Annotated in this window: 88 protein-coding genes and 2 rRNA genes (1 of these 90 running past the window's edge); 14 read left to right on the top strand and 76 right to left on the bottom strand. The window is 50.3% G+C overall.

The window, feature by feature from the left end; all coding sequences use genetic code 11:
• The 4 genes from PUT07_RS08860 to PUT07_RS08845 form a co-directional block, all read right to left on the bottom strand.
• Positions 1–1,169, bottom strand: partial view of a helix-turn-helix domain-containing protein gene (locus PUT07_RS08860; protein WP_274467596.1) — the 5' portion only. The gene continues 1,147 nt to the left of window position 1, outside the view; the window shows 1,169 of its 2,316 coding nt (coding positions 1–1,169); its start codon is at positions 1,167–1,169; its stop codon lies off the left edge, out of view.
• 88 nt (positions 1,170–1,257) lie between these two features.
• Positions 1,258–2,385, bottom strand: a complete 1,128-nt coding sequence (locus PUT07_RS08855) for an alginate lyase family protein (protein WP_274467595.1) — start codon at positions 2,383–2,385, stop codon at positions 1,258–1,260.
• A gap of 100 nt (positions 2,386–2,485) precedes the next feature.
• Positions 2,486–7,417 carry a chondroitinase-B domain-containing protein gene (locus tag PUT07_RS08850; RefSeq protein ID WP_274467594.1) on the bottom strand — a complete coding sequence of 1,644 codons (4,932 nt, stop codon included), beginning with the start codon at positions 7,415–7,417 and terminating at the stop codon, positions 2,486–2,488.
• A gap of 338 nt (positions 7,418–7,755) precedes the next feature.
• Entirely contained in the window at positions 7,756–9,237 is a 1,482-nt protein-coding gene (locus PUT07_RS08845) for an alpha-L-fucosidase (RefSeq protein WP_274467593.1), read from the bottom strand.
• Positions 9,238–9,367: 130 nt separating this feature from the next.
• Here PUT07_RS08845 and PUT07_RS08840 point away from each other — a divergent pair, with 130 nt between their 5' ends.
• Entirely contained in the window at positions 9,368–10,207 is an 840-nt protein-coding gene (locus PUT07_RS08840; protein WP_274467592.1) for an AraC family transcriptional regulator, read from the top strand.
• 77 nt (positions 10,208–10,284) lie between these two features.
• Here PUT07_RS08840 and PUT07_RS08835 read toward each other — a convergent pair whose 3' ends face one another.
• The 12 genes from PUT07_RS08835 to PUT07_RS08780 form a co-directional block, all read right to left on the bottom strand.
• Positions 10,285–12,099: a family 43 glycosylhydrolase gene (locus PUT07_RS08835; protein WP_274467591.1), complete on the bottom strand. Its 1,815-nt coding sequence runs from the start codon at positions 12,097–12,099 to the stop codon at positions 10,285–10,287.
• A 17-nt stretch (positions 12,100–12,116) separates the two neighbouring features.
• Complete coding sequence (locus PUT07_RS08830) at positions 12,117–13,712, bottom strand: xylulokinase (RefSeq protein WP_274467590.1); 1,596 nt, start codon at positions 13,710–13,712, stop codon at positions 12,117–12,119.
• 329 nt (positions 13,713–14,041) lie between these two features.
• Entirely contained in the window at positions 14,042–14,692 is a 651-nt protein-coding gene (locus PUT07_RS08825) for a bifunctional 2-keto-4-hydroxyglutarate aldolase/2-keto-3-deoxy-6-phosphogluconate aldolase (RefSeq protein WP_274467589.1), read from the bottom strand.
• Positions 14,677–15,279, bottom strand: coding sequence for an AAA family ATPase (locus PUT07_RS08820; RefSeq protein WP_274467588.1), 603 nt, complete (start codon positions 15,277–15,279; stop codon positions 14,677–14,679). The genes PUT07_RS08825 and PUT07_RS08820 overlap by 16 nt, the downstream gene beginning before the upstream one ends.
• Positions 15,280–15,306: 27 nt before the next feature.
• Positions 15,307–16,212, bottom strand: coding sequence for a dihydrodipicolinate synthase family protein (locus PUT07_RS08815; RefSeq protein WP_274469258.1), 906 nt, complete (start codon positions 16,210–16,212; stop codon positions 15,307–15,309).
• 31 nt (positions 16,213–16,243) lie between these two features.
• Positions 16,244–17,545 carry a hypothetical protein gene (locus PUT07_RS08810; RefSeq protein ID WP_274467587.1) on the bottom strand — a complete coding sequence of 434 codons (1,302 nt, stop codon included), beginning with the start codon at positions 17,543–17,545 and terminating at the stop codon, positions 16,244–16,246.
• Between the two features lie 14 nt (positions 17,546–17,559).
• Entirely contained in the window at positions 17,560–18,522 is a 963-nt protein-coding gene (locus PUT07_RS08805; RefSeq protein ID WP_274467586.1) for a phosphoglycerate dehydrogenase, read from the bottom strand.
• Positions 18,522–19,352, bottom strand: a complete 831-nt coding sequence (locus PUT07_RS08800; protein WP_274467585.1) for a carbohydrate ABC transporter permease — start codon at positions 19,350–19,352, stop codon at positions 18,522–18,524. Before PUT07_RS08800 ends, PUT07_RS08805 begins: the two co-directional genes overlap by 1 nt.
• A gap of 10 nt (positions 19,353–19,362) precedes the next feature.
• The gene (locus tag PUT07_RS08795; protein ID WP_274467584.1) at positions 19,363–20,235 is read right to left on the bottom strand and encodes a carbohydrate ABC transporter permease; all 873 of its coding nucleotides are present in this window, start codon (positions 20,233–20,235) and stop codon (positions 19,363–19,365) included.
• A gap of 77 nt (positions 20,236–20,312) precedes the next feature.
• Positions 20,313–21,641, bottom strand: coding sequence for an ABC transporter substrate-binding protein (locus tag PUT07_RS08790; RefSeq protein WP_274467583.1), 1,329 nt, complete (start codon positions 21,639–21,641; stop codon positions 20,313–20,315).
• A 214-nt stretch (positions 21,642–21,855) separates the two neighbouring features.
• Positions 21,856–23,514: a response regulator transcription factor gene (locus PUT07_RS08785; RefSeq protein ID WP_274467582.1), complete on the bottom strand. Its 1,659-nt coding sequence runs from the start codon at positions 23,512–23,514 to the stop codon at positions 21,856–21,858.
• 16 nt (positions 23,515–23,530) lie between these two features.
• Positions 23,531–25,240, bottom strand: coding sequence for a sensor histidine kinase (locus tag PUT07_RS08780; protein WP_274467581.1), 1,710 nt, complete (start codon positions 25,238–25,240; stop codon positions 23,531–23,533).
• A gap of 628 nt (positions 25,241–25,868) precedes the next feature.
• On the opposite strand from PUT07_RS08780, the gene mraY reads away from it, so the two are divergent.
• Positions 25,869–26,819: a phospho-N-acetylmuramoyl-pentapeptide-transferase gene (mraY, locus tag PUT07_RS08775; RefSeq protein WP_274467580.1), complete on the top strand. Its 951-nt coding sequence runs from the start codon at positions 25,869–25,871 to the stop codon at positions 26,817–26,819.
• Positions 26,820–26,845: 26 nt separating this feature from the next.
• Here the strand turns inward: mraY and PUT07_RS08770 are convergent, their stop codons facing one another.
• The 4 genes from PUT07_RS08770 to PUT07_RS08755 form a co-directional block, all read right to left on the bottom strand.
• A complete protein-coding gene (locus PUT07_RS08770; RefSeq protein WP_274467579.1) occupies positions 26,846–27,322 on the bottom strand; it encodes a GNAT family N-acetyltransferase in 477 nt (158 codons plus the stop codon).
• A 250-nt stretch (positions 27,323–27,572) separates the two neighbouring features.
• Entirely contained in the window at positions 27,573–33,662 is a 6,090-nt protein-coding gene (locus PUT07_RS08765) for an S-layer homology domain-containing protein (protein ID WP_274467578.1), read from the bottom strand.
• Positions 33,663–33,935: 273 nt separating this feature from the next.
• Complete coding sequence (locus PUT07_RS08760) at positions 33,936–34,877, bottom strand: alpha/beta hydrolase (RefSeq protein ID WP_274467577.1); 942 nt, start codon at positions 34,875–34,877, stop codon at positions 33,936–33,938.
• A gap of 129 nt (positions 34,878–35,006) precedes the next feature.
• The gene (locus PUT07_RS08755) at positions 35,007–35,912 is read right to left on the bottom strand and encodes a DMT family transporter (protein WP_274467576.1); all 906 of its coding nucleotides are present in this window, start codon (positions 35,910–35,912) and stop codon (positions 35,007–35,009) included.
• 147 nt (positions 35,913–36,059) lie between these two features.
• Here PUT07_RS08755 and PUT07_RS08750 point away from each other — a divergent pair, with 147 nt between their 5' ends.
• Positions 36,060–36,953, top strand: coding sequence for an AraC family transcriptional regulator (locus PUT07_RS08750; RefSeq protein ID WP_274467575.1), 894 nt, complete (start codon positions 36,060–36,062; stop codon positions 36,951–36,953).
• 72 nt (positions 36,954–37,025) lie between these two features.
• Here the strand turns inward: PUT07_RS08750 and PUT07_RS08745 are convergent, their stop codons facing one another.
• From PUT07_RS08745 to PUT07_RS08660, 18 genes are all read right to left on the bottom strand, one after another.
• Positions 37,026–39,305, bottom strand: a complete 2,280-nt coding sequence (locus PUT07_RS08745; protein WP_274467574.1) for a glycoside hydrolase family 95 protein — start codon at positions 39,303–39,305, stop codon at positions 37,026–37,028.
• Between the two features lie 27 nt (positions 39,306–39,332).
• Positions 39,333–40,886, bottom strand: a complete 1,554-nt coding sequence (locus tag PUT07_RS08740; RefSeq protein WP_274469257.1) for a glycoside hydrolase family 43 protein — start codon at positions 40,884–40,886, stop codon at positions 39,333–39,335.
• Positions 40,887–40,906: 20 nt separating this feature from the next.
• Positions 40,907–42,505: a response regulator transcription factor gene (locus PUT07_RS08735; RefSeq protein WP_274467573.1), complete on the bottom strand. Its 1,599-nt coding sequence runs from the start codon at positions 42,503–42,505 to the stop codon at positions 40,907–40,909.
• The gene (locus PUT07_RS08730; protein WP_274467572.1) at positions 42,498–44,258 is read right to left on the bottom strand and encodes a sensor histidine kinase; all 1,761 of its coding nucleotides are present in this window, start codon (positions 44,256–44,258) and stop codon (positions 42,498–42,500) included. The genes PUT07_RS08735 and PUT07_RS08730 overlap by 8 nt, the downstream gene beginning before the upstream one ends.
• A 100-nt stretch (positions 44,259–44,358) precedes the next feature.
• A complete protein-coding gene (locus PUT07_RS08725) occupies positions 44,359–45,699 on the bottom strand; it encodes an ABC transporter substrate-binding protein (protein WP_274467571.1) in 1,341 nt (446 codons plus the stop codon).
• Positions 45,700–45,823: 124 nt separating this feature from the next.
• The gene (locus PUT07_RS08720) at positions 45,824–46,660 is read right to left on the bottom strand and encodes a carbohydrate ABC transporter permease (protein WP_379239644.1); all 837 of its coding nucleotides are present in this window, start codon (positions 46,658–46,660) and stop codon (positions 45,824–45,826) included.
• Positions 46,661–46,675: 15 nt separating this feature from the next.
• The gene (locus PUT07_RS08715; RefSeq protein ID WP_274467570.1) at positions 46,676–47,608 is read right to left on the bottom strand and encodes a carbohydrate ABC transporter permease; all 933 of its coding nucleotides are present in this window, start codon (positions 47,606–47,608) and stop codon (positions 46,676–46,678) included.
• Positions 47,609–47,800: 192 nt separating this feature from the next.
• On the bottom strand, positions 47,801–47,959 hold the full coding sequence (locus PUT07_RS08710; protein WP_274467569.1) for a hypothetical protein: 159 nt from the start codon (positions 47,957–47,959) through the stop codon (positions 47,801–47,803).
• Positions 47,960–47,984: 25 nt separating this feature from the next.
• Positions 47,985–48,512, bottom strand: coding sequence for a cyclase family protein (locus tag PUT07_RS08705; RefSeq protein ID WP_274467568.1), 528 nt, complete (start codon positions 48,510–48,512; stop codon positions 47,985–47,987).
• Positions 48,513–48,648: 136 nt separating this feature from the next.
• The gene (locus tag PUT07_RS08700; protein ID WP_274469254.1) at positions 48,649–49,848 is read right to left on the bottom strand and encodes an MFS transporter; all 1,200 of its coding nucleotides are present in this window, start codon (positions 49,846–49,848) and stop codon (positions 48,649–48,651) included.
• Positions 49,849–49,913: 65 nt separating this feature from the next.
• Entirely contained in the window at positions 49,914–50,285 is a 372-nt protein-coding gene (locus tag PUT07_RS08695) for a winged helix-turn-helix transcriptional regulator (protein WP_274467567.1), read from the bottom strand.
• A 70-nt stretch (positions 50,286–50,355) separates the two neighbouring features.
• Entirely contained in the window at positions 50,356–50,916 is a 561-nt protein-coding gene (gene hxlB, locus PUT07_RS08690; RefSeq protein ID WP_274467566.1) for a 6-phospho-3-hexuloisomerase, read from the bottom strand.
• 4 nt (positions 50,917–50,920) lie between these two features.
• Complete coding sequence (gene hxlA, locus PUT07_RS08685) at positions 50,921–51,556, bottom strand: 3-hexulose-6-phosphate synthase (RefSeq protein WP_274467565.1); 636 nt, start codon at positions 51,554–51,556, stop codon at positions 50,921–50,923.
• Between the two features lie 197 nt (positions 51,557–51,753).
• Positions 51,754–52,821, bottom strand: a complete 1,068-nt coding sequence (locus tag PUT07_RS08680; protein WP_274467564.1) for an ABC transporter substrate-binding protein — start codon at positions 52,819–52,821, stop codon at positions 51,754–51,756.
• Positions 52,822–52,982: 161 nt separating this feature from the next.
• The gene (gene yjfF / locus PUT07_RS08675; RefSeq protein WP_274467563.1) at positions 52,983–53,954 is read right to left on the bottom strand and encodes a galactofuranose ABC transporter, permease protein YjfF; all 972 of its coding nucleotides are present in this window, start codon (positions 53,952–53,954) and stop codon (positions 52,983–52,985) included.
• Positions 53,944–54,984, bottom strand: coding sequence for an ABC transporter permease (locus PUT07_RS08670; protein ID WP_274467562.1), 1,041 nt, complete (start codon positions 54,982–54,984; stop codon positions 53,944–53,946). The genes yjfF and PUT07_RS08670 overlap by 11 nt, the downstream gene beginning before the upstream one ends.
• A gap of 5 nt (positions 54,985–54,989) precedes the next feature.
• Positions 54,990–56,495 carry a sugar ABC transporter ATP-binding protein gene (locus PUT07_RS08665; protein WP_274467561.1) on the bottom strand — a complete coding sequence of 502 codons (1,506 nt, stop codon included), beginning with the start codon at positions 56,493–56,495 and terminating at the stop codon, positions 54,990–54,992.
• A 74-nt stretch (positions 56,496–56,569) separates the two neighbouring features.
• A complete protein-coding gene (locus tag PUT07_RS08660; protein ID WP_310188817.1) occupies positions 56,570–57,613 on the bottom strand; it encodes an ABC transporter substrate-binding protein in 1,044 nt (347 codons plus the stop codon).
• A gap of 265 nt (positions 57,614–57,878) precedes the next feature.
• Between PUT07_RS08660 and PUT07_RS08655 the strand changes: the two genes are divergently transcribed.
• From PUT07_RS08655 to PUT07_RS08645, 3 genes are read left to right on the top strand one after another with little or no spacing between them, the layout of a single operon-like run.
• Complete coding sequence (locus PUT07_RS08655; RefSeq protein WP_274467559.1) at positions 57,879–59,687, top strand: sensor histidine kinase; 1,809 nt, start codon at positions 57,879–57,881, stop codon at positions 59,685–59,687.
• Positions 59,687–61,336: a response regulator gene (locus tag PUT07_RS08650; RefSeq protein WP_274467558.1), complete on the top strand. Its 1,650-nt coding sequence runs from the start codon at positions 59,687–59,689 to the stop codon at positions 61,334–61,336. Before PUT07_RS08655 ends, PUT07_RS08650 begins: the two co-directional genes overlap by 1 nt.
• Positions 61,320–62,291 carry a sugar ABC transporter substrate-binding protein gene (locus tag PUT07_RS08645; protein ID WP_274467557.1) on the top strand — a complete coding sequence of 324 codons (972 nt, stop codon included), beginning with the start codon at positions 61,320–61,322 and terminating at the stop codon, positions 62,289–62,291. Before PUT07_RS08650 ends, PUT07_RS08645 begins: the two co-directional genes overlap by 17 nt.
• A gap of 151 nt (positions 62,292–62,442) precedes the next feature.
• Here PUT07_RS08645 and PUT07_RS08640 read toward each other — a convergent pair whose 3' ends face one another.
• Both PUT07_RS08640 and PUT07_RS08635 read right to left on the bottom strand, forming a co-directional pair.
• The gene (locus tag PUT07_RS08640; protein ID WP_274467556.1) at positions 62,443–63,606 is read right to left on the bottom strand and encodes a DUF4317 domain-containing protein; all 1,164 of its coding nucleotides are present in this window, start codon (positions 63,604–63,606) and stop codon (positions 62,443–62,445) included.
• 309 nt (positions 63,607–63,915) lie between these two features.
• The gene (locus PUT07_RS08635) at positions 63,916–70,827 is read right to left on the bottom strand and encodes an Ig-like domain-containing protein (protein WP_274467555.1); all 6,912 of its coding nucleotides are present in this window, start codon (positions 70,825–70,827) and stop codon (positions 63,916–63,918) included.
• A 229-nt stretch (positions 70,828–71,056) separates the two neighbouring features.
• On the opposite strand from PUT07_RS08635, the gene PUT07_RS08630 reads away from it, so the two are divergent.
• From PUT07_RS08630 to PUT07_RS08615, 4 genes are all read left to right on the top strand, one after another.
• On the top strand, positions 71,057–71,581 hold the full coding sequence (locus PUT07_RS08630; protein WP_274467554.1) for a hypothetical protein: 525 nt from the start codon (positions 71,057–71,059) through the stop codon (positions 71,579–71,581).
• Between the two features lie 106 nt (positions 71,582–71,687).
• The gene (locus tag PUT07_RS08625; RefSeq protein WP_274467553.1) at positions 71,688–72,014 is read left to right on the top strand and encodes an ArsR/SmtB family transcription factor; all 327 of its coding nucleotides are present in this window, start codon (positions 71,688–71,690) and stop codon (positions 72,012–72,014) included.
• 148 nt (positions 72,015–72,162) lie between these two features.
• Complete coding sequence (locus tag PUT07_RS08620) at positions 72,163–73,848, top strand: SulP family inorganic anion transporter (RefSeq protein ID WP_274467552.1); 1,686 nt, start codon at positions 72,163–72,165, stop codon at positions 73,846–73,848.
• Positions 73,849–74,005: 157 nt separating this feature from the next.
• Positions 74,006–75,109, top strand: a complete 1,104-nt coding sequence (locus tag PUT07_RS08615; protein WP_274467551.1) for a TIGR04053 family radical SAM/SPASM domain-containing protein — start codon at positions 74,006–74,008, stop codon at positions 75,107–75,109.
• Positions 75,110–75,298: 189 nt separating this feature from the next.
• Here the strand turns inward: PUT07_RS08615 and lpdD are convergent, their stop codons facing one another.
• The 5 genes from lpdD to PUT07_RS08595 form a co-directional block, all read right to left on the bottom strand.
• A complete protein-coding gene (gene lpdD / locus PUT07_RS35590) occupies positions 75,299–75,451 on the bottom strand; it encodes a prenylated flavin chaperone LpdD (RefSeq protein WP_379239642.1) in 153 nt (50 codons plus the stop codon).
• Positions 75,451–76,149: a Crp/Fnr family transcriptional regulator gene (locus PUT07_RS08610; RefSeq protein ID WP_274467550.1), complete on the bottom strand. Its 699-nt coding sequence runs from the start codon at positions 76,147–76,149 to the stop codon at positions 75,451–75,453. Before PUT07_RS08610 ends, lpdD begins: the two co-directional genes overlap by 1 nt.
• Positions 76,150–76,232: 83 nt before the next feature.
• Positions 76,233–76,541 (bottom strand): metal-sulfur cluster assembly factor, encoded by a 309-nt coding sequence (locus PUT07_RS08605; RefSeq protein ID WP_274467549.1) that lies wholly within the window; start codon positions 76,539–76,541, stop codon positions 76,233–76,235.
• A gap of 30 nt (positions 76,542–76,571) precedes the next feature.
• Positions 76,572–76,784: a sulfurtransferase TusA family protein gene (locus tag PUT07_RS08600; protein ID WP_274469252.1), complete on the bottom strand. Its 213-nt coding sequence runs from the start codon at positions 76,782–76,784 to the stop codon at positions 76,572–76,574.
• A gap of 96 nt (positions 76,785–76,880) precedes the next feature.
• Positions 76,881–77,117, bottom strand: a complete 237-nt coding sequence (locus PUT07_RS08595) for a DUF2249 domain-containing protein (protein ID WP_274467548.1) — start codon at positions 77,115–77,117, stop codon at positions 76,881–76,883.
• Between the two features lie 179 nt (positions 77,118–77,296).
• Between PUT07_RS08595 and hemG the strand changes: the two genes are divergently transcribed.
• Complete coding sequence (gene hemG / locus PUT07_RS08590; protein ID WP_274467547.1) at positions 77,297–78,751, top strand: protoporphyrinogen oxidase; 1,455 nt, start codon at positions 77,297–77,299, stop codon at positions 78,749–78,751.
• A 333-nt stretch (positions 78,752–79,084) separates the two neighbouring features.
• Positions 79,085–79,717, top strand: coding sequence for a Crp/Fnr family transcriptional regulator (locus PUT07_RS08585; protein ID WP_274467546.1), 633 nt, complete (start codon positions 79,085–79,087; stop codon positions 79,715–79,717).
• Positions 79,718–79,796: 79 nt separating this feature from the next.
• On the opposite strand, the gene PUT07_RS08580 is transcribed toward PUT07_RS08585, so the two are convergent.
• The 12 genes from PUT07_RS08580 to PUT07_RS08525 all read right to left on the bottom strand — a co-directional run bounded on the left by PUT07_RS08580 (position 79,797) and on the right by PUT07_RS08525 (position 91,405).
• Positions 79,797–80,087, bottom strand: a complete 291-nt coding sequence (locus PUT07_RS08580) for a hypothetical protein (RefSeq protein ID WP_274467545.1) — start codon at positions 80,085–80,087, stop codon at positions 79,797–79,799.
• Complete coding sequence (locus PUT07_RS08575) at positions 80,084–80,425, bottom strand: hypothetical protein (RefSeq protein ID WP_274467544.1); 342 nt, start codon at positions 80,423–80,425, stop codon at positions 80,084–80,086. The genes PUT07_RS08580 and PUT07_RS08575 overlap by 4 nt, the downstream gene beginning before the upstream one ends.
• Before the next feature lie 16 nt (positions 80,426–80,441).
• Positions 80,442–81,947, bottom strand: coding sequence for a nitrate/nitrite transporter (locus PUT07_RS08570; RefSeq protein ID WP_274467543.1), 1,506 nt, complete (start codon positions 81,945–81,947; stop codon positions 80,442–80,444).
• Positions 81,944–82,132, bottom strand: a complete 189-nt coding sequence (locus PUT07_RS08565) for a hypothetical protein (protein WP_274467542.1) — start codon at positions 82,130–82,132, stop codon at positions 81,944–81,946. The genes PUT07_RS08570 and PUT07_RS08565 overlap by 4 nt, the downstream gene beginning before the upstream one ends.
• Positions 82,122–82,664 carry a Rieske 2Fe-2S domain-containing protein gene (locus PUT07_RS08560; protein ID WP_274467541.1) on the bottom strand — a complete coding sequence of 181 codons (543 nt, stop codon included), beginning with the start codon at positions 82,662–82,664 and terminating at the stop codon, positions 82,122–82,124. The genes PUT07_RS08565 and PUT07_RS08560 overlap by 11 nt, the downstream gene beginning before the upstream one ends.
• Positions 82,665–82,689: 25 nt before the next feature.
• Complete coding sequence (locus PUT07_RS08555) at positions 82,690–83,253, bottom strand: 4Fe-4S dicluster domain-containing protein (protein WP_274467540.1); 564 nt, start codon at positions 83,251–83,253, stop codon at positions 82,690–82,692.
• Positions 83,250–85,421, bottom strand: coding sequence for a molybdopterin oxidoreductase family protein (locus tag PUT07_RS08550; RefSeq protein ID WP_274467539.1), 2,172 nt, complete (start codon positions 85,419–85,421; stop codon positions 83,250–83,252). The genes PUT07_RS08555 and PUT07_RS08550 overlap by 4 nt, the downstream gene beginning before the upstream one ends.
• Positions 85,408–86,448 (bottom strand): hypothetical protein, encoded by a 1,041-nt coding sequence (locus PUT07_RS08545; RefSeq protein WP_274467538.1) that lies wholly within the window; start codon positions 86,446–86,448, stop codon positions 85,408–85,410. Before PUT07_RS08545 ends, PUT07_RS08550 begins: the two co-directional genes overlap by 14 nt.
• Positions 86,449–86,628: 180 nt before the next feature.
• On the bottom strand, positions 86,629–87,861 hold the full coding sequence (locus PUT07_RS08540) for a hypothetical protein (RefSeq protein ID WP_274467537.1): 1,233 nt from the start codon (positions 87,859–87,861) through the stop codon (positions 86,629–86,631).
• A gap of 15 nt (positions 87,862–87,876) precedes the next feature.
• Positions 87,877–88,563 (bottom strand): iron-sulfur cluster repair di-iron protein, encoded by a 687-nt coding sequence (ric, locus tag PUT07_RS08535; protein WP_274467536.1) that lies wholly within the window; start codon positions 88,561–88,563, stop codon positions 87,877–87,879.
• A gap of 516 nt (positions 88,564–89,079) precedes the next feature.
• Positions 89,080–90,108, bottom strand: coding sequence for a GTP 3',8-cyclase MoaA (moaA, locus tag PUT07_RS08530; protein WP_274467535.1), 1,029 nt, complete (start codon positions 90,106–90,108; stop codon positions 89,080–89,082).
• Positions 90,101–91,405, bottom strand: coding sequence for a molybdopterin molybdotransferase MoeA (locus PUT07_RS08525; protein WP_274467534.1), 1,305 nt, complete (start codon positions 91,403–91,405; stop codon positions 90,101–90,103). Before PUT07_RS08525 ends, moaA begins: the two co-directional genes overlap by 8 nt.
• Before the next feature lie 253 nt (positions 91,406–91,658).
• On the opposite strand from PUT07_RS08525, the gene PUT07_RS08520 reads away from it, so the two are divergent.
• Positions 91,659–91,865, top strand: a complete 207-nt coding sequence (locus PUT07_RS08520; RefSeq protein WP_274467533.1) for a hypothetical protein — start codon at positions 91,659–91,661, stop codon at positions 91,863–91,865.
• Positions 91,866–92,056: 191 nt separating this feature from the next.
• Positions 92,057–92,779, top strand: a complete 723-nt coding sequence (locus PUT07_RS08515) for a Crp/Fnr family transcriptional regulator (RefSeq protein ID WP_274467532.1) — start codon at positions 92,057–92,059, stop codon at positions 92,777–92,779.
• Positions 92,780–93,032: 253 nt separating this feature from the next.
• Here PUT07_RS08515 and PUT07_RS08510 read toward each other — a convergent pair whose 3' ends face one another.
• The 19 genes from PUT07_RS08510 to PUT07_RS08420 all read right to left on the bottom strand — a co-directional run.
• Positions 93,033–93,407 (bottom strand): ArsR/SmtB family transcription factor, encoded by a 375-nt coding sequence (locus tag PUT07_RS08510; RefSeq protein WP_274467531.1) that lies wholly within the window; start codon positions 93,405–93,407, stop codon positions 93,033–93,035.
• A gap of 109 nt (positions 93,408–93,516) precedes the next feature.
• Positions 93,517–95,709, bottom strand: a complete 2,193-nt coding sequence (locus PUT07_RS08505) for a heavy metal translocating P-type ATPase (protein WP_379239757.1) — start codon at positions 95,707–95,709, stop codon at positions 93,517–93,519.
• 274 nt (positions 95,710–95,983) lie between these two features.
• Complete coding sequence (locus PUT07_RS08500; protein ID WP_274467529.1) at positions 95,984–96,664, bottom strand: ABC transporter ATP-binding protein; 681 nt, start codon at positions 96,662–96,664, stop codon at positions 95,984–95,986.
• A complete protein-coding gene (locus tag PUT07_RS08495; RefSeq protein WP_274467528.1) occupies positions 96,661–97,782 on the bottom strand; it encodes an ABC transporter permease in 1,122 nt (373 codons plus the stop codon). The genes PUT07_RS08500 and PUT07_RS08495 overlap by 4 nt, the downstream gene beginning before the upstream one ends.
• A gap of 66 nt (positions 97,783–97,848) precedes the next feature.
• A complete protein-coding gene (locus PUT07_RS08490) occupies positions 97,849–99,225 on the bottom strand; it encodes a sensor histidine kinase (RefSeq protein WP_274467527.1) in 1,377 nt (458 codons plus the stop codon).
• Positions 99,222–99,899, bottom strand: coding sequence for a response regulator transcription factor (locus tag PUT07_RS08485; protein WP_274467526.1), 678 nt, complete (start codon positions 99,897–99,899; stop codon positions 99,222–99,224). Before PUT07_RS08485 ends, PUT07_RS08490 begins: the two co-directional genes overlap by 4 nt.
• Positions 99,900–99,953: 54 nt before the next feature.
• A complete protein-coding gene (locus PUT07_RS08480) occupies positions 99,954–101,753 on the bottom strand; it encodes a sensor histidine kinase (protein WP_274467525.1) in 1,800 nt (599 codons plus the stop codon).
• Positions 101,754–101,772: 19 nt separating this feature from the next.
• Positions 101,773–103,059, bottom strand: a complete 1,287-nt coding sequence (locus PUT07_RS08475) for an ABC transporter substrate-binding protein (protein WP_274467523.1) — start codon at positions 103,057–103,059, stop codon at positions 101,773–101,775.
• A 138-nt stretch (positions 103,060–103,197) separates the two neighbouring features.
• Positions 103,198–103,950 (bottom strand): response regulator transcription factor, encoded by a 753-nt coding sequence (locus tag PUT07_RS08470; RefSeq protein ID WP_274467522.1) that lies wholly within the window; start codon positions 103,948–103,950, stop codon positions 103,198–103,200.
• Between the two features lie 74 nt (positions 103,951–104,024).
• Complete coding sequence (locus PUT07_RS08465; protein WP_274467520.1) at positions 104,025–104,855, bottom strand: carbohydrate ABC transporter permease; 831 nt, start codon at positions 104,853–104,855, stop codon at positions 104,025–104,027.
• Positions 104,856–104,858: 3 nt separating this feature from the next.
• Positions 104,859–105,746 carry a carbohydrate ABC transporter permease gene (locus PUT07_RS08460; protein WP_274467519.1) on the bottom strand — a complete coding sequence of 296 codons (888 nt, stop codon included), beginning with the start codon at positions 105,744–105,746 and terminating at the stop codon, positions 104,859–104,861.
• Positions 105,747–105,861: 115 nt separating this feature from the next.
• Complete coding sequence (locus PUT07_RS08455; RefSeq protein ID WP_274467518.1) at positions 105,862–107,163, bottom strand: ABC transporter substrate-binding protein; 1,302 nt, start codon at positions 107,161–107,163, stop codon at positions 105,862–105,864.
• A gap of 248 nt (positions 107,164–107,411) precedes the next feature.
• Positions 107,412–108,506, bottom strand: a complete 1,095-nt coding sequence (locus PUT07_RS08450; protein WP_274467517.1) for a GerAB/ArcD/ProY family transporter — start codon at positions 108,504–108,506, stop codon at positions 107,412–107,414.
• Positions 108,507–108,549: 43 nt separating this feature from the next.
• Positions 108,550–109,707 (bottom strand): Ger(x)C family spore germination protein, encoded by a 1,158-nt coding sequence (locus PUT07_RS08445; RefSeq protein WP_274467516.1) that lies wholly within the window; start codon positions 109,705–109,707, stop codon positions 108,550–108,552.
• A complete protein-coding gene (locus PUT07_RS08440; protein ID WP_274467515.1) occupies positions 109,704–111,224 on the bottom strand; it encodes a spore germination protein in 1,521 nt (506 codons plus the stop codon). The genes PUT07_RS08445 and PUT07_RS08440 overlap by 4 nt, the downstream gene beginning before the upstream one ends.
• 177 nt (positions 111,225–111,401) lie before the next feature.
• Positions 111,402–111,626, bottom strand: coding sequence for a hypothetical protein (locus PUT07_RS08435; protein ID WP_274467514.1), 225 nt, complete (start codon positions 111,624–111,626; stop codon positions 111,402–111,404).
• 24 nt (positions 111,627–111,650) lie between these two features.
• Positions 111,651–114,386 (bottom strand): aconitate hydratase AcnA, encoded by a 2,736-nt coding sequence (gene acnA, locus PUT07_RS08430; protein ID WP_274467513.1) that lies wholly within the window; start codon positions 114,384–114,386, stop codon positions 111,651–111,653.
• Between the two features lie 592 nt (positions 114,387–114,978).
• Positions 114,979–115,095, bottom strand: a 5S ribosomal RNA gene (rrf, locus tag PUT07_RS08425).
• A gap of 165 nt (positions 115,096–115,260) precedes the next feature.
• Positions 115,261–115,343: ribosomal RNA gene (locus PUT07_RS08420) — 23S ribosomal RNA — on the bottom strand; the annotation flags it as partial.

Raw genomic sequence — 115,343 nt, 5'->3', positions numbered from 1 at the left:
TCCAGATTCCCCTTCAGAAGACCTTGCAGGAAATGCGCGCGAATGGCGTCGCGGTGCTGGTGCAAGCGGCGGTCGACCTCTTCCTTCTCAGCGAACGTATTGTTGAGCGCTTCTTGCAAAAAGCCGTACTCGTTCGTGCCCTCGGCGAATGAAATGCCCGCCTTCATCGAGAAGCTCCGAATGAGCAGATGAATCGGATTGTAGTTTTTGCGGAGGAACAGGAACGTGACCGCCCCGCCGACCAAGAGGCTTAGCACAATGCTGGCATATACGAGCCGCTTCATATATTTCATCTTGTCGTCGAAGCGCTCGGCGGGAATCATGGACAAGTATTTCCAGCCGGTCCTTGCCGAAGTTGTGTACGATACCGCGACCTGCTCCCCGGACACATCCGCGTAGAAAAGACCGTTGTCACCGGAGAAATTGTCATAGGTGAGGAACGCAGGGCTTTGCTCAAGCCCGCTGGAGGCGACCAGCCGGTTCTCTTTGTCGAGCACCGCAACGGATGTCGCTTCGGACGGCGGGATATTGGCAAGCAGCTTGGAATCTTTCATGACGAACAGGAGCACCGCTCCCGGTTGATCCCGATTCGCCAATGTAACGGATTTCGCAAACAGTACGGCTTTGTACGGATTGTCGTCTTCCGATACCGTAACCGGCATATAGGTTTGGATGTACCTCTGATCCAGGAACGTCTTCCAAGCCTCAGGACCTTTGAGACTCTGTCCGTCCAGTATCTGAAATAAAGTGCGGCTGTCCGTTCGATTGCGCGTCGATATCACCGTGTCGCTATTTTTATAATAAAGATAGATTTGTTCAATGAACTCGTTGGCTGTCTGATAAACCCGCAAATCATTGGATATCGTGACTAAATCGTAATAATCGTTATCCGTAAGCGGCTGCGGCGTATTAATAAAAGCGTTCACTTGTTTATTAAGAGAAATTTCCAGACTCAATCGCTCAATGCCGCCTAGACTGTTATCGATCGCCATTTCCATCTGTTTGAGTGCGTTCGTGTTGGCGCGATTCACTTCCGATTCGACGACATGCCAAGATGCCGCATATAGGATTCCGCTGATAATAATCGGAACGAGCAGCACCGAAATATAGGAGGTGAGCCAAGTGACCATGACGCTGCGTTTATGAAACCGGATCCGATTAAACTTCATTAGCACTAACCCCTTATCACCATGTTGTAACAGCTTTCAATTGTATTATAACGAAAAGTTAAGGAACCGTCTTGTCGATATGACTCCGTTATATCCAGAGCAGGGGCTGCCGGATAGCCATATTCCGCCGGACTTCCGCTTCCTGCGGCTTCTGATCGAGCGTCTGCCAGAGGGCTAACAGCTTATCAGAGCCGTAAGCGAGCCCTGCAAATAATAAGAAAGACATGGCGCAAGGCCAGTGAGCGTCGTATTCTACATCACGCCCATAGGGCCAAGCTTGTTTATTTGCCAAATAGGGCAGGAGAAAGTCGATTCCCCTCCGTACGCCGCGTCCATCCGAAAGCTGGAATTCCCACAAGTTCTCATTCGGCGTAGAGAGAAGATGCGTCAGCGTTACCAGATTGTCCAGAGTGAACAGCGAGTAGGCGTATGGCTTCGTACGGGCCAATTCCCGGGGAAAACTGCCGTTCAAGTCCATCTGTTCCTCCAGAAGCCGGGTCTTGAACTGTTCTCGGCACCAATCCAGCAGGTCACGATGGCCGGTCACCCGCGCGAAAGCGGCAGCCTGCACGAACCAGCAGATCCCGTGATTGTTGGGTTCGTTCCTCTCCTCAACCCCTTGGGGGTGCTCGTTCATCCATTGCAAGTAATCCGCGAACCATGAAGCGACCTGTTGCATGACGTGGGAATCTGTCTCGGAAGCCGGATAGCTCATGAGCACCTGTACGGCTGCCGCCACATCGATCAGGTGCAGGGTGTCGATGACACCGATCCCTCTTCCGTCGCATACGCCGGGGATCGCTTGGGCATAGAGCAGATGCGGATTCATGCGCGTGCGTTCGTCCAGGAAGAAGGCGGATAACAGCCGCGCGGCTTTCGCGCTATACCGCTGATCTCCCGTGATGCGATAGGCCGCTGCCAGAGCGGCGACCCGGGACCGCATCCGTCTAAGGAGGATCCGGTGTTCATGGAAATTGCCCGGATTGCTCTCGCCATCGCGGCGAATGTAAGGCAGTCCGTCCGGCGTACCGGGATTCGGCCACCAATAATCTCCATTGGAATAATAATCGTGTGCGCTTCCGGGACTTTGGGCGGCTCTTGCCTCTGTGATATGTACGCTAGGAGCTGTCAGATAAGCATCGGCCTGCCGGACGATCGCGTCCAGATCGAGATAGTTCCCCCAGTTTTCCCTGTTTACTGTGCGGATACCCTGCATGTTATTCGAACTCCTTTCATGCGTAAGATTTAAGCGGCAAATGCAGCAGGCCGGCCCCCGTCTTCCGGGAAGCCAAACCTGCTGCATGCTAGGAGATAGGCTAACGTTCCAACATTCGCATCAAGATCGTTACGGCTTCCGCCCTCGTCGCCGCAGCGAACGGCTCGAAAGCATCGTTCGCCCGGCCGCTTACAAGCCCCAGAGCGGCCGCTTGCGATACGGCTGGAAGCGCCCAGTCCGGAATCCGGGAATTGTCGCTGAACGTGGTCGCAGCGGATCTTCCCTCTGCTCGGGAATAAGCCCTGATCAGCATCGTTACCATTTCAGCCCGGTTGATGAGTTCATTGGGCCGTAATGAGCGGTCCTCGTAGCCCTGGAGAATGCCCGCTTCCAGCGCTGCGCCCAGCTCGCCTTCGGCCCATGCGGGAATATCCGCCCTATCGGCGAAATCCAGCTCCGCCGGTTCGGCCTTCAAGCCCAGGGCGCGGACCAGCATGGCCGCGAATTGCAATCTGCTCATCGGCTCGTCAGGCCTGAAGCTGCCGTCCGAATAGCCGTTGACAATGCCTTTGGCAGCAGCGCGGGAGATAGCCTCCGCTGCCCAATGGTTCGGCACATCTGCGAACGAATTGTGCGATGGCACCGGTGCTGCAGACTCCAGCGGTTTCGAAGGCTGCTTCACGTCCGGTTCAGGTATCGGGTTCGGCATAGGTGCTGGTGCTGGTGTAGGTGCCGGATAATAGCCGGATGCTGAATCCGATGAAGACGAGCCGCTTGCCGGAGGACGCTGAACCATAATCGTATACGTTTGATGCACGCCGGAAGCCAGCGACACGTCGATCAGAATCACACTGCCGCTAGCGGCGATGGCCAGCGGTCCGCTCTCGCTGCCGCTGCGAACCGATTGCAGCGCGCCGCCGTCTACGCTCACCTGAATGGCAGACCCCGCACGATCGGAAGACGGCGTCACACTCAAGCTGCCGACTCCGGCAGGAACCGTCACCGTATAATAGGTGGTCTCGGAACGGAAGGCCGGCGAGACGGTCAGATTCGCACTAAGCTGAAGGCTGCTCAAACTCGGCTTCACCGTCTCCGGGATGCTCCGGCCGGCCGCAGGTCCGACATCGGCTGCCGTAAGCGGCCGTTGTCCCGGTTCGGCTGCCGGCTCGTACTCGTCGCTGCCTGCGTCGGCGGTATGCGTCCGCCTTTGACCGTCCATATCGTCCGCAGCGATATAGGGACCTTGAGCGGCATCGACCGCAGGGCTTAGCGGCGATAGCCGGATCAGTCCGTCGCTGCCGCGAACCAGCTTCAAATCGCCTTTGTACGTCGCGCTTACGACCGTCGCATTCGCAGCCACGGCCGCGATGCCGTCGGCCATGTTGCCTACATAAGCCGGCCTGCCGGCGGATGTAATATCTTTCGTTTCATTAAATATTGTCCCGGCGTTGCTGTAAATCACATTATTATAAATCTGCGTTCCCGTCGGCTCGAACGTGCGTTTGTCAATTAATACCGCCGATGCCTTATTTCCTAAATCTACGATGGAATTATTAAAGATCTGTACATTGTACTGTCTCCAATGTCCGCGCAGCAGCTCCTGCTGTCTCGCCGGCGTTAGGCTTCTCAGCTCCGCGAAATCGTTCGCTCCGGTGCCCCAGCGGATGACCGGATTCGTTCCCCCGTCGGGCCCGGCGTCTTCCGTTCCGCCATCCAGCTGGATGGCATCGTCGGTAAGCCCTTCCATGTAATTATTATAAATTTTGTGATCATTCCCATAGATGCGGAAGCCGCTCGTACCTGGCTTCTTGCCATCGGCCATAATGAAATTGCCGTAAAAGCTGTTGCGATGACCGTGTCTGGCAACTATCCCTCCATAAGAATTGAGAACGGTGTTGTACCGGATTGTATTATCACTGCTCTTCACCGAAACGATCTCGTCCTCGCCGTTCAATCCGTCGAACAAATTATATTGAACCGTGACATGGCCGGGGGCTAGCGATAATCCGGATAGTCCCAGACGGATCGCCTCCAATCCGTTGCTCACCCGCGGTCCGATATCATGAAAATGATTATATTCAATGACATCGTACTGTGAAACCGCATCCTTGCCGTCGTACGTCATCACGGCGCCGAAACCGGTCTTCGGTCCGATATCGTTGTACGCGATCCGGTTATGGCTGCTGGTTCCTTCTACCTGAATATAATGCCGGTCGGTCCCGCCGTCCGTAAGCAGCGTGGAGTTCGGCGTATGTGGGGTTTCTCCGGTATACACAGCTCCATGAGGGTCATACTCGCTGCCATAGCGGCAGCTGTTCTCTACGCCAATCACGCACCAGACGGGCTTGTTAACACCGTTCTCATTCTTCGTAAAGCGGTATCTCTGACCTGTTTCATCCAAGGCGAACACATTGCGCAGAATGGAGACATTGCTGGAATCGTACAGCTCCACACCCGGATGCAAGCCCTTCAAGGCGGTCAGTCTTTCATCCGGAACCGCTCTGCTGCGCAGCGTATCCTCGCCATACTCCGACCCGCCGCCCGAGCGGAACGTAAGCCCCTCCACTTCCACATAATCGGAGTTCTCGATATGCATGTAGCTGTCCCCGGCGATCACCGCCTTCCCCTGCTCCGCAGCGACAATCCGAATCGGAAGCGCTGCCGTACCCATTTTATTCTTCATCACGAACGGACCGTTTTGTTGGTACGTGCCATTCTGCAGTTCGATTGTTGTGCCTTGCACGGCTTGATCCAGCGCGGCCTGCAAGTCATTGGCGGAGCTGACCTTCACGATCCGAACGGGAGGCAGCGGCTCCACCGGTTTATCGCCGGCTTGCGGCGGTCCCTCAGGCTCCGCCGGCTCCTCCACTGCGGGGGCTGTGCCTGTGTACAGCTCAACCTCCGTTATACTGTTCCAGTTGCCTGAGCTGCCTGTTGCCGTATTGCCATATCCGACGAGACGCAAATATCGTACGGCTGCGGGACTGCTCAACACATAGGGCTGCATGATGTCATCGCCGGCTTGCAGAACTCGGCTTTTCCGTTTGGGCAACAGCACCGCGGAATTCTGGAAATCCGCTTGATTCGAACCGACAATCTCAAAATGGGTTTGACGATCGATCGCGTTAAGGAAAGCAATATTCAAATAGGTGACCTGCTCAGGCTGTCCCAGATCGAACTGCAGCCATTGGCCTTGTCCCGAAGCCGACCAACGTACATCGTTATCCCAGACCCCATCCACCACATTGGCGGGAATATTCGTCGTGTTCGGCTGATAGGAGCTGGCGGTAACGGTGCTTCCGTTCAACCGGATTTGGCCGTTCGTTCCCTTAGCCGATAGTTGGTAGGCTTGCAGCGTATAGGTATTCGTTGAATCACCGCTCGTCAACCGGATCATGAGCTTGTTCATACCCGGCGCTAGAGATACCCGGGTGACGTCGCTCACAGGTTGATTCGAACCTTCCTGATTCGTCAGGGTCACGGACGTTGAAATACCGGCGTCCGCTTGCAGCTCTAACCGGATCGGCTTGGCATCCGCCGGGACTATCACCTCATACCCGTCCATCTTCACAGGCGTGAATGGGGTATTCATCCCCAGCTTTTGGCTGTCCGCCCATACTTCGAGGGAGGATAACTGGATGGACGGCATTTTCTCCGCATAGGTGAAATAAGTTCCGTCCGCCAGCTCCGCGTCCGCTGCATAATAAGCGGCTCCGTGCAGCTCCACCGGGCTCAAAGGATGCGGAACCGCATGGCTGAAGTCTTCGCTGGTGCTCGTTAACAGCAATCCGCCTAACGGGAGCATCTCTTGCGGGAAAGCGACCTGCACAGTCCCGACATCGCCGGTATTCCGGACCTTCCACGTCCGCGCCGACTGCTTGAAGTCCGTCCCGTAAGGCAGCGAAGCAGCGGTGCTTCCGTTATCTCCCCAGAGCAGGTATTGCTTATCCGCCAAAGCTTGTTTGGCGCTAATGACGACCTGCGACGACGTCCCGCCCTCACTGCTTCGGCCGGTGCTCTGAGCCAAGGCACCTTGCTGGTCCCGTACGATTCCCGCTACGTTATGGCCATAAGCCGCGTTGGCCGCTGACGGCCACACAACCTGAGGCGACGTGCCGGCCGATACGTAATCCTTCCCTTTCAGCGGCGTGCCGAACTTGAGGGCCAAATACGTCTGCACTTGATTATGCTGCATGCCGGTAAGGGCATCGCCGAATACGATCATCTCCCCGATTTGTCCGTTGTACCCGGATCCCCCGCCAACAGCCGAACCGAGGGACATCGGACTGCTTCCATCCCCGGCCATGGCAAGTCGCGGCTGCGTTGATTGGGCGATCGTTTGTCCATCTAACGTAATGGCTTGATAGACGGCACCGGTGACAGCTGGCTGCGATTCAAATTGAAAGCCCCAGCTGTTGTATTGAAGCGGAGGCACGGAATACCCTGTCGACATCCGCGGATTGCCGGATGAAACAGCCCCCGAATCCCAGAAAATTTGCGAAGCATTGGAAGAGTAGATAGGGATATACGCTCCGAACCTCCCTGTTCCTTGTAAATTTTCATAAAAAATTTGCGACGTCTGGTTCGATACCGATAACCCGCCGGTGACCGCGTAGGCGCTCGCATGTTGAACCGGCTCATCCTGGCCGAACAAACCGTCCTTATCCAATAAGAGACTTCCGCTGCCTGAGCGGATAAATTGCACCGTAGGCTGGAAGTTCAGCAGCGGATTGGAGGCAACATATTTCGGCTTCGTCCGCGGACTATTGACTCCGACCGTCCCGTCATTGATGAAATGATTCCCTTGCGGACTACTGTCCTTCCACTCTGTAACTTCGCCGTTCCCGTTGACGGTCATGCTGGCTGAATCCGCTTTCAACCATAATTTCAACAAGTTAGCCTCCACACCGCCGGGCGTTCCTGCCGGCTCGGCAATCGCTTGCGCTGTGGAGAAATTCGCAGGCAGTTCTGCGAGAATCAATGCGGCGGCGAGCAGCATGCTGAACGTGCGCTTCGAACCTATTCTAGACATCTTCTTCAAACATCCATCACCTCTTCATCATCATGACGCTCTCCGGCAACAAGGCAGGCAAGCGAAAACAATACACTCATCATATGTAAACCCTTACACACAATAAATCATCAAAAACCAAACTTATCATCAAAATCTGAAATCGCACTGCTCAATATCTAAAGCGAACATGTAATTTAGAAGATGAATACGTCCTAATCGAATAAAACAAAAAAATGGCTGCCTAAGCAGCCATTTATCTTTCACAGTTCCTCTATTTACTTTGTTTGTTTACGTGGCATGCGTGGCCCATTCGAGGCCCTATTCGGAGCTGACAAGCTTCGCCGCTCAACATCCCATCAGGGCTCAAGCTCAATGGCCAAACAGTTGACGAACTTGGACGGCCTGCATGCCGGAAGCGAAACGATCAGAGCTCCATAGGGCTGCTCGAACGGGACCTCACCCATACCCAGCAGCCGGACTGACTTGACTTTGTCAGCGGCTGTCAAGGTGCGAATAACGGCGATATGATCCTCAGGCCACCGCATTTGGAAGGCATACAGGATGTTCCCTTTCTGTGTGAACCGATAATCGTCCCGCGACCAGTTCACTGCGTTCTCGGTGAAGTGATCGATAACGACCTGGGATAAGCCTTCGCCCGACACACGGAACGGCCGCGTACCATATATCCCTTCTCCGCAAATTCGAATCCAGTCGGCCATCTCCCGGAGAATATGCTTACACTCATCGTCGATGGTGCCGTCCGGCCGCTGCGGAATGTTCAAGAGAAGATTGCCGTTCTTCGAAACGATATCGACCAAAATTTCGATGACGTGCTCCGGCTTCTTATACACCGTCTTCACATTGTAGAACCACTCGCCGACACAGGTATCGGTCTGCCAAGCCTCAGGCTTGATCTCAGGCTCCTGACTTCTCTCGATATCCAAAACGCCAATGGTGTATACGTCCTTACGCCGGTCCTTCTGGTTATAGACTGCCCGGTTCGCGCCGCCATGGATGGCCGCGCTGGTATTATACAGGTGGGCAACAGCAAGAAGTCCCGCCTTGTAGTCAGGGGCATCTACGAAAGTTTTCTGCGTCCCCAACCAAGTGTCTGCGAACGGTAACCCGCCGTCTGAATACAGCAAATCCGGTTGATACTTGTCGATGATTTCCTTCATGACGGACAGCCAATGACGATGCCACCATGGATTGGAAGTATACCATGGCTCCGTAAGGTCGGTCTTTTCGCTATTAGGCAAATACAAATCTTCGAATGCCGGATCGCTGCCGTCATAAGGAATGCCGGCATAGGGGCCCTCCTTATCCCGTCCTTTGTTCCAGTGGAACCAACTGAATGTCGCGCCGAGATGCTCGGTCAGACCGAAAGGCAATCCGCGCCGTACAGCCGCCTCCTTCCACATAGCAACAATATCTTTGCGGGGACCCATATTGACCGAGTTCCATTGATGAATGTCAGAATCATAATTAAAGAAGTTATCATGATGCATCGCTTGTGCCACGAAATATTTAGCTCCAGCTGCCGTATACAAGTCCATTAATGCATCCGGATCGAACGCTTCCGCTTTCCACAGCTGTACCAGATCTTTGTAGCCAAACTTCGAGGGATGTCCATATTGGCGAACATGATAGCGATATTGCTCGGAGCCTTCGATGTACATGTTTCGTGCATACCAGTCTCCATACATCGGTACCGACTGAGCGCCCCAGTGCGACCAGATCCCAAGCTTGGCGTCACGGAACCACTCCGGGCATTCGAATTGGCGGAGCGATTCGAAGGTAGGCTCAAACGGACCGCTGGCGATTGTGTTCCCGTTCATGTCATACTGCCTCCTATTCTCATATTGGATTCGCTTCTATCCTAGCAACTTCATGCAGCCATATGAATATCTAATCTTAACTTCCTGTTGTATAATACTATCTACCGCAGATGGAATGGAGAGTGAGGATGTGAGCAACCGGCAATTAACCCGACTGTACATGGAGAATTTGGATGTCCGCGTAACAGCGATTGGATACAATCGTGTATGGAGCGATTGGCGGGAGATCGATTACACACCGGACTTCAACAAATTTTATTTGATTTGTGACGGGGAAGGTTGGATCAAGATTGGAGACTCGGAATTTCATCCGAAGCCTGGACAATTGTTCCTGATGCCGCATGGCGTCAAGCAATCTTATTCTTACACAAGCGGCCCCAGATACACGAAGTATTGGTGCCATTTCACGGCCCGGGTCGGAGAACGCAACCTCTTTGATTTGCTTCAAGCTCCACTTTTCATTGATACGACGAATGACAGCGAAGCGGTACAGCTGTTCGGCGAATTGCTCAATGGCGATTCAGCCGCCTCCATCAGCGGCCCGCTTCTTATTAAATCCGCCATGTTGAGATTAATTTCCTATTACTTGGAACATGCTGTTACATCCATGGAGGGGCTCAGGCCTTCTCTTGTATCTGAACCGCTCCAGCAAGTGATTTCGTATATTCAAGGCAACTACCACCGAAACCTTACGATTGAAGAATTGGCCGAACAAGCGCACTTACATCCCAACTATTTCATCCGCGTATTTAAACGGCAGTTCGGTACGTCGCCGATCCAATACATCAATAAGAAAAGACTGGAAGAAGCCAAGTTGCTGCTTGTGACGACGAACCTCTTGTTATCCGAAATCGGTGAAACAGTCGGAATACCCGACATCTCCTATTTATCGAGATTATTTAAGGTGTCGACCGGTTTCTCGCCGACCGCCTACCGGATGACATTTCGCTCGCATCAAACGTTACGGTGAACGATTCCAAGCTAAAAAGAAAGCGCGAGTTCAACAACACTCGCGCTTTCTTTTCTTTATTACGTTAGCTGCCTGCTTTATAACTGTACAGGCTGCATCCATCCGTCTTCACCGAAGGTGAGCCGGTCGATGCAGACTTCCCGATGGAATCCTTTGCCTTCCTGAAACCGGGTAAGCGGCGTGACGAACCGGTGATAAGCAATCCAAAACTGATCCGTACCGGGCTCCTGAAGAATGGCATGATGACCGGTGCCGAGCATATCCTTTTCCTTATTTTTGGTAAGAATCGGATACCGATAGGTTACCGAACCATACAGCTGCTCCGCCGTGCCGTAGTTCACATGGTAATCTTCGCTTCCGGTGTCGTCGCAAGACCACGTGAAGTGGTACAAGCCGCCGCGCTTGAGCACAGTGACCGCCTCCCGGAAGTCGTACAGGCCGGCGATATTGTTCATTGTGTCTTCCACGACGTTCACCATATCTTCGCTGAGCTGTACGATCGCACCGTGTGAGTTGCCGAACAGCAAGTAGGCCTTGCCGTCCTCCTCCATATACACGGAGGGGTCAATGGTTTGTACCATGGATATGCCCAGACGCTTCATTTGTTCCAATGTAATCAGCGGCTTCGGCTGTGCGCGGAACGGACCTGCCGGCGATTCGGCAACCGCAACGCCTATGGCGCTTTCGCCGCTGGCCATCTTGCCGCAGAAATAAAAGTAGTATTTCCCGGCTTTGCTGGCAATGGCCGGAGCCCATGCGCTGCCGGTTGCCCAAGGCACGTCTTCCGTCGCTAGGTCCAATATCACGCCTTCGTCTTTCCAGATCCGCATATCCGCCGAAGAAAACACGTGAAATTGCGTGCCCGACCAGTTCTTGAAGCCATCCGTTGTGGGATATAGATAATAGCGGTCCCCGAACTTCGCAATATCGGGATCGGCATATTGCCCGGGCAATACTTGATGGCCGTCGCCAAACGCCGCCAGCAGGCGGCTGCATTCATCAGCGGTAATCGGGAGAACCCCGCCGTGGCGTTTCTTGGTTCGACCCAGGTCAAACTCGCCCTCCTGCAGAACGCGGAATTCACCGCTTGCCAGGTCGGAGGTCACCAGCGGCAGGTAGCCCTTCCCTTCGGCGAAGCGATCTACGATCAGGCACCACTCCTCGCGGTCGTTGAACTTGAACATTTGCGGTCCTTCCACACCGAACAATGCTTCCAAAGCCGGAGCGCTCACATGGCTAAAGGCATCTTTGGCAAGCGACGCGCCTTGCTCGACCCGGATATTCTTCGTCGTTTCATCCTTCGAATACCGGAAGTAAGTACCGTTATGGGCAATCATCGTCGTGTCGATGATGTGGTTCTCCCGCTCAATGTACGTCGCAGCGGCTGTGAAGCTGCGGAAATCCCGGGTACGGGCGCTATAGATCCTTTGTTTCCGTTCTTGATCCTGCGGCTCCTGCGTTGCGGAGGCCCAGAACACCAGGAAATCGTCGGAGTCCTCGTCATAGATCGCTTCCGGCGCCCAGACGCAGCCGGCCCCCGGAACGCCGATCGTGACCGCCCATGGCGCAGACCAACGGACCAGGTCGGCCGATTCCCATACGATGATGTCTCGGCTGCCGGCAGCCGACGCGGCCTGCCAGCCCTTCCCGTTGGCAATTCGAAGATCCGTAGCGATCAGATAAAACTTATCCTCCTTGGGCGAGCGTACCAGAAAAGGATCCCTCACGCCCTTCTCCCCTAGTTCGGAGCGCAGCACAGGTAAACCTGCGTTCAGATCTTTCCAATGCAGACCGTCTTCACTGTAGGAGAAATAGATCTGCTCACCGTCCGGATGTTCCCCGATGAAATGCGTCAAAAGATAACCTGCATATGTGCAATTACGTGCTGTCAATGAAAATCCTCCTAGCCTTACAAATTGTCGACGGCAGCCTTCTCGATGACCAGCCCTTTTTTGTACCTTTCCATGAAGACTTCGAAACCTGCAACATCCGTTTGCTCCGGCAATACGGTCCTGCCTGTTTTCTCTGCGAATATTTTGGTACTCAAGAAGTCATCTAACGACTCGCCATCCTCTTTGGAACTCATGTAAGAAGCGAGCAGCGCGATGCCCCATGCTCCCCCTTCACCCGCCGATTCCATGACCGAGACAGGAACATTCAGAGCAGCCGCCATGATCTTCTGGCCGACGCCTTCCGTCTTGAAGAAACCGCCATGACCCAGAATTTTCTCCAGCTTGGCATGCTCTTGCTGTAACAGGATGTCCATGCCAATTTTCAGTGCTCCCAACGAGGTGAACAAGTGGGTTCGAATGAAATTCGCCAAGTTAAATTTGCTATCTGATGAACGCACGAATAACGGACGTCCCTCTTCGAAATGGGTGATGTGCTCGCCTGAAAGATAACCGTAAGCCAACAAGCCGCCGCCGTCCGGGTCTCCTTGCAGGGCTAAGTTATACAGGGTGCCGTATAATTGATTTTTGTCTACACGTTGTCCCAAGGCCACGGCGAATTCTTCGAATAAACCGACCCAAGCATTGAGATCGGACGTGCAATTATTGGAATGAGCCATAGCGACCAAGCTACCCGTCGGTGTCGTCACAAGGTCAATCTCCGAGTACACTTGAGAGAGTTCCTTCTCGAGTACGACCATAGCAAAAACGGAAGTACCGGCCGAAACATTCCCCGTACGTTCAGCGATACTATTCGTTGCAACCATACCGGTCCCTGCATCTCCCTCAGGCGGACAGATCGGAATACCGGCCTTTAATTCCCCGCTGACATCTAAGAGCCGTGCTCCTTCTTCCGTTAATACACCGCCATGTTCGCCCGCGACTAAGACTTCAGGCAAAATGTTCTCCAGTTTCCACGGCAGCTTATGTGCCGCAGTCGATTCGTTAAATTTGGCAATCATGCCGGCATTGTAAGTCTTGGATGCTAAGTCAATCGGAAATACGCCCGAAGCTTCGCCTATGCCCAATACTTTCCGGCCGGTTAGTTTCCAATGAATGTAGCCGGCTAATGTAGTCTGGAAATCGATATCGTGAATATGCGCTTCCTGATTCAGAATAGCTTGGTATAGATGCGCAATGCTCCAGCGCTGGGGAATGTGGTATTGAAACAATTCGGTCAGAACGTGCGACGCTTGCTCCGTTATATTGTTTCTCCACGTACGGAAAGGTACCAGCAGCTCGCCCTTTTCGTCAAATACCATATACCCGTGCATCATACCGCTGAATCCTATGGCACCGATGGTCTGCAAAGGAACTCCGTACTTGCCCTTTACTTCATCCGCCATGGACCGGTAACAATGCTGCAAGCCCTTCCAAACATCTTCCAGCCCGTATGTCCAAATCTGGTTGACATAGCTGTTCTCCCAATCGTAACTGCCTGAGGCAATTGGCGTGTAGTCTTCCCCGGTCAGCACGGCCTTGATTCGCGTAGACCCAAACTCGATACCTAACGAAGTTCGTCCATTCTGAATTGCATTCCTAATCTCAACACTCATCATATACTCCTCCGTATCTTTTCACATAAATAACGGCCCTCCCCCCATTTGGACGAGAGAAAGGCCATTGTGTCCATGTAACCGTGCTCAATTCAATTACCTACAAAAGTATTATAACTTGTACGTACATGTTTGACTATACTTGAACCCAGGATTTTTTGAAAATTATTTAGATACATTTTCTTGGAGTTGGACTTCTTGGCGTTAGTCTGAAACCTTATCAGCAAAAAGGTACGTACAAGCAATTCAGCACCGAAATGTGCTGCATAACAAAAGGGTTCTCCCGCCGTCACGATGCACGACTTGCAGGACAACCCTTTATAACAATCTCATGCCTGTTTGGCGAGTGAAACGGCTTGAAGGAACTCTTTTGCCGCAGCGGTGACTTTCCCGTAATCGCCGTCTTTCTGTGCCGCCTTCGTAATGTAGCTTCCCACACCGACGGCCACACAGCCTGCCTGCAGCCATTCATGCACGTTCTGCGGCGTCACGCCGCCGGTCGGCGCGATCGGCGCCTGCGATAATGGCGCTTTAATCGCTTTAACATACTGCGGTCCCACTGCTTCAGCCGGGAACAGCTTCACAATGTCTGCACCCGCTTCCAGACTTTCCACAACCTCTTTGGGCGTAAAAGCACCGCTGATCGTAATCGCCTGATAACGGTTCGCCATTGTAATCATATCCGGATGAAGCTGCGGACTTACCAGAAGTTCGGCACCGGCCAGAATCGCATTCCTGGCGGTTTCACCATCCAGAATCGTACCTGCGCCGATCACAATATCGCCATGGTTATATTTCTTGGCCAATGTGCGAATCACTTCCAGAGCGTTCGGCACGCTCATCGTAATTTCCAGCACCTTGATGCCGCCCTCGATCGCTGCTTCCGCGACAGCAAGCGCTTCCTGCTCACTATCCGATCGGATAATAAGCACGATGCCGGTTTCCGCAATCTTGTTCAAATTTCCTAATTTCCTCCACATACCGATTCCTCCTGTTCGTGACATCCTAATACGCGCATAAGTCCTGCTCTGTCTATCGGAATCGAACTGTTGTCCACCCGTTTCATTTCAATATCTTCCCAAAGACATTCTTTCTCCTGAATGCTTTGAACGAAGGCTTCCCAATTGGCCAGCTTCCACTGATCCCTTTCCAGCCCGCGGGCCTGCAGCCTTTCTTTTAACACCGGTATATCTATACGGACTTGCAGAGCCAATCGTTTGATATGGTGCCAATCATATTGCCGGCTTAGCTCCTTCACATAATCTTTGTTCGAAAAGTAGCCCAAGAACGGCGCATCCAGGACGACCGATCTGCCGAGCTTGAGGTTATCGTCGGCAATGTCAAGCAAAGCTTGGTATTCAATATCCATCACCACTTCACGGTAAAAGGCGCAGTTATCACGCTCATAGGGTGAATAGCCCTGCGTTTCCAGCAATAGCCCGGTAAATTTATTACAAACGGTATCTTTATCCAGGTAGCAGCATTGAAGCTCGGATGCAATCCGTTTACCGATCGTAGATTTCCCGGTTCCGGCGGCTCCAATCAAGAAGATGACGGTAGGGTCCAATTCGCATCCCTCCTTTTTCCAATTGGATTAATCCCGGTACCGCTTGGACATGCGGTGCAATTGTGCCACCTCAAGCCGGTTCGTCGGCGTAAACTCGGCATGATTTTTAGATCGGCAGTACTCGTTACGGAGTACGCCTTCGAGCATCAGATAGTACTTGGCATTCACCGGGTACAGCTGCTTCTCGATCAAGGATGACAGACTGAGGAAGTCAGCAAGCTCGGCAGCCTGTTCGCCCGCAGCGAAAGCCTTGTTCATAAGCCGCACATACAGGTCCGGATGGAAATTGGCCATCACCCCGCTGTATCCGGAGACCCCCAGTTTCAGCGTTTCATATAACGTTGCTGAATTTGCATTGTAGATTTTCAACCCTGTGCCCTGAATGGCTGCCAGCTTGGCTTGGATCTGGCTGACATCGCAGCTGGTATCTTTAAGAAACAGGAATCGTTCCGTTGCCGAGCATCTCCGCAGGATCTCCGGAGAGATCAGACGCTTGTACGGGTAGGGGCATTCGTAGAAACCGAGCGGTACATCCGTTGGAATGGCTGCCATCAGCCTCTCCAAATTGCTCCATAACACTTCATCGGACTCATGCTCGCCTGCCAAACGGTTCGTAATTAACACCATGGCATCAATTCCTGTATAAACCATACGATTAATTTCGTTCACCTGGTCTTCGAAGGTATCGGAAATATGCCCTGAGGCAATGACCGGAACGCGGCCTGCCGCTTTCGCTTTGACGAATGCCGCCAGTTCAACCCGTTCCTCCAAGGTTAAGAGAAACATTTCACTGGACTGGCAAACTGCAAAAAGTCCATGAACCCCTTGTTCGATATACCACTCTATCAACCGTTCCAAGGCTTCATAATCGATTTCGTTCTTTTCCGTAAAGGGCGTAATCATTGTCGGCCAAATGCCGTCCGCAATATTCATTCTCACCTTGTTTCTCCTCCTATTGCCTGTCTCATTCCGTTACGACATCTCCCGCCCCATTGAAAGGCCAGTCCTGGAGCGAGCCGGTCGGCTGCATCAGCGGATGGGCCTCCACCTCTGGGCAGAAGCCTTCCGATATGTATATTTCATGCAGGGAAAGCGTATCCCGGATTCTCACGATCTTGACCTGCGCATGATCCCTTGCTCCTGAACTGAAGACGGCGGCGGCAATTGCCGCTTCATCGCTCTCCATGATGATCGGCAGCCGCCCTCCCTCCGTTCCAAGGGACGTAATCACGTTCGTATACATAGCCGCAAAATCGATCTGTTCAACCGTCCGTCTGGTCGTAAAATCGGCGAGGCCGATCCCGACCGCGTTCCCCTTCGTTTCAAGCGTTAGTCCGAGCACAGCGATTTTATGAATACGGGGGCCGACACCGAATATTCCCCCGGCCCCGGAGCGCCCGGTGATATTCGGATCCATCCCGCTCCCGCTGATGTTTTTGCCGATTTGGTCCACGACCAGCACATCGATATCCGTCATCCATAACCGGGGCATCAGCCGTTTCGCTTCGATCAACAGTTCCTGCTCGCGATGCGGGAGCTCAGCCTTCGCCACGCACTCCACCAGCGCCGTATCATGATAGGCGTCTTCGACAATGCCGACGCCGAACAGAAACGGCGTACGTTCAAGAAGGAGCGACGCTGCCGCCGGCAGCAGCGTTCCGAAGCGCTGAAAGCCGAACTGATGCAAGTAGGCTGCACCTTTGTGCTTCCCAAGGCCGATGGTCAGCATCTTAGTGATGCCGCTTTCGATCGGCGCCTTGAAGTCCGTATGCGGCTTGATTCGAGCCACAACCACGATACCGTCCGCCTGCTCATAAGCGGTCTTGTCGAAATGAACCTCGACCTCGTCCTGCACAGTTCCCACATGGACAGTATCCATAGAAGCTACGATCCGCGCCCCGACATGATCTTCTGTGATTCCGTAGCCCGCCAGCACATCGCGCTGTCCTTCCGCCGTGCCGCCGCCATGGCTCCCCATGGCCGGCACGATGAAGGGATCGGCTCCGCGACTGCGCAGCTCGGATACAACGGCACGGACAATCGCTGCCAGATTGCCGATGCCCCTGCTGCCGACGCCGATGGCAATTCGCATCCCCGGCTTAATCGTATCGCCGATGCCCTCTCTGCGGAATTGCTCGGCTATCGTCTTCGGCAGGTCGGCCGGGTCGATCCTCTTGGATGTGAACGCCTGCCTGACCGGCAGCATGCGTGGCAGCCGCTTCGGTGCCCATCCGGCCAGGTTAATACGGCCAAGGTTGAGCTGCATGAACGCCATCCCCTTTACGTAAGCCCGTTATCCGGCTCCCGGCCTGCGAAGATATCGATCAGCGCCTTGGCCGTCACCAGACTGACTCTGCGATACGTCTCTACGGTCTCGGCAGCGGTATGCGGCGTAGCAATCAGGTTATCCAGCTCGAAGAGCGGATTATCCGCCGAAACGGGCTCTTGCTCGTAGACATCGATGGCTGCGCCCGCGATCTTGTTTTCTTTCAGCGCACGATACAGCGCCTTTTCGTCCACCAGAGCTCCTCTCGCCGTATTGACGAAGATCGCACCAGGCTTCATCTTGGCGAATGCCTCGTCGTTCATCATATGGTACGTTTCCTTCAAGCTCGGGAGATGCATGCTGACCACATCGCTCCGGCTGAGCACGTCATCCGAGCTGACCATCTCAACCTGCAGCTCCGCCGCTTTCGGAGCATTCGGGAACTTGTCGAAGGCGATCAGCTTCACGTCGAAGCCTTGCAACTTCTTGGCCACCATCTGGGCGATGTTGCCGAAGCCGAGCAGACCGATGGTTTTCCCCGCCATCTCCTCTCCGACTCTGCGGTCCCAATAACCGCGCCGTGCGGATTGCTGCAGTGCGGAGATATTCCGCATCGCGGACAGAATGAATCCGACCGCCAGCTCGGCCACGGCGTTCGCATTGCCGGCCGGCACGTTGGTTACCTTGACGCCGTATGCCTTGGCTTGGGCCAAATCGATATTGTCTACCCCTACGCCGAATCGTGCGATCCCTTTCAACTTGGGGGCCAGCTTGAATACGGCTTCGTCCCACGTATCGACTCCTGCGACCACGCCGTCGATATCGCCTACGAGAGGCACAAGCTCCTCGAACGTATGCGGACGGCCGACCTGGTTTTCAATAATTTCGCAGCCGGCTTCCTCCAGCATCTGTTTCGCTTCCGCACACAAGACGGAATAATTCGTTGCCGTAACTAGCACTTTTCGCATTGCTGCCATTACTTAACTCCTCCTACTGTCATACCGCTGACCATATATTTTGATGTAAAGAGATACATAATGATGACCGGGATGGACGCGATAATGGAGCCCCCCATCAGCGGTCCCCAGGCGAAGACGTCGCCGACGATCATATCGGAGAGGCCGAGCGTAATCGTTTTGTCCGTTCCTTTGGTCACCACAACCAAGGCGTATAAATATTCGCTCCAGCACAGGGTGAAGGCGAAAATGAACGTGGCCGCAATCCCCGGCGCCGCCAGCGGGAAGATGATGTTCAGCATCGTACGCGCCCTGGAGCAGCCGTCGATCATGGCCGCCTCTTCGATTTCAACTGGAATGGACTTGAAATAGGATATCAGCATCCAGGTCGCATACGGAATCGTAATCGTCGGATAGATGAGCATCAGACCATAGATCGAATTGTTTAATCCGATGGAAGATACCAGCATATACAGCGGAATGAACAAGACCGCACGCGGCATCAAATACGCATACAGAATGCCTCGGGAAATCAGACTGCGGCCGATAAAGCGCAGCTTCGAGATCGCATAAGCGGCAAGCATGCTGACGATAATCGAGACGAACGCGACGGCTACGGACACGATCAAGCTGTTTTTTATGTTAACGAGGAAGTTTTTTTCCGTAATAAGCTTGACGTAAGCTGTCACCGAGAATTGCTTCGGCCAAAAGGTAGGCGTCATATTATAAATCTCGCCGTTGGATTTGAAGGATGTATTCAACATCCAGTACAGCGGGAAAAGCGCAAATACGAGTAACACGGCCAGAGCGACGTATACGGTGATCTGTTTGCCTAATGAATTTTTTTCCATACCGCACCGCCTATTCATTGGACGAAAGCGAACGCTTCGTGACGAAGTTGATCAGCAGGATCAACGGAGGCATCGTCAGGACTGCGATGGCAATCGCTTTACCCAAACTCAAATTTAAGAAACCGGTCGTATAACTGAGTGTCGAGAGCACCTGAGTCCCGTTGGACGGACCGCCACGGGTAAGCAGCCAAATAATCTCGAAATCGTTCAGCGTCCAGATCGTGGTCATCACAGCCGCCAACACGGTTACTTCCTTCACCGACGGAAGTGTCATGTAGATGAAGCGCTTAACCGCACCTGCACCATCCAACATTGCAGCCTCATACATCTCTTTGGGCAGCGTCTGCAGACCGGCCAGAATGGCAACCCCCATGAACGGAATTCCGCGCCATACATTCACCAGAATCACGGAAAACATGGCCAAGTTCGGAGTCGCCAACCAACCGATAGGCTGACTCGCCAGATGCGTCTTGAGCAGCAGGAAGTTCAGCACGCCGCCGACATCGGAGTAAATCCATTGCCAAGTAAAGACAGAGACGATCGTCGGAATCGTCCAAGGCAGGAAGAGAAGCACCCGGAACACGTTGCGAAACATAATTTTCTCATTCAGAACAAGCGCCATCACCATACCGAAAACCGTCTTGCCAATGACGGCCACTGCCGTGAACAGCAGCGTATTCCAAACCGTTTTCCAGAATAAGGAGTCCTGCACCAGCTCGATGTAGTTCTTTAAACCGGAAAATACAGCCGGCGCACCGACCACTTTATTCGTAAAGCTTAGGTACAAGGCCCATCCGAAAGGAAGCACCATAATGGCAAGCAGGTAAATCAGCACGGGACTCATGAGGACATAAGCAAGTCTGTTATTCATATTCGTTTTCAAAGTCATCCCGCCTTAATGAGTTTGGTGGGGCTATGGCGTGCGTTTGTACAGCAGCACGCCCATAGCTTTTATTCCAACTACTTTTTGTACACCTCATCGATTTTCCCGCTCAAGTCTTTCACAGCGGATTCAGGCGTGTAATTCGGCTCGAGCAGCAGCTTCTGGAAGGTGTCGTTGACGATGCGAAGGTTGAACACCTCGCCGGCCTTCGGATTATATTCACCCGGGAAGCCCAGGAAGTTGAAGCCTTTGACGGACTCCGTAAACGCTTGGAACTTCTCATCCTGCCATACTTTCTCGCTTGCCAGCTTGCCGTAGATCGGTCCCGTCAGCGGGGCGCCCTTCTCGACCCAGGTCTTATACCAGTCTGTCGCTACCATATACTCGATGAATTTCTTCGCCAGATCTTTGTTCTTGGAATCTTTGAAAATCCCCAGGTTGTTGCTGATGCCTGGAATATACGTGCCCTTCGGCCCCGCCGGGAAAGGCGCGATACCGGTTTTCTCATAGAGCTCCGGGTTGTCCTTCTTGATCGTTGCAAGTACGCTGCCCGTGTTGAAAATCATGGCTGCCTGACCGCTCAGGTACGCCTTGTTATTCCCGCTGTCATCCCAGCCCAGCGCGCTCGGAGGCGTACTTTTGTCGGTCAAGAAGATATCGCGAATGTATTTCGCTGCCGTAACCGTCTCCGGCGAGTTCGCAATGACCGTTTTACCGTCCTGCGTATCGAGCGATCCCCCGTAGGACCAGATAATGCCGCGTGTCAGGAATTCCGCATCGGAGTTGCCTTTGCCGTAGCCGATGCCCGCACCGTATACCCCTTTGCCGGGATCCGTCAATTTCTTGGCCATCGTGCGGAACTCTTCCCACGTTTTCGGCGGTGCATCAAAGCCGGCGTTCTTCAGCATGTCCTTGCGGTAGTAAAGCACTTGTGACTCTGTCCAGAACGGAATCGCGTACTGCTTGCCCTGGAAGGTGATGGCTTTCTTCAAGCTCGGCTGAATTTCACCGTTCGCGCTTTCCACTTTCTTCACCAGGTCGCTCAGGTCTTCCAGCACGTTCTTGCCGTAGAACTGTCCGACCTCCTGATAACCGAAGAACGACACGTCCGGTACCGTCTTCGATTCAATCGCAGCGCTCCACTTCGGATAGAAATCCTCGTAGGCGATGACTTCGATGTTCACATTCACATTGTTCTCCGCACCGAACTGCTTGGCGCGTTCCGTAACCAAATTGTTCTGATCTTCGAAGAGCTGCTTCTTCATCCAAACCGTCAGCGTGGGCTTCGATGTGCTGCCCGCAGTCCCGCCGGCCGCCCCGCTCGCGCCTTGATCCGCATGGCTGCAGCCTGCAGCCAATGTTACTAGCAAAGCTCCCGATAACGTCCGGCTCATCCATTTGTTCATATTGTTTGACCTCCTGTATGTATATGCATCCTAGAGCGACCATCCGCGATGGATGATTTCTCTCTTAACTCCATATTAAAGCTTGAACCTTTACGTTCATATGGCAACAATTTAATCCGATGAAACTAAATTAACAAGATGCAATTTATTACAAAAAAACAGTCTGCCGCTTCAGGCAGACTGTTTCCATACGCCTCCCGCCTTCTTCAAAGCATCAAGCCTGCTCGTTCGGCTGCAGTCCCTGCCTGTATTCCTGAGGGGTGAGGGCGTAATATTTCTTAAACACCTTATTGAAATAATTCGGGTTTTGGTAACCAAGACGCAGTGAAACTTCATAGATCTTCAACGTTTGGTCGGCCAGCATCGCAGCCGCCGATTCCATTTTGAGGCGCAGGATATAATCGCTCATGTTCTCACCGGTTTCCAGCTTATAGAGACGCGACACATGAACCGGGTGCATGTACATATAATCGGCGATCGTCTGCAGGGACACATCTTCCGCCAGATGCCTCTGCACATAAGCCTGAATGCGGGATATAGCTTCCTCACGGTCGTTCCTCGTTTCATTCTCCATGGATTGCCGCAGCTCCCCGAACGAGCGCAGGATCCAACTCTGCAGCGATTCCGCAGACCGGCAAGGCGCAAGTCCCGCAGCGTCCGACAGAGCGGAGCCGATCATATTGGCAAGCTCCCTGCCGTTCTTATGCGCGAATGAGCTGAAAGAAGCATAGACGAAGAAATAGACTTCCAGCAGATGCTCGTGAGAATCCGCCCATTTGCGGCAGGGCTCCTCCCAGATGGCCTTTAGTTTCTCTTCGGCCGCCTCCCAATTGCCGGATTCCAGCAAATGAACGAGCATCGGCGGCTCATACAGCCTCTGCACAGCATGTACCTGCATCGGCTCGATCCCTTGCGTATTGGAGATAAATAAACCGCTGCTGCTGCCGACTCTCCTTCGCAGCGTCAGCAAGCTTTCCTCATATAGCGGTTTCACATCCTGAGGGAACTGCCCCCAACGGCTAATCAGCACCGATACGGTGCCCTTCAAGTAATGACTTACACTGATCTGCAGCTGTGCAGCAGCAGCTTGCAGCCTGTCCGCCGCATCGTCCGCAGGAGTGTCGTCGGGTCTCTGCGCGTCCCCGGTTACCGGCGCTGCCGTAACGATGAACGCCAAATACCCGTAGAGGTCCTTACAAGACCAGAGCCGGAATCCATCCTCAAGCAGCTCTTCGGCAATGTTGCAGATCGCATATTCGATCAGCGACAAGTTGTAGAAATCCAGCTGCAGCCACTCGCCTTCCAACCGGACCAGCATCAAAGCGCACGGCTCGCCGTCATCGGCCGTTATTTTGAGCGAGTCCATCTTCTCCCTGAGCCGGCCCGGCGCGAATTTATAGCCCTGCAGCAAGTCGCTTAACAGCTCGCTTCGCAGCTTCGGGAGGCTCTCCTGAAAGGCTTGGACGACTCGTTGGTAGGATAAATTCTCGTCACGTTCCTTCCGCAGGGCCTCCACGGCGCTTCCCACCTTGGCCAGGACGTCTTCATCGCTGACCGGCTTGAGCAGGTAACCGAACAGCCCATGCCCGATCGCTTCTTGCGCATAGGTAAATTCCGCATGACCGGATAGGAGGATGAATTTGACCTTCTTCCACTTCCTGCGGACTTGCGCCAGCAGCTCCAATCCGTTCATGCCCGGCATGCGGATGTCCGACATCAAGATATCGATTGTATTGGTCCCCAGAATCTCCAAGGCTTCGCTGCCGGAGTACGCTTTGAACACCTTGCTAATCCCAATGCTTCCCCAGGGAAGCGTCTCAGCCAAGCTATCGACCACATTCGCTTCATCGTCCACAAGCAAGAGTTGAAACATCCGCTATCCCCTTCTTTCATTCCGAAGTCTTGTCCTGCCAAACCAATTCCGCGCGAAATCCGCCCAGTGGCGACTTCGATACGTTCAGTCCCGAGCTGCCCCCGTACAAATGGATCAGCCTTTGATTGATATTCCACAGCCCGAAGCCGCCATCGCCCCTATCTTCATTGGCGGCTGCGGCGACCTTGCCCTGCAGCTCGGCCAGACGTTCTTCTGGCATCCCCGGGCCGTTATCATCGACGACGATGCGGTTGATGCCGGACGCAGACGCTCCGCGAATCCGGATTTGCCCGAACTCGGCGTTGTTTTCGACGCCATGGAGCACGGCGTTCTCAACGAGCGGTTGGATCAGCAGGCGCGGGATGACCAAATCCAGCATGGTGTCCGGGATGTCGATTTCATAATAAAACCGCTGGCTCCGCAGCAATTGAATGTTCAAATAATTCTCGAGCAGCTTCACTTCTTCTCTCATCGTGGACATCGTGTTATCCAACCGGGTCGAATAGCGGTAGTATTCTCCCAAATTGAGCGCCATAGCCACCACCGATTCCTTGTCGCCCAGGTTAGCCATATTTTTCATATAAAATAAGCAATTGTATAGAAAATGCGGGTTAATCTGCGACTGCAGCTGCTTCAGCCTCGCCTCTTTCGAACGAAGGGTTTCTTTATAGACTTTATCGATCAACTCCTGGATCTGTGCAGCCATCTCGTTGAAGCTTCCGAATAAATAATCGAATTCGTTGTTCGGTTGTTTTTTGAGCCGCACCCAGAATTCGCCTTCTTTGATTCTTCGTACGCCCATGATTAATTGCTGGATAGGCCGCTGAACGTTCCGGTACAGAAGCAAGGTCGCGAGGATACTAAGCACAAGCAGCAGCGCGATCGACACGTAAAACAAATTCCGGCTCTTATTGATCGGAGCAAACGTGCTCTGCAGAGGCACCAAATCAACCAAATACCAGCCCAAGCTCTCCGAGCGGATATAATTGACCACATACTTCTGGTTGCGGAGCGAGACGTTGAGCCTTCCGCTGTAGCCGAGATCCTTGCCGGCCAATTGTTCCGTCATGGCGCCAATGAGCGTACGGTCCGCCGTGTAACTGACAATCGGCTCCTCCCCTTCGTGATAGAGAAAAGGTTCCCGGTCCGCCCCTTGCTTTAATTGGCTCAGCATATTCCTTAAATTAGCTTCCGTGAAGCGAACTTCAATGAATAAATTGGGAATATAAGATTCCTCGATGCGCGAAAACATCATTTGCTTGAGTCCGAACGTCATCGAGTTATGGTAGGACCATTTGCGGAGCTCCGGATTCTGCAAATCCTTCTCGTCGAACCGGGCGGAGTAATCCGTGGAGATAATTTCCTTGGAATCGGTCAAATAGAAAATGATTTGGTTGCTCCACGGGCTTGTCGACGTCTGCATGTTCAGCATATCGACGATCCGCGATTGGCGCTGGAGCTGCACGTTCGGGTCACTGGTCGAACGGCCGTCGATATATTCACGAATGCTGTAATCTCTGCCGGCAGCCAAAGAGTGCTTCATCAACTGATCGACCATCACATCCAGCTGGCTCGTGAAGAAGGCAAGCCGGTTGCGGTTGCCGTCCTCCATCGTTTGGCGCACAACGCCCACACTGACCTGGTAGGAATATCCATATAAAAGAATAATGGGAACAAGCAAGAAAATGACTAGCAGAATCACTTTTCCGAAAGTATTGAGTTTCATGCAGGTGTGCTCCTATGTCAGCTTTTCTAGTATTATACTAGACTCTTCTCGGATAAACGACCTTCATATCAGAAGTTATTTTAATGTCCAGATCCCCTTGTTCATATGGCAATCTTTTAACTTTCTGATAATAATTTAACATCAATCACACTACGATCTAAATGTAAAAAAATAAGACCGTTTATCATAAACGGCCTTACCTCTTCTGTCACTTATCCTCGTTAATTCCACCCTTTGGCTATAATAACCGGCTTTTTCCTTTTAAAAATCAACTTATGCAGGAAACTGGCATTCCTTCTACGCTTGAGAGTGAGCCTAAGACCTTCCAACAATAGCATGGATCTCAATTCGTCGCGACGATTTAGTGTGTGCAATCGGTTAATGAACTTCGGGTCCATCTCGGTTCCTCCCAAGGTCTGATTCGAATATGCCTAAATTATAACCAAACCGAGGGAAAATGATTGTCACATTGTAGATTTGTAAAACACTTTTTTTGTCGGAAACTGAAAATATGAAAAAACGCCAGACAAACCTTCTCTTTAATGGCCGTTAAACTTTAGGTAAAGTGATTTTAGAGGCATAACATGAAGGGATACTTCATTTCGGACAAGGGAGAGGGGCTTTCAGCATGCTTGGGATATTCGGAATATCTGGTCTTTCCTTTATACTGGTGGCGTTATTAACGCCACTGCTCATTTGGGGGCTGCGCAGCCTGAAACTTACGCAACCCATTCGCTCCCAATTACCCCCTGACCATCAAGCGAAACAGGGAACACCGCTGATGGCCGGCCTTATTTTGCTTATCGGCGTGGCAGCATCCTTGCAATTTCACCCTGCACCATGGATGATTTTTTTGTGCGTAACCTTTCTCTTATTCAGCTCCGTTGGGTTTATGGATGATTTCAAAAAAGCAGCGCAGCAAGATCCCTCAGGCATTTCGGGACGGACTAAATTAGTGTTTCAATTCGCATTCACCGGCATGCTGTTGGTCACTTTGTTTCATTCGTTTGCACTGGCGAGCGATATCTCCTTATTCAATGGCTTTCAGCTGCATCTGCCTGTTTACGCATACATAATTATTATGTCATTGTTTGTAGTTGGATCAGCTAATGCTATTAATTTCACAGATGGTCTGGACGGGCTATTGATCAATGTGGCAATTCCGACTTACTTCTTCTTCTTTCTCATCTCAGATAAACAGGAAGTACAAATATTTTCCCTCGTCATGATTAGCTGTCTGCTTGGATTATTGCTCTACAATATTTACCCTGCCAGAGCCTTTATGGGTGATACCGGATCGCTTGCCATTGGAGGCTCACTCTCCATTCTAGCGGTAATCGAGAAAGTTGAGATCTTCATCCCCCTCCTGTTCTCCGTCTATCTGGCTGAGCAATTCTCGGTCATTCTGCAAGTCTGGTATTATAAGCGCACGAAATTACGACTATTTCGAATGGCTCCGATTCATTATCATTTCAGTTTAAAGTATGGCTGGAGCGAAAATACCATCGTCATGATATTCGGTTTCATTTCTTGGGCGTCTGCTCTTATTTGTTGGTTGATTTGGAAATACGCCTTCTAGGCTTCAGACCTCTGTCATCAAACAAATCAGATTGCCAACACGGTTATGGACTCGCCGTTGAAAATCTCTCCGTTATCACGGAAGCCGAAGCTTTCATATAGCTTCCTGGCAGCGGTGTTATCCGGTTTATAGGGGATCCAGCAGAACTGTGCCGGCCCCGCCGGAAAGGTACGGATTAATGCCAAGATTCTGGCCATGGCTTCCCGACCATAGCCTCGATGCTGGAATTGCTTGTCGATCATCAGCCGCAGGATACAATAGTTGCCTTCTGCGAGTGCCGGTTCTTCGTATCCGGTGATTCCATAAGTCAACATCACAAAACCCACCGGCTGCTCATCCGCATATATGGCAAATGGAAACGGATGCCCCCCGTTGGTCACAAGGACATAACACGAAGCTGCGCTTGACAGATTGGAGGCAACGAAGCGACGCTGATCTTCTGAAACTTCCAGGTTAAATATGGCACGCCGGTTTTCCAACGTGATCTTTCTGAGCGTTATCATAGGTCGTCTCCCATCAACACGTATCATTTAGCGCCGCGCGGTCGCATCATTAACATACAACTTCCCCCAGAAAAGGTATAGACTGATAATCATTTTTTTTATATACTATGATGTATCCATGTCTTTTTTAGGGTTCTCATTTACGATTAGCTAACCGGCACTCATTGTGCCGGTTTTTTTATTTTTAACGAACGCAAGGTGAGTGGAACCAAAAAAGACAAGAGCACGCGTCTCTTGTCTTTTTTGTCATCTATTTCGGCACATTCACCATTAGCTGCAGCAAGTTGTAAACGACTTGCGCACTTTCGGCGCGGTTCATCGCCGCTTGCGGTTCAAAACGTTCATTCGTACGGCCTTGGATGAGACCCAGCGCGTAAGCTGCTTGCACCGCCTCCTGCGCCCAGGCTGGCTCATTCACCATATCGACGAATACTGGCTTCTCTGCAGTGACGGCTTCACCAGCAGCTGCGTTGGCTGCTGCTATACGCTGAGCCCTTACGATCATAGCCGCCATCTCTTGGCGAGTAATGTTTGCTTCCGGTGCGAAGCTATCGGCACTGACACCGTTCACGATGCCTGCTTTTACAGCTCTGGCCACGTCGTGAGCATACCAATCCTGCGCTTTCACATCCGCAAACGTATTGCCTGCTTCTTCCGTCATCCCGAGCAGGCGAATCAGCAACGCAGTGAATTCTGCGCGAGTGACGTCCCTCTCCGGTGCGTAATTATGCTCGTTCACACCTTGTACCAGATGTCTGGCCGCCAATACCTGAATTTCATCCGCCGCCCAGTGGCTTGGTGCTACGTCAGCAAAGGACTTCCTAAATTCAAGTACGGCATATTTGCTGAAATGGTTCACCGAAGCGGTAAGCCGTCCGTTCTCCCATTTCCCGCCGATATACGTAAGCTCACCAGAATCGCTGATGTAGTAGATGCCGACTAGCCTGTGATCTGCCGAGTCCGCAACATCCAACGTCAGCGTAACAGGCTCGCTAAAGCTTGGCAGTTTGCTGGACTTACCATCCTTAGTCTTCACTTCCAAGGTAAACTCCAGCACGTCGCCGGCTGTCTCGATGGATGCACTGTTCTGCCGACCCGCTTGATTCAACGTTAACTGCATCCCACTACCTGACACGGATGCTACACCAATCATAATGGTGCTATCCGCTCGCTGGTCCTCAGGTATGAGCCCGAGCAGCTTGCTCAATACAACCTTAGGAATTTCAACTGAAGCTTGTTCAGTCTTCACCGTGACCGACGGCTTCAATTGCAGCAGCTCTAACACGGAACTCGGCAGCTCCAACTTCGTCTTGTCGCCCTTTAGCTCAACTGCTTCACCGGCCTTCAGCTGTTCCTCAAGCTTCTTCAACTCGTCGGATTTCACCGGCGGATTAACCGAGTCCGGCTGTGACTGTGGTTCCGAGCTTGAACCCGGTTGAGGATCTGGGTCAGGGTCAGGATTGCTCGGCGTATATGTAACCCTCAAGGCATACGTCGCTTTTAATTCGCCGTAAGTGGCCGTGATGACGGTACTGCCAACTGCACGAGCTGTGACGATACCGAGATGATTGTCAACGGAAGCGACTTCCGGTTGACTGCTCTCATACGTTACCCCTTCCGTCAATATTTCGATACTGCCGCTGGCATAAACTGCTTCCGTTACAGAACCCCCGCTTCTGCCAACTTCCAGCACTGAAGGTCCGCGTACCTGAATCGCCTTCGCCGTATCCAGCACCGCTACCACGCTGTCTGCGTACACATCTGCGTTCACACTTGTAGCACGCACAACCGCGGTGCCTAATCCAATCGCATGGACGATCCCATCATTTGTCACCTCAACGACATTGGGAGCCGTCGAGTTGTACACCGACCACGTCACCGAACGATCCTGTGCCGTCTCCGGCAGTACTGTTGCTTCCAGCTTGACGGATCCGCCCAACGGTAACTGAACCTCCGGCTTATTGATCATGACGGACTGAGCGGTGTCAGCTGCTTTCCGAGGCAGGGTAAACCGATCCACTAGACGGCCGCCAACCGTTTTCGTTACAACTGACATTTCATCACCGGCTGTCTCCACCGTTACGTACATTTGCGTTTGCTCACCGTCGGTGAATTGCGTCCATGGCTTCGGCACTAAATCGTAAAACTTTGGCCCCGTCGACCCTGCCGTCACATAAGCCGTACCTTCCCCGGCAGCAACCGGCTGATTGTTCTTCATGTAACTGCGCAAATAAATGTGATCGTGTCCGTTCAGTACCAGGTCCACCTTAAACTCATCGAACACCGGCGTCCACTGCTCGCGTGTTTCCACCGTATCATAAATGCTGCCGTAGGGGCCACGGTGGAACATGACGATTTTCCACTTCTTGTTCGTCGCCGCCAGATCTTGGCGGAGCCATGTTCTTTGCTCGTCATATTGGTATTCGCTATTCAGAACAACAAAGTGTGCATCCTTATAATCAAAGGAAAAATGAGTACCCTTGAGCGTATCCAATCCGTTCCCCGGCTGATTGAAATGTTGCATAAAGTCGCTGATGCCCTTCGTTCCCGTAACCTCATGGTTACCGAGCACGGACACCAAAGTCGTCTTCATCAGCGAGTCCTTTACCTTGTCAAAGAACATGTTCCATTGCGCTTCCAAGTGACCGGAGTCGACCATGTCGCCGGCATGAGCTATGAAATCGGCTTCCGGATGCTCCGCCACCGCTTTATTCAAAGTAGCCGCCCACTTGTCGTAGCCAGCGCTGTCCGCCGCCTGTGAGTCGCCAAAGAACACAAACTTCAGATGATCATCGCTTTCCGGCGCAGTCGTGAACGAACCTTGGCCGCTTACAAAGCCGTTGCTACCGTTACCAACCCGGTACACATACGTCGTTCCCGGCTCCAGACCGTTAAACGCCGCTTTGTGCACACGAACAGTACCGATATCATACGTGACGAACAATGAGCTGTCGCCCTCCACCTTCGTCACCCCTGCCTGATCGAAGCCGGTGAACCCGTCCTTCTTCGCCAGCTCCACTACCGTGTCCTTAACGCTCGGATGCGTATGCCATGTAAAGCCGCGCTCGCGCTTTGGATCGGCGCCCATACTCACGTTCACGTTGTACGGCGTCGTCGTACCGAACAGCCTCGAAACCGTCAACGTCATCACGGGGCTGTAGACGGAATCCTTCACCGCTTGGATGTTATACGTCTTCAGTGCCCCAGTCAAGTCGGTCAGTGTCAGCTTGCCGGCACCGTTCGCGGTACCTCGCTCCACCCCGTCAACCAGCAGCTTAGCCCCGGAGGCTGCCGCCCCGGTCACATCCGTTACTGTAAAGTTAGTCGGGCTCCCTTGCACGACGCCAAGTTCATCCCACCCGACCTGCAGGCCGTATTTAATAACCACCTCGAGCGGTAGTCCGAAGAATGGCCAAGCGCGGCTTGGATCCGACGCCAGCTTGATGGTGCCCGATTGGAATTGAATTATGTGCTTACCGACGGCATCCGACTTCACACGGAATTGCAAGCTGCCAAGCACATCGGAATCCGTCAGCGTAACGCTATTCAACCCTGCAAATGTAATTTTGGCTGTACCGGCAGCAGAGTCCATCGACGCTTGCGCCTGGCTTCCGTTCAGCTTGCTGCCGGGAATGAACTGCAGCGCCTCCACCTTAGCCGGATCGAGCTTGAATTGCAATTCGCCGCCTCCGATGAGTCTGACATTGCTGCCTTTGATATCCACCGAATACGTGCCTCCGGCATTCGTTACCGCGGGGGCGCTGTATTGGAATTTGGCTGAGCCGGTATCCACGTTGAAGGTCCATTCCTTCTCCGTACGATTGCCGGACAAGTCGCGGACTTGGATCTTGGCCTTATGTAGGCCGTCCACCAGTGGTACGTCAACCTTGTGCGCTATCCGTCCTTCGGGAGGGTACAGCGTATGCGCCACCGGACTGTTATCAATGAAAAATGCAATCTTCTCCGGATCAATCAACGTGGTACCTGGATGCTGCGTACGATCGTACCCGGCATCCTCAGCAATTGCTCGAATGTTAGGAAGGTTCGTGGTGATCGTACTGCCCTCTGCTGGCTCTAGATTTTTGATAATAGGAGGTTCTATGTCGTCAGTTGCAGGCCCGTAAAGAGCTCGAATGTTATCAACATAGATAGCGCCAGCACCCTTTACCTTGGCGGCCGTAGCCATGAGCCGAACCGGCATGTCCAGCTTCAGCCCCGGAGTTAAGCCGGCAGGCACGTCCGCCTCGACATATTTCCAGCCTTTCCAGTTAACGCCTGTCACTTCGTCCGTGAAGTTGATCGGCGTTCCGCTCGCTGTGCCATCCTTCGCACGTAATTGCGATCGCAGCCAGTAGCCGCTGCCGTCACCGTACACCCACATGCTAATTTTCTTCGGATAACCAGGGATCACAATATAGTTCGATGCATTCGTCGACTGCAAGTACACACCTGAAGTGCTCGGTTTCCCTGTAAAATCATATTCCAGCTTCAACGCCTTCGTCCCGAATCGCACAAATTCATCTTCGGTCGTCATGCTGACTACTGCTTTATTGTAGCTGGCTCCCGCCGTCGTCAGATATTTGCTGAGATCCCCTTCGAAATCCTCCAAAATAACCGGTGGCGTTCCGACATTAACATTCATAGAGGTTTCTACGGATCCGTATTTAACGAAAATTTTGCCGCTCTTGCCGCTCTCACTTGTCGCCTCCAGCACACCGTTCGCATCGATCGTCCCGATGTCGCCCTCCACTCTCCATTCAAACAGGCGATTCTCCGACACGATCTGCTGTCCATTGCGAAGTGCCTGTACCTTCAATGGCACGGAGGCAGCGGTATCTATTGCCTTTTCCACATCCGGAAACTTCAGTTCCGTCAGCTCCGTGACAACCTCCACCGTGCCTGAACCGATTAGACCACCTGCTGTTACCTGGATCGGTGCCATACCGGCCTTCGTGCCAGCGGTAAACACGCCTGCCTCATCAATGCTTCCGTATTCCGGATCGGCGGACCAGCCGGGCGGACCAGCTGGCATGTCGGCAGGATGACCTGCCGCATCCACCGCTGCCGTCTTGAGCGGCAGATTCGTGCCTGCCAGAATGCGCTCCAACTGCGGCTGCACGACCAGCTTGGCCGCCGCACCCTCTGAGGCTTTGTTCACAAGTAACAGTGAATTGCCGGTTAACCGCTCGCCGCCGTCAGATGGAGTATTGAGAAGCTTAAATTTCGATTCGCCGGGCAGTCTAGCGATGAAGGTCGAGGAGCCGCCGCCGTCGAGGTTAATTGCATTCACGACCCCCATGTTCTTCAAGATACCGCCGAGCTCGGACGTTTCTACCCCTTCACTGAAGCCCGGCTGACGCCCGTCGATCTCGATCATCACAACGGTCCCGTCCGCTTTCGAGCCGATTGCCGTACGAGGGTGAATACCTGCGGGCGGTACATTGCTCAATACGTTGCCGTTCTGCATCAGTAGGTACCCGCTCATAGCGGTTTTAACGTTCTCGAACCCTGCCGGGAAGTTAAAATTTGCCGTAATCTCATCGCCGGCTTGAAGCCCGGCAAGAACTGGTCTTGCCGTTCCGCTTGCCGATAACACGACTTTTCCCGCTGTGAGTGGAGCGTTCCCCGCATCTTTCCGCACTTCCGTTACCTTCAACTTCATCGTTTGACCGCTCTTCACTTCTCCTTCGAGCACGTCGAGCACCACTTCGTCTCCGAACTCGTTCGTCTTCGTTGTGTCGGCATAGTCGTACGTGTATAAAACCAGTTCATCATTCCCGCGATAGCGGTTAATATGCGTGATATTGCTTGTCGCTCCATGAATGGTTAGCGTGCGAGTTAACTGTGGATTAGACACATAACGCGTCGTACCATCGTAATCCATAAGGAAGACTGCGTAATTCGAGTCCGGTGTATTGAGGATCTTACCGTCTCCCATGAACAAACCGCCAGGCACTCCGGAGCCGTAACCACTCAAATCATAGAAATCACCATTAACGCCAGCAATTACCCGTTGTCCCGGTTTATCGTAATATTTGGCCATCTCAGTGACCCCTTGCATCCCATATACTTTGCCGCCTTTGGTGCCTGCTATCAGTTCCAAGTTCGGATCAGTCGGATTGAACTCCACACTATGGACCTTTTCCAAACCTCTGGCCATCTTCAAGCTATACCAGTTGTAAGTCACATTTGGCGCAATATCCATGCTTCTTGTGTCCAGTACTTGTGCGGTCGACGGTTCGTTGTCGACAGCTTGTACTATCTGCAGCGGAACTAGCATGGCAAAGACCATACTTAAGCTGAGCAGGACATGGAGAATTCTTCGGCTCGTCTTTCTCATTTTCTAGCTTTCCTCCTGTTTCATTGGGATCCTGTCGGGGCGCTTCTATGTTGATTGTCTGAAACTTTGTTTCACACTCCGAGTATATTTCCAAATTATAATTTCAGTTTGTAAGAACCATTCGAGTTTTGTATTAACATTTTGAAAATTTCTCCATGCTTGCGGCACAAATAGAAAAAAGCCACATCGATCGCAACCTGTCTAGTCACGAGTCTTGTGGCTTACTGTGATATTATTCTTTCAATTTCACCAGCTGCTCTGGTTGGTGTATGCTCACTCTTTCAACCACGCGTTAGCCAGCGCGATCGCACCTCTCGCCGCAGCGGTGTCCGCCAAAGCATTAAGCATAACGAAATCGTGAATGATGCCTTGAAAGCGGACCGCCGTAACGCGAACGCCTGCTTCCCGCAGCTTATTGGCATAAGCTTCGCCTTCGTCGCGCAGGACATCGGCTTCGGCCGTAATAATCAAGGCTTCCGGGAGTCCCGCCAACTGCGCTGCGGTTGCTCGCAGCGGTGCGGCATAGACGTCTTCTTTGTCGCTCGGCTTCGCCGTGTATTGCTCCCAGAACCAAGCCATACCGTCTTGCCGCAGGAAATAACCGGTTGCGAATTCCTTATAGGATTCCGTATCCAGGCTCGAATCCGTCACGGGATAGAAGAGCAGCTGTTTGTGAATCCTTGGGCCTCTGCGCTCTTTGGCCATCAGTGTTATGGCCGCCGTCATATTTCCGCCAACGCTGTCCCCGGCAACATAAAGGCGGCCCGTATCGAAGCCGTTTTCTTCGCCGTGATCGGCAATCCATTGCAGGACGGCATAAATTTCTTCGATAGCCGTCGGATATTTCGCCTCCGGCGAAAGGCTGTAGTTCGGGAAGACGACGCACGCTTCCGTTCCGACCGCCAGCTCGCGGATGAGCCGGTCATGCGTATGCGCATTGCCGAATACCCAGCCGGCGCCGTGAATGTAGAGTATGACCGGGAGCTTGGCCGTTACGTTTTCCGGGCGCAGCAGCCTGATCGATACATGACCGCTTGGACCGCCTTCGATCACTTTGTCCTGAATCTCGACCGGCAGCTTCTTGATGTCTCCGGACTGGACAGCATCGACGGTTTCGCGCCCTTTGTCCGGACCTAGATCAAATAAATAAGGCGGATTCTCCGTATCTTTTGCAAATTTCAGTGCGGCTTCTTCCAGTACAATTTTCTGCGTCATCAATAACAACTCCTTATGAGAGGATTCATCTGGATTCATGCCTACAGGTATATATAACCAGTAAATCAGATCGCAAAACCGAGAGGCGTTATAGGTAGGGGTATGTCCAAACGTTAAAAAGCGCTCGCTTCAACAGAGCGAGCGCTTAACCTTTAAAGATTTTGACCAAAAATACATGCCCATTCCAATTAAAGTCATCAGACCGCCTAAGAACTGATAGATAGTAATGGTTTCACCTAACAATAGATACGCAAGAATTATGGCTAGAACAGGTTCTCCAATAATCCCCACCGAAACGGTCGTTGCCCCAATGGACTTTAACAATAAGTTGAACAGATACTGTCCGAAAATCGTTGGAATGATGGCAAGCAGCAAGAAATAAGTCCATTCCGAGGAGTCGTACTTCGTTAACGAGTAATGATTAAGCAAGTTGTAGACGAACATGACGATGCCGCCAATTAAAAAAACGAGCACGCTGTACACATTTGCATCCATCTTATGGCTTGCCTTCTGCCCCGCCAGCAGATAGGCGGAAACGAAAAGGGTGCCTATTAACGATAAACCGTCCCCCATTAGCGCTTCTCTCGAAACTCCTATGTCTCCCCAAGCTATAAGGATTGAACCCAAGAGCGCAACGATCAAGCAGCTGATGGTCAGCAGATTGGCTTGTTCCTTGAACCAAAAGTATGAACCCACCAACACAAATAATGGCTGCAACGACAAGATGACCATGGAGCTTGCAACGGAGGTATAGACCAAAGATTCCATCCAGAATAAGAAGTGTAACCCTAGGAATAGACCGGCAAGAAGTACAAGAATCCAATCTTTCTTATTCATGTTTAAGGAGCGAAGCTTATCCCGGCGCACAAAAAAGAGCATGATGAGGACGGAAATAAACAATCTGTACATCCCCGCTACTGAAGTAGGTGTATCTGAAAATTTGATCATGATGGACGAGACGGAAACGGACAATATACTGATTAGTAACAGAATAAACGGATGAGAAGGTAACGAAGATTTGTTGAATTGAACCATTGATCCTCCAAGCGACGATACAATACTTGTGCACAGCATTGTAAGAGTAAACCTAGGCTGGATATAATAATATCATCGATAACGACAATTTAGTGTAATAATATCTCTACTTTATATCGAAATATCGTCTAACGGAGGAGCCCACCCTTGAAAAAGCAATTACACGAGGATATCCGGTATCCTGACGAAGCATTTCCGTACATCATGTACACACATACGAATCATGGATCTGTTCCTGAAGGCCGGGGAGTGAACGATCTGCATTGGCACGAAGAATTACAGATTACTTTGGTGACCAAAGGGAGATTGACGATACGAATCAACGGCATTGATTATCGATTAGACAGGGGCGAGGCCATTTTCATAAACAAAAGTGTCCTTCACATTGTTACACATCTGATGCCTGACGGCGAATATGTCAGTTTCAATTTTCCGGAGAAGCTGCTCGCCTTTTATTCCGATAGTGCGATGGAACATAAGTATGTTCGCCCTTTTACCAATTCTTATATATTGTCCTGCGAAATTAAAGGCGTATCGGAGTGGCAAAAGCAAATCCTGCAAATCCTGTGGTCTATGAAGGAAGCCTTCGAAACGAAAGCAAACTGGGGATGGCAGTACGAGGTTTCCATCAAAACGGTTCAGTTATGGTTGATTCTTATATCTCATCTTTCTTTATCTTCCGAAGAGCCCTCTAAGCAAAGCAGACTACAGCAAGAAAGATTGCAATTAATGCTTAGCTTTATTCACCAAAACTATACAGACCCTCTAACCTTGAAGGAAATTGCAGACGCAGCCCATTTGAGTGTTTCCGAATGCACTCGCAGCTTTAAGAAAAGCATTCAAATGACGCCTTACTTCTATCTAGTTCAGTACCGTATTAAACGGAGCTGCGAGCTGTTGGCGTCTGCGGAGTATACGATATCCGAAATTGCCCGGAGAGTCGGGTTCAATCACGTGAACCATTTTATCCAATCTTTTAAGAAACATCGTAACATGACGCCGAAGGAATTCCGCAACATCCGAATTGATCGGACTACCTAATAAAAAGACGGCAGCTGAGACGTGAAACAAAGTTCTCGCTGCCGCTCTTCTTATGATCTTCGCCTAACTAACCTAGCCTCTTACTTCCACGAATGAAGGCTCCCCTTGAGCTTCGTACAGGTATACGCCCCCCGCGGTGACCGGGAACTCGATGAACGCCGAGCCGCTAATTCGCACCTGGCAGCTGCCATCGCGCTGCGCCTCGATGCGTGCAGTCTGTAATTGACCGTTCGTCCAACTCAGCTCAACGGTATAGCCACCCCGAGCCCGAAGACCGCTAATTTGGCCATCCTGCCAATCGGGAGGCAAGGCAGGCAAGAGATGGAGCTCGCCTTCGTGACTTTGGAGGAGCAATTCCGCGATCCCCGCTGTACCGCCGAAGTTACCGTCAATCTGAAAGGGCGGATGATTATCCAGCAAGTTCGGCAAGGTAGATTTCCTAAGAAGCTGCTGCAGATGTTCACCGGCTTGTTCCCCGTCCTGCAGCCGGGCCCAAAAGTTGATTATCCATGCACGGCTCCAGCCCGTATGACCGCCGCCGCTGGCCAGCCTTCTCTCAAGCGTTACTCTGGCTGCATGGGCCAGCTCCGGCGTTCCGTTTAGGCGGATTTCATTCCCGGGATGCAGTCCGAACAAGTGAGAGATATGACGATGGCCAGGCTCCGCTTCGTCGTAGTCGTGAATCCATTCCTGGATTTGCCCATGCTTGCCGATTGTCGTCTGAGGCAAACGGCTGGATGCCCCCTCCAACTCCAGACGGAAATCTTCGTCGGTCGCGAGAACCTCCGCCGCTTCCTTACAGACTCCGAATAACGCGCGCAGCAGTTGATTATCCATCGTTGCGCCATACGTGAAGATCCCAGGCTCACCATTTGGCAATACATACGTATTCTCCGGAGATATGGTAGGACATGTGACGAGATCGCCTTCAGGGCTTTCCACCAGAAAGTCCAGCGCGAATCTGGATGCCTCTTGCAAGATGTGATACCGCTTCGCAAGAAATTCCTTATCACCCGAGAACTGATAATGCTCCCAAACATGAAGCGCTAACCAAGCCAGCCCCAGCGGCCAATATGTTGCAGGGATCCATGTGTCTTGCGGCGCGCTGTCCGCCCATAAATCTGTGTTATGATGCGCAGCAGCGCCCCTGCAACCGTACATGACATTGGCCGTTCGCCGGCCGGATTGAACCAGCCTCTCGATCAGGTCAAAGAGCGGTTCATGCAGATCAGCCAAGTTACAAGGCTCCGCCAGCCAATAATTCATCTGCAGGTTAATATTGATCGTGAATTTGCTGTCCCAGCTTGGAAGAAATTCACGATTCCAGATTCCCTGCAAATTCGCCGGCAATGAACCCGGTCGGCTGGAAGCGATGAGCAGATACCGTCCATAGTTAAAATATAACGCGAGGAGTCCGTTATCTCGCTTCCCTGTTTTTATGCGTTCCAGTCGTTCGGCGGTGTCCAGCTCTCTGAGCTCTTCGTCACCCGTCAAGGTAAAGCGCATCCGTTCGAACAACCGGGCGTAGTCCTTACGGTGGTCCTCTTCAACGCTTTGGAACCCTTTTGTCACCGCCGCTTCCACACGCTCCAAGCAATACGCTTCCGGATCGCTGTGGCGATAAGTTGTTGCCCCTGCCAGATAGAAGATGACTTCATCCGCATCTTGGACAACCAGATGCTCGCCTATGGCTTGCAGGCTGCCCCCCGAAGTTGTGCAGCGAAGTACGGCACGATAATCCACCCCGCCCTCACCTCCGCTGTTTCCGCGCATCGCGAGCGTGTCGTTCCCGATCTTCTCGATTCGTTCGACATATCTCCATTTCGCCCGGGAAAGTCGTGCATGTACTGTAAGCGCACCTGGCCGGTCCGCAGTCAGGCGAACGGCAAGCACCTGGTCCGGGCAGCTGATGAACAGCTCACGATAATAGGTCGTATCATTCATCTTGAAAGATACCCTGGCCTTCGCTTCCGACAAGTCCAATTCGCGTACATATGGCCCAGCGTCCCCACGCTGCAAATCGGGAAACGTCAGCAGCAGATCACCCAGAGGCACATAATGCCTTTGGGTCTCCGGAAGCCCTGTCAATGCCAGCGCCGCCAAGCGCTCCGCTTCCTTCGGACGACCGGCAAAGACGAGTTCGCGAATCCGCGGCAAATACGCTGCGGCGTCGGGGTTGTGTCTATCGCGCGGACCTCCATACCAAAGCGAATCCTCATTGAGCTGAATCCTTTCGTTATGCACGCTGCCGAACACCATTGCGCCTAACCTTCCATTGCCAAGCGGCAGTGCCTCGTCCCATTCCGCTGCAGGCTTGCGAAACCATATCCTTCTTTCGACATCTAAGCTCACGATGATTCCTCCCCCACCGATCCTGATTTATTCGGAAACACTTGTCATAGAGAATTGATCAAAATCCGCGAAGCCCCCAGGAGTACTCCCTGTTTGGGCGAACAGCCCTACCTTCGCGCCTACCCACTTGCTTACGGTCGCTTGAAATGCAGGCAGATCGATAAGCTCGTAGCTGTGACCGTCCAGGCTGTATTGGAATGTGCACGCCGCTCCCGGTTGGACGTTGACACGCAGCGATATCTCCTGACCGGCAATTGTGCGCCGCCATTTGACCGTATGCCCGTCTTGATTCCCTTCGAGCAGCTGAAGCTCCGGTCCTCCCTCCGCACTCTTCGTATAGATCAAAGCCGCATAGCTGTATCCGAATACGATAAGTCCCGCCTGATCGCCATAGTTCAAGCCGGTTCCATCCACACGGACCGTTGTCTCGAACGTTAGCGCAGGGAACTTCTGCAAGAGCAGGGAAGGCGCCTGATACATGGAAGAGGTCCCCTCGGGCAGGGGTTGCGCGAATAACCTCAGCCAGCCCGGCCGTTCCGCCAGGGAGTGCCAGCCTTCTTCAGGGTTAGCCTGCCACTGCCACTGCAAACCCAGCTGTTCCTCATCGAACCCGTCTGAACCTGCCGGCACACAGATCGGGTATTCGCCGCCGACATTCGGCTTTCGGAAGTTGAGAACGGGCTCGCCTATGCCATCCCCGTCGAGGTCAACCCCCATTGTTGGCCAATCATTCGCCGACCAGTTCATTGGCTGCAGGTGAACGATTCTGCCATAAGCGTCTTTGTGCTGAAAATGGATAAACCAGGATTCGCCGGATTCGAGCTCCACCCAGGCGCCCTGATGCGGACCGTTGATCACGGTATCCCCCTGGTGCAGCACAATCCGATCCTCATACGGACCGAATGGATGGGATGCGCGCAGCACGGTTTGCCAGCCTTCTTCAACGCCTCCGGCAGGTGCGAACACGTAATAATAGCCATTCCTTTTGTACATCTTCGGTCCTTCAATGGTCGGATGACGGTTGGGGTCATCGATGATGACAACGCCTTCATCTAGAAGCTGCTTGCCGTCCGGAGACATGCGCCGTACGCGAAGCCGATGCTTGATGCCGCTCCGGCTCTGCGCATAGGCATGCACCAAGTAAGCATCCCCGTTGTCGTCCCAGAAAGGGCAAGCGTCGATGAGCCCTTTGCCTTCATGAACAAGGTGAATCTCCGACCAGTTTCCGGCAGGATCATCGGCGGTCGTCATGAAAATCCCGACATCGGGGTCACCGTAAAATATCCAAAATTTATCGGCGTGAAACCGGATGCTCGGCGCCCATACGCCATTCCCGTGCTGCGGGCGATCGTATCCGCTCAGCGGCATACGCGGTATGGCGTGATTGATTAAACGCCAATTGACAAGATCTTTGGAATGAAGGATCGGCAGTCCCGGCAGATGACCGAAGCTGGATGCCGTCATATAGAAATCGCTTCCGACTCGAACGACGTCGGGATCGGAATAGTCCGCATGGAGAATCGGATTGGTGAACGTACCGTCGCCCTGGTCCGAAACCCATGGCAACCGTTCCTTCGGCATGTTGAAAGTAGTCAATGCTCTCACTCCTTCATGATTAAGGGGTGCTGCTTGTATTCGCTCGGGCTCACCCCTGTATACTTCTTGAATACTTTGGAGAAATAAGCGCGGTCGGAATAACCGAGCATATACGCCGTATGTTCCGCCGTTTCACCTTTGGCGAGCAGCCGCTTCGCTTCCTCCATTTTGATTAAATGCACATAATCGGTAAAGTTCTGACCCGTAAGCTTCTTGAAATAACGCGAGAAATAGCTGGGATTCAAGTGCAAATGCCTCGCGATATCAATGGACGTAATGTTTCTGTAGATGTGCTCGCGGATGAAAGCATGAATCGCTTTGATATCAGGGTTTGTCTCATAGGTCTCCGCTGAGGTCGCCGATACGTCCTGTAGAAGACGCTCCGAATACCAACGCACGATCCGAGCAGCCTCTTCCAGGCGGACCGTATGCGCGATATCTTCCTGAATGCCCGCAGGCACGGAACGGCCGAACCGAATACTTACCTCTTGTACGAGCCGGATCAGCCACTCCTTCGTCTTCGCTGCGTCCTTAGAAGCTATGCGCATGGCCCTCTTCATGTTCCCCAGATAAATGTGCGCTAAGGACTGATTCCCATCGAGGAGTGATTCGATCCATTTCGCCGAAAGCGCCTCAAGTCCGAGGCTTGCATCCGCTTCCGGTGAATGCCCGCTATTCATCAAGGGCCATGGAGTGTCCTCATTCCGGCTGTCCATGTCATACAGCCGATCATGGAGCTCCTTCACTTTCCCTAGTAAGCCGCCCAAACCGGCAAGCGAGCTCGTATCCTCTCCAATCGACGCATAGCCGTCCACTCTTAAGAACTCCCCCAGCTTCTCCCGGAGCTGCGGGATGAATCGCTCCAGCGAGGCTTTGGCGGCAGCCGGATCCCCTTCGCAGGAAATCGTCCACAATCGCTGATCCTTAGCCATAAATATCGTAATGCCCGTTCCGGCCGCCAACTCCAAAGCAATGTTATAGGCGGCATAATGGACCAATTCGAGGTTCTTCCGATCATATGTTTCCAAGAGATCTCCTTGGTCCACATGAAACGATGCTGCGCCGAAGCACGAGCCGGTCCAATCGATGCCCAAGCGCCTACCTTGTTCAAGCAGCCCTGAGGGATCCGAGGTATGGGACAATTCATGGAAAAATTGCTGAAGTAAAATGTCTTTATTGCGCGCCAAGTCGCTCTTGTACGCCATTTGCTCCAGCTGTTCCTGCTCGTTCGAGAGCTTGGATATCGCCTTCTCCAAGCTTTCCGTTATTTTCTCCGGGCTAAGCTCATCCTTCACGACATAATCGTCCGCATCGATCCGCAGAGCTTCCTTGACGAATTGGAAATCTTCGTGGCAAGTCAGGAAGATGACGCGAAGCTGGGCGTGCATGCCGCGAAACTGGCGCGCCAGCTCCATGCCGTTGCCGTCCGGTAAGCCGATATCCGTAATTAAAATATCCGGCAGCGCCGCTTCATAGCGTTCCTTCGCATCGGCTGCCGAGTAAGCTTCGGCGCATATGCGAAGCCCTAACGCTTCCCAGTTAACCAGCTTGCGTATATATTCTACGACGGGTACGTCGTCGTCAATCAGCATCACCTTAAACATCGGCGTAATCCTTTCCTTCGAATTCGTTCCATGGAATATACAAGACGGCGGCGAAGCCTCCATGTGTTCGCTGTCTGACAAGCAATCTGGCGTTATCGCCAAACGTCAGCTTTAAACGGCGCATGGCGTTATACATCCCGACTCCCCGCTCGCCGACCTGCTCCACCTCATTCTCCAGCTTCCGATTCAATGCCTCTGCCGTTTCGGGAGCCATCCCCTTCCCGTTGTCCGCCACCTGAATGGAGAAGCCGCCCTCCGCTTCCTGGACCGTCACTTCAATTCTCGGGTTGGGGGTCGAATGGCTGAACCCGTGAATGATGCTGTTCTCGACCAAGGGCTGAAGCAGCAGCCGTGGAACGACAACCTTGCGGCTCCAATCGGGGATATCGATGATGAGTTCGATCGGCAAGCGGTTCCGCATACGCATGATGGATACATATTGACCAAGCAGCTTGCACTCATCGGCCAAGGTTAGCGGCTCATGCACGCGCAAATGGGCACGAAGCAAGGCCATTAAAGAGTCGATCGTCTCACTATGCACCTTATCTCCCTCAATGGCCAAATTGCATTTGATAGAGTTGAGCGTATTCAGCAAAAAGTGCGGTTGAATTTGCGAGAACAAGGCATAGAGCTCGATGGTTCGCTTCTCTTCCTGCTCCGCTTCAACCTTGCGGATCAGCGCATTGATATTATCCAGCATGCTGTTGATCGATTGGCCCAAATTCGAAATTTCGTCCTGCCCTTCGGCATGATACCGGATCGAGCTGTTGCCTTCTCCGTATTGGGAAGCGATTCGCATCAGCTTCTGGATCGGCTTGTTCAGCCCTTTCGCGATGACGCCGGACATGAACAGGAATACGAACATGACGATACACACGGCCATAATCAAATACCAGAATCGCTGCGTGACATCCCCGGTTGCTAAGCCGGCATTGATATCATAGGTTAGAGTCCAGGACGTACCCGGCACCGCTGTTGTCTCTCTCATCCAGCCGTCCGCAGGACCGTCGGATAACGATAGCGGGCTGCTGTCCATGCCTGCGATCATCGACCCGTCCGCCTCGTACAAGGTAAACACGCCATCCCCCGCGTTGCTGAACAGCCCTTGGAAGTAAACGTCCGGAATACCGACGAAGAGCGTACCCAAGACAAGGCCGCGGAATGGATCATAGACCGTTTTCTTCACAAACAGATAATAAGACGCGCTGAAAACATCCCCGTAACTGCTGCCCCGCTCAGCCCGGAACCAGCGGACAATGCCTGTGGAGGCTTCTTCTTCCGTCAGATGTTCGAAGCGGCTGTCTTTCCGAAGCATAGCGGCATCGCGACCATTCAAGGTGCCGATGATGGGATAATGCGCGCGATTAATGAAAAATACACTAACGTGTGCCAGTGATAATTTGCCGGCTTGAAGAGCAGCGCTTTCATTCAGGCGGGTATACGTACGGTAACTCTCAAAACTATCGAAACCCTTCAAATTACTTAACTCTCTCAAACTGTCTAATAAACCGTTCGATTGCGAGGCCGAGTACTGGTTGACCGTATACGTAACGTCGTTAGCCGTTTTGGACAAGTCGCCGGCGAGAATCCCGATAATTCCTTTCATATTCATTCGAACGTTGTCCTCGTTCGCCTGCTTATTCGCGACGTAGGACAGCCCGGTTATGAACAGCAGGGGAATAATAAGGAACAGCAGCAGCGAAATTTGGATTCTGCGGTAAAACGATACGCGATACAGCCAGCTCAAAGCCAATCTCCATACCTCCAATAAAGCACTTTTCAATTATCATACATCATTCGGTGGGAAATAAAACAAGGAAAACGGCGAAATCGCCGATTCCCTGCACTGCTGATTACTTTTTATTCTGATTGATTATTTTCTGGCCTTCCTCCAGCATGAATTTGCGTGCTTCCTCATAAGAGGTGTTGTCCAGCATATATTTGTTCAGTCCGGCTTCAGCCACCTTCTTCAACTGCTGCTGATAGGGAACGCTGATGACGGAAGTGCCGACCGTCCGCACCCGATCGTTGAAGATCGCTGCATTCAATGCTTCGCTATTTACGAGATCCGTCTTGCCCTGCAGCGTTTTATCAAGCACCGCTTTGCCGTCCGCTTTCGTCCAGCCCGGAATCCATCCGCCCAAAGAAGCGCCTTCTGTTGTCGCGAATTTAATAAAATCAAATGCCGCTTCTTTGTTCTTCGAATTTTTGTGAATCGTAAAGAAGGATCCTGCAATGTTCGTTAAGCCCGGCTCGACATTCTTGGAAGAGCGCGGAAGCGGAGCGAACGTAATTTTGAAATCACGCGGATAGCTTTCCTTATTCAAGAAGGCTTCATCGAGCGAATACATCGGTATGGGCATCATGCTCGTCGTGCCGTTCATGAAATCCGTAGCCCAATGCTGCTTGGCGGAAAGGACATCGGCGTGCGGCCGAACCGACTTGTCTTCCACTTCCATCGCCCTCCGAAGTTTAAACCAATACTCGAAGCTCGGATCATCGAATTGCAGCGTACCGTCTTCTTTGAGCTGCGGATTTTTGAAATCCGTGTAAGCGATGATATTCGCGTATTCGCCGAAGGTGTGGAAATAGGCGCCGTACCGCCCCTCTTTGCTCATCTTCAGCTTCTTGGCATATTCCCTGAAGTCATCCCAGGTCCAGTCGGAAGGCGGCAAGGAGAGACCGGCTTCCTTCAAGTGGGTTTCATTCATAGCGACATACCAAAAGCTTGCGTTGGCCATCATGCCGTAGTGCTTCCCGTTATAGACCGGATCCCGGTAAAAATCCTTCTCCGGATTGATTTGATTGGCCTGATAGAATTCATCCAGCGGATACAGGACCCCGTTGCCGGCGCGTTCCGTCACGAACCCTTCGTTATTCAGGAAAAGAACATCCACCTGCTCGCCTGAAGCGGCAAGCACGTCGAACTTTTGCAGCATTTCGCGGCTATCGTTATTCTGGACAAGCGCCACATGCTCCACCTTCACATTTTTCCCCTGCGCATTATAGGCGTCGATGATCTTCATCAGCGGTTCGCCAGGCTCGCCTTTGTAAGCCGTGTACACCTTAATCGTCGTCGTTGCGCCTTTGGGCGCTGCGCTATTCTCCCCAGCTGCCGGAGATTGCGTGCCCCCGCTGCAGGCTGCCAGGAATAGACTCAAACTCAACATCATCGTCGTTGCGATTTTCTTCATTTCGGATCCCCTCTTCTCAACTGTCGTTAGCATCCTAAGCATAACTAATTTGTAAGCGATTGACCGTGTACTTTGTGTTACTGTTCTACGTGCATTTTTTTGACATGCCGGACGATGAGGATAATTACCCTTTGACCCCGCCAACCGTAATCCCGTTAATCACTTGCTTCTGCAGAATGACGAAGACGATAATGAGCGGTACAATTGCAGACACGGCGGCCATCATCATCAAAGAAACGTTATTGGAATACTCCTGGCGGAAAAATTGAATACCGAGCGGCAGCGGGAAAAGCTCCTTCGTAAACAAGAAAATCAACGGGTTCTGATAGTCGTTCCAAGTCCAAATAAACTTGATGATGCCTGCCGTTGCCAGAATCGGTTTGCACAGCGGCAGCATGATTTGGGCATACACCCGGAAATAACCCGCTCCGTCGATTTTCGCGGCCTCGATAAAATCGTTATGAACCCCCATCATAAACTGCCGCATGAGAAACGTGAAGTACATGGAGAAAGCTAGCATTAGAATCAAGCCCTCATGCGAATTGTACAACCCGAGCCATTTGATCATGATGAATCGCGGGACGAGCGTCGCTTGCTCCGGAATGATCATGAACGACATCATCAGGCCGAACATGACACCTTTCCCGGGAGTATGCAGCTTAGAGAAGGCAAAGGCCGCCATCGAGGAGAAGAGCAGCGTCGCAAGCGTCGCTATGATTGCAAGCTTCAGCGAATTCCAATAGAACAGGGAGAAGGGCACTTTCTCCAGCCATACTTTCTGGAAGTTGGAAATCCAATTCCAATTCGTTGGAATCCACTGGATCGGGTACGTCATCACGTCCCGTTCAATTTTGGCCGACGCCGAAAGCATCCAGATAAGCGGAACAATGAACATGACGGAGCATGCTCCGAAAATAACGGTTAATATCATTCTGTCGAGCTGTAATTTGTTGGCTTTCACTGTGGATTCCCCCTATTATGAACGTTTCTCTCGGGCTTGTACGACCCATGTCACAGATGTGACGGCGATGACCAGCAGAAACAACACCCAAGAGAGCGCGGAAGCATATCCCATATTAAAGTTAATGAAGCCTTCCTCATAGATCCGGTAAACGAGTACCGTCGAAGCGTCGTTCGGTCCTCCGTCCGTCAGAAACTTGATAAGGTCGAACACTTTGAATGAACCGATAATTGTCGTGATCGTAAGGAACAACGTGGTCGGTGCCAATAAAGGAACCGTGATGTACCAGAATTGCTGCGAGCCTGATGCCCCGTCGATCCGGGCGGATTCGTAGATGTCTTCCGAAATTTGCGTCAAGCCCGCAAGGAAGATAATCATCTGATAACCGAGCGCCTGCCAAATTGCGATAACCATGATGGCAATGAGCGCATACTGGGAATCGACGAGCCACTTGGGCGGATGCTCCATGCCGATTGCCATCAGAAATTGATTAATCGGGCCGCTTGACGGATGGTATAGAGCTGCCCAGACAGCGGCAATCGCGACTGTGGAACAAATATAAGGAATAAAGAATAATATTTTGAACAGATCTTTGGCATAAACCTTCGTGTGTATGAGAACTGCCATGATCATGGCGATCAAGAGCCCCATGGGCACAGTTACGGCCGTAAAGAACAGATTATGCTCCAACGCCTTCCAGAACTTGGTGTCGTCTACCATCTTCTCGAAGTTGGCAAAACCTACCCAATCCATCTCCTCAAAGCCGCCTGCAAGATTCCAGTTCGTGAAACTCAGAAATAACGAGAATAACAATGGGAATATGGCAAGCGTAACGATACCAACCGCCTCAGGTGCTAGGAATATCCACCCGATAACCGCCTCCTTCCTTTGTTGATTCCACCCTCTTCTCTTCTCTTTCCGCCTTACGGTTTCCATCCCCAATTCCATATGTTCTACCTCCTGATGGTCATCCTATTCGTTATCCTCATTATAGGGCTAATCAACAGGATTCGCGGTTCAGGATTTAGACTCGTTTTCGTGTATTATTTTTACCTAACCCTATTCATATGTGAAATCGGATGCGCCAAACCTCACAAAAAAACGACTGACAACGTCAGTCGTTTCCATGTGGGGATGTAATCAATCCGCTTTATTTACCTTAATTTCCGTCGTATGATTCTGGACATCCGATTGCAGCTTCACGACATAGGTACCTGTCTTGGCGGCTTTGAAGGGAATAGCTCCCGTCAGCTTCTCGTCCACTAGCACTTCTGTGCCGTCTGGCCCGAACAGCGTCAATTTCCTTTGGTGAAGATCGTTTCCGCTAACGCTGCGCCACCACCGCAACGGCCCGAACCGGGGATCCGTCGCCGCTGACGATGCGCAGAGGAAAACCGTAGAACATAAAATCCGTTGCGACGGGAAGTCGTTCCAAACTCTGCAGCCCCGTGTACGTCACAACACCGATTCCCAACAAAGCCCGCTCCAGTTCTTCAGACAGCTCACCGCCGACGAAAGGCGGCCGCAGCGCAGCAAGCCGGTCATAACATTCGATCCCAACGGATTCGCAGAAAAACAGCCCCCGATTTTCCGGCCAAACAGCGTCTTTGATCCGTACGACCTGCGAGGCTCCGAAAAAACGCTCCAACGGCAGCTCGTCCAATGTCGCGCCCCCGGGGTGCATATGGGAAGGAGCATCCACGTGGGTGCCGGTGTGGCTCCCCATCGATAGCTGCCGCAGTTCCCACGTGTGCTGCTCATATGTATGTACGACTTTGACTTTCACCTCCGGATCGCCGGGATAAACGGGCATGCCATCGGCAATCGGCAGCGTTAAATCGATTACTTGCATTAATGCGCCTCCTTTTCATGCTTATATGCAAATTCTATACGTTCAGCGGCCTGTCGTAAACGAAACCGTGAAAGATGCGCGTAAACGAATGACGCCACGATCCGACCTGAGGGCTGGATCGTGGCGTCATGATGTTTTAAATAAGCGCTTTTCTTTTATTCAAATAAACATATAAAATCAGTCCGGTTATTGCGCATAAGGCCGCACATAGTCCAATGAAGCCGTATCCGGCTTGAAGTCCGCGAAGCAGACTTATGGCCGAGTCTTCACCAACCATGCGCTTGACGAGCTCTATGACGCCCCCGATAAGATAATTGCCGATCACACTGCCGACTCCCATCAGCGTGACAGTGAAGGTGATCGCCGTATCGCTGCCCTTCGGATATCTCTTCGCGATAAAAGCCATCACGGTCGGATAAATCATCGCAATGCCTATACCGGAGACGGCAAACAGGAACGCGGCACGTTCACCGCCAAGTATGGCAGCGAATGTACATAATGCCGAAAACCCTGAGAAGATAATGAGGGATAATACGAAGCCTATCCGGTCTGTCAGCGGGCCCAGCAACAGCCTAGCCAGCGCGAAACATAAGAAGAAGATGGATAGCATGCCCGAAGCGTTCACAGCATCCCAACGATAAGCTTTCTCCAAGAAATTAACGAGCCAGCCGCCAACGGCTAATTCCGATACAACACCGAACGTAAGCACCAGCACCATTAACCATAACACGCGGTCTTTCAGCAAGGCTTTGAATGGTATGCGATCTTCGTGTGAGATGTCATCTCCGGGGAACGTACTTAACAAGGTAATCACAATCGGGATGACGGACAATAACAGCATCACCAGATACATCCCGCGCCAGTCCAGCATATGGCCAGCAATCGTCACCTTCATCAGGCCTGTTGCAATCAGCGGAGCGACCGTCGAGCTTAGGCCATAGAAGCCATGCGTCATATTCATCATCATTCCCGTGTTCCTCACGAAAATCCGGGCGCTTAGAATGGCCAGGCCAATTTCCAGCATTCCATTCCCGATATACATCAGGAAATACGAAATGGAGAACATCGGATAATAGTGGGAGAAGTAAATGAGGATGCCGGACAAAGCCATAGCGGCGAACGCGGCAACGGTCACCCATTTGATCCCCCATATTTTGGTCAAATAAGCGGTGAAGGAACAGGCTATCAAATAACCCAGAGCGTTCAAGGATAATAAAGTGCCAAGTTGGGACTCACTCAACATAAAATCGAATTGAATTCGCGGTATCGCCGGGCCTTTCATATTTTCCGAGAACCCGAAGATGACGAATCCGATAAATATCGTTGCCAGCTGCATGGCATATATGGGGTTGAGCTTGCTCTTCCTTTTTTCTACGGCCGAGTAACCTGCTGCGGGTCTCTTCACATTTTTACCGCGTCATCCAACTGGATGACGTTTTCCTTATAGCATTTACCCCAATCATACATCATCTGCAGCAGCGGCATCAGACTTTGTCCGTAACGGCTAAGCGAATATTCGACTTTGGGCGGCGTCTGATCGAATACTTCCCGGGAAATTAGCAGATCCTCCTCCAGCTCACGAAGCTGGTTGGTTAACATTTTTTGAGTAATACCAGGAATCAGCCGCTTCAGCTCTCCGAATCGCTTGGTTCCATCCAAGCCTAGATGCCACAAGATGATCAGCTTCCATTTGCCTCCGATAACAGCCAGTGTGAGTTCCTTCTCACAATTTATATCTTGCAAAGATATACGATCTTTAACTTCCAATGCCACAATGATTCAGCCTCCTCTATCCACTTCATACTTCTACAGAGGGTAGGAAGAAGCCTTCAATTTTATGCCATTATTCTAAATTTGCATGATTTTCGTACATATTGGAGGTATTGATATCCAGCTTTTGCATGAGACACAGAAGTACAGCGTCATAAAATAAGAGCAGCGTTTGTTCAAATAATGTCCCCATAGGCTGTAAGGAAATGTCTGCCTCGAACCGGTCTTTCCGAACCCCAGGCACCTGTATCGTATGATTGGACCTTCTTCCTATCGTCGATTGAGAGGAGAGCGTAATCAAGACGACCTCCGCTTCAAGCGCAGAAGCTTTGTCCGCATAGGCAGCCAGATGTCGGGTCTCCCCTGAGCCAGAGCCGATTAGAAGGAGATCGCCACGCTTAATCGCAGGCGTCACGGTTTCTCCAACGACATAGACTGGAATGCCCGCCTGCATGAGCCGCATAGCAAAAGCACGTCCCATAAGCCCCGATCTTCCGGCGCCGGCGACGAATACCCTGTTAGCCTCTAGAATGCGCTCGGCAACCCGAGCTACATCGCTCTCGCTGATTTGCTTAACGGCTTGGTAGATTTCATCGGCAACCAGTAACGGCCATGCGCCTTTTAAAACATTCATCTCTTCACCCAGCCGACTGTACAAGACGTTTCATCTCTGCAGCTGCCGCCTTTCTGTTCGCTTGGCCTGTGATCCCTCCTCCGACGATGACCAAATCAGGCTTGGCTTGCAGGACTTCAGGCAGCGTCACAAGCTTAATTCCGCCGGCGATAGCGGTCTTAGCTTTTTTCACAACCCGTTTGATGGTCGCCAGATCCTCGAGTGAATTTTTGCCCGCAGCCTGGTGGTCGTAACCGGAATGAACGCAAATGTAGTCAACGCCAAGCTCATCAATTTCGCGAGCCCGTTTCTCCATATCCGGAACGTTGATCATATCCACCATGATTTTGGTGCCCTGCTTACGTGCTTCCGTGACGGCGCCGCTAATTGTCGTATCATCGGAAACGCCTAATACCGTAATAATACTTGCTCCGGCCTCAGATGCTTTCATGACCTCATAGCCGCCCGCATCCATGATTTTCAAATCAGCCAGCACACGCAAATGAGGAAAAGCGGTTTTGAGTTCTTTCACGGCCCGCAAGCCCTCGTTAATAATGACAGGGGTCCCAATTTCCACAACATCGACGTATTCCGCCACTTCACTTACGATTTCTTTTGCTCCTGGAATATCGACCAGATCCAACGCGAGTTGGAGTTCCATATCACATCTCTCCTTTAAAATAGTTCATGTTAAAAAGCATAGGATCATTGTAGTTCTTCACTGTTCGTTCGAAAAGTAGGCACTTCTGCGTGCGTAGTTACTTGGAGGTGCCTACTTGGGATTGGCTCCGATAATAAAAGGCCTTGAGGAAGTGTCCTCAAGGCTTGTTGTTACGACGATTTATTCGGCTTCTCCGATCAATATTTCCTTTTCCCCACTTCCGCCTCCGCCATCGTTTCCGTAAAGACGCTCTCCGGCGTAACGATTCTCTTGGGTAAGCTGCGTCCTTGAATCAGCTCGTTGACAGCTTGCATCAAGTTGGGGCCAAGCAGCGGGTTGCACTCCACGACGCTGTTGATTTTGCCCTCCGCCATTTTCTCAAACGCTTTATTCGTTCCGTCCACCGAAACGATGATAATGTCCTTGCCCGGCCGCAAGCCGTATTCCTCGATCGCTTCGATCGCCCCGAGCGCCATATCGTCATTATGCGAATATAAGACACGAATATCCCGGCCCATCTCGGACAAGTACGATTGCATGACTTGCTTGCCCTGTGCGAATGTGAAATCGGCGGACTCGGTTTTTAATATGCGTAAATTCGGGTGGTCCTTGATCACGTCGCGGAACCCTTTCCCTCTCGCGATGGAAGGCGTCGATCCCTCGGTGCCGGCAAGCTCCGCGATACCAATCGTGTCTTTGTGCCCGCTCATTTTATCGACGATATATTTGCCGGCTTTCCTGCCCTCTTCATAGAAATCGGAGCCTATGTAGGTCACGTACAAAGAAGGATCGCTCACATTCGCCAACCGGTCCAGGATGATCAGCGGGATGCCGGCTTGCTTCACTTCGCTTAGAATCGGCTCCCAGCCCGACTCAATAACGGGGGCGATGGCAATGACGTCCACCTTCTGCTTCATAAAGGAACGAATCGCCTCGAACTGCTTGGATTGCGATTGATCGGCATTGGCAAAACGCAGTTCAATGCCCGCCTCTTCCGCCGCTTCGCGAATCGACGTCGTGTTGGCATTGCGCCAGGCGCTTTCTGCCCCCAGCTGGGAAAAGCCCAGCACGATCGGACGTGAGGGCGTCTGCATCGGTTCCGTTTGGATCACGTTCTTGATAACCGTCTTCTCGTCACCGGGACTATAGGAATCGGAAGACGATTTGTAGACGGAATCAAACGTAGACAGGATTAAAATCATGCCCAACAAGAGCAGGATCAGCAGCTTGCTTTTGAATAATGACATCAACGATCTACTGAGCATCGGAGTCTCCCTCTCAGGCCAAAGTAGGCAGCATATGCCATTGCTAGTATTATAAACCGCTTCCAACCATGTGACAACATGCCGGTGGCTATTAGCGCCCGTTCAAAGCAAAAAGGGTGATGCATGACAGTTGCAATGCCTTGCATAACCCACTTATGCCGTTACTCGGCCTTCCGTATCGACCACTTCCGCTCGCTCAACGCTTTCTGAAGCAAAATGAACAAGCACAGCAGCAAGCCGATGACGATTTTCGTCCACCATGAGCTTAGCGTTCCCTCGAAGCTGACGATCGTTTGAATCACCCCTTGGATGAGTACGCCAAAGAAGGTGCCGGCCACATAACCTACGCCGCCGGTTAACAGCGTACCGCCAATGACCACGGCCGCAATCGTATCGAGTTCCATCCCCATCGCGTGCAAACCGTACCCCGAGAGCATATAGAACGTAAAGACGACACCTGCGAGCGCGGAGCAGAAGCCGCTGAAGGCATAGACCCCCATTTTGGTTCTGGCGACCGGCAACCCCATCAGAACCGTCGACTGCTCGCTGCCTCCGATGGCATACGTATTGCGCCCGAAGCGCGTATAATGGGCCATATACATGCCTGCAGCAACTACAAGCAGTGCTATAACGACGCTGATCGAGATGAAACTGCCGCCCGGCAGCGGGATTTTGGTTTGGGCGATGCTCGTGTACAGCGGATTATCGATTGTAATCGTGTCGATGCTGATCACATAGCACAGCCCCCGTGCCAGGAACATGCCCGCCAGCGTGACGATGAACGGTTGAATGTGGAAGTAATGGATGATCGCGCCCATGCCCCACCCGAACAGCGTGCCCAGGATAAGCACAAGGGGGATCACCAGCACCGGCGACCATCCCGCTTGTACCAGCGATGCGGAGATCATCGTCGTTAATGCGATGACGGAGCCGACCGACAGATCGATTCCGCCGGAGACGATCACGAAGGTCATGCCCACGGCCGTAATGAGCAGGAAGGCGTTATCGATGAGCAGATTCAGCACAACCTGCAGGGAGAAGAAGCCGGTATACCGGAAGGAACCTGCGATATACATTAGGACGAATAAGCAGACGGTGACATAGATCGGTACGTACTTGCGATTAAGCAGCATGGCGTTTGACCTCCCGTTCGGCCGGATAGTGGCGTGTTCTCCAGCGGTGCACAATCGCCCCGCGGAACGTTTCGGATTGAATCAAGCAGACGGCCAGCACGACGAAGGCCTTGACTACCAGTGTAATCTCGGGCGGCACTCCGATCATATAAATCGTAGTCGTCAGCGTCTGAATAATGAGCGCGCCGATCAGCGTCCCGCTAAGATAAAACCGCCCGCCGTTCAACGAGGTGCCCCCGATCACGACGGCTAGAATCGCATCGAGCTCGTACCATAAGCCGGCGTTGTTGCCGTCCGCGCTAGACACGTTCGAGCTCAAGATCAGGCCCGCCACCCCGGCACAGAACCCGCAGAAAATGTACACGGTCAGCATGACGGTGCGCGAGCGGATGCCGGCCAAGTGGCTCGCCGTCGGCTTGCAGCCCACCGACTCGATGAACAGGCCGAGCGCCGTTTTGCGGGTCAGCAGCGCAGCCACCGCAAACACCAGCGCGACAAGGAAGATGGAGAACGGCAGCGTCGCCAAGGAGCCTGCGCCAATGTATTTATAAGAGGAGCTGGTGACCGTAATGATCTGCCCTCCCGTAATGAGCTGCGCGATCCCGCGACCGGCGACCATAAGGATCAGCGTGGCGATAATCGGCTGAATGCCGGCCTTCGCGACGAGAAAGCCGTTCCACAGCCCGAGTACCACGGACAGCAGAAGCGATACCGACACCGCGAGCACGAGCACGCCCAGGGTGTTCTGATCGCTGCTCTTGCTGATCGTTAAACAGGCCAGCGCTCCGGAAATGGCGACGACAGAGCCGACCGACAAATCGATGCCTTTGGTTGCAATCACCAGCGTCATCCCGATGGATACCAGGATCAGCGGAGATCCGAAATTCAAAATATCGATCAAGCTTCCGTATAGATGCCCCTCCTTCATTTGAATGGAGAAAAAGGCCGGAGAATAAATAAGATTAAATACGAGCAGCAAAGTTAACATGCACAACGGCCAAAATAAATGATGCTTCAGCATTCCCTTCATGCCTCTCAACCTCCTGCTATCGCTTTCATGACATTGCGCTGACTGATTTCTTCGCCGGACATTTCCTTGACTTTCTTGCGGTCTCTGAGTACGACGATGCGTTCGCTGACCCGGAGCACCTCTTCGAGTTCGGAGGAAATGAAGAGCACGGACATCCCCTTCTGGGCAAGCGAGAGCACCAGCTTCTGAATTTCCGCTTTCGCCCCGATGTCGATTCCCCTTGTCGGCTCATCCAAAATAAGCAGCTTCGGGTTCATCAGCAGCCATCTGGCCAGCAGCACCTTCTGCTGGTTGCCTCCGCTTAAGTTTTTGATGAGATGCTCCGGATTCGGCGGATTAATATTCAGCGTACGGATGTACTCATCGGCAATCTCGTCCTGGCGCTTACGCGGAATGGCCTTAAACCAACCGCGCGTCGCCTGCAGCGCGAGAATGATATTCTCACGAATCGTCAAATCGTCAATGATGCCCTCGGTTTTGCGGTTCTCGGAGCAGAAGGCGATGCCGTGGTCGATCGCCTGCCTCGGGGTGTGAATCGCAGCCGGTGAATCGGACAATTGCAGCTTGCCCGAATCCGCGCGATCGGCGGCAAACATCAGTCTCGCAAGCTCCGTTCGCCCCGAGCCGAGCAGACCGGCCAATCCAACGATTTCTCCTTTGCGTATCGTCAAATCGGTCGGCTCGATGGAGCCTTTGCGGCCGATGGAATACGCTTCTAACAAATTCTCGGCGGTATTGCTGCTTGCAGCCGTTCTCGGGAGATCTTCCAGCACGTGCAGATCTTTCCCGATCATCTTCGAAACCAAATCTATACGGGAGAGTTCTTCCGCCATATACTCTCCGACAAATTCTCCATTACGAAGAATGGTTATTCGATCCGAAATTTCATACACCTGGTCGAGGAAATGCGTCACGAACAGGATCGCCAGCCCCTCGTTCTTCAGCCTTGTCATGACTGTGAAAAGCTGCATCACTTCGCCCCGGTCCAAGCTGGACGTCGGTTCATCCAGAATAAGCACCTTGGCCGAGATACTGACCGCCCGGGCAATGGCGATTAATTGCTGCACAGCCACCGAATAATGGTGCAAAGGCTGCGTCACGTCGATCTCCAAATTCATTCGCTTCCGCAGCAGCTCCGCCGCTTCTTGGTTCATTTTCTTCCATAAAATCCGTCCGAACCTCCGCGGTTCGCGGCCGATGTAAATATTTTCCGCTACGGACAGGTTGGGACAAAGATTGACTTCCTGATACACCGTGCTTATACCCTCGCGCTGCGCCTCTTGCGGAGAGCCGATCTGGATCGGCTTCCGATCCAAGGTCACATGACCCTCGTCAATCGAATAGACACCGGTGAGAACTTTGATCAGCGTAGATTTTCCGGCTCCATTCTCGCCCATCAACGCGTGAACTTCCCCCGGGAACAACCGGAAATTGACGCCAGAGAGCGCTTTGACGCCGGGAAATTGTTTATGAATATCCGTCATTTGCATAATCGGTTCGTTTTCTCTCATATGACAACTCCTCTCCTATATAGAGAAAGCCACTCCACCTGCTTCTTGAATGGAGTGGCTTTCCCCTTTTCTTATTAGTATTGACGGGTTGCTAGAACCTTCTTCGCATCTTCGGAAGTAAACACGCCTTCTTTGGTTACAATGCGCTTCTCGATCTGCTTCCCGGCGATAACATCATTGACAGCCTGCATCAATTGCGGTCCAAGCAGCGGATTGCACTCGACGATGAAGTTGATTTTACCTTCGGATGCCGCTGTCATACCGTCCTTCACCGCATCGACGGAAATAATCGTAATATCTTGACCCGGTTTGAGACCGGCCGCTTCAATCGCTTGAATCGCGCCAAGCGCCATATCGTCATTGTGCGCATACAGCACATCGATATCTTTGTGAGCTTTCAGGAACGCCTGCATCACTTCTTTCCCCTTGGCGCGCGTGAAGTCGCCTGTTTGGGAGGCAATGACTTTGAGGTGAGCGTTGCCCTTGATCTCCTCGGCGAATCCGGCCTTCCGGTCGTTCGCCGGTGCGGAGCCCGTTGTGCCTTGAAGCTCAACGATGTTCACATCTTCTTTCGCGTCTTTGTATTTATCGGCCAGCCATTTGCCTGCCTTCTTGCCTTCTTCGACGAAATCGGAGCCGATAAAGGTCACATAGAGCGAAGTATCTTTGGAATCTACGGCACGGTCCGTTAAAATAACCGGGATTTTGGCGTCTTTCGCTTCTTTCAGTACCGTATCCCAACCGGATTCAACGACCGGCGAGAAGGCGATGACATCCACCTTTTGCTGAATATACGTACGAATCGCTTTAATCTGGTTCTCTTGCTTTTGCTGGGCATCGGAGAATTTCAAATCAAAGCCGGCATCCTTCGCCGAATCCTGAATCGATTTGGTATTCGCTGTGCGCCAGCCGCTTTCTGCACCTACTTGCGCGAAGCCTAGTGTAATCTTTTTGGCCGCCGGCGTCGCCGGAGCCGCCGAAGCTGTAGCTGCAGCCGTACTGCTAGCCGGGGCCGCCGATGTGCTTGCCCCTGTGCTGGCGCTATTGCCGCAAGCCGCCGTGAGTAACATCATGCAGGAAGCCGCAACGAGAGCTCCCATTTTTTTCGTCATCTTCATCATCCGTTTCCTCCCCTTGGTTCACCTCTTATGTGGTGTGACCTCATTATAAAACGCTTTCAAAATGCTTTTATACGGAGTTTCAAGCTTATTTTTTGTAATTTTTTATGTATTTCCCCTTACCCGCTGCGGCAAAAGTTTGTTTTTTTAAGATAAAATTGTTATTTCCGGTGAAATGTATCCGGTACCATATCCGCTTAAGCGACAATTTGTTATAGTGAAATGAAGACAACGACCTACACAGTAGAAAGGTTACCTACCTGCTATGAGATTGATCCGATGGATTTCAACCAGCTTGCAGATTAAGCTGCTCACGATGTTTATCATTCTAACGTGTATTCCTCTTATTGCGGTTGGCCTCATCTCTTACCAGAAATCGTTCAAAACGGTATTCGACAACAGCAAAGCAGCCGCCATGCTATCCGCGGACCAGCTGGCCAGAGATCTCGATACGCAATTCATCGATACGAGGAAGCTGCTTGAAATCAGCCAAAACGCGCAGGTGCTTCACTTCTTATTTTCCCAGGAAGACACCTATGAGGATACGAAACAAATCTTAAGAACCATGGATTCGTACCGGCAGACGTACAAATATGACAGCGTTCTCAATATTACAATGGTCAATCTCTACGGCAGAGGCATCAGTGAAAGAAAAGGCCTGTTTCAGCTAGAGAAAAACCCGCTGCGTAATTCTCATTTCACGTATCTAACGAATCATCCGGATGAAGTGCTGATGATCCCGCCCTCCGAGGCTTCCTTGCTTGATCGCATTGACGGATTTCAATATAACAGAACGAAGGTCATCTCCATAATGGCTGCCGTCAAACAGCAGATTACCCATGAAGTAATCGGCTTTATCGCCATTGATTTGGATGATAAGGTTGTCAAACAATTTTGTGATAACGTTACGATCGGTGAAACGGGGTTTTACTTCGTGGTCGACGCTGCAGGGCAGCCGATTTTCACGCCTTCTACGCTCAAAGAGCATGCTAAGCTTCCGTCGCCTGCGGATCTATCGCATATGCTGAACGGCGCCGATACGAATTATATTGATTCTTCGGAAGGTAAACCGAAATTCGTCTACATGTCTCCTTCCCGCATGACCGGCTGGAGTATCGTCGGCTATGTCCCGCTTCAAGAAATCGTCGAAGAAGCGAACTCGATTCGCCAACTGATCATCATCACGGTCGTGCTGAGTTTTATTTTTGCCGTCTCGCTTCATTTCTTTATTTCGTACCGATTGACACACCCGCTTCATCTCTTAAAAAGCAAAATGCAGCTTGCCGCCTCGGGCTATTTGGAAGCTAAGGTCACGCCCAAGGGCAACGATGAAATTGCGCTTCTTGGCAACAGCTTCAACACCATGCTTAGCAAAATTCGGGAACTGCTCGATCAAAGCATTAAGGAACAGGAAGAAATTAAAAAAGCGGAATTACGGGCCTTACAGGCGCAAATTAATCCCCACTTTTTGTACAATACATTGGATTCTATCGTATGGATGGCTGAGGCCGGCAAAAATCACCAGGTGATTCAGCTCGTACAATCGCTTTCCAAGCTTTTCCGCATATCGCTCAGCAAGGGGCGCGACTGGATTATGATCCATAAAGAAGTGGAACACGTCCATAGCTATCTCGTCATTCAACAGATGCGCTACCGCGATATTTTGGAGTATGAGATTGATGTAGACGACCGTTTGAAGCCTTATCCGATCCTCAAAATGACGCTGCAGCCGATTGTGGAAAACGCTTTATACCACGGTTTAAAGAACAAGCGCCGCAAAGGTCTGATCCGGATCGCGGGCCGCATCGCCGACAATGGGGAAATGATGATCGTCGTCGAAGATGACGGCATCGGGATGTCGCCGGAGAAGCTCGAACAGACGCGCCATTATTTATCGAATAAGCAGCTGCCGGAGCAAACCGGGAACGAGGTGTCGGGCGGCTTCGGGCTGCATAATGTGCAGCAGCGGATTCAGCTGTATTACGGAAGCAACTACGGTGTAAGCATCGACAGCGTCCAGAACGAAGGAACGAAGGTTTCCATTCGAATCCCCCTGACAGGAGGCTATGGCTAATGAAAAAAGTACTGCTGGTTGACGACGAAATTTTAATCCGCGAGACGATTCGTGATACGATCCATTGGGAAAAGGAGGGCTTCGTATACTGCGGCGATGCTTCCGACGGGGAGGTCGCGCTGCCGATGATCGAGCAGTATCAGCCTGATATTTTAATTACCGATATTAAAATGCCGTTCATGGACGGATTGGAATTGAGCTCCTTTGTCAGAAAACACATGCCGGATATTAAAATTATTATTTTAAGCGGACATGGCGAGTTCGAGTATGCCCGAACCGCACTGCGGCTGGGCGTGGAGGAATACTGCACGAAGCCGTTCAGCTCGGCGGATCTGCTGCAAATTCTTCGCCAAGTCAGCGACAAGATTGACAGCGAGCGCCGCGAGAAGGAGCAAATCGAGCTGCTGAGGCAAGGAGAAAGCCAGCAAGCAAGCATGACGCAGGTCAAGCTGCTGAATGATCTATGCAGCGGCTTTATTACAACATCCGAAGCTGTACATGCGAGCTCCAAGCTGAACTTGAACCTGTTCGCCCGCTATTACGCAGTAGCGACAGCGGATATCCGGAAGCTGCAAGAAGCGGATACACTGCCGGAAGATATCACCGAGTTCATGAAGCAGCTGGACATCACGGCGCAGCTCAAGCTCGAAGGCGACCATATACGGGTGTTCAAGCGAAGCAAGACCGAATGGGTGTGGATTCTGAAAAGCGAGTCTCAAGATAAGCTAAAGCAAATCTTACTGGCGTTCCAGCACATGCATAATCAAGCCGCTGAAGAGCTGCCCTACTCGATTTCCGTTGGGGTCGGGAGTATTCAAGACCGGATGCAGGGCATCCATGTTTCCTTCCTGGAAGCCATGGAGGACAACTACTTGCGCCGGTTATCCCGCCAAAACCGCCAAGCCATGCTGGACTCCAAGAGCAGCTCGTTGGAACAGTCTATGTTCCTCGACAGGGCGCAGTTTGTCGATTATCTGAAAATCGGCTCGCCGGCCAACGTGCAAACCTTCGTTCAATCGTTCGCCTCCGTCCTTCAGCCAACCGACTGGCACGCTTCGCTGATCGGATATTATATGTTAAACGACCTGACGTTGGAGGTCTTTCGCTCCGCCAAGGATACTTACCCCAGCATCGCAAACTTCGATATAACGCTGCAAACGATGCAAAAATCCATCGAAGCGATTCGCTCTTGGGACGAAGCTTGCGCATACTTAATCCGGTTATCCGAGCAATACTGGCAATGGCGTTCAGGTGCGGCCGACAAGTACGGCGACTTGCTGATGAAAGTGAAAACGTATATCCATGAGCATTACGATAAAGACTATTTCTCCCTCCAAGATGCCGCCAATCATGTGAATTTAAGTCCGGGGCATCTAAGCAAAGTGTTCAGCCAGGAGATCGGGCAGACGTTTATTGAATATTTGACGCAGACGAGAATCCGCAAAGCCATGGAGCTGCTGCAAACGACGCAGGCCAAATCGTATGAAATCGCCTTTCTGGTAGGCTATAACGATGCCCATTACTTCTCGAGCCTGTTCAAGCGGGTTACCGGCATGACAACCAAGCAGTTTCGCAAAAGCGGTTTTCTAAACAAAGACCTGCCTGCGACAGGGAGAGGGGAGCACAAGGACTTTGTCAGTTACTCTTAGAACCTGGCTGCTGCTTGTGGTCATCTTGTGCTTATTCATCGCAATCGCGGTCTACAAGGATACCGCGCCTGCCGCTCCCGCGCCTCCTTCCGCGCCCCCCTCTTCCGGGCAAAAGAACGTGCAGGATCCGGCCTATACGTTCGGGATTATTTATCCGATGGCGCATTCTTTCTATGAGGTCATTACGCAATACGCGGAAAAGACGGCCGCCGCCAACTCGGTGCAGCTGCTCGTCAAAGCGCCGGAAGAGATTAACATCGAACAGCAAATTCAAATGATGGAAACCATGATTAAGATGCGGGTAGACGGTATCGCGATCGATCCGATCGACCCGGACGCCCTCATCCCTGCGATCAACAAGGCGGCCGATGCCGGTATTCCGGTCGTTTGCTTCGAAACCGACGCCCCCGCAAGCCGGCGCTCCGCCTACATCGGTCCCGATCATTACAAGAGCGGGGCTTACATGGGCGAAATCGTGAATAAGCTGATGAAGGGTAAGGGCATGGTGCTGGTCGAATCCGGGATGGCGGATGTGTCCAGTCAGAAGAACCGGCTTACCGGCATGCTTGACTATTTGTCCCGGCATACGGAAATCCAGGTGCTGGAGGTAGGCTACAACGAGGGTTCCTCCGATAAAGCATTAAAGGATATGGAGCGGATGATCGATGACCACCCTCACTTCGATACGCTCATTACCCTCGATATTTTATCCAGCACAGCCTCGATCCTTCTGTGGAAGGCTAAAGGCTTGAAGCGGAACGTCGTCTCCATCGGCATGATGCCGAACGTGAAGGAGGCGCTGATCAACGGGCAGATGACCTCCGTTATCTCGCAAGATGAGCAGGTATGGGGTGATGACATCATCGGGCAATTGCTCCATACGGTACGCGGGGAAAGTGCTCCCTCGCACATCAACACCGGCGTCCGGGAAGTGACGAAGGATTCGTTGGAGTGAGCGTACTCTTTTCCCACCTGCGTCCCCCTATTCCACCGGCTCCAACGAAGAAAACTTCCCTCCGGGCAATAGGAGGGAAGTTTTTTAATGGTTTATTAAATCGAAGCAGGCCGACTGGGTTCCTATGCATAAGCTTGGGCTTACAACGTCTCTACAACGTCTCCGTACTAAGCGTAAATCCTTCGATCACGGCGTCTTCGTCAACCTCGATCAGGATACAGCGTTTTCCTTGATAATTCACCTGTCTCACGTACTTTAAATCTTGCGGACTGACCGTAATCGTGGCTACCTTCGTATCTATCTTAATCGATTTCGAAGTGAACTTCGGAATGACGCTGCTCGCTTTGATTTCATAGTTTTTGTCGTCGACGACCGCCTGGAACGCTCGTTCCACCCTTTCCATCGTCACGTTCTCCACGCCGCTCGCGGACAGCATGCGCCCCACATCTTTATAATCCAGCTTAGGAGGCTCTTCTTCCTCGTTGGACTCGATGACCCGGTGAATTTCCTCGTACACATGAGCGATCGTAGCGGCATCCAGCTGTTCGCCCGCCACTTCCTTCACGATGTCCTCGAAAATGGCTCTCTCTTCTAACGCCGTCACGGTCTTCTCGGCATTTAGGACTTGCTCGATGAATCGCGGATTCGGTTCATTCGCTTTCCCTGCGCAATACAGAATGCGATTCATGTCCGAATAGTTGTCCGTCACGCTAGGATAGAAAAAGCCTTGCTCCGGCGTGTTCAATTTGATGATCGGGTCTACGAAGACGTTGTACTTGAATTCCCTCTCCACATAATCAAACATGAGCGTTTTCCGCTGTTGTTCCGTGGAATTCACGCTGCACAGAATGAACAGATTCGCGAACATCTCGTCCTTTTCGCTCACCTCGGCTTCTTCGTTCCTGGCCTTGGTCGGACGGGAGTATTGTCCACGGACGAAGGTTACCACCGTATCTTGTTCGTATTGGGTATCCACCAGCATTTTCTCCACCAACAAGAGCATGAGATCTTGCCATTCTTCCGGATTCCCGGTTACCAGACCTTGATGAAGAAGCACCTGCGTAGGCTGCTCCGCTTCCTCCTGAAACTTTAACTCGAACATCTTCTGATCTAATTCGCCGGTCAGCAGTTTTTTGAAATTGATCATATAGAGTTCCTGCTTCTCCCTGTCCAATAGGGCGAACGGCTGGCGCTCATAATGGTAAATCTCATTGCTTTCCTTCATGATATACACGTTGAAAATATCGAAAATTTTAAGCATCTCGTGATCCAATTTAAATTGCTTGCGAATATGTGCGATTTCTTTCTTCATCATGATTCGTTAGTCAACTCCTATGAAGTGTAATAGCCTTACTGAGCATTCACATCAAAACAAAAACCCTTCATGAAAAGGGCTTCCACCGTTACAATAGAAAATATAGCGTTAATTGACGCTTCTAATGAAGCGCACATCTGCATTCCTATCACTGGGATGAACTACTCCTGTATGTTAATTCATTATGCTAGATTTCTCAACCGTTTTGAGAATCTATCTTGTCCTTCTACAGTAAAAAAATGTGATGCTTCAGAATAACGCATAAAACGGAGCCCGCAAACCCGCGGCGCTCCGTTTTATTTCAATAAGCTATATGCCCAATGCGGCCAGCAATTTATAAATCATCGCGGCTGCTTCGCCCCTTGTCGTTGTACGGCCAGCGCGGAAAGCGCCATCTTCGTAACCATTCAAGATGCCCGCAGATAGAGCGTGGTCGATCGATGGTTTCGCCCAGGACGGAATGTCCGAGGCGTCTGTCATACTCGGTGCAGATCTCGTCAAACCGGCCGTACTTCTTCCGTATTGCTGCAAAGCTCTCGCTGTCATCACGGCGGCTTCCCCGCGCGTCACGGCGAGCTGCCCTTGGAAGCTAGTCGTGCCGGCTTCCACGTAGCCTTGAATCAGGCCCGCTTGTACGGCGGCCGCGATGTGCGGCTTCGCCCAAGACGGGATATCCGCTTCATCCGAGAAGTTCGTGTCGCGGGAGGCTGCTTCAAGACCTAAGGCCGTAGCCAGCATCTTAGCGAATTCGGACCTCGTAACGGTTGCTTCCGGCCGGAAGCTTCCGTCCGGGTATCCGGCTGTGACATTCATCCCTGCGAGGCGGTGCACGTAGCTTGCCGCCCAATGGCTCGCCATGTCCTTCATCTCTGCCGGTTCATAGGAGAAGACGGCGAACTTCGTGAAGTGGTCGACATTCACCCGAATCGTTCCGCCTTCATTAACGGTACCGCCGAGGAACATCCAACGCTTCTGGCCTGCGTGATAATAGTACACGGCCGGTTGGCTTCCCGGCTTCAATTGCTTGGCCTCGTAGACGAATGAAAGCTCAAGCGGCTTCGAGAACCGATCGCCCGTCGTACTGGACAGTTCGAAAATCCGGCTGACCGGTTGAAGAGCGCCATTCGCGGGAATCTGGTCCGGTTCGACAACCGTGATCCGAATCGTCCCCTTCGAAGACACGGCGCCCGCAGGAACTTGAATCTTTACTCCGCCTTCCAGCTCCAACTGCTTGCTTGCTTCCGGGCTCACATCCGTTTGCCGTTCCTTGCTCCCGGAGGTCGGCGCTGTGCTTCCTCCGGCAGGGGTTCCCTCCGTCTGGCTGCCTTCGCCGGCAGGCTCGCCAGTTTCGGATGCATCCTCTGCCTCCTCGACCGTTACCTTCCGTACCGCTTCCGCGGCAGCGTTCCCCGCTTGGTCGGAAACCCGGTATCGCAGTGTGTAGGTGCCTACCGTGTTGGTATGAACTTCACCTATAACCGTAATCTCGCCCACAGGACCGATATTATCGGTTGCCGTTGCGCCTTGCTCGTTATAAGTCCCGCCGGCTGGCACGGTGACAGGGGACAGTCCATTTAACGCGATGACAGGCGCGGTCTTATCGATGTTGATGGTGAGCGTTGCGATCTTCGTTGTATGCCCGGCCCCATCTTCGGCGCGATAGAGGAGCTCACTCACGCCTTCGGCGGAAATCGCGATCGGGTGGCTGTACGCGTGCCAGGTGCCTCCCGCATCCAGACTGTAGAACAGGTTGACGTGATCCAAGGCTTCTCCTTGCGGACGCAGTGTGACATTGACATCCGAAACGTACCATCCGTTGCTGCCGGCTTGGCCGGCCACCTCCGCTTTCACGGTCAGAGAAGCGCCGCCGTCATCGCTCGCAGGAAGCTGTCCCGATACGTCGAAGCCGGTTAGGGCGTTGTAGGCGGCCTGGATGCCATCGGTATAAAGGCCTGCCTGAGCGGGTCTGTTGAAGAATGGATCCTCTGCGTCGAAGATCAGATTGTTGTTCACCCATACATAGATTTTCCCCTTCGACCTAACTACTTTGTAGAAGTTTTGCGCGCTGATCTCTTCCCGAAGGGCGAAAGAGAACGGACGATTCGATTCCGAGGGGACGCTCAATCGAAGCTGACTGGTTTTCACATTTTCCTCAAAGCCGGCAATATGATAATCGCCTTTTCCCTTATCTTGATACGTAAAGGGTACCGGGTTCCAACCATTCGTCCAGCTGTCGAACTTGAAATCTGCCGAGTTCGATGGAGGCAGCTCAAAGTTCTTGTTCATGTACGAGAACGGACCATGGAACCACAGGATCTTCGCCGATGAAATCTCCGCTTCTGCGCGCAGATCGTATACATACTCGCGCTGACCGTTCTCTGCGTAGTTGCTGTGCCCATAGATCGTGTCTCTCGCTGTGGGAGCGACGGCCATCATCTCCTCCTGGCCATCGACAACCTTGCGCAGCTCGAATTCGTTCGTGGCGTAATTCGTACTTGCCGTCACGTAGTTCCGGTCGTCGACATACGCGAGAATGACGCCCGCCTTACCCTTGTCTGGCAGGGAGCCCGTATTCACATTCACCGAAAATTCATGCCCGAGCATCCGATCGCCCTTCACCGTGAGCGCTTCACCGGCTTCAGGAGACTGCAAGCCCTTCTCGGTAACCGACCACGCTTGATCCCAACCGTTCATATACGTTCCGTATTCGCTCCAACCGGTCGTCACGGTTACGTTATCCATCCGAACCTTGGCCTTGCTGCTGATCAAGCCAATTCGCCCTGGAGCAGCCATCGACTCATGCTCGAACACCGGCCGGTCGTCGTTAAGCGTGTAGTGATCCAATTCCGCAAACAATTTGGCCCCGTTCTTATAGACCCTGAGCGTATGATATTGCTCCGCGAAGTCTTTGGCACGCGGGTCATCGTCCAGGAAGGCGAACGTCGAAGGCAGGTCTATGACCGAGCTCTCCGAAACGCCGTCTATGCGGGACTGGACGACAAGCTTCCGGTCATCGCGGTCGACCAACACATTCACATAATGATGCTCATCCTGATGCCATACCACAATGCCGGCCTGCCCCTCGTCTCCGAAATCCTTGTCATCGAATCGGAGATTGGCCTCTACGAAGACATTTTCCGCTTCGTAACCGTTCAGCAGCACCTGTTTCGAGTCGCCAGGGTTGTTAAAGTACAACGCCTCGTTGTCGATCCGTACGCCTGCCCCCGGGATGTCGTAATGCTGCAAGCTGGCTTCCGAATCGAACCGGTCCTGGAACGTCGGTGTCCAGGCATCCGGATGAATCCCTTCCGAATCATAAGACGTCGGTCCGTCGACGACCATCTCCTGATCCCAGAAGTAGACGCGATCCTTTCCTTGCCCGTTATCGCTGTTCCAGAAAGCCTTATAGGTGGCCCAAGTCTCGAAGCCGTTCGGCCCCTTTATGATATTCGGTTGCGACGGTCCGATAATATCGGGCTCAACCGGATGACCGTTCGTATCGTACAGACCGAAATCCAGATGGTAGAAATTCAATGGGTCCCCGCCGTCTTTACTAATTTCTACGGCAATCACGTTCTCCCCGGCCTGCAGAAGTTCGGCGGGAACCTCGACCATCTTGTAAGCTCGCTGCTGACCATTGAACGCGAAGAACTCCTTGCCGTTCACATACAGCTTTCCATATCCCTCCAGACGATAGCGCAGCGCCGTGGTCTCCGGCACAGCATCCAGATGGAAGGAGCGTTTCGCCCACATGGAGGGCTGACCGTTCGGATGCGCCCATATCTCGGACGTCGCCGTTTTCCCGTTGTTGTAAATGGTCGGGATTTTCCCCGTTCTCGTATCCGGCCAGCCGAAGCCGCCCTCCCCGGATACCCAACCCTTCGTATCGGAGCCGATATGGTTCCAGCCCGCTTGGGGCGCATTGAAGGTATACTGATAAGGCTGACCGCCATGCTCGGCCGTCGGCAGGATGACCTTATATTTCAGGAGCAACCCCTCCATATTGCGCGCCAGCAGCTTGCCCGGGTATTTGGTTTCATTAGTAATTTTATCGTAGCTGTCCGCTTGCGCCACCCCGGTCTCATAAAGTCCTGTTTCCGGGAACATCTGATTTCCGACATACAACATGTAATACTGGCCGTTATGGTAGAATAGCTCCGGTCCTTCGAAATTGACGAAGTTCACATTGGCCCATTGGCCCTTCTGTGTATGAACCGTCTCGATCGCCTTGCTCCGGCCCGGATGGCCCTTCTCGTTGAAGAACGATTGTACGTTCCATACCCACGCTCCGGCATTCCCCGGCTTAGCCTTCCCGGTATTCGGATCCACCTCGTCCGGATTTACCTTGCGCAAGAAGATCAAATCCCCGTTGTGCGCAACGAACAGCTGCGGGTCAATACCATCGTCAAACTTCTTATCCCAGAGGGCGTTACGAAAATCCGGTACCGTATTCATCGTACTCGGGTCTCCGTAGATCAACGAGGTGCCATTGTAGGTATAGAACATCACCCCGTTGTGAAAGAACAGGTCAGATGCCCCTAATTCGTTGTAATCAGCCGGATTCACTGTCGGAGGCATCGTACTCGGGTCATTTGAAATTAACCTATAAGGACTTTCCCAATGAATCATATCCTTCGACCGATACACATGTCCGAGTGTACCGGTTCCCATCGCATAATAGTAGCCGTTATACTTCTCGATCGTTCCGTCATAGAGAGTAGCCTTCTTGCCTAGATCGGGCCCTGTATCGACACGAAACAGGTTATCTATTTTCTCTAGAGCGGATGGGTACACCGTGACTTCACTGCTCGCCGTCAAGCCTCCATCTTCGGTTGTTACCGTTATGAATGCGTTGCCCGGTCCCACGGCCGTCACTCTGCCGCTCGTATCAACGGCTGCCACGGAAGGATCCGAAGTCGACCAGGTTACATGAAGATTCGATGCGTTCTTAGGCACGATCGCGGCTGACAGCAGATGCGTCCGATCTACCGCTAACGCAACTTTCGGGTGATTCAGAGAGATCCCCGCGACCGGTATGCCCTTGACTGTAATAACCACAGAAGCCGTATGCCCCCCTTCCGCTGTCGCCACGGTAATCGTTGCTGTACCTGGCTGAAGCGCTGTCACGACACCCGATTCGTCAACCGATGCTATAGACGAATTGTCGGAAGACCAGCTTACCTTCTGATTCGACGCATTGGCAGGCAGGAACTTCGGCGTTAAGGCTTGCGTCGTTCCCACCGTAATTTCTGCGTCCTCAGGCGTAAGACTTACCCCAACAACCGGAATATTCTCGACAGTTACGATGCTCATCGCCTTGTATTCCCCATCGACCGTTGTCACGGTAATGGTCGTCGTTCCTTCCGATATCCCTTGCACGGCAGCCTTCAGACCGCCGGTCGATGTAACTTTCGCGACGGATTCGTCGCTGGAGGACCAGATCACATCCTGATTCGTCGCATGCTTCGGGATAACCGTTGCAGCGAGCTCCTGCGAAAGCCCCGTCCCCAGCGTAACCGCCGTCCGATTCAGGCTGACGCTTTGCGGATGGACCGTACCTACGACAGGCTCGACGGCAGCATGGTACAAGCGAACGTCATCGATAACCCCGTTGAAGTTGGCTCCTGTCGCCGATCCGTCGAAAGCATCGACGGCGAATCTCGCACCAAGCGCCCCCTCGTTAGCTGCTGCGGCAACTTTGTCGAAAGACGTAACCGTTTCTTTGACCAATTGTCCGTCAAGGAACAGCTTGAAGGATTGATTACCGAAAGAAACGGATACGTGATGCCATTCGTCTGCACCGGTCAGCTCTGTGGAAAGAAGGACTCGATCAATTTTGGGTTTGTTATTCACAACGGCAGCCTCAAGCTTCCCTCCATGAATTTGAATGGCCAGACCTGCCCCATTGCCTCCGCGCTCGAACAATACCTGTCTGGTGTTCAGATCCGCCGGCTTGAACCACATCGCAGCGGTGAATGCGGAGAACTCATCCCTTAAGAACGGCATTGTATTCGTATTGAGTTGTAGGATGCTTGACGATCCATTGAAGGAGAAGGCCCCGCCGTCAACACCGCCATCCGGCAGCCAGGCTCCGACAGCGCTTACAGAATGATGCCCGTTGCCAGAGGAATCCTCTGCAACTTGCCTGCCGTTGTAAGCGAATGGCGCATCCAGCTTGTACCAGGCCTCCAGTCCCTCGAAGGGCATGGAGATCCGCGACGGAAGGACGGTAACAACGCTCTCAGCTGTATAATGGCCATCCGCGGTTGTCGCGGTTACGGTTGCACTGCCCGCTTTTTTGCCTACGACGGCTGCTTGTCCTGAACCGTAAACGGCGACCGTCACGACGGATTCATCGCTGGAAGTCCAGGTGACATTGCGATTCGTCGCGACCGACGGCTGGGGAGAAGCGGTAAGATACACCGATTCGCCGACCGTCGCGGTCAACCGCGCCTTATCCAGGGTGACCCCGGTCACTTCGATCGAAGGCATAACCGCTCTGTCGTACAAACGCACATTATCGATCATCCCGTTGAACCAAGCCCCGGTCTTGTTGTCTCCTCCGAATGCATATACGGCGTATTTTGCGCCGATGGCAGCTTCGTTAAGTGCGCTATTCACTTTTGTAAACGACGTTGCAGCCGTTGCGGCGACCTTCCCATCCAAGTACAGCGTGAACGTTCCTTCGTCGAAAGTAACCATCGTATGGTGCCAAGATGTAGTATCTGTAAAATCGACGGACAAGGTTGTCCGCTCACCGCTCACTACAGCGGCCTCCAGCTTGTTCGCGTTCAATTGAATCGCCATACCGGACGCATTGCCTCCGCGTTCGTACAGCACCTGGAGCTTTTGCGTATCGTTCGCTTTAAACCATAACGAAGCGGAATGCTCCGTGAAGGCCTCTTTCAGGTACGATCCTGCCGGAGCTGACCCCAAGTTCAGCTGAATCAGATCACTGACGCCGTTAAATGATAAGGCCCCGCCGTATACGCCGCCATCCTCGACCCAAGTGCCGATTGCACTGATGGAATGATGACCATTGCCGGAGGAATCCTCCGCCATGTTCTTACCGTTAAGTTCATAAGGCGCATCCAGCTTGTACCAAGCCAACAATCCTGGCTCCCCGCTTTTCTCCAAAGCATAAGCTTGGCCACCCGGCATCGCGCTGCATACGAGCGCCATGATGAGGATGAATGCGATTAACTGCCGTAAGTTGCTCAATTTGCCCCTCCCCCATAATCTTGGTATGGCTTCAAGGAAGAAAGCGCTTTCCAAGAAGCTTTTTCATTATAGTCTCTGATTTCCCCCGGTGGATTCCAATAATATGACATTCCACTCCAAATTTTTGACTTTCTCACCCCTTTTACGGGAACCCGCCGTGAGATACATCACAGTCAAGCATGCGTGGAACGTTTAAAATTCAGATATAGGCTAAAAAGGAGGCACCTCCATGAATACTGTACAAAATATTTATTCGATAACCAGTCAGGTTGAGATGAATAGCTACCTGCATTGGCGTTGGATGCTCGAGAAACAATTTCGTTCACTCCATGTCGTATATGAAGATATAACGAAAGGTTTACATTTGATATTAGAACTCTCCGTTCGCATTGAAGCAGAGAATAACAGGCCTCAACGGATGATATTCATTCAGGATTTGGTGAAGGAGATCCGGAGCTTATTAGATGTCCTTTATCCTTTTCAGAAGATGGAGAAAGACCTGCTTTTCCTAGCATCCACTTCCTACGCGGCTTTCCAAATCTCACTCTGTGAGCTTCTTGAACAAGAGCTTCATCACATTGTGGAAATACTCAAATTATTTTATACGAGAACTCAGCGGATGACGGGAAGGATAACGAAAAAAGAAGCAAAAGAACTAACGCGATGTCTCACAATAACGATTCACCCCCTACAAAAACATCTTGACCAAATCGAACGCGAATTGTTCCCTTCCGTGTTGGAATGGCTTCAGTAAGGATTAACCGGTCTTTTTTAGATTGCGAAAGTCCATGCTTTCCTGCTTATGATATGATATTCTATATATTCAAATGTTCGAATATTAATAAGTAGGGGAGACTGCTATGTATCAAGAAATACAGCATTTTAAAGCCGATTTTTTCAAGGCGCTAGCACACCCATTGCGTATAAGAATCCTTGAAGTTTTGGTCGAGGGTGATAAAACCGTTAATGAGATACAAGCTATCTTAGGCAGCGAGGGTTCTGCCGTTTCGCAGCAGTTAGCCGTATTAAGGAATAAAAACGTAGTCCGCGGGATTAAAGACGGAACTTCAGTCATCTACTCTCTAACGGACCCCTTAATTAAGGATCTGCTTATTGTTGCCAAGCAAATTTTTGACAATCATCTTGTGAATGCTATTTCAATGTTAGAAAATATAAAAAATCAGTAATTCACACAAAGGGAGTAAATCGGGTCCTAATTCTCGATGACTTCCTTTTTGTTTATTTAGAAAATAACAAATTGACATCCATTTGTTTTGGATATATGATTTTTTATATATTCAAATAATCAGATATTTATAACGGGTGGGAATGAATATGAAATTCTCTTTTAGTGGCAGATTCCAGGGCTACAATCGAAAAAAATTTCAAAATGACTTGATTTCAGGTTTCATTGTAGGTATTGTCGCCATTCCATTAGGAATGGCGTTTGCAATTGCTTCAGGCGTAAAGCCTGAGTACGGGCTATATACCACGTTCGTAGCTGGAATATTAATCTCCTTACTCGGGGGGTCCAAATTTCAAATCGGCGGTCCGACTGGCGCATTTATACCCATTCTATTTGCGATCGTCATGCAGTATGGGTACGAAAACTTGCTTATCGCAGGTTTTATGGCTGGCGTCATTTTATTATTCATGGGAATCTTCAAATTAGGCAGTATTATTCAATTTATTCCACGCCCTGTAACAATAGGTTTTACGACAGGAATTGCTGTTACCATATTCAGCGGACAAATTGCCAATTTCCTCGGATTGCGCGACCTTCATAAGCATCAGGATTTCCTCTCTAATATCAAGGAATTAGGCATTCATATTTCAACAATTAATAAGTATAGCGTCATAACTGCTGTGATCTGTCTGATTCTTATCCTTGTGACGCCAAAACGGTTACCCAAAATTCCTGGTTCATTAGTAGGATTATTGATTTCTACGATTGTTGCATCCCTATTCTATCCTGACCAAGTTGCAACCATTGGTTCTACCTACGGTGCAATTCCATCCAGCTTGCCTGGCATACATGTGCCGGCACTCTCCATTGAACACATGCAAACTTTAATAAAGCCCGCTTTTGTCATAGCTATGTTAGGTGGCATTGAATCCTTACTTTCAGCCGTCGTCGCTGATGGCATGGCGGGAACCAGACATAACAGCAACCGCGAATTGATTGGTCAAGGTATTGCTAATATGGTAACTCCGCTGTTCGGGGGTATTCCTGCAACAGGAGCTATTGCACGGACGGCAACAAATATTAAGAACGGTGCGGAGTCTCCCCTCTCCGGGGTCATTCACGGTGTAGTCGTTCTGTTGGTTTTGTTCTTATTTGCTCCCTATGCTTCGAACATCCCGCTTGCGAGTATGGCCCCCATTCTAATGGTCGTTGCTTGGAATATGAGTGAGCGTAAGGAGTTTGCTCGCGTTCTAAAAACCAAAACAGCGGAGTCCTTGGTTTTGCTTACTACCTTTTTTCTAACGGTTTTGGCAGATTTGACAATCGCTGTTGAAGTTGGATTAGCCTTGTCAGGTATTATTTTTGTCAAACATATGAGCAGCCTTCTCACTACGGCCAAGGTGTTGCCCGTTCCTTCCGAGAAAAATGAACAAGCAGCCGCACACGTGTTGGTTGAGCAGCATCATTGCCCTCAAATCAATGTCTACGCCGTCGAAGGCGTTATGTTCTTTGGGGCTGCCACGCTGTTTGAGAAAGCCATAATGGACGAAACCCATGACAAACCCAAAGTGTTCATATTGAAAATGGCCGCTGTTCCCTATTTAGACTCTACAGGGGAATCCATTTTATCCGGTATTATCAAACATTTTCACAAGCACGGCGGCCGCGTACTCATTGCCGAACTGCAAAACCAACCGCGCCAAATGCTTAAAAGAACAAGATTAGACGACTTTATCGGGCAGGAACACTTTTTCGAAAAGACAGGCGACGCAATTAGCTTTGCATTAACGAAGCTTGACCATTCTCAATGTCATACGGGCAAGCACTTCGCATAACGTTATCAACGATCGAACCCGCTTGGATGAAATGCCGGTATGATTTGACGCATTCATTTTTATTTACATTTGTGATCTCCCTCACAACAGTAGACGCTCAATTTCATTATCATGATAGGGACTGAACTACTCATGAATTTGGAAAGGGGGCGTACACATGGAAACTGCTTTACTCCAAACCCGCGACTACCAAGAATACCCGTTTATCGTGATTTGGGAAGTGACCCGTGCTTGCGCTTTGAAATGCTTACACTGTCGGGCAGAGGCACAGTACAAATCGGATCCCAGGCAGCTTACTTTCGAGGAAGGCAAGAGACTGATTGATCAAATCGCCGATATGCAGCATCCCTTATTCGTTTTCACAGGCGGCGACCCGTTAATGCGAACTGATTTATTTGAGCTTGCGGATTATGCCATACGGGAGAAACATCTGCCTGTCTCAATGACGCCAAGTGCGACTCCAAAGGTAACAAGAGAAGCTATTATAAAGGCTAAAGAGGTCGGTCTTTCCCGTTGGGCTTTCAGCTTGGATGGCTCGACCGCCGAAATTCATGATCATTTCCGGGGAACCAAGGGGTCCTTCGATATGACCATGCGGGGAATCTCTTACCTGCAAGAGCATCAGATTCCGATCCAGATCAACACTACGGTCTCCACTTACAATTTGCATGATTTAGCAGCTGCTGCTCAAAAGGTGAAGGAGATGGGAGCCGTCCTCTGGAGTTTGTTCTTTCTTGTACCCACAGGCCGGGGCATGCGGAAAGATATGATCACTCCCGAACAACACGAGGATGTCATGAAATGGCTGTACCACCTGGGACCCCAGATGCCGTTTGGCATCAAGACCACAGAGGCACCTCATTATCGCAGGGTCATCGCACAAGAAAGGAGTCTGGAGAAATTCCAGGCCAACCAATCAGGGGAGCCCGCTTCCCTTAAGCATTTCGATCGTTTGGGACGGGCTCCTAAAGGCGTCAACGACGGTGATGGCTTTGTATTCATCAGTCATACCGGGGACGTATACCCTAGCGGATTTCTGCCTGTCCCCTGCGGCAACGTTAGACAGACACCTCTGCTCGATATTTACCGCAATTCGCCAATTATGCGCCAATTGCGGGATAAATCCCTGCTGAAGGGCAAGTGCGGCTGCTGTGAATTCAAAGAAATCTGCGGTGGATCCAGGGCCAGAGCTTATGCGGTAACAGGCGATTATTTGGAAAGCGATCCGGCCTGCTCGTACATCCCAAGAGCTTATCAATAATTGCTAAGGGAGGGCGCTTCGCTATGCTGCAAACAATGTTTCGTTTCCCTATTCTTTACATCTTGATAACAGCCGCGTCGGGAGTGGTATTGCGGGGGATGGCCCTCTTGCCTGCATGACCAAACAGATATGAGCCGCTTCTGCATGCTCATTCCCACATCGCTTTGCTTGGTTGGGGATATTCAGCGCTTATGCTGTTCCAACGCCTAAGGATTCCCAGCGAGGCTGTTCTCCATCGGAATAAGCCAGGGCTACGGCTCCAATATGTGCGCGCCCGCCATGAATATGAAACACATAATCATTCCCCATGAAGGCCGTTTCAATATGAATTGGCAGGGGCATTACTGCTCTCTCCAATGCCGGAGCGCCTCGATATCATGAATCACAAAGCCTGAACGATCCGTTTCTACGATGCCGTCCCTGCGCAAATGGTTCAGCAGACGATTCACCGTTTCCCTTGTGGTTCCTATCGCATTAGCGATATCTTGATGGGTCATCGGGATTTCGATAAACAGCCTTCCATTGCTCATCCGTCCGTTCGTCTCTGCCAGTTTAAGCAAGAATAGCTGCCCTCTATTCTGCACATCCTGTCCGGTCAGTTCTTGCAGCTTTCCCTGCAGCTCAAGGATTTTCTCGCTCATTACCCGCAAGAGCTTCACCGCAATCCCGGGGGTATGGCTAAGGAATATTTCGAATGGCTTGATGGGCATCGCAAGCAGCGTCGTAGGTACGATGGTCTCAGCGGTGGCCGGATAATGATTCGCATGGAACAAGCCGGTATGTGGAAACATGTCCCCGGTTTTCAGGAACGATACGATTTGCTGATGACCGTTTTCATCTGTCTTATATGTCTTAATTAAGCCACTCTGAATGAAGTATACGGCTTCTTTATCACTTCCTTCCGTAAATACGACCGATTTCTTGCGATAGGAACGCTGAATCATGATCCTGCGAACCCCCTCCAATTCTCCCTCCGTCAAATCCCGAAACAAGGGAACTTGGCGCAGGATCTCCCCGGCATCATTGTTTTTTACGTTCATTGCCAGACTCACTCCTGTAACAAGTATTCTGTGCCAAACATGCCTCAGAGAGCCAGACAATCTCCGGCTCACCTGCGAATAGGCTACAAATAATCCAGCTGCTCTCTGGCCGCTTCCGACATATGCTCAGGCGTCCAGTGCGGCTCCCAAACGACCTCTACATGAACATTCGCGATGCCCGCCTGCCCCTCCAAAGCACGGCGAACCCCGCCTACGATGGTGTCATGCAACGGACAGCCCGGCGTTGTCAACGTCATTCGAATTGCAACACCTCCTCCCGTAAGTTCGATCGCATAGACGAGGCCTAAGTCCACAATATTAACACCTAGCTCCGGATCAAACACTTGTTTCAGGTACTCTCTAATTTCCCCAATGGTTCGTACTTGCTCCATACTCCAATCACTCTCCATTTTCATTGCACATCAATGGGTCTTCTCGATGGTCACTCTCGCTGATCCGTCCGCTTGGTGTTCCACTTGATACGGATATCCCAATCGCTGCAATTCTTCAATAAGAAACATCGGCAGCCGGTCATTATGAATTCTCACTTGGCTGCCGACTTTACTATCCTCCAGAGCCTGGAGGGTACGCATAATCGGCTGAGGAGGCTCTAATCCGCGATTATCAAGTTCAATGATATTGCTGCTTTTGCCTTCTTATCCATTCCATTCACCCCATTCCAACTAGCCGAGCGCTTCCTTCTGTTGCAGATGCCATTCGACGAATCCTCTTTAACCAAGCTTTCCAATTTTCACTTGAAATGTCTCAGGACCTTGCTCCAGGTATTCCCAAGAGAACTGACCTGGCCGTGTGGCCTCAAATTGGTAACGCAGCGGACGCGGATCGTGGTCGTTGATCAGCAGCATCGCTTCCCCGGCGGCAAGCTGATCGAAGGATTCAAAGATTACTTTATGTTTGAGCTGCGGGGGATACTCGGGAGCTTTAATTACGGTTGCGAATGGACCCATGGTTTAACAGCCTCCTATATACTCGTTATCGATCACAATTTCAGTATAAGGGTGTATGAGGTTCCGGAATGTGACGGTCATCACGTTTACGAAAAAAATGACAAAAGTGATCTACGTCATATCTCAGGTTCCTCTCACATGGTACATTGAACCCAAGTATCCGGAAGGAGTGAACTTGCATGGCAACGAAACAGATAGCCATTATTGGCGGCGGCATCACGGGGTTGACTGCAGCTTACAAATTACACAAGCGATTCGCATCGGTTGGACAATCCGTTCAGATGATGATCATTGAAAAAAGTGCCAAACTCGGAGGCGCTATCCAAACGTTCAAGCAGGACGGATTTATTATAGAAAAAGGCCCCGATTCTTTTTTGGCTCGTAAGCCTGCCGTACTCAGCCTAACAAGAGAATTGGGCTTGCTTGATGAACTAACCGCCCAGTCCCCTACGGCTTCGAAGAGCTGCATCTACCTCAAAGGGAAGCTTCATCCTGTGCCTGCCGGGCTGGCTATGGGGATTCCCACACAACTGAAACCTTTCCTGGTCACCCGGCTGCTGTCGCTCTCGGGAAAAGCCCGCGCCGCGCTGGATCTTGTCTTACCCGCAAGCACAGAGCCTCGTGATGAATCGCTCGGAAGCTTAATCGAGCGAAGATTAGGTTCGGAAGTTACCGAACGTTTGGTCAGTCCAATACTCGCCGGCATCTATGCGGGAGATCTCCATAGGCTAAGCACCGCAGCGACCTTCCCTCAGCTGCTCGAAATGGAAAGTAAGCATCGCAGCCTTATTCTTGGGATGCTAACGTCACGTAAAAAGCAACCTGCGGCCCAGCCGTTATCTGCCGGAAGCGAGCTTCCTTCGCATCTTCGCGGCAGTATGTTCCTCACGTACAGAGGAGGACTCTGCACATTAGTTGATCGCTTAACGGAGGTTCTGCAAAGCTTGGGCACCCAAATACAGCTTAATGATCCTGTGAAGAGCCTCTCTCGGAACCAGCATAAGTATGAAATCCGCCTTGCCAGCGGCAAAGTGGTACAAGCAGACGGCATCGTTATGGCAGCGCCGGCTGAACAGGCTATACATATGCTTCAAGGCACCACATCCGTACAGCTATCTGAAAAACTGGGGCAAATCCCTAGCGTTTCCGTCGCTAATGTGGTCATGGCATTCGATCAAACGCACTTCAAGAAGCCTCTGCAAGGCTCAGGCTTCGTCGTCCCTAGACAAGAAGGTCTTCACATCACCGCTTGCACTTGGACTTCTTCCAAATGGACGCACACCGCGCCACAAGGGAAAGTACTGATAAGGGCATATATCGGCCATTTCAAGGATCAAACACACCTGCAGTTAGATGATCAGGAGCTGGTCTATCGCGTGATGAAAGATTTAATAAGGGTCCTCGGTGAACGAATCACCCCGATATTTTCAGCAATTACAAGACACCCTCAGGCCATGTCTCAGTACTTAGTAGGTCATGTGGAGCGAATACGGGAGATCGAGGAAGAGCTGCACACCCACTTCCCGAAGCTGGTTGTCGCCGGCCGATCATTCCGCGGCGTCGGAATTCCGGATTGTATCGCCCAGGGCAGCGATGCGGCTCAACGGTTATTTCAACAAATCCATACGATTTAAGTCAGGGAAAACCCTGATTTCCTTATCAGGAAATTCCGCCGTATTTCGGTTATTTGCCTGAGTCTGCTGCTAGGGGAATCAGGGTTTTAACTGTGATTTTTCTCACACCGGAATAGGGATTATTCGCTCCAAAGATCAGCAGAACTCCCGATAACCAAAACCAACAATAACCGTTATCATAAAGATAACAAAGAAACGTTGAGGAGTTGGTCTAGGGTGGCCATGACATATACACGAGAAAATCATACAACTTGCAATCGGACGGAAACGAAAGCCCATAAAGGAATTATGCATTTCTTCTCTGCAGAAAATTTCGAAAGATTACAAAACATCATGTACGTGAAGCATTCTGCAAAAGGTGATTTCTTATTTTGGGAAGGCGACACGGCAGATAAATTATATTACGTCATCCAAGGCGGTGTGCGCATCACGAAGCTGTCCGAATCGGGCAAAAGCTTCATTCTATATTTACATCAATCCGGTGATTTGTTCGGTCAGTTGGATCCCTTTCAGAACTCTGTGCAGAGCTTTAGCGCCGAAGTGACGGAAGATTGTAAAATGGGTGTTATTCAGCGCAAGGACCTCGAAGTTCTGTTATGGCAGCACGGAGATCTTGCCATTGAATTTATGAAATGGATGGGGCTCATGCACCGCATGACAGAAACGAAATTTCGCGATTTAATGATGTACGGGAAGCCTGGTGCGCTCTGCTCCCTATTAATTCGTTTAAGCAATTCCTATGGGATTCCCCATGGCGAGCATGTCCAAATTAACTACAAAATCAGCCATACCGAAATGGCGGATATGATTGGATCTACACGAGAAAGCGTCAATCGTATGCTGAGCGACATGAAGAAGGAAGAGGCTGTCGAGTTTCATAACGGGCGGATTATCATTAAGAACGCCGCGTATCTCCGTGATATTTGCCACTGTGAAAACTGTCCCTTGGAAATATGCCGTATGTAGCTTATTCCGTAATATACACATGAAAAGAACCGTTTTAAGTCCTTCGTACAAGGACTCAAAACGGTTTTTATTTCCTTTTCTACAAACCAAAACGGACTTTATACACTAACTGCGCCGTCATATCGGAAGATCTGAGAATCGTCCCCTCTTCCGTGCTAGTTAAGCTTGTATGCCCTTTCCCCCTGAGGGGAATGGATAGAAATTGATGATCATTCATATACATTTGCACATAATCCTCATTTTCGGACATCCGGATCTTCGTAAGTGTCATTTTATGTGAAGGCGCTACGGGATCAAGCCCTGCCTGATCCTCAATATGCACCTCGATCTGACTGCCAAGCCATCTGGACAATCTTTCTTCCCACTTCATACCCTAACCTCCTTCTTCAAGCGGCAGCAGCCCGCATCCACTTTTGGCGATACCTTGACCTGATACCCATGAAGATGATTCCAGCAAGAAATGTCAGATGATGAATCATAGGGGACACGGTCATCTATATAGGAGAGGAGCTCATTCTCGTTGTCCCATGCCCCCATGCCTTTCAATTCCACAACGGCAATATCCAGACCCTCGTCTTCTCTCAAATCTATATACCAATTGCCTTTGCCCGTGAAGAGGGCACTTATTTGATTGTCAATGACGGTATAGAACGGAGTGTCCGTATGTTCACGAATAAAGACTAGGTCCAAAGCAAATTCACTCGGCATGGTTCATCTCCCTCTCTTACTTAATGCCTCTTTGTTTGGTAATATCGCTGAACATCCCCGCATAATAGATGATATCTCCGGCATCATTCTTGACTGCGCTGATCGTTAGCCATTCCAGATATATATCCCCATTCTTCTTACGGTTCCAAATTTCGCCTTGCCAGAAGCTCTTGCTGCGAATTTGATCCCACATGGCATCGTAGAACCCGCGGTCCTGTTTCCCGGACTTCAGCAAGCTAGGCGTCAACCCAATGACGTCTTTGGCCTCATACCCGGTCAACTCTGTGAAGGCCGCATTAACGGTTTGAATTTTCCCCGTCGGATCCGTCACCATGATGCCTTCCACCGTGTTCTCAATGATCTTGGCGGATAGTCCCAGCTTCTCTTGATAAAACATCCACATAATGAGAATCAAGCTCGCCAAAGCTACTTGGGATAATGCCATGAATCCGATCGCGTAATGACCGGTTAGCTTGAATAAGAAGGTCAGCAGCAGCGGAGGGAAGAATCCGCCTAAGCCGCCCATTGCGGAAATGATACCGTTGGCGATACCCGCTTGTTTGGTGAAATACATCGGAACTAATTTGAAAATCGTACCGTTACCGGTACCGGCGCAGAAGGCTATCGTTAAGCAGCCTAACGTGTACCAAGTCATCGATGGCGCAAAGGATAGCAGGATACCGGCCACGGTCAAGCCTGCGAACACAAACATGAGTATTTTGAATGGGTTAAATTTATCTCCCAAATAGCCCCCGACAGGTCTCATCGCTGTAGCCAGCGCAATGAATCCGGCAGTCCGCATGCCCGCATCTACTTTACTTAAATGGAAGTTGGTAACTAGGAAATTAGGTAGATAGACCGTAAAAGCAACGAAAGAGCCGAAAGTAAGGAAGTAGAATAAACATAATAACCAGAGTTTGGAGTTTCTTGATACTCCTTTAATCTGTTCAATAAGAGCGGTTTGCACGCGCGGCTCGTTGCGGTCCCCGGCGAAAAAGTTGAATACCGCCATAATAATCAACAAAATACTATAGGCCATCACCGTTTTGGACCAGCCGATTTGATTCGCCAGGACCGGCGCGCCAAAGGTGGATAGTGCGGTTCCAAGATTACCAATCCCGTAAATACCGTTAACGAAACCGTGTCTTTCTTTCGGATAATATTTGGGCAAAGAGGTTACGCCAACTGAGAATACAGCTCCGCCAATCCCTAGGAACAGACCGCCGATGATCAGATCTTGGAAGGAATCCGCTTGGCTGACCCAGTAAACAGGTGCCAGCAATAGAATAAAACTGATAACGAATAGTTTCCTTGCTCCATATCGATTCGTCCAATATCCGACAGGCACGCGCATCATAGAACCGAACAAGACCGGAATTGCGGTGACCCAAGTAAGCTGGGAAGGCGTTAGTTTGATCGTTTCCTTAATGAACGGCATTAAGGAAGACAGAATCACCCATACCATGAAGCCTAGAACAAGACTGATTGTTTGCAGGGGTAATTGTAATTTTTTCACATTCATTTGACGTCACGCTCCCGGTTATAGATCCATAATGCAGCAGGGAATAGCAGAATGTTCAGCACGGCATAAACAATAACGGTGCGGAACTGATCGAAATAGTACGCATTTACAGCTTTTTGTGTACAAACAATGTTAAGAAACAATACGATGCACAGAAGCAGGACGCCGACATAGCTACGTTTCATATCGCTTCACTCCCGTCGCGTAGATCGCTCCTTGCTCCTTCTTCAGGAGCACCTCCGGCAATGGTCTCTTCGGCGGTCCCGCCGTCGGCGCTCCGGTTCTGACATCGAAGATGCCATGATGGCAAGGACACACCATCTCATCCTTCTCTTTGCTCCAGAACACGGGGCACTTCAGATGCGTACAGGCATTCTGGTAGGCTTTGTACTCGTTCTCGCCAAGACGGATCAGCAGCGCCGAATCATGCTCCCCCGGATAGGCGAATTCAACCGCATCGCCGACTTTCAGCGAACTGATATCGGTAATTTTGAGCTGAGGGTAGGACTTCTTCGCGAGTCCCTTGAGTTCTTTGGCCGCTAGCGTGCCCCACGGCAGCGTGGATACGGCGAACACGCCCGCCGCGCCAACCAGCGTCTTCATAAAGCCGCGGCGATCCAATTTCCGTTCATCATTTTTTTTTATGTTATGCGTATAATTATCCTCTTGAAAGGGACTATGGTTATTGTCGCGCTTCTTGTTTTGGTCCTGTTCCATGCAGGCTCACCCCAATCCTAAATAATTAGAACAATTTCTGCTTCCCTTGCAGAATACCCGGAAGACTGATCTTCACATTCGTTTCTCCCTCTAACGGATCAAAAGGTTGATGACTAGCCGTCCATTTCCCCAGCTTATGTTGAGCTTTCTTGGCGGCCAGCTCTTCCTCTGTCACCCATTGCAGGGTATTCGTCGGGCAGACCGATGCGCACATCGGAGGGATGCCTTCTTTGGTACGGTCATAGCAAAGATCGCATTTGTACATCAGATTCTGCTCTACATCGAATTTAGGTATCCCATAAGGGCAGGCAATGGTGCAGTTCTGACAGCCGATACATTTCTCAACTAACGCGGAAAGCACGGCGCCCTCTTCGGTAATCTGGATCGCTTGAGCCGGGCAGCTTCTGGCGCACGCAGGATTCACGCAGTGCAGACACATCAAGGGGATCGTTTGGCGGTCTACGAGAGGGTTCACCTCATAGACATAGTTGCGATTTCTCTCATCGTGACCTCCGCATTGCGTGCAGGCAGCCAAGCAGCTTCGACAGCCGATGCAGTTATCCATTTCGATGTATAAATGTTGTTTCATCGGATGTTCATCCTCTCTGGTTGCTTCTCGATCTGGGCCGCGCAAGCCTTAAACTCAGGCATTCTTGACATCGGATCAAGCGCTGCGATCGTAAGTAGATTAATGGACTGCTCGTGACCGAAGTGATAAGGAACGAACACCGTATCTTTGCGAATCGCTTCAATGATTTTCACTTTATATAGGGCTTCGCCGCGGCGCGTATACAGCCGTACGACTTCGTCGTGCGCGATGTTGTAGCGCTCCGCCGTTTCCGGATGAACTTCAACGTAAGGCTCGGGACACATGTCCCGCAGGAAAGGAATTCTTCTGGTTTGATTCCCAGACAAGTAGTGATAGACGACCCGGCCGGTCGTAAGCCGCAGCGGATACTGCTCGCAAGGTTCTTCCGCAGGCGGTCTGTAAGGAAGCGCGCATAGCTGGGCTCTGCCATCTGCGTGATAAAATTGATGATCCAGGAACATATGCGGGGTGCCCGGATCTTCTTCGCTTTTACAAGGCCAGAAGACGCCGTCCTGCTTGTCGATCTTCTCCCAAGTGGCGCCATAATAGTCGGCATAACCGCCTTTGGAAGCTAAGCGGAATTCGTCCGCAACATCCCTGGCTGTCTTGAGATGGCCGAAGTAGGCTCCTCTGCCTAATTTTTCGGCAAGCTCTACTTCAATTAACCAATCCGGTTTGGATTCGCCAATCGGCTCTTGGGCTTTATTAATTTTGATAATACGGCCTTCCAGATTCGTTACGGTTCCTTCGTCCTCGGACCAGGTTACCGATGGCAGGACAACATCTGCGAACTCAGCGGACTCCGATAAATAAATATCCGCACAGACCATGAAGTCCAGATTCTTCAGAGCTTCACGGACAAAGTTCTGATTCGGTGCGGAGACAGCCGGATTGGAGCAGAGCAGATACAAGCCGCGAATCGTCTTCTCCTGCATAAGCTCAAACATTTCATAAGCCGATACTCCGGGCAGCGGCATCTCTTCCGGCTTAATTCCCCATACCTTGCATACTTCTTCCACATGCTTCGGATTCGTTATTTTGCGATAGCCCGGCAGGGCATCCGCTTTCTGACCGTGTTCTCTCCCGCCTTGGCCATTCCCTTGCCCGGTGAAAGTGGCGACACCCGCTTTGGGCCGTCCAATCTTTCCCGTAACCAAGCACATATTCGTATAGGCGGATACGTTATCTGCACCTTTGATTTGTTGTTCGATACCGCGGGCGAACATCACGACGGCATTCGGTGCTTTGCCGTAGATCTCAGCAGCGCGGATTAATTTCTCAGGAGCAATTCCCGTGATCTCACTTGTATATTCAGGTGTGAAATCTTTCACAACCTCTCTCATTTCCTCGAAGCCGTTGGTGTGCTTAGCGACAAATTCCACATCCGCATGGCCATTTTGAATCAACAGATGAACCATACAATTGGCAAGCGCCAGGTCCGTACCCGGTCGTAAATCGAGATGAATATCGGCGCGGCGGGCAATTGGCGTTTCACGCGGATCCGCTACAATGAGATAACCGCCGCGGTTCTGCACTTCCCATATACGGAACATGGAAGTTGGATGGCACTCCGCTGTGTTGCTGCCGGCTATGAACAAGCAATCCGTCTCATGCAAGTCCGTCCATGGCAGTGTAGACCCTCTGTCAACGCCGAAGCTTCGAAGAAAACCTGCGGCTGCGCTTGACATACAGAACCGGCCATTATAATCGATGTAACGCGTCTGCAGCGCGACACGGGCGAACTTCCCGGTCAAGTAGCATTTCTCATTGGTCATTGATACGCCGCTGAATACGGAGAGCGAGTCTTTGCCGTACTGGCCTTGCAATTCCTTAAACCGTTTCACGATCAACGCATAGGCTTCATCCCAACTCGCTTCGCGGAAGCCTTCTTTCGTTCCTTTGAGCGATGCATCGTCGCGGATTAACGGGCGCAGCAGACGATCATTGTGATTGGTTTGCTGATAAGCCGTCACGCCTTTCGGACACATTTTGCCCAGTGTGACAGGCCAGTCATAGCGCGGCTCGACGCCGATAATTCGATTGGAAGAAGTATCAACCCGGAGGTTCATCCCGCATTGCATGCCGCAGTAAGAGCAATGGGTTTTAACCAATTTTTCGTTGGGATGGGTCTTATTCTCGATGACTTTAAAGAATTTATCCTTTTGCATGCTGGTTGCTCTCCTTTACACGAATCTGATGAGTTGGAATTCCGGTAAACCGGGACATTCTGTATTTCCGGCGGCAGGGCAGGCACAGTTCAGCCAAGTGGAAGCCCTCCTCTGTCTTGAATTCAATGTCGTTCACTTTGAGCACTTCAATGACATCATTGGATTGTTCCACCGACACGAAGCCTGTTCCGCAAACCTTGCAGCTCTTCGTCGCCTGCTCCGCATAATGTTCTCTGTAATTTCGGGCAAATACGCTCATGGGTCTGAATGGAATATGAGCTAATTTACCGAAAGGAATATAGATCAGCGTTACGATAACGGACCATTGGTGCACTAATGTGACAATCGGGTGCCCATATCCGTGAAGGACGATGTTGCAGAAAGTGAGCAGCAGTCCTGTTAAGCTTACGAAAAGGAGCAAATATAAGGGAAGGAAATCATAGATAAGGGTTTGTTCCGCGCGAGCTTGCATGGACTTCAGCCGGCGATATAAAGCCATGCAGACGCCGCCAATCACCATGAAGGCCGTAATATTCAGCGCATTGTAGAACAGAAACCCAAGGACGCCATCCGCTTTGATCTGCATAAGGTCGATTCCGAAACCAACAACCGTGTATTTGCCGTTCTCTGCCATCGTGAAGTACATCCAACCGAATACGAGCGGGAAGGTAACGAATGCGGATAGAATGCAGCCCCAGCCCAGCAGAACGTGCTGCGTCCAGCGATACCATCCACGGTTCCAGATGAATTTGTACGTAAGTAAATGCTCGGTTGTTGTCTGCGGCGTGCTTTTTCTGAATAACAGCTTGATGCCCTTTTTCAAAATAATTTTCGTCGGCGGCCGTTCCCCCCAAGCAATAAAGCGATAAAAGAACCCGCCAACGAAAACCACCGTGCCTACCATATACCCGTATAAAGCCAAGTCAATATGTGTAAAAAGCCTTGAACCGATTCCCATAAGAATGACTAATCCGACTACGACTAGAAATACGCATTTAGCGAATTTTGATGCGAACGCTCGATCCATGTAGCATTGCCCCTTCACTTGTGATCTTTATAGTTGTATTAAACCATGAGTCGTCTGTTCGGCACTGTGAGATAAATCACTGTGGCCCCGTTTAATATCGAACTTCACGTGACATAAAAAAAACAGCCTTCCATCCGATCTGATCCGAAGGAAAGCCGTTGTCTACGAAGAGAAGCCGCCTTAACGTGCAAAAACACGGGCGATCAAGCTCATATAGAGCAGCGAGCTTACGGAAAGCAGGCATCCGCCGATCCCTATGAGAAGTAAGCCTTGCCAACCGATGCCGATAAGGAGAAGAAGCAGTCCTCCACACATGCCTGTCATGCCGACCTTCACGTAGCGGTCCTTGATCAGATCGTTCATGACCGGCACCTTCATTTTCCCTGCCAGCGGGCCATACTTATGTGTCCACCACAGAAATGGAACGATTTTGGACAAATACCCCAAGATGGTCATCCCGACCCAGCCGTATAGATACATCCAGCCTGATAGGATCACCCATCTTTCATCGCCGAAGAGTCCCGGCTTCACGAACCAAACACCCAGAAGCATAACAGCGTATACGAGAAGCGCTCTCGTGCAATAGATGGACCACCGAATCCCGGAACCCGGAGATCCTTTATGGCGATGCTTACGGATGTCCCTCATATGAGCCTCGTACATGATTAGCGCGGCTATGATCAGTGCGAGCACGAGGCCATTCAGACGAGCTCCTCCTCCTAACAGGAAGTGACCCGCTCCAAGGAGGGTTGCCGTATTCCATAGAATCATTACGACATAGGGACGTTTGGCGGATTCCCCGTGAGACAAGTAGAACATGGGCAGCATTTTGTAGCTGAACCCTGTAATTAAGAGGCCGAACCAGCCGAGTGTTCCCATCCAAATATGGGCGGAAAGCAAGCGATCGTGGATGCCTCCCCAAATCGGGTAAACAAAATCAATCCCCATCATCATGCCTAGAAGCCCAGTCAGCACCAGGTAACCCACCGCGCATGCTGTACTCACCGTGATGGGATTCCATTTGGCGGCAAGACGCATCGTTTGCCCTATATTCCAAGCGAACAAGCAGATGCCAATCCAAGTCAGTACAGCACCCGCAGCGATCCAGCTAACCTCCAAACGAAGGAATCCGATCAATAAGAGGAAGGAACCGATAAGGAAAATCACATAATGAACGTAGCCAAGCTTCCGGCTGTACAGCTTCCGCTGCAGAACCACATCCATCAGTTGGTAAACAGCCCCCATCGCGATCATCGTTCCCCAATCCAGCACAATCAAATGAATGCGAAACCAGCCTTCCGGATTCCGGGGAGGATCTCCTATCCATGTTCCCAGGGCAAACAGGGAAAGCAGATGAAAAGCGATAAAACTGACCATTCCGGTTGCGATAAACAGCAGTGGAAGCCTGAACATGATGGATCGTCCCCTTTACACGCAATTAAACAAAATGTTATTCTCCAAATGAATGTGCTGGAACATGTCCGCTTCCAATTCCTCCAGCTTCGAGAAAGTGAGCTGATAGGTCGTGCAGGCGTCCTCCGGCAGCTTGTAATCTAGCGTTAATTCCCTGATTTCTTTGAGCAGATCACCCGATCCTTCGTGTTCATGCTCGAGCTCTTCCAGTATGTCCAACAGCCTCCTTCTCTTTTCTTCTGTCGGATCGTTCGCCAAAGCGATAACGGCCGGGAAAGCTTCCTGTTCTTCTTTATCCATATGCTGCTTCATCTCACTTTTCAATGTTTCAAAACATTCATACACCTTAAAGAGTTCAGGATGATAGGGTCCATGCACACGCGCTACTTTCTTGACATAGCCGCTTAAGTGCGGCAATGCCGTTCTTAAATACCCATGATGGATGCGAACGATATGCTCGATTAATTCGCTCGAGCTTAATTCGCTCCAATTGACATTATCGGATTCAGGGGCTTTGATCGCTTCCTGAAGACTTAGCAAGAGCGCCTGCTCCTCAATCTGTTGATCTTGAATCACTTGAAGCAGTGTTTGATTTCCTCCGCAGCAGAAGTCGATCCGGTATCCTTTAAACACCTCAGCTGATCTCGGGTAGCTGGTGACGATATCTCCAACGCGGTCTGTTAATTGAATGGTCACTTCCATCTCAAATCCTCCTTGTTCGGTTTGCTACATCCACTATATCCAAAAGACAGACCGCCACATGTGATCGGCATCACAATATTTGAAAAACATTCCCATTCAATCAGCTGCTGCAAAAACAACTCACAAAAAAGCTCGGCTCCTCCAAGAGAGCCAAGCCTCTACCGAGAGTCCCGCCCATAGCGGGAATTTCTCCTGTTAAATGCAGCCTGGCGGACCCTCGAATGCTGAATAACAGGAATTCCTCCCGTTATTCAGCGCGTACTCGCAGCCTTTACGCGAAATAGGGATGAATTAACGGGAGGAATTCCTTTTATTCGTACAACTGGGCTAATTTTCTCGCGAATAACGGGAGAAGTTCCAGTTACGCCCTGCGGCTGACCAAGAAAAGCTCGGCTCCCTCAACGAGAGAGCCCCGCCCCGCCGCAGCAAAAAAAGAGGTACGGGATAATCCCCGTACCTCCTTCTGTCATGCGTCTTTGATCGATGCGTACATATCTCACTATGCGCTTCATCACACTAGCCACCAATGTGAGACATTTCTACTTTAGGCTTCGGAAACGTCTGCTCAAGTCTCGTTTCGGAATACCGATCCTGGCGTGTTCTCCATACTTGAGCAATTAAAGATCTTACAGCATCATCACTAGCGCCTTCCCTGATCACACTTAGCAGGTCTGTCTTGTCTGAAGCAAACAAACAAGTGTATAAATGCCCTTCGGCTGAAAGCCGCGCTCGTGTACAAGTACTACAGAACGCCTGGGTTACAGAGGATATGAAACCGATCTCATCCTGAGAACCCTGATAACGGTATCGCGTCGCAACCTCGCCCACATAATTCGATTCTATAGGTTCCAGCGGCATCACTTTATGAATGATTTCGATAATTTGTTGGCTAGGAACGACCCGTTGTAAATTCCAACCATTGGTGTTGCCCACATCCATAAACTCAATAAATCTCAAAATGTGCCCGTGCTCCCGGAAGTACTTCGCCATTGGGACAATATCCTGGTCATTGACACCCTTTTGCACGACCATATTCACCTTCACGGATAATCCTGCCGAAGCCGCCGCATCGATGCCTTCGAGCACGCTTTTGGCCGAATACCCTCTTCCGTTCATGACACCGAACCGCTCATCATCCAAACTATCCAAGCTCACTGTAATCCGCTCTAATCCAGCCTCCCTTAGCTCCTTTGCCTTATGCTTCAATAAGGAACCATTGGTAGTTACGGCAATATCTTTGACGCCTTCTATATGACGGACACGTGATATAATGTCAGCAATATTTTTATTTAATAGCGGCTCCCCGCCGGTAATCCGAATTTTTTCAACGCCAAGAGATACGAAAATCCGCGTTAAACGCTCTAATTCTTGAAGGCTTAACAGCTTTTCTTGCGGAAGGAACTGGAAGTTAGGACCAAACACCTCTTCAGGCATACAATATCGGCATCGGAAATTGCAGCGGTCCGTCACAGATATGCGTAAATCACGAAGCGGCCTATGAAGGGTATCTGTCATTTGGGGCGCTTGCTTATCGGAATTATTCATCCTTGACCTCCTCTCCGTACACGGTAATTTCATAAGGCAGCGGTATAACTTCCACCTGCTGGCCGGCGGTGACTCCTCGTGAACCAGCGGGTATGACGATGATGCAATTGGCATCTTGAATAGATACAAGCATACTCGAGCTATTCTTATCCAACACACTTACCATGACTTGTTGATTAGTTAATGTCATTCGTCCTCTTATATATCGGTCATGCGGGCATCCTTTATCATAATCGTTCCCCATGACAGCATGTATGCAAGGTTGAAACGGGCGCTCTACTCCTTGCATCGCAAGCAGTGCAGGTCGTACCAGCAGTTCAAAACCGGCGAAGCAGGCGCCGGGATTACCAGAGAGACCGAAAATGAGCTTATTGTTAATGACAGCTGCTGAAGTCGGACTGCCGGGCCTCATTGCGATTTTATTGAAGAGAAGTGCCGTATCATCATTCCCCTTCATGTCAGAGAAGAAGTCCGCCATAACGTCATAATCTCCAACGGAAACTCCGCCGCTTACGATAAGCATATCACATTTCTCTATTGCCTTGTAAATCGTCCGAGTAACCTCACCTCTATCATCCGGAACCGTTCCATACTGAATAACCAGTCCGCCGTATTGCTCGACTTGTGCCGCGAGCATGTAGGCATTGCTATTCCGAATTCTCCCGGGCTGAAGGGGCTCGCCGACAGCGAGTAATTCACTTCCCGTCATTAAGACGCCCACGACGGGTCGACGAACAACCGGAACCTCTTCATACCCTATTGAGGCAAGCAGTGCAATCTGACCAGGACCGATTGGGGTGCCTGCACGTATTAGCAGCTGCCCTGTCGTTATTTCATCGCCTACCTTGGCCATATTTTGTCCGGAGACTACCTTGTGCTTAATACGGATGTAAACTTGCCCTTCCTCTTGAAACTCCTCTGTTTGTTCAAACATGACGACTGCATCCGCACCGTCCGGGACGGCCGATCCCGTCATGACACGAATCGCTGTTCCCGGGACCACTTGTTGATGCGAGATGGACCCGGCAGGCACTTCATCAATTACTCTTAGACATGCAGGGTTGTGTGGAGCAGCCGATACTGCTTCTTCGCTCAGAACGGCATACCCGTCTAATCCGGAACGGCGGAAATGAGGCATACACTCCTTCGAGAACAGCGGTTCCGAAATTCTTCTATGTAAGCAAGAGTCAATCGATGTGTACTCGCTTTCCAGCGGCAGCACATGCTGCATAACCATGTTCCGGGCATGCTCCACTTTGACGGCCCTGCGGGCAAACCTCTGGCTTCGATTTATCATCACGAATAATCCTTTCATCTACAACGCTTATTAAGTTGAATCATAAATCTTTAATGTCAATGTAGATGTGATATTGATCACAGCCCCAATTTCGTTTCATTGTGACCCCTATCACATTCATCCAAGGAGCTGCTCTTTGAGATGGGGACAAGAAATATACACATGGAACATCCAGGGGTTGTGAAAATAATCACATACATAAGAAAAGGTAAGATCTATAATGGAATCATCCAAGAGAGAAGGAGTGATTGCTATGACGACCCTGCATAACGAGCATTTAGAGGCCTTGCGAGATGATTTCTGCTGCGAGTATGGTAAATTTTTTGCCGAAAGAACCGGTGGGCTGCAAAATGAGGAGAAAGAACTCATCACCCAACCGCCATTCGAACCACAGACTGGCCCTGAGCATACGATGAAGTATCTGCATCAAGTTGGCCTTCAAGAGGAGTACCTGCTATGACTCACTCTGCAAAACCAAACCAGTAGTGCTGGAATCACTTCGGCACTGCTGGTTTTTATTTATTATAAGATCGTTGGCCCGTGTGAAAAATGTCACAGTTCAGCGGTGCCGGTTGTGACATAAATCACATCGAACGTTTTGTCATATGGATATACTGAATGAACGGCTTGGGGATAGGAGTGATGGTTCGAATGAACGGAAATGGTTCTTTGCGCGAAGAAGTTGGCGTCCGGAATACGGAATGCTTCTCCGCCGATAATTTAGTTAAACTACAGCAAGTCATGTACGAGTCTAAGGTCACATCAGGATCGCATCTCTTCTGGGAGGGAGATCCCGCTGACAAGCTGATCTTTATCAAGAGCGGAAGAGTGAAACTGACGAAGACTTCAGATGAAGGCCGGCATTTTATTTTGTACATGTACCAAGATGGCGATATGTTCGGTCAAGTAGACCCTTTTCACCAATCGGTTCATGCTTTTAATGCAGAAGTTATCGAGGATAGTGTCATTGGGGCTATCTTGCAGAAGGATTTGGAAGTTTTGCTTTGGCAGAATGGCGATTTGGCCATTGAATTCATGAAGTGGATGGGACTTGTTCACCGCATGACGCAGACCAAATTCCGTGATCTCATGATGTTCGGTAAACACGGTGCATTATGTTCACTGCTCATCAGATTGGCTAACTCCTATGGTCTTGAACAAGATCATCGAATCTTGATCACCAAGACCCATACCCATACAGAGTTTGCCGATATGATCGGCGCTACAAGAGAGAGTGTAAATCGAATGCTAAGCGAACTCCGCAAAGCAAATGCCATCCACATCGAGAACGGTCATATCATCGTGAACGATCTTCCCTACCTTCGTGACATTTGTCATTGTGAGAATTGTCCCAAAGACATCTGCAGAATGTAGAAACGACACCTGGATGGGTATCTATTTTTTATTCTTTTAGCGGAATTGTAACGAAGAAAGCTACCCTGTTCTCTTGCGTTGAAAAATGAATGGTACCTCGATAACTTTCTAACGATCGTTGAATGGTGATTGTTGCAGACCTCAGATTTTGCGCAATCATTACTTCATACGAAGCCTCGCCTTCACTTTGTTTATCTAATTGTGAACAAACGCTAAACATAAAAAAGACACCCGATTTGGGTGCCATATCCCTTTAATTGTGTTTCACGTGTTGAAGCATTTGGACAAAAATTTGCTCGATATGTTCATCATCCAGGGAGTAATAGACGGTTTTTCCAACTTTACGCCGTTTGACAATTCGCAAATTCCGTAAATATCTTAATTGATGAGAAATAGCGGATTGGCCCATTCCTAACACTTGTACAATATCATGCACACACAGCTCATTATTCAACAAAGTGTGAATAATTTTAAGTCTTGTCGGGTCGCCAAGTGCTTTGAACACCTCTGCCAGCCCACCGACGATCTGGTCCGTTATTAATTGTTCTTTCAGTACGTCAATATTAGAAGTTCCATGACAGGTGTCATCACATTGATCTTGTACGGTTTTCGATAAGATCTCTTCCATATACCTTCTCACTTTCTGAGGATAAAACTTACGATTTACTTTACATTATAACAGAAAAGCATTCAAATACCCGAACAATCTTTATTTCCTCATGTCTGCGTATTCACGTTCACGACAATGGTTTGTTCTTCTGTAGTAATCTCATCCCGTTAGCAATAACGAGAAGTGAGCTCCCTGTATCCGCCAATACGGCCATCCATAGCGTTGAGGTTCCCAGAAAGATCATAACCAGGAAAACAACTTTGATGAGCAGGGAGAAAGCAATATTCTGTTTAATAATTCTCAATGCTCGCCGGCTTAACCTTATCGCATAGGGCAATTTGGATAGGTTATCCGCCATTAAAGCCACATCTGCTGTCTCTAAAGCCGTATCCGTTCCCGCGGCACCCATGGCGATACCGACAGTCGCTGTCGCTAAAGCAGGTGCGTCATTTACTCCATCTCCAAGCATGGCTACATGACCATAATTCGTCATTAATTGTTTGACCGAAGAAACCTTGTCTTGCGGGAGCAGCTCGGCATCATATTCGATTCCTCCGAGCTTTGCAGCGACGGCCTGAGCGGTTCCGCGATTGTCCCCGGTTAACATGATCGTTTTCTTAATTCCAATATTCCCTAATTGCTCAAGTGTGGACTTGCTATTAGGACGAACCTCGTCCGCTACAGCAATCATAGCGATTAGCCGCTCCCTTGTCCCCAGCATCATAACCGTTTGTCCTTGTTGCTCTAGGTGATTTATTTGTGTATGGACCCCATCCATTGAAACATTCAAATCGTCAGCGAACCATTTTGGACTGCCAATGAAATACCCCTCGCCCTGAACGGTGGCCTTAACCCCCCGGCCGGTTACTGAAGTAAAAGACGAAATTTCTTTACTCTGTATGCCCTTCTGCTCTGCGAACCGAACAATGGCCTCAGCCACAGGGTGTTCAGATGAAGACTCCATACCTGCTGCTATAGATAAAGCTTCTTCCTCTGTCTGCCCATCCAGGGCAATAATGGCTGTTACTTGCGGCATTCCCGCGGTCAAAGTACCTGTTTTATCAAAAGCTACAACGGAAACGGCCCCTAATCTTTCTAAATGGGCTCCGCCTTTAATGAGGATACCGTTTCTCGCCGCGTTTCCAATTGCAGACACGATTGAAACGGGGGTGGAGATGACCAAGGCACAAGGGCAAGATACAACCAACATCATAAGTGAGCGATAAATCCATGTATGAAAGGGCTGTGCCAAAAATACGGGAGGTATGACGGCAATTCCGACTGCAAGAATCAAAACTGCCGGGGTGTAATATTTAGAAAAAGTATCGACAAACCGTTGAGAAGGAGCTTTCTGCGCCTGCGCATCTTCAACCATTGTAATAATACGGGACAATGTATTATCTTTGGACAGCTTCGTTACCTCAACTTCAATTGCTCCTTGTTGGTTCATAGTCCCGGCATAGACCTCATCCCCGCCAGCTTTGTCCACAGGGATCGATTCCCCGGTAATTGGGGCCTGATTTATCGATGAAGCGCCTTTGATAATGACTCCGTCCACCGCTATTTTCTCACCCGGCTTGATAATCACCGTATCACCGATTCGGATATCCTCAATCCCCATCATAGACTCATGACCCTCTCTGCGAACTAAAGCTTCTTTCGGAGATAAATCCATCAGCCCGCGGATTGACTTTCTGGTCCGATCCATTGTGTATGCTTCTAAGGTTTCACCCAAGGAGAACAGAAAGACAACGGCTGCCCCTTCCTCCCACTGTCCGATAAGCGCAGCTCCCGCTGCTGCAACTGTCATGAGCAGATCCATTCCGATTGTACGTGACTTTAAGCCATAAAATCCTGTTCTAGCCATGCGGAATCCGCCAATACCGATAGCTGCAGCATATAATATCGTAGAGTAGATTTCATCTACGAAGGCTCCCCATGATAACCCCCAAGCGATGGCAAACAATAGCCCTGATGCACATGTAGGAAGAACCTTCTTATTCCGCCTCCAGAAGCTTACTTCATCCGTTGGCCGCGCGTCTCCAGCATCTAGCATGGCCGTATATCCTGCCTGTTGTACCGTCTGCATAATGCTCTGTGACGCTGTTCCGTCATGTTCAACGGTCATCTTAGCCGCCCCATAGTTCACCGTTACCTGATGAACAGCCGGAAGCGATCCAACCCGCTTCTCTAATTTAAGCGCACAATCCGCACAATCCATCCCGTCAATCCGATAGACAGAAGTTTGATTCGTTTGCGATTGTGTCTGGATCCGGGATACAGATCTCTCCAGCTTCACTGCGCAATCCGCACCATGCATCCCCTCAAGCGTTACGGTTCGATTAACTATATCACCCGATGTATTTCCACAACACGAGTCGCCATGATGTTGATTGTTATGTTGGCCTTCATTACTACAACAAGAGGTTTTTGAAGACATCCGAGATCATACTCCTCATTATTAATATATGATTATGTGTTCATGTATTAATTTTATAATATGTCGATCTCTTTATGATGTCAATCGTTACCAACCTAACGATAATAATAAAAAAGAGAGGTCCAAAGTTGGAACTCCCTAAATCATTACTACCTTAGTATTTTTTGATGAATTTCCCATCCTCTAGATAAAGCACTCGATCACACAGCGGCAGTACCCGGTCATCATGTGTAACCATTACCGCACTTTTCCGCCGGGACTTTACCTGCTTCGCGATCATACGGACGACATCAAGCCCCCTTGCTGCATCCAAGCTTGCTGTAGGCTCATCTGCGAACAGGACAGCGGGGTCATTCATTAAGGCTCTTGTGATCGCTACCCGCTGTCGTTCACCCCCGGATAGCTTCTCCGAATACGCCGTTCGCCGGTGGGATAATCCAACCTCATCCAGCAGCTCTTTTGCCCGTTTGGCGGCCTTTGCCTTGTCCATGCCGGCAAGCTTGGCGACTAGAATGAGCTGCTCTTCGACTTTTAAATAGGGAATCAAATTGGCGCTTTGAAAGATGAATCCGATCTTCCGAAGCCGAAGCTCCGAAAGTTCTTGCTTGTCTTTACCGCCGATCGATTCCCCATCGAGCAGAACACGCCCGCCGGTAGGTTCAAGCAGTGCTCCGGCTATGGATAGGAATGTACTTTTGCCCGACCCCGAAGGACCCATGACTGCGACCAACTCACCCTCTGCAACCTCCAGGTTAAGCTGATTCAAAATCATTCTTTCATTACCGCCATCTTTAAATGTTCGAGTGACTTCTTGTAAGATAAGTCTGTTTCTCATGCCGCTGTCCTCCCAATCGCATCCAAGGCGTCAATGCTGGCGACCTTCCATACGGAGAATAGAGACCCGGCCAGAGACATCGTTACAAAGGATAGACAGGTAAGCGCTAAGGTTGTGATTCCTAATTGAAATGGCATCGAGCTCGGCAGCACGGCTTCAAACAATTGGACCAACAGCACGCTGATCACCAAACTTCCAACCGATAGGATGAACACCTGGAGAGTCACACTTCCGGCTAAGTAAGCCGTTCGTGTACCAATCGCTTTCAAAATACCAAATTGACTTGTTTTCTGGATGGTGACGACATAGAAAAATACAGCCAGTACGAACGCAGAAATCACAAACAAGAAAAAAAGCATCATCATAAGCGAACCTTGCTCTTCTTTGTAACCGGGAATCGCCGATATGGCCTCAGACTTCATGATCACTTCCGAATCGGGCAGCGCGGCCTGAAGCTCCTTCACTTGGTCCTTTGAGGCTTTCATGGCAATCGCATTATAAACCTGACTGTCTGCCGCTTCCGTTCCTGGCCGACTTGTCAGCGCCTGATAACGACTCCAATCCTGTTTATTTAGAAAAATAGCCGGTGTATGGCTGAATGATTCGTTTTTCACAAATCCGCTTACGACCCAGCTTACTCCCGATGCTTGATCGATTAAGGTTGTACCGATTTGCACGCCGGCATCCTTCAATTTATGATCAACAAGAACATATCCATCCGTCTGGTTCGAGATGGAGGAACCTTCGGTTACGGCCGGCGCCAGCCAACCACCGAGATTAACGGCGAATAGGGTAGCATCGACTTTTTCCGTTTTACCGGATGGAGTGACCGTCGTCATTTTCAAACTAAGCGGCTCTGCATTCTCTCCCCCTACGATTGAGCTAGTCTTATCAAGCACCTGCTGATCGACTTGCGATCGGGTGAAGCGGTGATTGGAATCCTGCTCCACAAGAAAATGGGTTGCATCCATATTCTTCACAGAAGCAGCGTTGTCGTACGCAAGTCCCTGTGCAAGACCGGTGACAAACAGAACAAGAAATGCAATAAGCACCATAATGGTTGCGATTAACAGATAGCGAGCTTTAGCAAATCTCATTTCTCGAATAGCAAGATACATGAAACTTCCCTCCTTTGTTATGACCAAAGTATAGGAAGCGAAAATGAACGGAGAATGAACAACAGGTTACAGTTGAGGCAGTGTCACGGTAAATAGGGTTCCTTCTGTCGAACTAGTCGCCTCGATGTTACCGCCGTGCAGCTGGACTACTTTCTTTACAATGGCCAGCCCGAGCCCTGTTCGCCCGGAAGAACGTTCCCGCGCACGATCCACCCGATAAAACCGGTCAAATAAGAAAGGTATGTGCTCTGCAGCAATGCCATTGCCTGTATCCTGAAAATAAATCTTACAGTGTGAATGGGATTGCTCGGCAAAGATATCGATATTTCTTCCTTTAGGAATATAATTCACTGCATTGCTAAGCAAGTTCATCCAAACTTGCATAAGCAAGACCTCGTCTCCGTCCAGCTGGATGGTATCGGGTACGGATATTTTCAGCAGCAGCTCCTTCTCCTCAAGCTGCCATTGCAGAACTTGAACCGCTTGGCGAATTTGACCTCGCAGTGAGAACTTCTTCATCTGCAGTACCTCTTGCCCTTGTTCTAAGGATGATAGCAGAAGCAATTGTTTACTGAGCAAAGAGAGATGGCGGCTTTCGTTTTCAATAATCGACGCATAGTGCTCACGCTCTTCCTTCGGGAGCTCCCTCTCAGCTAACACTTTAGCAAACCCTTGAATCGAGGTGAGCGGAGATTGAATTTCATGCGATACATTCGATACGAATTGTTGGCGTGCTTGATCCACACGCTCCAACTCACGGCTCATAGTCCGGAAATGTTCGGACAATTGCCCGATTTCATCACGTCTTTGGGTCGATAAGGGAAGGTTGTAGTTTCCTTTGGCAATTAGCTTCGTTGCCTCGGATAAGCGAGTAATCGGCCTTACCAGATATCTTGTGCTGAATAAGAAGAAGATGATGCTAATGGCAACTGACAGCAAGCCGATTAATGCGAAGAAAATGCGCAATTCGCCGAATTGCAGGATCACATCCGGCCTCATGAATAAGGCATAATCCCGATTATGGGCATGAACGAGAAACCCGACCGTATTGCTTGACCGGTTATCGAAGAAACCGGTGACAAACGGCTTGACCGGGAAGTTGGCAACACCGTGGTACAGAGTGCCGTGAAGCACCAAATTGGGGGCCTGCCCGTCCAAATCATGTTCACGGAAAGCGCGTCCATAGAAGCGCTCGTCCCCTTGACCGTCCGTCAAATAGATTTGATATCCAAGAGCCCCGACATTCTGAAGGTATAACTCCATGTCCACAGATGCCGTCTCCAAATATTGCTTCATCTGCTCCGCAATTCCGGTCAATTTGCCGTCATTATAGGGTTTAAGCTTCTCATGATAGTAGATATTCGATGCGAGAAAACCAAGCAGACCGCTTAAGATCATGACGGCTATCGTCAGCAGGAAGACACGGATATACAGCGATCTCATGGTTTTACCGCCTCCATTTTGTAACCTATCCCGCGTACGGTCTGAATGGAGAATTCGTCTGTATAATCCGCGAAACGTTGGCGAAGCCTTTTGATATGGACATCAACGGTCCTGTCATCCCCTTCGTAATCCGCTCCCCAAACGAGGCGAATCAATTCATCTCGTGAGAACAGCCGCCCGGGATACTGGGCCAACTGCGAGAGCAATTCGAATTCTTTCATCGGCAGGAGGAAGACGGATTGCCCGTCGGTAACCTCAAAGTTTTTCCGATCGATGACGATTTTATTCAAACGGATCCTGTCACTTGAAGCGCGATTGTAGCGTCGGAATAAGGCCTTGACTCTGAAGACTAGTTCCTCCGGCTCGAACGGCTTGGTCAAATAATCGTCCGTACCTCGAAGATACCCCTGCTCCTTATCGGGGAGCTGATCCCTTGCAGTAAGCATAATAATGGGCACATCGTAATTTTGTCTTATATAATCACACAGCTCGTATCCGTCCATTCTAGGCATCATCACATCGATGATCGCCAAATCAATTGAGGCTTCCTCCATCAACCGGACGGCTTCCACGCCATCCTGCGCCTCGTGTACTTGATAACCTTCTCTTGTCATGACATATCGCAGCAGCGCCCTAATATTCGCATCATCGTCTGCAACTAGTACATTTCTCAATACTTATTTCCCTCTTTTCAATACTAAAATGATATAGCAAGCGCTTTGATCCTTTTACGCTGATCCTTTATCATTTCGGATCTTCATCATCACCTTGGTGCCTTGCCCCAACTTGCTCTCCACTTGAAGACCGCAATCGGAACCGTAATGGAGCTTGATGCGCTCATTGACATTTTGCAGTCCGATGCCGCCTTTAGCATCCTTATCGTAAGTAAGCTTATCGAAGCGGTCGTTCATCTTATAGACGGTCTCCTTGCTCATGCCGACACCGTCGTCACTAAGAATAAAGTACGTGTCCTCCCCTAGATGATAAGCGGAAATGCCGATTTCCCCGGGACCTTCACGCTTCTCAAGACCATGGTAAATGGCATTTTCCACGACCGGCTGCAGCACAAGCTTCAGCATGGGGAGCTGTTTAATAGATTCAGGCACATCCAGTTTTAAAGTGAATTTATCGTTGAACCGCATGTTTTGAAGAAACAGATAGTGCTCCAAATGCTCCAGCTCGGATGCAACCGTACCGACTTCGACACCTTTGGTCAGGCTGTAGCGCAGCATTTGACCCAGATTATACGTCATCGCCGCTACCCGGTCGTCATCGTTCAGCTCCGCCATCATGCGGATCGTCTCAAGCGTATTATATATAAAATGCGGATTAATTTGGCTCTGAAGTGCGCGCATTTCCGCTTCCTTCTTCCGCAGCCGTCCGTCGGCAACTTCTCCGATGAGCTCGTCGATCCTCTCCAGCATTTGATTAACATGTTTCCCCAGAAGCCCCACTTCATCCGCATATCGGACATGGACCCTCACTTTCATATTGCCGCTTTGCACCTGCTTCATAATTCTCGATATTTTACTAAGCGGGTTCGTCAGGAAATAAGTGATGACAATAGAAACGATAAGCGCGAAGCCGGTAATGCCGATCGTGACGAGTATGGTCACATTCCGGGTTACGGTAGCCTTGGCCGTAACTTCCTTGACCGGAATGAAGGCCAGCATTTTCCAGTCCGATTTCGAAGAAGTCGTATATGTGCAAATATACTCGATACCGTTCATCGTAACGGCAAAGCTTCCGTGTTCACCCACCACCTTGGAGAAGAAATTCCAACCTTCGGCACTCTGCGTAATGAACGCCCGGTCGCTGTCATATACGACGTGGTTCTGCTGATCCAGAATCATCGATTTTCCCTTTGTAATGCTGTCCAACTCTTGGATCGTTTTGGCCACGACACTGACCGAGGTGTCGAACACAATCATGCCGATGGGGACAATGGAGGCAGCATCCCGAATTTCTCTGACAACGGAAAACACATAATCTTTATTGCCGGATGAATAGGCAACCTCTTGCGTAGACAGCAAGACAGGGAGCCCGTCGGCTTCCTTCGCCAATTGTCTCCAATATGGAATTTTATCCCGGATATCTTGGCGCACCCCGTCCGTCTTGAGGTTATAGTACAGCTCATCGTAATTATCGATTATATATACGGAGGTCGTATCCTGCTTAATATTGTTAATGCTAAGGACGTTATGCTCCACACTGCGCATCTTGTCAATGCTTTGTCCCGGTTGCGTCAGCTTCACCTGCATGTCCGTCATAAACAAGGGGAGCGCGGATATGCGTTTGATGTCCAAAATATAATCATCCAGCTTATCGAGCAGCTCGGACGTCGTCCCCAGCACGTAAGTCTGCGTATTCTCTTGCATGGACTTCGAGTAATACTGGAATGAAATGTAGCTGGTTAGCATGAGCGGCAATGTAATCAGGAAAACGAAAATAATAATCAATTTTTTCTTCATGCTGCTGTTGGCAAAGGAGTGCCAGACCTTCAAGCTGCTAGATTTCAAGTAAGCCAAAACAGGTTCCCCCCACCGCCTACGGGCTTATGTTCAACGATTGCCGGGCCCCAGCCCATTGCTGATTGTATTTCTCGAGCACCTCTGCAGGGGTGCCGAGCATATATTCCTGCACAAGCGCGGGCATTTCCAACTGCGCCTTATTCAGGATTTGACTGAGTCGGTCCGTATCCTTAATAACTTCCACATATTCCGGCTGATAGGCGTCCATCTCCAACAATTGCGGCAATTCCGGCTTTCTATTCTTTAACACGGGAATGAATCCGGAATAATTCTCATAACCGGACTCTTCCACCATCCATTTCATAAATGCTTTAGCCGCAGCTTGGTGCTTGCTGTTCTTGCCTACCGCATAATAACGGTCCGGATACCGCGTCGCTTTGAGCTTGCCCGAATTATCCGCAGGGAAAGGGAAGAAGCCGATATCCTCCGGCTTCGCGCCGTTTTCAATCATTTGCTTGATGGCCCAGTTACCCGTCAGCATCATGCCGATTTTCCCTGCAGCCAATTCCCTTTTGGACCCTTCCCAGTTCGTATCGTTCAAATTCGGCTCCAGGAACCCTTGCTCATACAAGGTTTTAATAATGGACATGGAGGTATCGTAGGGATTGCCCGGTTGGAAGGGTGCCGCTGTATCGGCCAATTCATTCTTCGTCCCGGCCTTCCCTGTCAGCAGCATAGGAACATCGGTCGACCAGAACTGCAGCGGCCAGCGGTCTTTAAAGTTGGATGCGAACGGCACGATTCCGCTTTGCTTTAACTTGGCACATACGGCGTAAAAGGCATCCAGCGTTCTGGGCACCTCGCCGATACCCGCTTGTTCGAATGCTTTTTTATTGTAGATAACGCCGCTTACCGCTACACCGGACGGGATGCCGTAAGTGACACCTTGATAGTCTTTAAAATCTTGAAAATAAATGTCTCCCTGCAGCTCCACATCCGATAACGGAGCGAAAAATTTGCCCAAATCCGAATTCGGGATGGAAGGGATCAGCAGAACATCCGGGGTTTCTCCAGAAGCGAGCCGAATTTTAATGTTCTTATCATAGTCGCGCAAGGCTTCGAATTGAATATGAATGGCCGGATATTTCTCTTGGAACCGCCGCGCGTATTCCTTATATGTCCGATCGATCATATCCGTACGATTCGTAACGACGGTTAGGGTACCGCTCATTTCTGTGTTTGAGGCGTTCGTTCTGCTTCCACCCGGCATCTGTTGGGACGAAGTATCCGTACCCGTACAACCGGATAATAGCAATGCCGCAGCCGTTAGCGGAGTGATTGCACGCAGCCATTTCCGTTTCATTATTGATCCCCTTTCCGTTTCCTATTGAACCGATTATAGGCGATATGATAAACGCTTACAATGCGCAACAATTGTTAGTGGCGGAAACAAAAAATCCGGGCACAGGACGCCCGGGTTCATCTTGTAACTTATCCTCGCTTACGTGTGCTTTTCCTTATATTCCTTCGGAGTCAAGCCGACCATTTTCTTAAAAAGTTTATTGAAGTAAACCGGATCGGAATATCCGAGCATCGATGAGATTTCGTAATTTTTCAATTGGGGGTAATCGATCAAAAACTGCTTCGCCTTGTTCAAGCGTACCGAAATCAAATAATCCGTGATGGTCAAGCCCGTTTCCTGACGGAATAATTTGCTTACATAGCTTGGACTTAATTCTACCCGCTCTGCGATCTTGTCCAAATCAAACGTTTTATCGAATTCCTTATCCAGCATCTGTTTGATTCTCTCGATGACATAATGCTCCGGCTCTCCTTCTTTCTTGGGGATGCCCTCCCCCTCAGCAATTCCGTCGTTGTCCAACTTACGGCTTATTTGGGTCAATACCTGGAACAGATCATATTTATCGAGCGGCTTCAGGAAATAATCCGTAACTCCGAACCGCATAGCTTGACGGGCATATTCAAACTCATTGAACCCGCTGATGACGATAACGGACAATTCGGGCAAGCGCTCTTTGGCTTTCTCGATCAGCCGTAAACCGTCCATGATCGGCATTTTGATATCCGTGATCAGGACGTCCAGGTCGCCGGGCTGAAGCCGGCTGATCTCCATGTAGGCTTCATAGCCGTTCGCGAATAACCCCGCAATTTGAACGGATAATTCGGATTTATTTAAAATCTTGGCGATCCCCAAGCGAATTAATTCTTCGTCATCAACGATCATGATTTTCATAGGCTCACTCTCCGTTCATCGCCGTTTCACCCCATTTTATCATAATGCCGGCTTACAAGTTAATGGAGAAGCTATTAGGACTTGACGGCTCCGCTCGTAACCCCGGAGAAAATATACTTTTGCAGCAACAAATACATAAGAACAGTCGGAATCATAATGATTAGAATGGCCGCGCAAATATAATTCCACTCCGCTTGGTTGATACCGGCAAAACGCATGATGGAGGTCGATACGACTCCTAATTTGGCTTTCGGCATGTATAAATATGGAATATACAAATCATTATAAATGTTGATCGTCTTCAAAATAATGAGCGTCGCCGTAGCCGGAGTGAGCAGCGGGAACATGATGTTCCAGTAGATTCGGAACAACGAAGCACCGTCCATCATGGCGCTTTCGTCCAACTCATAGGGGATGTTTTTGATAAATTGCAAGTAAATGTAGATTTGCACGACATCCGCTCCAATGTACAGGATGATCGGCGCCGATAACGTGTTAAACAAATGGAGACTTTGGATAATAGAAAACACGGCCACCTGAGTCGTAATGGTAGGAATGATGGTGGCGACGAGAAAGGAACCAAGGATCATCTTCTTGCCTCTAAAATGAAAGCGCCCAATCACATAGGCTACCATCGTTCCGAGAACGACATTGCCGATCAGGGATGCTGCGATAATGATGAATGTATTAAGCAATGCCTCGTCCATATGCGCCCGTTCAAATACAACCTTGAAATTATCAAGGTTCGTAAAACTTTTGGGCAAGGCAAAGGGACTGCCGGTGCCGAATTCCGATTTATCTTTAAACGCGTTTACCAGCACCACATAGGGCGGGAACACAACGACGAAGGTCGCCAGTACTAGGACGAGATATTGAATTCCGCTTTGCCAAGGCTGTTTTTTCAAGCCCTATTCCCCCTTTCGATTGATAACTTTGCTTTGGATCCCCAGCACCACGACGGTAATCAGCAGCAGGATGACACTCATCGCAGAAGCCAAACCGTAGTTGTTAAACTGGAACGCCGTCTCCACCGTTTTGAAGACAAAGGTCGTGGATGCTCCGGCCGGCCCGCCTCCGGTCAACACGAATGGCAGATCGAATACGGACAAAGCCCCGCTGATCGTTAAAAACATATTGAGCTCAATGATTTTCGTCAGATTAGGCAGCGTCAGATGCCAGAATTGCCGGTATCCGTTGGCGCCGTCTATCGTGGCGGCTTCGTAAATATCTCCCGGAATCGCCTGCAGCGCACCGATATATATAACCATGTTATATCCCATAAATCTCCAGAATCCCACGGACGCCAGAGAATAGTTGACGATGTCCTTGTTGCCGAGCCAACTCGTCTGCAGCATGTCGAGACCCAACACATCCAGCAGCGCATTCAGAGACCCATTGGTCGTGTCAAAAACAAATTGAAACATAAAGGCGACGGCAACGCCGTTCATGATGAACGGCAGAAACATCATCACCCTGAAAAAGTTGCGCCCTTTCAATTTGCCGTTTAGGATCACGGCAAAAATAAGCGCGGCGATGTTCTGAATGACGCCCACCAAAAAGTAAGGAATTTGATTCAGAAAAACGCCGAAAATCTTGGGATTGTTGAATACTTCCACATAGTTATCCCAACCGATCAGGCTTTTATCCGGACTGATCCCATCCCAGTTGGTAAAGCTCAAGTAGAACAGTTTGACAGCCGGATAAAACGTAAACGTGCACAGCAGAGTCATCGGGACGAGCAAAAAACCGATAATGAGGATCCACTTCTGGGTTTTGTACGACAACGTACTGAACATTGAGAGCTCACTTCCTTCTCCGAGCGGCTGGTTGGAAGCAAAATGGATGACCCATGCGGTAATCCATTTTGCTCCTTATCAGCCTCTTCTTTTTCTATATTTGATGGATTCGGTATTAATATCCAAGCGCTTTTTTGGCGTCTGCCCACTGCTTGTTATATTTATCGAATATGGCTTTGCTGTCACCCAGAACGAAATCCTGAACGATGGCTTGCGGCTCGATTTGCGCTTTATTTTGAGTCGCTACCGCTTGATCGCTGTCCGCTACACCTTCGAGGAATGTTGGGTTGTAGCTCTTGAATTCAACCAATTGTTTCAACTCCGGCTGTTTATCCTTAAGTACGGGAATGAAGCCTGCGAAATTGTCATATCCGGAATCAACAATAAGCCACTTCAAGAATGCTTTTGCGGTTTCAAGGTTTTTGCTGTTCTTATTGACGCCGTAGAACCAGTCTGGCGAAAGCGGTGCCATCATTTTGCCGGAATTATCGAAAGGCATGGGGAAGAAGCCGATATCTTCCGATTTAGCGCCATTTTCAATGACTTGGTTAATAACCCAGTTCCCGAGGTAGTACATCGCGAATTTGCCGGATGCGACGTCTTTCTTGGATTGTTCCCAATTGGTGGAGTTAATGTCCGGCTCCAAATAGCCCTTCTGCTGCATCGTTTTTAAGATGCCCATCGACTTGCCGTACGGGCCGTCCAACGTATATGGCGTGTCGCTTTTCACACGATCGTTGCCAAGGGCCGCATTGCCTGCGATCAAAGTTGGCAAATCCCACACCCATGAGCTGAGAGGCCACTTATCCTTGAAATTGGAGGCTAGCGGCACCATGCCCTTTGCTTTCAACTTCTCGCTGGCCGCATAGAACTCGTCCAGTGTTTTCGGTACGGCCGTTATGCCCGCTTCCGCAAAAGCTTTCTTGTTGTAGACGATACCAGAGGTATTGGTACCTTGAGCAATACCGTAGAGCTTGCCGCCGGTCGCTTTGAAATCTTTGAAGTAGATTTTATCGTTCAGTCCCATATCGTCCAAAGGTGCGAAATATTTCGGTAAATCGGCATTCGGGATCGTCGGAATCAATACGATATCCGGGTAATCGCCGGTAGAGATTCGCACTTTTACGTTCTTGTCATAATCCCGAATCGCTTCGAATTCAATGTCGGCGTTCGGATATTTTTCTTTAAAACGTTTGGCGTAGTCCTTATACTCCTTATCGATCATATCGGTCCGGTTCGTTAAGAAGGTCACCTTCCCTTTCACGTTATCGCTCGGATTGGCGCTCGCTTGGGCCGCAGCCGTTGCCGCAGGCTTTTTAGTCTCGGAAGCGGCGCCGCTTCCTCCTTCACTTCCGCATGCAGCCAGAATCGATAAGGACATGGTTGTGACCAATGCTACGGATACGAATTTTTTCATCACATTGCTACCCCTCTCATTTTGTTTTGGTTCCGCTTACAATTCGTATTATAGACCTGTGCCCGCGCCTAAAACAGGAGTTTGAATTGTGATTTATAGTCTTCAATTGTTCTTAATGTTAGCGTTTTCATAATTTTCTTGGAGCAGGTCTCGTGCTCGCCCCGGAAGAGACGGAACGGATGGAAGAGGACCCCTTGCGTCCTTAATCCATCCGTTCGCCGTTACCATTATGACCTTCATCTTATAAATCATTTGATCTCCGTATTCAAGGATTTTTTCCTGATCATAGCGATAATCCATAAGAATAGGGGGATGGTGATACCACAAACAGGGAATATGACGGAGGTCCAAAATTTGTCATATTGTGTGAAAGCCGTCTCATCCGGAATCAGAATAGCCATAATAAAAATAATCGGCGCCCCGATCCAGATCATTTTCCGCCACTCTTTCATTTTGAGCCATTGCGCCGTTTCATAGCTAGCGATAAAGAAATAGAGTGATAATTGGGCGAACACTCCGAAAATCCAGATAAACATAATGAAGATATCGACGTTTTGAATGAAATTTAATATGTCAATGGTTCTTACAAACATGAAGTAAGGAAATCTTATTTTGGCTGATAAATTAGGGCCAAAAACCAATATGACCATAAGTGTGGAAATCGAGACTATTAAAACGGTCGTACAGATCCCCCAAATCGACCGGGAAAGAGCTTTTTGCGGTTGCTGCATAAACGAGATGATGACCAAGAAGGTGAACGGACCTGCGAACCAAATGGAGGGGGCCAGTGATCCTTTTACGATGTTCAACCACCCGGAATCAAAATAAACAGGCTGTAAATAACGCAAATCCACGTTGCCCACATTCAAAATGATACTGATCAACAGCGTTAACATAATAACCGGACCCATTAGCTCGCAGAATCGGCCGATCCCTGTAATTCCCGCTGAATAAGTCATATAGATCGTTACACCAACCAAGAGAATCATAATCATCCAAAGAGGTGTACGATCAACAAGAACAAGGTGTAAGAAGTCCGCAAAGGAACGCAATAAAGCAGCGGATAGGATATACCACACAATGAGAAACGGAATAACCAGTATTCTTCCGAACCATTTCCCTAGAAGGGATTGACTAAATAAGGTCAATGTTTGATTAGGGTGGAGCATGCTCAAATGAATAACAGGTAAGCTTAAGGCTATCCCTATGCCACCCGCCATCAACATGGATAACCACGCATCTTGTTTGGCTATAATGATCGCAGGTGAAATTCTTAACCCGATCATCGCAATGACTTCTGTCGTTACAATAATCCAGAATAGCTGATTTCCCGATAACTTCATGAATCCCTTCACTCCTCTAAGATGAAATACAGGCTTACGCAAATCAAGGCCTGCTCATGATAGATGAAGTCGTTTGGCCCGGTTCTTTGCAATGAATGTCTACTTTGACGGAGACTTGAAGTTGAGAAAAGGTATGGCTCCAATCCTTCTCAAGGTTTTTCCATTGTTTTGGGTATTTTCGATGAACCACTTCGCCAAACCCGAAAATATCCGTTTTGTACTCCTTCTGCACTTTATCTATGAGCTGCTGTACAGAATTTTGAGTCGTGAGATTGAATTCATCCTGTATGATTTGCAGATCTTTTCGCGCGGTCGGATCCAAGGTCGCATTGTTTTCTACAATGGACCCTTTGCCTACCAGTCGTACCTCGATTTGTATTTGATCATTGACGAGATTCACTCGTATGCGCCGATCTAATTTTTGCATATTTAGGCTGATGTTTCCGTTCCCCTGCGTGATATAAGATGTGATGATAAACCCCTTCTGTTTGCCTGTTATCCAATTGGCATAGAAAGATTCTCTAGTATTCAAGAAGCCTGCTAATTTGAGACCATTGTCTTTGTTTAGAATAGCAGATCCGGTATACACGTACTTCTTCAAGGGCGTCATGCTGACCGCAGGCAAGAGGGGATAGGTCCCCTGGCTCAAAGATTCCGACAAAAAATTACGGTAATAGTAGGGGTTTATTTGTAAAGTATCTTGTTGACTCACGAGTTCCGTTGATGTGTACGGGTCAAAAATAGGCTCCATGGAAAGGAGGTCTTTGGCATCCCCATCTTTAACTACATAAATCGTTGAGCGCATCTCCGATTGCGGATTACGAATAACCATGTCGATAAAGCTGGCTATCCCATATTCCGCCATCCGTTGACCGACGAGTATCGTCTGGCGATGACCGTAAAATAACTGTCGGGAGAGCTGTGTTTGCAGGTTTTGACCGGCATCCATGAAATCCTTTCCAGTAGCGGACACGACATGGAAGCTTTTTTTGTTTCCTCCATCGCCGCCACCGTTTAAACCGCCGCCAATCACTGCTGGAATCGCCAATAAAGAGCTAATTTCAAATTTACCGTCTTTGGTAAGATCCATTGCCGCGCCGTTAATAAAAGCGAGCTGGTTCGGTTCCCGCTGGTCCCAACACCCCGTTAAGATCGCTATCATCAGAAGCAATACGAAACCAAGCTTTCCTGCTCTCTTCATGGATGATCAGCCCCATTATCAGGCTTATTCTGTATAGAAAGTTTGTGCGGCTGCCGCATCAACACATCCTTAAGCCGGCGAGGGATAAGCGGTGTGACAGGTTCAAGATAGGGAGTCCCGAATGGACTTAAGTGAATCAGATGCGTAATAATCGCAATAATGCCGATGGCTAACCCTAATAAGCCAAAAGCTCCGGATAGTATCAATAAAGGGAATCTTAAAATCCGCAAGGGAAAACCAGCTCGATATCGCGGAATGACGAACGATGCGATTCCCGCAGCCGATACGACAATAACAATAGGCGCTGAAATGATACCGGCACGCACAGCCGCTTCACCGATGACCAAGGCTCCAGCTACGGTCACAAGGGGGCCGATCTGTTGCGGCAACCGGATGCCGGCTTCCCGCAGCCCTTCAAACATCAGCTCCATCAAAAACACTTCAATCACAGATGGGAAGGGAGACATTTCTCGCAGTGCGGCAATTGTAATCATCAGTTTGGGAGGAACCATCTCCGGATGGAAATTGGTTAACGCAATATAGATAGAGGGGGAAACGACCGAAAAGAAAATAAAGATATAACGAATCCAACGACTAAAGTTTACGAACAGAAATCGTTCATAATAATCGTCAGGCGCCTGTAATCCGCCCCAAAATGTAATTGGGGCTACAAGTGCAAAAGGAGACCCATCGGTGATGATCGCTAATTTCCCCTCCAGCAATCCGGCTGCAACCACATCCGGACGCTCCGTGTTCCCTAATTGAGAAAAAGGTGAATAATGAGTCTCTTCAATAGATTCCTCGATATACCCGGATTCCAGTATGCCATCGATTTGGATTTGACTTAGACGGTAGCGGACTTCATTTAATACGGACATAGAAACGATGCCTTCCAGGTAAACCACAACGATTTCGGTCTTTGTTAAGGTACCGAGCTGTAAAGATTCCATTTTCAACTTAGGGGTTGCCAGTATCCTGCGCAGCAAAGACGTATTCGTTCGAAGGTGTTCCGTAAAGCTTTCTCTGGAACCTCGAAGCGTAATCTCGCCGGAAGACTCTTGAACGCTTCGAGTTTCGAATTTGGAGACATCCCCAAGAAGGGCGACGTCATCGCCATCTGCCAATATTGCGATGTTCCCCTTTAGAATGTGTTCGGTAATATCCCCGATGTCAGAGACTTTCTTGGTTTGTAAAATAGAAATAAGATTCTTTTCGCAGATTTGCGAGATAGATTCCAATGTCCCAAGTCCTTGAGGCAGCCCATCGTACATTAAAGGCCGAAGCACATTAGTCATAATGAGGTCTGCATTGATCATTCCGTCAACGTAAATGAACAGCAATTTAGTCGAACCTTGAATGACCATTTCATGAAATTGAATATCTGAACAATTTTGAAAGATATGTTTCAAGATTTGCTCATTCTCAATCATGCTCTTTCCAATATTTTGACTCGGAATATCGCTACTGATTCGCTCTTTTTGTTCTCCGAGAAGGTTCGATTTCTTAGACCAGTTCACTCACGTTCACGTCCTTCGTGCTCAGGCTACGAGTTATTATATCCAACTTTTAGCACTTTACTCTGTACGTGCATTTCCTCGTTCAGCCCAGCGGTCCTGAGCACGTGCCGATGTATGGAACATTTGTCCAATGAAAAAAGCTTGCCACTGGACATCCAGCGGCAAGCCTCCAAAAGGCTATTTATCCTTCTTTCCTTTATTTTTATCCGCCTCCGTATCACCGGTTGCTTTTTTATCTTCCTCATCGGTCTTTTTTGCTTCTTGTTTATCTTTTCGTTCTTCTGCCTGATCTTCCTTATTCTTATTTTTCTCACTGTTACTTGTGGAAGTATTACAACCCGTAAAGGATATCAACATCGATAAAATACTAAGAACTGTAATAACTCGTTGGAGTTTGACCAAATTGTTCCACGCTCCTCCATATGTTTATATAGTCACGCTCTCACTGTTTGTCTCCGCGATCATCTGGCGCAGAACAGTTTGCAGAATACCGCCATTCCGGTAGTAATCTACATCGACCAGGCTATCCAAACGCACGAGTACGCTAAAATTAAACGTTGTACCATCCTCGCGGGTTACCGTCACATTGGCCGTAGAACCTGGTAGGATCTCATTGCTCAAGCCTGTTATATCAAATGTTTCACGGCCCGTCAGACCGAATGCTTTCCAGCTTGTCCCCTCCAGGAATTGAAGCGGTAGAACGCCCATACCCACAAGGTTGCTCCTATGGATTCGTTCGAAGCTTTCCGCGATAACTGCCTTCACGCCTAGCAGGAATGTACCTTTTGCCGCCCAGTCTCGCGAGCTTCCAGTTCCGTACTCTTTGCCTGCAAGAATAATGAGGTTCTGGCCATTCTCCTGATATTTCACGGATGCATCATAAATGGACTCGATTTCCCCCGTCGGAAGGTAAGTGGTTACGCCTCCCTCGGTTCCCGGCGCCAGTTGGTTCCTGATGCGAATATTTGCAAAAGTCCCGCGCATCATGACTTCGTGATTACCACGCCTCGAACCATAGGAGTTGAAGTCGTGCCTTTTTACACCATGTTGCACAAGATACTGACCTGCAGGGCTATCCCCTTTGATGTTGCCAGCGGGGGAAATATGATCCGTCGTAATCGAATCCTCTAATAGCGCCAGTGTTCTCGCGCCTTGAATGTCCGCAATATCAGAGGGAACCGTACTGAGGTCCATGAAGAACGGCGGCTCTTGAATATAGGTGGAATTCTCGTCAAATTCGTATAAGTTACCTTCTGGTATTGCGATTTGGTTGAAGCGCTCATTAGCACGAAATACATTGCTGTATTTATCACGGAATGTTTCTGCATCCATAGCCATGTCAAGTGCTTCTTGGATCTCTTGATTGGTCGGCCAAATATCTTTGAGATAGACCGGCTGATTATGATGATCGTAACCAATTGGGTCGGTGGCCAAATCGATATTAACTGTACCTGCAAGCGCGTAGGCCACTACCAGCGGAGGCGAACCAAGGTAGTTAGCTTTGACTTGGGCATGAACGCGGCCTTCGAAGTTACGGTTTCCGGAGATAACAGCGGATACGGTCATATTTTTATTGGCGATGGCTTTACTGACCTCTTCCGTAAGCGGACCGGAGTTTCCAATGCAAGTTGCACAGCCGTAGCCAACAACATGAAACCCTAGTGCTTCTAGCGGCTCAAGTAAACCGGCTCTGGATAGATACTCCGTAACAACCAAGGAACCCGGCGTTAATGAGCTTTTCACATATAAGGGCTTTCTGAGACCACGGGCAACGGCTTTCTTCGCCACAAGTCCCGCCCCCATCATCACACTTGGATTGGACGTATTCGTGCAAGAAGTAATCGCAGCGATGACTACCGCGCCGGTCCCCATTCTTACGGTTTCACCGTTAGGGTATACAATATCCACCTCTTCGTTGATTTCCTCGTCGCTTAGACCATATCCGCCTTGATCGATCGGCAAACGAATGATGGAATTGAAGGATTCCTTCAATTTCGTAAGCTCTACGCGGTCTTGCGGACGTTTAGGACCTGCCAGACTTGGTACAACGGAGCCGAGATCAAGCTCAATAATATCGGTGAAGACAGGATCAGGCGTACTATCTGTCCGGAACAAACCTTGTGCTTTGTAATAGGCTTCTACAAGCTCGACTTGGTCAGCATCACGGCCGGTACCCTTCAAATAATTCAATGTTTCGACATCTACAGGGAAGAAACCAATGGTAGCCCCATACTCCGGTGCCATATTCGCTACAGTTGCACGGTCGGCTAATGAGATATTGCTTAAGCCGGGGCCAAAGAACTCAATAAATTTACCGACAACCCCTTTCTTACGCAAAATTTGCGTAACCGTCAGCGCAAGGTCGGTTGCCGTAGCCCCTTCTGCCAGATGGCCGGTGATCCGAAAGCCAATGACATCCGGAGCTACAAAATAAAGAGGTTGTCCAAGCATGCCAGCTTCAGCCTCGATCCCCCCAACTCCCCAGCCTACAACACCTAAACCGTTGATCATTGTCGTATGCGAGTCTGTGCCGACAAGAGAATCCGGGTAAACGACCGTTTCACCGCCGATCGTCTTCGTGGCTGCAACGGATGCCAGATACTCCAAGTTGACTTGGTGAACAATGCCTGTCGAAGGCGGAATCGCCCGGAAATTCTCGAAGGCCGTTTGGGCCCAACGCAAGAAACGGTAGCGTTCTTCATTTCTTTCGAATTCTAAATTAATGTTGTACTCGAGTGCCTCCGGTGTCCCGGAAGCATCCACCATAATAGAGTGGTCAATGACTAAATCTACAGGGACCAGGGGATTGATCCGTTTAGGATCACCGCCAACACGGGCCATCGTCGCCCGCATCGCTGCCAAGTCAACAACGACCGGCACACCTGTGAAATCTTGTAGGACGATCCGTGCCGGGATGAAAGGAATCTCTTTGTTGACATCGCGTTGGTCAGCCCAGCGAGCAATTTGTTTAACATGTTCACTCGTAATGGAACGACCGTCAAATTGACGGATAGCAGCTTCTAGTAAAACCCGGATAGAAAAAGGAAGCTTGCTGACGGCTCCGTACCCTTGGCTTTCGAAATCAGGAAGGCTATAGTATTTGTAAGTTTTCGAGCCAACGGTTAACTCTTTACGTACAGTAGAAAAGTCCTTATCAGACATGTTGAATCCTCCTCTAGATTGAAGCCAAACGTTATAGTGCTGCTAAAATGATAATATTCCCTTCGGATTAACGAATATGTAAACGAAAAAACGCTATTGCAAAGGCAATAGCGCTTTAAATAGATATTTACTTAGTAATCTAACCCTTTAATGAAAGAAGCCATTCTGAGTAACAAGAACGACATAAAACTTCTATTTTATCCTCTATCCCATCTTTTTGATAAATCGTTATACTGTGGGCTATGTCGGCATTCGTATTGCAGTAATAGCAGCACCTGGACAAATGATTCCCCTCCCTCTGATAGATGAAATTAAAAAGCTTTTTGCAAATTTATTGTTCATCACTTTGATCGTTTTTAATCTCGAGAGGGGCTTCAAGTTGCAGTGCTATTCTTGCATAGGTTTGGCAGAACGAGGAACGCTAACATGTTAATTAACATGATCGTTCCCGACATTGCCGGAGCTTCCAAATGAACATAGCCCAGGGTTATATGATCTGAATGCTTAGTAGATAGAGAAAGCCCGAGGGAAGTTCCCTCGGGCTTTGAATTGAAAAAGCCTTACAAGAATTTCTCCTTGTAAGGCTTAGTCTGCTTGGCAACGTTCTACTCTCCCAGAACCCTGCGGTTCAAGTACCATCGACGCTGGAGGGCTTAACGGTCGTGTTCGAGATGGGAACGCGTGGGTCCCCTCCGCCATCATCACCAAACGTGATGCTTCTGCCAGGAAACATCGGTTATTCATCAGGATGTCTTGCACCCTGAAAACTAGATACGAAACTTATGTAAAGTTGAACACTTAGGTATGTTCTTTGGGCCCCGAGAAAGTAATCGGAATAAGCTACGAAGCTTTTCTTCACTTTCTTGGGTTAGCTTAGGATAAGCCCTCGACCGATTAGTATTCGTCAGCTGCATGCATTGCTGCACTTCCACCTCGAACCTATCAACCTCGTCGTCT

It is taken from the genome of Paenibacillus sp. MAHUQ-63, assembly GCF_028765165.1.
Lineage (GTDB): Bacteria > Bacillota > Bacilli > Paenibacillales > NBRC-103111 > Paenibacillus_E.
This window is presented reverse-complemented; position numbering and strand designations above follow the sequence as displayed.

What these genes read in the sequence shown, in the direction of transcription:
- moaA (WP_274467535.1), bottom strand. Translation starts at nt 90,108, where the DNA reads ATGAATAATTCCGATAAGCAAGCGCCCCAAATGACAGATACCCTTCAT.
- ric (WP_274467536.1), bottom strand. Translation starts at nt 88,563, where the DNA reads ATGGAAGTGACCATTCAATTAACAGACCGCGTTGGAGATATCGTCACC.
- PUT07_RS08460 (WP_274467519.1), bottom strand. Translation starts at nt 105,746, where the DNA reads ATGTTCAGTACGTTGTCGTACAAAACCCAGAAGTGGATCCTCATTATC.
- PUT07_RS08650 (WP_274467558.1), top strand. Translation starts at nt 59,687, where the DNA reads ATGAAAAAAGTACTGCTGGTTGACGACGAAATTTTAATCCGCGAGACG.
- PUT07_RS08520 (WP_274467533.1), top strand. Translation starts at nt 91,659, where the DNA reads ATGACGACCCTGCATAACGAGCATTTAGAGGCCTTGCGAGATGATTTC.
- PUT07_RS08470 (WP_274467522.1), bottom strand. Translation starts at nt 103,950, where the DNA reads ATGAAAATCATGATCGTTGATGACGAAGAATTAATTCGCTTGGGGATC.
- PUT07_RS08785 (WP_274467582.1), bottom strand. Translation starts at nt 23,514, where the DNA reads ATGTTTCAACTCTTGCTTGTGGACGATGAAGCGAATGTGGTCGATAGC.
- PUT07_RS08595 (WP_274467548.1), bottom strand. Translation starts at nt 77,117, where the DNA reads ATGGGTCCATTCGCAACCGTAATTAAAGCTCCCGAGTATCCCCCGCAG.
- PUT07_RS08550 (WP_274467539.1), bottom strand. Translation starts at nt 85,421, where the DNA reads ATGCAAAAGGATAAATTCTTTAAAGTCATCGAGAATAAGACCCATCCC.
- PUT07_RS08660 (WP_310188817.1), bottom strand. Translation starts at nt 57,613, where the DNA reads ATGAAGATGACGAAAAAAATGGGAGCTCTCGTTGCGGCTTCCTGCATG.
- PUT07_RS08620 (WP_274467552.1), top strand. Translation starts at nt 72,163, where the DNA reads ATGAAATTCTCTTTTAGTGGCAGATTCCAGGGCTACAATCGAAAAAAA.
- PUT07_RS08585 (WP_274467546.1), top strand. Translation starts at nt 79,085, where the DNA reads ATGTACGTGAAGCATTCTGCAAAAGGTGATTTCTTATTTTGGGAAGGC.
- mraY (WP_274467580.1), top strand. Translation starts at nt 25,869, where the DNA reads ATGCTTGGGATATTCGGAATATCTGGTCTTTCCTTTATACTGGTGGCG.
- PUT07_RS08615 (WP_274467551.1), top strand. Translation starts at nt 74,006, where the DNA reads ATGGAAACTGCTTTACTCCAAACCCGCGACTACCAAGAATACCCGTTT.
- PUT07_RS08825 (WP_274467589.1), bottom strand. Translation starts at nt 14,692, where the DNA reads ATGTGGAGGAAATTAGGAAATTTGAACAAGATTGCGGAAACCGGCATC.
- PUT07_RS08800 (WP_274467585.1), bottom strand. Translation starts at nt 19,352, where the DNA reads ATGGAAAAAAATTCATTAGGCAAACAGATCACCGTATACGTCGCTCTG.
- PUT07_RS08475 (WP_274467523.1), bottom strand. Translation starts at nt 103,059, where the DNA reads ATGAAACGGAAATGGCTGCGTGCAATCACTCCGCTAACGGCTGCGGCA.
- lpdD (WP_379239642.1), bottom strand. Translation starts at nt 75,451, where the DNA reads ATGCCCCTGCCAATTCATATTGAAACGGCCTTCATGGGGAATGATTAT.
- yjfF (WP_274467563.1), bottom strand. Translation starts at nt 53,954, where the DNA reads ATGCTGCTTAATCGCAAGTACGTACCGATCTATGTCACCGTCTGCTTA.
- PUT07_RS08540 (WP_274467537.1), bottom strand. Translation starts at nt 87,861, where the DNA reads ATGTTCAGGCTTCCACTGCTGTTTATCGCAACCGGAATGGTCAGTTTT.
- hxlA (WP_274467565.1), bottom strand. Translation starts at nt 51,556, where the DNA reads ATGGAACTCCAACTCGCGTTGGATCTGGTCGATATTCCAGGAGCAAAA.
- PUT07_RS08625 (WP_274467553.1), top strand. Translation starts at nt 71,688, where the DNA reads ATGTATCAAGAAATACAGCATTTTAAAGCCGATTTTTTCAAGGCGCTA.
- PUT07_RS08670 (WP_274467562.1), bottom strand. Translation starts at nt 54,984, where the DNA reads ATGAAGGGAATGCTGAAGCATCATTTATTTTGGCCGTTGTGCATGTTA.
- PUT07_RS08755 (WP_274467576.1), bottom strand. Translation starts at nt 35,912, where the DNA reads ATGGTTCAATTCAACAAATCTTCGTTACCTTCTCATCCGTTTATTCTG.
- PUT07_RS08545 (WP_274467538.1), bottom strand. Translation starts at nt 86,448, where the DNA reads ATGGATCGAGCGTTCGCATCAAAATTCGCTAAATGCGTATTTCTAGTC.
- PUT07_RS08570 (WP_274467543.1), bottom strand. Translation starts at nt 81,947, where the DNA reads ATGAATGTGAAAAAATTACAATTACCCCTGCAAACAATCAGTCTTGTT.
- PUT07_RS08580 (WP_274467545.1), bottom strand. Translation starts at nt 80,087, where the DNA reads ATGAAGTGGGAAGAAAGATTGTCCAGATGGCTTGGCAGTCAGATCGAG.
- PUT07_RS08830 (WP_274467590.1), bottom strand. Translation starts at nt 13,712, where the DNA reads ATGAGTGTTGAGATTAGGAATGCAATTCAGAATGGACGAACTTCGTTA.
- PUT07_RS08455 (WP_274467518.1), bottom strand. Translation starts at nt 107,163, where the DNA reads ATGAAAAAATTCGTATCCGTAGCATTGGTCACAACCATGTCCTTATCG.
- PUT07_RS08790 (WP_274467583.1), bottom strand. Translation starts at nt 21,641, where the DNA reads ATGAACAAATGGATGAGCCGGACGTTATCGGGAGCTTTGCTAGTAACA.
- PUT07_RS08705 (WP_274467568.1), bottom strand. Translation starts at nt 48,512, where the DNA reads ATGCAAGTAATCGATTTAACGCTGCCGATTGCCGATGGCATGCCCGTT.
- PUT07_RS08630 (WP_274467554.1), top strand. Translation starts at nt 71,057, where the DNA reads ATGAATACTGTACAAAATATTTATTCGATAACCAGTCAGGTTGAGATG.
- PUT07_RS08610 (WP_274467550.1), bottom strand. Translation starts at nt 76,149, where the DNA reads ATGAACGTAAAAAACAATGATGCCGGGGAGATCCTGCGCCAAGTTCCC.
- PUT07_RS08605 (WP_274467549.1), bottom strand. Translation starts at nt 76,541, where the DNA reads ATGGAGCAAGTACGAACCATTGGGGAAATTAGAGAGTACCTGAAACAA.
- PUT07_RS08640 (WP_274467556.1), bottom strand. Translation starts at nt 63,606, where the DNA reads ATGATGAAGAAAGAAATCGCACATATTCGCAAGCAATTTAAATTGGAT.
- PUT07_RS08500 (WP_274467529.1), bottom strand. Translation starts at nt 96,664, where the DNA reads ATGAGAAACAGACTTATCTTACAAGAAGTCACTCGAACATTTAAAGAT.
- PUT07_RS08845 (WP_274467593.1), bottom strand. Translation starts at nt 9,237, where the DNA reads ATGAACGGGAACACAATCGCCAGCGGTCCGTTTGAGCCTACCTTCGAA.
- PUT07_RS08765 (WP_274467578.1), bottom strand. Translation starts at nt 33,662, where the DNA reads ATGAGAAAGACGAGCCGAAGAATTCTCCATGTCCTGCTCAGCTTAAGT.
- PUT07_RS08855 (WP_274467595.1), bottom strand. Translation starts at nt 2,385, where the DNA reads ATGCAGGGTATCCGCACAGTAAACAGGGAAAACTGGGGGAACTATCTC.
- PUT07_RS08735 (WP_274467573.1), bottom strand. Translation starts at nt 42,505, where the DNA reads ATGTTTAAGGTGATGCTGATTGACGACGACGTACCCGTCGTAGAATAT.
- PUT07_RS08780 (WP_274467581.1), bottom strand. Translation starts at nt 25,240, where the DNA reads ATGAAACTCAATACTTTCGGAAAAGTGATTCTGCTAGTCATTTTCTTG.
- PUT07_RS08525 (WP_274467534.1), bottom strand. Translation starts at nt 91,405, where the DNA reads ATGATAAATCGAAGCCAGAGGTTTGCCCGCAGGGCCGTCAAAGTGGAG.
- PUT07_RS08565 (WP_274467542.1), bottom strand. Translation starts at nt 82,132, where the DNA reads ATGAAACGTAGCTATGTCGGCGTCCTGCTTCTGTGCATCGTATTGTTT.
- PUT07_RS08450 (WP_274467517.1), bottom strand. Translation starts at nt 108,506, where the DNA reads ATGAAGTTATCGGGAAATCAGCTATTCTGGATTATTGTAACGACAGAA.
- PUT07_RS08740 (WP_274469257.1), bottom strand. Translation starts at nt 40,886, where the DNA reads ATGCCGAAGGAACGGTTGCCATGGGTTTCGGACCAGGGCGACGGTACG.
- hxlB (WP_274467566.1), bottom strand. Translation starts at nt 50,916, where the DNA reads ATGAATGTTTTAAAAGGCGCATGGCCGTTACTGGTTGCCGATGAAATC.
- acnA (WP_274467513.1), bottom strand. Translation starts at nt 114,386, where the DNA reads ATGTCTGATAAGGACTTTTCTACTGTACGTAAAGAGTTAACCGTTGGC.
- PUT07_RS08505 (WP_379239757.1), bottom strand. Translation starts at nt 95,709, where the DNA reads ATGCATGGTGCGGATTGCGCAGTGAAGCTGGAGAGATCTGTATCCCGG.
- PUT07_RS08495 (WP_274467528.1), bottom strand. Translation starts at nt 97,782, where the DNA reads ATGTATCTTGCTATTCGAGAAATGAGATTTGCTAAAGCTCGCTATCTG.
- PUT07_RS08655 (WP_274467559.1), top strand. Translation starts at nt 57,879, where the DNA reads ATGAGATTGATCCGATGGATTTCAACCAGCTTGCAGATTAAGCTGCTC.
- PUT07_RS08815 (WP_274469258.1), bottom strand. Translation starts at nt 16,212, where the DNA reads ATGAATATTGCGGACGGCATTTGGCCGACAATGATTACGCCCTTTACG.
- PUT07_RS08700 (WP_274469254.1), bottom strand. Translation starts at nt 49,848, where the DNA reads ATGCAGCTGGCAACGATATTTATCGGATTCGTCATCTTCGGGTTCTCG.
- PUT07_RS08665 (WP_274467561.1), bottom strand. Translation starts at nt 56,495, where the DNA reads ATGAGAGAAAACGAACCGATTATGCAAATGACGGATATTCATAAACAA.
- PUT07_RS08725 (WP_274467571.1), bottom strand. Translation starts at nt 45,699, where the DNA reads ATGAAGAAAATCGCAACGACGATGATGTTGAGTTTGAGTCTATTCCTG.
- PUT07_RS08680 (WP_274467564.1), bottom strand. Translation starts at nt 52,821, where the DNA reads ATGCTCAGTAGATCGTTGATGTCATTATTCAAAAGCAAGCTGCTGATC.
- PUT07_RS08555 (WP_274467540.1), bottom strand. Translation starts at nt 83,253, where the DNA reads ATGAAACAACATTTATACATCGAAATGGATAACTGCATCGGCTGTCGA.
- PUT07_RS08490 (WP_274467527.1), bottom strand. Translation starts at nt 99,225, where the DNA reads ATGAGATCGCTGTATATCCGTGTCTTCCTGCTGACGATAGCCGTCATG.
- PUT07_RS08575 (WP_274467544.1), bottom strand. Translation starts at nt 80,425, where the DNA reads ATGCCGAGTGAATTTGCTTTGGACCTAGTCTTTATTCGTGAACATACG.
- PUT07_RS08805 (WP_274467586.1), bottom strand. Translation starts at nt 18,522, where the DNA reads ATGGCAGCAATGCGAAAAGTGCTAGTTACGGCAACGAATTATTCCGTC.
- PUT07_RS08445 (WP_274467516.1), bottom strand. Translation starts at nt 109,707, where the DNA reads ATGAAGAGAGCAGGAAAGCTTGGTTTCGTATTGCTTCTGATGATAGCG.
- PUT07_RS08715 (WP_274467570.1), bottom strand. Translation starts at nt 47,608, where the DNA reads ATGGAATTGGGGATGGAAACCGTAAGGCGGAAAGAGAAGAGAAGAGGG.
- PUT07_RS08760 (WP_274467577.1), bottom strand. Translation starts at nt 34,877, where the DNA reads ATGACGCAGAAAATTGTACTGGAAGAAGCCGCACTGAAATTTGCAAAA.
- PUT07_RS08515 (WP_274467532.1), top strand. Translation starts at nt 92,057, where the DNA reads ATGAACGGAAATGGTTCTTTGCGCGAAGAAGTTGGCGTCCGGAATACG.
- PUT07_RS08810 (WP_274467587.1), bottom strand. Translation starts at nt 17,545, where the DNA reads ATGCAGCTCAACCTTGGCCGTATTAACCTGGCCGGATGGGCACCGAAG.
- PUT07_RS08770 (WP_274467579.1), bottom strand. Translation starts at nt 27,322, where the DNA reads ATGATAACGCTCAGAAAGATCACGTTGGAAAACCGGCGTGCCATATTT.
- PUT07_RS08850 (WP_274467594.1), bottom strand. Translation starts at nt 7,417, where the DNA reads ATGTCTAGAATAGGTTCGAAGCGCACGTTCAGCATGCTGCTCGCCGCC.
- PUT07_RS08510 (WP_274467531.1), bottom strand. Translation starts at nt 93,407, where the DNA reads ATGGAAGAGATCTTATCGAAAACCGTACAAGATCAATGTGATGACACC.
- PUT07_RS08560 (WP_274467541.1), bottom strand. Translation starts at nt 82,664, where the DNA reads ATGGAACAGGACCAAAACAAGAAGCGCGACAATAACCATAGTCCCTTT.
- hemG (WP_274467547.1), top strand. Translation starts at nt 77,297, where the DNA reads ATGGCAACGAAACAGATAGCCATTATTGGCGGCGGCATCACGGGGTTG.